Origin of the sequence: Sphingomonas sp. Root720, from assembly GCF_001428605.1 — a bacterium.
In the GTDB taxonomy this organism is placed as follows: Bacteria; Pseudomonadota; Alphaproteobacteria; order Sphingomonadales; family Sphingomonadaceae; genus Rhizorhabdus.
The window spans coordinates 341281-449178 of record NZ_LMID01000012.1 but is presented as its reverse complement, the minus strand read 5'-3'; the positions used below and the strand labels follow the sequence as shown (position 1 = coordinate 449178).

122 protein-coding genes and 3 riboswitches (2 of these 125 cut by a window edge) are annotated in these 107898 nt (G+C 68.8%); of the genes, 73 read left to right on the top strand and 49 right to left on the bottom strand.

The genetic code is table 11. The features are described 5' to 3' along the window. A protein-coding gene (locus ASE22_RS17260; RefSeq protein ID WP_235536434.1) for a PAS domain-containing hybrid sensor histidine kinase/response regulator crosses the window boundary here: on the top strand, window positions 1-1461 show its 3' portion. The gene continues 387 nt to the left of window position 1, outside the view; 1461 of the gene's 1848 nt are visible here — the last part of the coding sequence; its start codon lies off the left edge, out of view; it ends in the stop codon at window positions 1459-1461. Between the two features lie 21 nt (window positions 1462-1482). Here the strand turns inward: ASE22_RS17260 and rnhA are convergent, their stop codons facing one another. Genes rnhA through ispH form a run of 3 tightly spaced genes read right to left on the bottom strand, consistent with a single transcriptional unit; the run spans window position 1483 to window position 3845 of the window. Next, window positions 1483-1923 (bottom strand): ribonuclease HI, encoded by a 441-nt coding sequence (rnhA, locus tag ASE22_RS17255; protein ID WP_056362349.1) that lies wholly within the window; start codon window positions 1921-1923, stop codon window positions 1483-1485. Window positions 1924-1932: 9 nt separating this feature from the next. Further along, entirely contained in the window at window positions 1933-2895 is a 963-nt protein-coding gene (gene thrB / locus ASE22_RS17250) for a homoserine kinase (protein WP_056362346.1), read from the bottom strand. Continuing rightward, window positions 2895-3845 carry a 4-hydroxy-3-methylbut-2-enyl diphosphate reductase gene (gene ispH, locus ASE22_RS17245; protein ID WP_056362343.1) on the bottom strand — a complete coding sequence of 317 codons (951 nt, stop codon included), beginning with the start codon at window positions 3843-3845 and terminating at the stop codon, window positions 2895-2897. Before ispH ends, thrB begins: the two co-directional genes overlap by 1 nt. A gap of 240 nt (window positions 3846-4085) precedes the next feature. On the opposite strand from ispH, the gene ASE22_RS17240 reads away from it, so the two are divergent. The 8 genes from ASE22_RS17240 (at window position 4086) to ASE22_RS17205 (ending at window position 11973) form a co-directional block, all read left to right on the top strand. Next, window positions 4086-4733 (top strand): hypothetical protein, encoded by a 648-nt coding sequence (locus ASE22_RS17240; RefSeq protein WP_235536435.1) that lies wholly within the window; start codon window positions 4086-4088, stop codon window positions 4731-4733. A 176-nt stretch (window positions 4734-4909) separates the two neighbouring features. After that, a riboswitch (glycine riboswitch) is annotated at window positions 4910-4999 on the top strand. Between the two features lies 1 nt (window position 5000). Further along, window positions 5001-5126: riboswitch (glycine riboswitch) on the top strand. Between the two features lie 65 nt (window positions 5127-5191). Next, the gene (gene gcvT, locus ASE22_RS17235) at window positions 5192-6325 is read left to right on the top strand and encodes a glycine cleavage system aminomethyltransferase GcvT (RefSeq protein WP_082545342.1); all 1134 of its coding nucleotides are present in this window, start codon (window positions 5192-5194) and stop codon (window positions 6323-6325) included. Window positions 6326-6328: 3 nt separating this feature from the next. Further along, a complete protein-coding gene (gene gcvH, locus ASE22_RS17230; protein WP_056362340.1) occupies window positions 6329-6700 on the top strand; it encodes a glycine cleavage system protein GcvH in 372 nt (123 codons plus the stop codon). 46 nt (window positions 6701-6746) lie between these two features. Next, window positions 6747-8117, top strand: a complete 1371-nt coding sequence (gene gcvPA, locus ASE22_RS17225) for an aminomethyl-transferring glycine dehydrogenase subunit GcvPA (protein WP_056362596.1) — start codon at window positions 6747-6749, stop codon at window positions 8115-8117. Further along, window positions 8114-9688 carry an aminomethyl-transferring glycine dehydrogenase subunit GcvPB gene (gcvPB, locus tag ASE22_RS17220; RefSeq protein WP_056362337.1) on the top strand — a complete coding sequence of 525 codons (1575 nt, stop codon included), beginning with the start codon at window positions 8114-8116 and terminating at the stop codon, window positions 9686-9688. The genes gcvPA and gcvPB overlap by 4 nt, the downstream gene beginning before the upstream one ends. A gap of 78 nt (window positions 9689-9766) precedes the next feature. Then, window positions 9767-10369 carry a DUF938 domain-containing protein gene (locus ASE22_RS17215; protein WP_056362334.1) on the top strand — a complete coding sequence of 201 codons (603 nt, stop codon included), beginning with the start codon at window positions 9767-9769 and terminating at the stop codon, window positions 10367-10369. A gap of 27 nt (window positions 10370-10396) precedes the next feature. Beyond that, window positions 10397-11311 carry a hypothetical protein gene (locus tag ASE22_RS17210; RefSeq protein WP_056601611.1) on the top strand — a complete coding sequence of 305 codons (915 nt, stop codon included), beginning with the start codon at window positions 10397-10399 and terminating at the stop codon, window positions 11309-11311. Window positions 11312-11415: 104 nt separating this feature from the next. Continuing rightward, entirely contained in the window at window positions 11416-11973 is a 558-nt protein-coding gene (locus tag ASE22_RS17205; protein ID WP_056362326.1) for a TetR family transcriptional regulator, read from the top strand. Here ASE22_RS17205 and rsmD read toward each other — a convergent pair. From rsmD to ASE22_RS17180, 5 genes are all read right to left on the bottom strand, one after another. Then, on the bottom strand, window positions 11948-12469 hold the full coding sequence (gene rsmD, locus ASE22_RS17200) for a 16S rRNA (guanine(966)-N(2))-methyltransferase RsmD (protein ID WP_056362324.1): 522 nt from the start codon (window positions 12467-12469) through the stop codon (window positions 11948-11950). The two genes, ASE22_RS17205 and rsmD, sit on opposite strands and share 26 nt — an antisense overlap. A 7-nt stretch (window positions 12470-12476) precedes the next feature. Continuing rightward, window positions 12477-13394 (bottom strand): pseudouridine synthase, encoded by a 918-nt coding sequence (locus ASE22_RS17195; RefSeq protein ID WP_414886671.1) that lies wholly within the window; start codon window positions 13392-13394, stop codon window positions 12477-12479. Window positions 13395-13413: 19 nt separating this feature from the next. Further along, window positions 13414-14100 carry a Crp/Fnr family transcriptional regulator gene (locus ASE22_RS17190; RefSeq protein ID WP_056362320.1) on the bottom strand — a complete coding sequence of 229 codons (687 nt, stop codon included), beginning with the start codon at window positions 14098-14100 and terminating at the stop codon, window positions 13414-13416. Between the two features lie 113 nt (window positions 14101-14213). After that, window positions 14214-14636, bottom strand: a complete 423-nt coding sequence (locus ASE22_RS17185; RefSeq protein WP_056362317.1) for a cupin domain-containing protein — start codon at window positions 14634-14636, stop codon at window positions 14214-14216. Further along, window positions 14636-14857, bottom strand: coding sequence for a hypothetical protein (locus tag ASE22_RS17180; protein ID WP_056362590.1), 222 nt, complete (start codon window positions 14855-14857; stop codon window positions 14636-14638). Before ASE22_RS17180 ends, ASE22_RS17185 begins: the two co-directional genes overlap by 1 nt. A gap of 94 nt (window positions 14858-14951) precedes the next feature. Here ASE22_RS17180 and ASE22_RS17175 point away from each other — a divergent pair, with 94 nt between their 5' ends. The 5 genes from ASE22_RS17175 to ASE22_RS17155 all read left to right on the top strand — a co-directional run bounded on the left by ASE22_RS17175 (window position 14952) and on the right by ASE22_RS17155 (window position 18461). Then, window positions 14952-15494 (top strand): hypothetical protein, encoded by a 543-nt coding sequence (locus ASE22_RS17175; RefSeq protein ID WP_056362314.1) that lies wholly within the window; start codon window positions 14952-14954, stop codon window positions 15492-15494. A gap of 61 nt (window positions 15495-15555) precedes the next feature. After that, window positions 15556-15933 carry a fluoride efflux transporter CrcB gene (crcB, locus tag ASE22_RS17170; protein WP_056362310.1) on the top strand — a complete coding sequence of 126 codons (378 nt, stop codon included), beginning with the start codon at window positions 15556-15558 and terminating at the stop codon, window positions 15931-15933. A 38-nt stretch (window positions 15934-15971) separates the two neighbouring features. After that, window positions 15972-17066 carry an RluA family pseudouridine synthase gene (locus ASE22_RS17165; RefSeq protein ID WP_056362587.1) on the top strand — a complete coding sequence of 365 codons (1095 nt, stop codon included), beginning with the start codon at window positions 15972-15974 and terminating at the stop codon, window positions 17064-17066. After that, complete coding sequence (locus tag ASE22_RS17160; RefSeq protein WP_056362307.1) at window positions 17063-17755, top strand: HAD hydrolase-like protein; 693 nt, start codon at window positions 17063-17065, stop codon at window positions 17753-17755. Before ASE22_RS17165 ends, ASE22_RS17160 begins: the two co-directional genes overlap by 4 nt. Before the next feature lie 13 nt (window positions 17756-17768). Beyond that, complete coding sequence (locus ASE22_RS17155; protein WP_056362304.1) at window positions 17769-18461, top strand: ATP12 family chaperone protein; 693 nt, start codon at window positions 17769-17771, stop codon at window positions 18459-18461. Between the two features lie 55 nt (window positions 18462-18516). Here ASE22_RS17155 and ASE22_RS17150 read toward each other — a convergent pair whose 3' ends face one another. The 5 genes from ASE22_RS17150 to ASE22_RS17130 form a co-directional block, all read right to left on the bottom strand. Next, window positions 18517-19080 carry a hypothetical protein gene (locus ASE22_RS17150; protein WP_056362301.1) on the bottom strand — a complete coding sequence of 188 codons (564 nt, stop codon included), beginning with the start codon at window positions 19078-19080 and terminating at the stop codon, window positions 18517-18519. A 133-nt stretch (window positions 19081-19213) separates the two neighbouring features. Then, complete coding sequence (gene gmk, locus ASE22_RS17145; protein WP_056362298.1) at window positions 19214-19855, bottom strand: guanylate kinase; 642 nt, start codon at window positions 19853-19855, stop codon at window positions 19214-19216. A gap of 67 nt (window positions 19856-19922) precedes the next feature. Continuing rightward, a complete protein-coding gene (locus ASE22_RS17140) occupies window positions 19923-20147 on the bottom strand; it encodes a hypothetical protein (protein WP_056362296.1) in 225 nt (74 codons plus the stop codon). Window positions 20148-20327: 180 nt separating this feature from the next. Beyond that, window positions 20328-21722 carry a class II fumarate hydratase gene (fumC, locus tag ASE22_RS17135; protein ID WP_056362293.1) on the bottom strand — a complete coding sequence of 465 codons (1395 nt, stop codon included), beginning with the start codon at window positions 21720-21722 and terminating at the stop codon, window positions 20328-20330. A 242-nt stretch (window positions 21723-21964) separates the two neighbouring features. Beyond that, window positions 21965-22456: an SspB family protein gene (locus ASE22_RS17130; RefSeq protein WP_056362291.1), complete on the bottom strand. Its 492-nt coding sequence runs from the start codon at window positions 22454-22456 to the stop codon at window positions 21965-21967. Between the two features lie 133 nt (window positions 22457-22589). On the opposite strand from ASE22_RS17130, the gene hisB reads away from it, so the two are divergent. The 5 genes from hisB to ASE22_RS17105 all read left to right on the top strand — a co-directional run bounded on the left by hisB (window position 22590) and on the right by ASE22_RS17105 (window position 26189). After that, window positions 22590-23177, top strand: coding sequence for an imidazoleglycerol-phosphate dehydratase HisB (hisB, locus tag ASE22_RS17125; RefSeq protein ID WP_056362287.1), 588 nt, complete (start codon window positions 22590-22592; stop codon window positions 23175-23177). Between the two features lie 13 nt (window positions 23178-23190). After that, window positions 23191-23805, top strand: a complete 615-nt coding sequence (hisH, locus tag ASE22_RS17120) for an imidazole glycerol phosphate synthase subunit HisH (RefSeq protein WP_056362284.1) — start codon at window positions 23191-23193, stop codon at window positions 23803-23805. Window positions 23806-23935: 130 nt separating this feature from the next. Beyond that, the gene (gene hisA / locus ASE22_RS17115; RefSeq protein ID WP_056362281.1) at window positions 23936-24667 is read left to right on the top strand and encodes a 1-(5-phosphoribosyl)-5-[(5-phosphoribosylamino)methylideneamino]imidazole-4-carboxamide isomerase; all 732 of its coding nucleotides are present in this window, start codon (window positions 23936-23938) and stop codon (window positions 24665-24667) included. Then, on the top strand, window positions 24664-25461 hold the full coding sequence (hisF, locus tag ASE22_RS17110) for an imidazole glycerol phosphate synthase subunit HisF (protein ID WP_056362278.1): 798 nt from the start codon (window positions 24664-24666) through the stop codon (window positions 25459-25461). Before hisA ends, hisF begins: the two co-directional genes overlap by 4 nt. Window positions 25462-25730: 269 nt before the next feature. Beyond that, window positions 25731-26189, top strand: coding sequence for a CHAP domain-containing protein (locus ASE22_RS17105; RefSeq protein WP_235537381.1), 459 nt, complete (start codon window positions 25731-25733; stop codon window positions 26187-26189). A gap of 152 nt (window positions 26190-26341) precedes the next feature. Here the strand turns inward: ASE22_RS17105 and ASE22_RS17100 are convergent, their stop codons facing one another. Next, a complete protein-coding gene (locus tag ASE22_RS17100) occupies window positions 26342-27013 on the bottom strand; it encodes an HAD family hydrolase (protein ID WP_056362272.1) in 672 nt (223 codons plus the stop codon). A 120-nt stretch (window positions 27014-27133) separates the two neighbouring features. Here ASE22_RS17100 and ASE22_RS17095 point away from each other — a divergent pair, with 120 nt between their 5' ends. The 7 genes from ASE22_RS17095 (at window position 27134) to infC (ending at window position 34001) form a co-directional block, all read left to right on the top strand. Next, window positions 27134-28231, top strand: coding sequence for an ABC transporter permease (locus tag ASE22_RS17095; protein ID WP_056362269.1), 1098 nt, complete (start codon window positions 27134-27136; stop codon window positions 28229-28231). 46 nt (window positions 28232-28277) lie between these two features. Then, the gene (locus ASE22_RS17090; protein WP_056362266.1) at window positions 28278-29096 is read left to right on the top strand and encodes an ABC transporter ATP-binding protein; all 819 of its coding nucleotides are present in this window, start codon (window positions 28278-28280) and stop codon (window positions 29094-29096) included. A gap of 7 nt (window positions 29097-29103) precedes the next feature. Beyond that, the gene (locus ASE22_RS17085) at window positions 29104-30051 is read left to right on the top strand and encodes an MlaD family protein (protein ID WP_056362584.1); all 948 of its coding nucleotides are present in this window, start codon (window positions 29104-29106) and stop codon (window positions 30049-30051) included. 4 nt (window positions 30052-30055) lie between these two features. After that, complete coding sequence (locus tag ASE22_RS17080; protein ID WP_056362263.1) at window positions 30056-30643, top strand: ABC-type transport auxiliary lipoprotein family protein; 588 nt, start codon at window positions 30056-30058, stop codon at window positions 30641-30643. Window positions 30644-30893: 250 nt separating this feature from the next. Then, a complete protein-coding gene (gene thrS / locus ASE22_RS17075) occupies window positions 30894-32915 on the top strand; it encodes a threonine--tRNA ligase (protein WP_056362260.1) in 2022 nt (673 codons plus the stop codon). Between the two features lie 31 nt (window positions 32916-32946). Further along, window positions 32947-33336 carry a putative quinol monooxygenase gene (locus ASE22_RS17070; RefSeq protein WP_156397165.1) on the top strand — a complete coding sequence of 130 codons (390 nt, stop codon included), beginning with the start codon at window positions 32947-32949 and terminating at the stop codon, window positions 33334-33336. 125 nt (window positions 33337-33461) lie between these two features. Then, entirely contained in the window at window positions 33462-34001 is a 540-nt protein-coding gene (gene infC / locus ASE22_RS17065) for a translation initiation factor IF-3 (RefSeq protein ID WP_056362258.1), read from the top strand. Window positions 34002-34142: 141 nt separating this feature from the next. On the opposite strand, the gene ASE22_RS17060 is transcribed toward infC, so the two are convergent. The 3 genes from ASE22_RS17060 to ASE22_RS17050 form a co-directional block, all read right to left on the bottom strand. Next, a complete protein-coding gene (locus tag ASE22_RS17060; RefSeq protein ID WP_056362255.1) occupies window positions 34143-34766 on the bottom strand; it encodes a Pr6Pr family membrane protein in 624 nt (207 codons plus the stop codon). Next, on the bottom strand, window positions 34763-35176 hold the full coding sequence (locus tag ASE22_RS17055) for a VOC family protein (protein WP_414894314.1): 414 nt from the start codon (window positions 35174-35176) through the stop codon (window positions 34763-34765). The genes ASE22_RS17060 and ASE22_RS17055 overlap by 4 nt, the downstream gene beginning before the upstream one ends. Before the next feature lie 61 nt (window positions 35177-35237). After that, complete coding sequence (locus ASE22_RS17050; RefSeq protein ID WP_056362253.1) at window positions 35238-35489, bottom strand: hypothetical protein; 252 nt, start codon at window positions 35487-35489, stop codon at window positions 35238-35240. 88 nt (window positions 35490-35577) lie between these two features. On the opposite strand from ASE22_RS17050, the gene ASE22_RS17045 reads away from it, so the two are divergent. Genes ASE22_RS17045 through ASE22_RS17035 form a run of 3 tightly spaced genes read left to right on the top strand, consistent with a single transcriptional unit; the run spans window position 35578 to window position 40682 of the window. Continuing rightward, a complete protein-coding gene (locus ASE22_RS17045; RefSeq protein WP_056362250.1) occupies window positions 35578-38934 on the top strand; it encodes a polysaccharide deacetylase family protein in 3357 nt (1118 codons plus the stop codon). A gap of 44 nt (window positions 38935-38978) precedes the next feature. Continuing rightward, window positions 38979-39278, top strand: a complete 300-nt coding sequence (locus ASE22_RS17040; protein ID WP_056362248.1) for a hypothetical protein — start codon at window positions 38979-38981, stop codon at window positions 39276-39278. Between the two features lie 42 nt (window positions 39279-39320). After that, window positions 39321-40682, top strand: coding sequence for a hypothetical protein (locus tag ASE22_RS17035; RefSeq protein WP_056362246.1), 1362 nt, complete (start codon window positions 39321-39323; stop codon window positions 40680-40682). Window positions 40683-40795: 113 nt separating this feature from the next. Here ASE22_RS17035 and ASE22_RS17030 read toward each other — a convergent pair whose 3' ends face one another. Next, window positions 40796-41581, bottom strand: a complete 786-nt coding sequence (locus ASE22_RS17030; protein ID WP_056362244.1) for an NAD(P)-dependent oxidoreductase — start codon at window positions 41579-41581, stop codon at window positions 40796-40798. A gap of 72 nt (window positions 41582-41653) precedes the next feature. Here ASE22_RS17030 and pepN point away from each other — a divergent pair, with 72 nt between their 5' ends. The 8 genes from pepN to ASE22_RS16990 all read left to right on the top strand — a co-directional run bounded on the left by pepN (window position 41654) and on the right by ASE22_RS16990 (window position 49736). After that, window positions 41654-44251, top strand: a complete 2598-nt coding sequence (gene pepN / locus ASE22_RS17025; RefSeq protein ID WP_056362241.1) for an aminopeptidase N — start codon at window positions 41654-41656, stop codon at window positions 44249-44251. A 114-nt stretch (window positions 44252-44365) separates the two neighbouring features. Further along, window positions 44366-45427, top strand: coding sequence for a YjgN family protein (locus ASE22_RS17020; protein ID WP_056362239.1), 1062 nt, complete (start codon window positions 44366-44368; stop codon window positions 45425-45427). Further along, on the top strand, window positions 45411-46490 hold the full coding sequence (locus ASE22_RS17015; RefSeq protein WP_082545344.1) for a M48 family metallopeptidase: 1080 nt from the start codon (window positions 45411-45413) through the stop codon (window positions 46488-46490). The genes ASE22_RS17020 and ASE22_RS17015 overlap by 17 nt, the downstream gene beginning before the upstream one ends. A 25-nt stretch (window positions 46491-46515) precedes the next feature. After that, on the top strand, window positions 46516-47250 hold the full coding sequence (locus ASE22_RS17010; RefSeq protein ID WP_056362236.1) for an alpha/beta hydrolase family protein: 735 nt from the start codon (window positions 46516-46518) through the stop codon (window positions 47248-47250). After that, window positions 47250-48014, top strand: a complete 765-nt coding sequence (locus ASE22_RS17005; protein ID WP_056362232.1) for a hypothetical protein — start codon at window positions 47250-47252, stop codon at window positions 48012-48014. Before ASE22_RS17010 ends, ASE22_RS17005 begins: the two co-directional genes overlap by 1 nt. An 87-nt stretch (window positions 48015-48101) precedes the next feature. Continuing rightward, window positions 48102-48518 (top strand): VOC family protein, encoded by a 417-nt coding sequence (locus tag ASE22_RS17000; RefSeq protein WP_056362230.1) that lies wholly within the window; start codon window positions 48102-48104, stop codon window positions 48516-48518. Window position 48519: 1 nt separating this feature from the next. Continuing rightward, on the top strand, window positions 48520-49251 hold the full coding sequence (gene gloB / locus ASE22_RS16995; protein ID WP_056362227.1) for a hydroxyacylglutathione hydrolase: 732 nt from the start codon (window positions 48520-48522) through the stop codon (window positions 49249-49251). A 95-nt stretch (window positions 49252-49346) separates the two neighbouring features. Then, window positions 49347-49736 (top strand): DUF6491 family protein, encoded by a 390-nt coding sequence (locus ASE22_RS16990; RefSeq protein WP_056362224.1) that lies wholly within the window; start codon window positions 49347-49349, stop codon window positions 49734-49736. Between the two features lie 57 nt (window positions 49737-49793). On the opposite strand, the gene ASE22_RS16985 is transcribed toward ASE22_RS16990, so the two are convergent. From ASE22_RS16985 to ASE22_RS16975, 3 genes are all read right to left on the bottom strand, one after another. Beyond that, window positions 49794-50750: a glutaminase gene (locus ASE22_RS16985; RefSeq protein ID WP_056362221.1), complete on the bottom strand. Its 957-nt coding sequence runs from the start codon at window positions 50748-50750 to the stop codon at window positions 49794-49796. A 37-nt stretch (window positions 50751-50787) separates the two neighbouring features. Beyond that, the gene (dnaN, locus tag ASE22_RS16980) at window positions 50788-51900 is read right to left on the bottom strand and encodes a DNA polymerase III subunit beta (protein ID WP_056362218.1); all 1113 of its coding nucleotides are present in this window, start codon (window positions 51898-51900) and stop codon (window positions 50788-50790) included. A gap of 248 nt (window positions 51901-52148) precedes the next feature. Then, window positions 52149-52718, bottom strand: a complete 570-nt coding sequence (locus tag ASE22_RS16975; RefSeq protein WP_056362216.1) for an outer membrane protein — start codon at window positions 52716-52718, stop codon at window positions 52149-52151. A 184-nt stretch (window positions 52719-52902) separates the two neighbouring features. On the opposite strand from ASE22_RS16975, the gene ASE22_RS16970 reads away from it, so the two are divergent. Next, window positions 52903-53355 carry a hypothetical protein gene (locus tag ASE22_RS16970; protein WP_235537382.1) on the top strand — a complete coding sequence of 151 codons (453 nt, stop codon included), beginning with the start codon at window positions 52903-52905 and terminating at the stop codon, window positions 53353-53355. A gap of 22 nt (window positions 53356-53377) precedes the next feature. On the opposite strand, the gene ASE22_RS16965 is transcribed toward ASE22_RS16970, so the two are convergent. From ASE22_RS16965 to ASE22_RS16950, 4 genes are all read right to left on the bottom strand, one after another. Beyond that, window positions 53378-55783 carry a ligase-associated DNA damage response DEXH box helicase gene (locus tag ASE22_RS16965; protein WP_056362210.1) on the bottom strand — a complete coding sequence of 802 codons (2406 nt, stop codon included), beginning with the start codon at window positions 55781-55783 and terminating at the stop codon, window positions 53378-53380. Window positions 55784-55903: 120 nt separating this feature from the next. Then, window positions 55904-57286 (bottom strand): phosphoglucomutase/phosphomannomutase PgmG, encoded by a 1383-nt coding sequence (gene pgmG / locus ASE22_RS16960; RefSeq protein WP_056362207.1) that lies wholly within the window; start codon window positions 57284-57286, stop codon window positions 55904-55906. Between the two features lie 57 nt (window positions 57287-57343). Next, window positions 57344-57736 (bottom strand): J domain-containing protein, encoded by a 393-nt coding sequence (locus ASE22_RS16955; protein ID WP_056362205.1) that lies wholly within the window; start codon window positions 57734-57736, stop codon window positions 57344-57346. Beyond that, window positions 57733-58554 (bottom strand): division plane positioning ATPase MipZ, encoded by an 822-nt coding sequence (locus ASE22_RS16950; protein WP_056362201.1) that lies wholly within the window; start codon window positions 58552-58554, stop codon window positions 57733-57735. Before ASE22_RS16950 ends, ASE22_RS16955 begins: the two co-directional genes overlap by 4 nt. 83 nt (window positions 58555-58637) lie before the next feature. Between ASE22_RS16950 and panC the strand changes: the two genes are divergently transcribed. After that, window positions 58638-59486 carry a pantoate--beta-alanine ligase gene (gene panC / locus ASE22_RS16945; RefSeq protein WP_056362575.1) on the top strand — a complete coding sequence of 283 codons (849 nt, stop codon included), beginning with the start codon at window positions 58638-58640 and terminating at the stop codon, window positions 59484-59486. Between the two features lie 150 nt (window positions 59487-59636). Next, the gene (locus tag ASE22_RS16940) at window positions 59637-59933 is read left to right on the top strand and encodes a hypothetical protein (RefSeq protein ID WP_056362198.1); all 297 of its coding nucleotides are present in this window, start codon (window positions 59637-59639) and stop codon (window positions 59931-59933) included. A 236-nt stretch (window positions 59934-60169) separates the two neighbouring features. Here ASE22_RS16940 and ASE22_RS16935 read toward each other — a convergent pair whose 3' ends face one another. The 5 genes from ASE22_RS16935 to ASE22_RS16915 all read right to left on the bottom strand — a co-directional run bounded on the left by ASE22_RS16935 (window position 60170) and on the right by ASE22_RS16915 (window position 63441). Beyond that, on the bottom strand, window positions 60170-61306 hold the full coding sequence (locus ASE22_RS16935) for a GNAT family N-acetyltransferase (protein WP_056362196.1): 1137 nt from the start codon (window positions 61304-61306) through the stop codon (window positions 60170-60172). Then, window positions 61300-62067, bottom strand: a complete 768-nt coding sequence (locus tag ASE22_RS16930) for a glycerophosphodiester phosphodiesterase family protein (protein WP_235536438.1) — start codon at window positions 62065-62067, stop codon at window positions 61300-61302. The genes ASE22_RS16935 and ASE22_RS16930 overlap by 7 nt, the downstream gene beginning before the upstream one ends. Continuing rightward, a complete protein-coding gene (locus ASE22_RS16925; protein ID WP_056362189.1) occupies window positions 62039-62506 on the bottom strand; it encodes a RidA family protein in 468 nt (155 codons plus the stop codon). The genes ASE22_RS16930 and ASE22_RS16925 overlap by 29 nt, the downstream gene beginning before the upstream one ends. Window positions 62507-62584: 78 nt before the next feature. Then, the gene (locus tag ASE22_RS16920; protein ID WP_056362573.1) at window positions 62585-63145 is read right to left on the bottom strand and encodes a hypothetical protein; all 561 of its coding nucleotides are present in this window, start codon (window positions 63143-63145) and stop codon (window positions 62585-62587) included. 62 nt (window positions 63146-63207) lie between these two features. Further along, window positions 63208-63441 (bottom strand): DUF3572 domain-containing protein, encoded by a 234-nt coding sequence (locus tag ASE22_RS16915; RefSeq protein WP_235536439.1) that lies wholly within the window; start codon window positions 63439-63441, stop codon window positions 63208-63210. A 95-nt stretch (window positions 63442-63536) separates the two neighbouring features. Here ASE22_RS16915 and ASE22_RS16910 point away from each other — a divergent pair, with 95 nt between their 5' ends. Further along, window positions 63537-63932: a response regulator gene (locus ASE22_RS16910; RefSeq protein ID WP_200933103.1), complete on the top strand. Its 396-nt coding sequence runs from the start codon at window positions 63537-63539 to the stop codon at window positions 63930-63932. Between the two features lie 178 nt (window positions 63933-64110). On the opposite strand, the gene rpmG is transcribed toward ASE22_RS16910, so the two are convergent. Beyond that, entirely contained in the window at window positions 64111-64278 is a 168-nt protein-coding gene (gene rpmG, locus ASE22_RS16905) for a 50S ribosomal protein L33 (protein WP_010125625.1), read from the bottom strand. 298 nt (window positions 64279-64576) lie between these two features. On the opposite strand from rpmG, the gene ASE22_RS16900 reads away from it, so the two are divergent. The 6 genes from ASE22_RS16900 (at window position 64577) to ASE22_RS16875 (ending at window position 69181) form a co-directional block, all read left to right on the top strand. Then, window positions 64577-65077, top strand: coding sequence for a Dps family protein (locus ASE22_RS16900; protein ID WP_056362181.1), 501 nt, complete (start codon window positions 64577-64579; stop codon window positions 65075-65077). 68 nt (window positions 65078-65145) lie between these two features. Further along, a riboswitch (yybP-ykoY riboswitch) is annotated at window positions 65146-65316 on the top strand. 16 nt (window positions 65317-65332) lie between these two features. Next, on the top strand, window positions 65333-65899 hold the full coding sequence (locus ASE22_RS16895) for a TMEM165/GDT1 family protein (protein ID WP_056362571.1): 567 nt from the start codon (window positions 65333-65335) through the stop codon (window positions 65897-65899). A gap of 82 nt (window positions 65900-65981) precedes the next feature. Then, complete coding sequence (hisG, locus tag ASE22_RS16890; RefSeq protein WP_056362178.1) at window positions 65982-66647, top strand: ATP phosphoribosyltransferase; 666 nt, start codon at window positions 65982-65984, stop codon at window positions 66645-66647. Next, on the top strand, window positions 66637-67938 hold the full coding sequence (gene hisD, locus ASE22_RS16885; RefSeq protein WP_056362174.1) for a histidinol dehydrogenase: 1302 nt from the start codon (window positions 66637-66639) through the stop codon (window positions 67936-67938). Before hisG ends, hisD begins: the two co-directional genes overlap by 11 nt. Continuing rightward, a complete protein-coding gene (gene nusB / locus ASE22_RS16880) occupies window positions 67935-68390 on the top strand; it encodes a transcription antitermination factor NusB (protein ID WP_056362171.1) in 456 nt (151 codons plus the stop codon). Before hisD ends, nusB begins: the two co-directional genes overlap by 4 nt. 11 nt (window positions 68391-68401) lie before the next feature. Beyond that, window positions 68402-69181 (top strand): sulfite exporter TauE/SafE family protein, encoded by a 780-nt coding sequence (locus ASE22_RS16875; protein ID WP_082545346.1) that lies wholly within the window; start codon window positions 68402-68404, stop codon window positions 69179-69181. A 19-nt stretch (window positions 69182-69200) separates the two neighbouring features. Here ASE22_RS16875 and rpoN read toward each other — a convergent pair whose 3' ends face one another. From rpoN to ASE22_RS16845, 6 genes are all read right to left on the bottom strand, one after another. Then, entirely contained in the window at window positions 69201-70736 is a 1536-nt protein-coding gene (rpoN, locus tag ASE22_RS16870) for an RNA polymerase factor sigma-54 (RefSeq protein WP_056362168.1), read from the bottom strand. A gap of 97 nt (window positions 70737-70833) precedes the next feature. Then, the gene (lptB, locus tag ASE22_RS16865; RefSeq protein ID WP_056362165.1) at window positions 70834-71610 is read right to left on the bottom strand and encodes an LPS export ABC transporter ATP-binding protein; all 777 of its coding nucleotides are present in this window, start codon (window positions 71608-71610) and stop codon (window positions 70834-70836) included. Window positions 71611-71782: 172 nt separating this feature from the next. Next, window positions 71783-72331, bottom strand: a complete 549-nt coding sequence (locus ASE22_RS16860; RefSeq protein WP_056362163.1) for an LptA/OstA family protein — start codon at window positions 72329-72331, stop codon at window positions 71783-71785. 5 nt (window positions 72332-72336) lie between these two features. Continuing rightward, window positions 72337-73026, bottom strand: coding sequence for an LPS export ABC transporter periplasmic protein LptC (gene lptC, locus ASE22_RS16855; RefSeq protein WP_056362160.1), 690 nt, complete (start codon window positions 73024-73026; stop codon window positions 72337-72339). A gap of 109 nt (window positions 73027-73135) precedes the next feature. Next, window positions 73136-73753 (bottom strand): ribonuclease D, encoded by a 618-nt coding sequence (locus tag ASE22_RS16850; RefSeq protein WP_056362156.1) that lies wholly within the window; start codon window positions 73751-73753, stop codon window positions 73136-73138. 67 nt (window positions 73754-73820) lie between these two features. After that, window positions 73821-74561, bottom strand: a complete 741-nt coding sequence (locus ASE22_RS16845) for a TerC family protein (RefSeq protein ID WP_056362565.1) — start codon at window positions 74559-74561, stop codon at window positions 73821-73823. Between the two features lie 352 nt (window positions 74562-74913). On the opposite strand from ASE22_RS16845, the gene ASE22_RS27925 reads away from it, so the two are divergent. After that, window positions 74914-75732 (top strand): cold-shock protein, encoded by an 819-nt coding sequence (locus ASE22_RS27925; protein ID WP_056362152.1) that lies wholly within the window; start codon window positions 74914-74916, stop codon window positions 75730-75732. 282 nt (window positions 75733-76014) lie between these two features. Here ASE22_RS27925 and msrB read toward each other — a convergent pair whose 3' ends face one another. Beyond that, window positions 76015-76503: a peptide-methionine (R)-S-oxide reductase MsrB gene (gene msrB, locus ASE22_RS16835; RefSeq protein ID WP_056362151.1), complete on the bottom strand. Its 489-nt coding sequence runs from the start codon at window positions 76501-76503 to the stop codon at window positions 76015-76017. A gap of 127 nt (window positions 76504-76630) precedes the next feature. Here msrB and queG point away from each other — a divergent pair, with 127 nt between their 5' ends. The 8 genes from queG (at window position 76631) to ASE22_RS16800 (ending at window position 81386) form a co-directional block, all read left to right on the top strand. Then, on the top strand, window positions 76631-77779 hold the full coding sequence (queG, locus tag ASE22_RS16830; protein ID WP_056362149.1) for a tRNA epoxyqueuosine(34) reductase QueG: 1149 nt from the start codon (window positions 76631-76633) through the stop codon (window positions 77777-77779). 35 nt (window positions 77780-77814) lie between these two features. Continuing rightward, window positions 77815-78684 carry a 3-hydroxyacyl-CoA dehydrogenase family protein gene (locus ASE22_RS16825; protein ID WP_056362146.1) on the top strand — a complete coding sequence of 290 codons (870 nt, stop codon included), beginning with the start codon at window positions 77815-77817 and terminating at the stop codon, window positions 78682-78684. A 31-nt stretch (window positions 78685-78715) separates the two neighbouring features. Continuing rightward, a complete protein-coding gene (locus ASE22_RS16820; protein WP_082545370.1) occupies window positions 78716-79063 on the top strand; it encodes a DUF952 domain-containing protein in 348 nt (115 codons plus the stop codon). Between the two features lie 268 nt (window positions 79064-79331). Continuing rightward, a complete protein-coding gene (locus ASE22_RS27685; RefSeq protein WP_056362140.1) occupies window positions 79332-79577 on the top strand; it encodes a hypothetical protein in 246 nt (81 codons plus the stop codon). A 5-nt stretch (window positions 79578-79582) separates the two neighbouring features. Further along, window positions 79583-80467 (top strand): transglutaminase family protein, encoded by an 885-nt coding sequence (locus tag ASE22_RS16810; protein WP_056362137.1) that lies wholly within the window; start codon window positions 79583-79585, stop codon window positions 80465-80467. 142 nt (window positions 80468-80609) lie between these two features. Further along, window positions 80610-80783 carry a hypothetical protein gene (locus ASE22_RS27340; protein ID WP_200933105.1) on the top strand — a complete coding sequence of 58 codons (174 nt, stop codon included), beginning with the start codon at window positions 80610-80612 and terminating at the stop codon, window positions 80781-80783. A 70-nt stretch (window positions 80784-80853) separates the two neighbouring features. Further along, window positions 80854-81147 (top strand): hypothetical protein, encoded by a 294-nt coding sequence (locus ASE22_RS16805; protein ID WP_056601613.1) that lies wholly within the window; start codon window positions 80854-80856, stop codon window positions 81145-81147. Beyond that, complete coding sequence (locus ASE22_RS16800) at window positions 81144-81386, top strand: hypothetical protein (RefSeq protein WP_056362132.1); 243 nt, start codon at window positions 81144-81146, stop codon at window positions 81384-81386. The genes ASE22_RS16805 and ASE22_RS16800 overlap by 4 nt, the downstream gene beginning before the upstream one ends. 7 nt (window positions 81387-81393) lie before the next feature. Here ASE22_RS16800 and ASE22_RS16795 read toward each other — a convergent pair whose 3' ends face one another. Together ASE22_RS16795 and ASE22_RS16790 are read right to left on the bottom strand one after the other, a co-directional pair. Continuing rightward, on the bottom strand, window positions 81394-81876 hold the full coding sequence (locus ASE22_RS16795) for a hypothetical protein (RefSeq protein ID WP_056362129.1): 483 nt from the start codon (window positions 81874-81876) through the stop codon (window positions 81394-81396). A gap of 97 nt (window positions 81877-81973) precedes the next feature. Next, window positions 81974-83395 (bottom strand): helix-turn-helix domain-containing protein, encoded by a 1422-nt coding sequence (locus ASE22_RS16790; protein WP_056362561.1) that lies wholly within the window; start codon window positions 83393-83395, stop codon window positions 81974-81976. Between the two features lie 246 nt (window positions 83396-83641). On the opposite strand from ASE22_RS16790, the gene ASE22_RS16785 reads away from it, so the two are divergent. From ASE22_RS16785 to ASE22_RS16760, 6 genes are all read left to right on the top strand, one after another. Continuing rightward, complete coding sequence (locus tag ASE22_RS16785; RefSeq protein WP_056362125.1) at window positions 83642-85174, top strand: acyl-CoA carboxylase subunit beta; 1533 nt, start codon at window positions 83642-83644, stop codon at window positions 85172-85174. A gap of 63 nt (window positions 85175-85237) precedes the next feature. Beyond that, window positions 85238-86419, top strand: a complete 1182-nt coding sequence (gene bktB / locus ASE22_RS16780; protein ID WP_056362123.1) for a beta-ketothiolase BktB — start codon at window positions 85238-85240, stop codon at window positions 86417-86419. Next, window positions 86416-86853, top strand: coding sequence for a methylmalonyl-CoA epimerase (mce, locus tag ASE22_RS16775; protein ID WP_056362120.1), 438 nt, complete (start codon window positions 86416-86418; stop codon window positions 86851-86853). The genes bktB and mce overlap by 4 nt, the downstream gene beginning before the upstream one ends. Before the next feature lie 11 nt (window positions 86854-86864). Further along, the gene (gene scpA / locus ASE22_RS16770; protein ID WP_056362116.1) at window positions 86865-89015 is read left to right on the top strand and encodes a methylmalonyl-CoA mutase; all 2151 of its coding nucleotides are present in this window, start codon (window positions 86865-86867) and stop codon (window positions 89013-89015) included. After that, window positions 89012-90028, top strand: a complete 1017-nt coding sequence (gene bioB / locus ASE22_RS16765) for a biotin synthase BioB (RefSeq protein ID WP_056362113.1) — start codon at window positions 89012-89014, stop codon at window positions 90026-90028. Before scpA ends, bioB begins: the two co-directional genes overlap by 4 nt. Before the next feature lie 120 nt (window positions 90029-90148). Continuing rightward, the gene (locus ASE22_RS16760) at window positions 90149-92131 is read left to right on the top strand and encodes an acetyl-CoA carboxylase biotin carboxylase subunit (protein ID WP_056362110.1); all 1983 of its coding nucleotides are present in this window, start codon (window positions 90149-90151) and stop codon (window positions 92129-92131) included. An 88-nt stretch (window positions 92132-92219) separates the two neighbouring features. Here ASE22_RS16760 and ASE22_RS16755 read toward each other — a convergent pair whose 3' ends face one another. Next, the gene (locus tag ASE22_RS16755; protein ID WP_056362108.1) at window positions 92220-92765 is read right to left on the bottom strand and encodes a thiamine phosphate synthase; all 546 of its coding nucleotides are present in this window, start codon (window positions 92763-92765) and stop codon (window positions 92220-92222) included. Window positions 92766-92787: 22 nt separating this feature from the next. Between ASE22_RS16755 and ASE22_RS16750 the strand changes: the two genes are divergently transcribed. Continuing rightward, complete coding sequence (locus ASE22_RS16750; protein WP_056362106.1) at window positions 92788-93528, top strand: YggS family pyridoxal phosphate-dependent enzyme; 741 nt, start codon at window positions 92788-92790, stop codon at window positions 93526-93528. Window positions 93529-93531: 3 nt separating this feature from the next. On the opposite strand, the gene ASE22_RS16745 is transcribed toward ASE22_RS16750, so the two are convergent. Both ASE22_RS16745 and ASE22_RS16740 read right to left on the bottom strand, forming a co-directional pair. After that, the gene (locus ASE22_RS16745; RefSeq protein WP_056362105.1) at window positions 93532-94449 is read right to left on the bottom strand and encodes a zinc transporter ZntB; all 918 of its coding nucleotides are present in this window, start codon (window positions 94447-94449) and stop codon (window positions 93532-93534) included. After that, complete coding sequence (locus ASE22_RS16740; RefSeq protein WP_056362101.1) at window positions 94446-95237, bottom strand: precorrin-2 dehydrogenase/sirohydrochlorin ferrochelatase family protein; 792 nt, start codon at window positions 95235-95237, stop codon at window positions 94446-94448. Before ASE22_RS16740 ends, ASE22_RS16745 begins: the two co-directional genes overlap by 4 nt. A 76-nt stretch (window positions 95238-95313) precedes the next feature. On the opposite strand from ASE22_RS16740, the gene ASE22_RS16735 reads away from it, so the two are divergent. Further along, a complete protein-coding gene (locus ASE22_RS16735) occupies window positions 95314-96315 on the top strand; it encodes an aldo/keto reductase (protein WP_414886672.1) in 1002 nt (333 codons plus the stop codon). Window positions 96316-96578: 263 nt separating this feature from the next. On the opposite strand, the gene galU is transcribed toward ASE22_RS16735, so the two are convergent. The 4 genes from galU to argH all read right to left on the bottom strand — a co-directional run bounded on the left by galU (window position 96579) and on the right by argH (window position 100534). Continuing rightward, the gene (galU, locus tag ASE22_RS16730; protein ID WP_056362098.1) at window positions 96579-97448 is read right to left on the bottom strand and encodes a UTP--glucose-1-phosphate uridylyltransferase GalU; all 870 of its coding nucleotides are present in this window, start codon (window positions 97446-97448) and stop codon (window positions 96579-96581) included. Window positions 97449-97470: 22 nt separating this feature from the next. Then, a complete protein-coding gene (gene lysA / locus ASE22_RS16725) occupies window positions 97471-98742 on the bottom strand; it encodes a diaminopimelate decarboxylase (protein WP_056362095.1) in 1272 nt (423 codons plus the stop codon). Between the two features lie 173 nt (window positions 98743-98915). Continuing rightward, window positions 98916-99161, bottom strand: a complete 246-nt coding sequence (locus tag ASE22_RS16720; protein WP_056362092.1) for a hypothetical protein — start codon at window positions 99159-99161, stop codon at window positions 98916-98918. Beyond that, entirely contained in the window at window positions 99158-100534 is a 1377-nt protein-coding gene (gene argH / locus ASE22_RS16715) for an argininosuccinate lyase (protein ID WP_056362090.1), read from the bottom strand. Before argH ends, ASE22_RS16720 begins: the two co-directional genes overlap by 4 nt. Window positions 100535-100550: 16 nt before the next feature. Between argH and ASE22_RS16710 the strand changes: the two genes are divergently transcribed. Continuing rightward, entirely contained in the window at window positions 100551-101093 is a 543-nt protein-coding gene (locus ASE22_RS16710) for a TlpA family protein disulfide reductase (RefSeq protein WP_235536440.1), read from the top strand. 54 nt (window positions 101094-101147) lie between these two features. Here ASE22_RS16710 and ASE22_RS16705 read toward each other — a convergent pair whose 3' ends face one another. Beyond that, complete coding sequence (locus ASE22_RS16705; RefSeq protein WP_056362556.1) at window positions 101148-101531, bottom strand: VOC family protein; 384 nt, start codon at window positions 101529-101531, stop codon at window positions 101148-101150. Window positions 101532-101697: 166 nt separating this feature from the next. On the opposite strand from ASE22_RS16705, the gene ASE22_RS16700 reads away from it, so the two are divergent. Both ASE22_RS16700 and ASE22_RS16695 read left to right on the top strand, forming a co-directional pair. Continuing rightward, window positions 101698-102483, top strand: a complete 786-nt coding sequence (locus ASE22_RS16700; RefSeq protein ID WP_056362554.1) for a DODA-type extradiol aromatic ring-opening family dioxygenase — start codon at window positions 101698-101700, stop codon at window positions 102481-102483. 126 nt (window positions 102484-102609) lie between these two features. Then, a complete protein-coding gene (locus ASE22_RS16695; RefSeq protein WP_056362085.1) occupies window positions 102610-103686 on the top strand; it encodes an AI-2E family transporter in 1077 nt (358 codons plus the stop codon). Between the two features lie 10 nt (window positions 103687-103696). On the opposite strand, the gene ASE22_RS16690 is transcribed toward ASE22_RS16695, so the two are convergent. Continuing rightward, window positions 103697-104311 (bottom strand): DedA family protein, encoded by a 615-nt coding sequence (locus ASE22_RS16690; RefSeq protein WP_056362082.1) that lies wholly within the window; start codon window positions 104309-104311, stop codon window positions 103697-103699. Window positions 104312-104509: 198 nt separating this feature from the next. Here ASE22_RS16690 and ASE22_RS16685 point away from each other — a divergent pair, with 198 nt between their 5' ends. From ASE22_RS16685 to ASE22_RS16660, 6 genes are all read left to right on the top strand, one after another. Further along, window positions 104510-104812: a YggT family protein gene (locus ASE22_RS16685; protein ID WP_056362079.1), complete on the top strand. Its 303-nt coding sequence runs from the start codon at window positions 104510-104512 to the stop codon at window positions 104810-104812. Further along, on the top strand, window positions 104809-105126 hold the full coding sequence (locus ASE22_RS16680; RefSeq protein ID WP_156397177.1) for a DUF167 domain-containing protein: 318 nt from the start codon (window positions 104809-104811) through the stop codon (window positions 105124-105126). The genes ASE22_RS16685 and ASE22_RS16680 overlap by 4 nt, the downstream gene beginning before the upstream one ends. Further along, window positions 105123-106016 (top strand): bifunctional methylenetetrahydrofolate dehydrogenase/methenyltetrahydrofolate cyclohydrolase FolD, encoded by an 894-nt coding sequence (gene folD / locus ASE22_RS16675; protein ID WP_056362076.1) that lies wholly within the window; start codon window positions 105123-105125, stop codon window positions 106014-106016. Before ASE22_RS16680 ends, folD begins: the two co-directional genes overlap by 4 nt. Next, a complete protein-coding gene (locus ASE22_RS16670) occupies window positions 106016-106657 on the top strand; it encodes a MarC family protein (protein ID WP_056362073.1) in 642 nt (213 codons plus the stop codon). Before folD ends, ASE22_RS16670 begins: the two co-directional genes overlap by 1 nt. A gap of 127 nt (window positions 106658-106784) precedes the next feature. After that, a complete protein-coding gene (locus ASE22_RS16665) occupies window positions 106785-107432 on the top strand; it encodes a winged helix-turn-helix domain-containing protein (protein ID WP_235537383.1) in 648 nt (215 codons plus the stop codon). A 231-nt stretch (window positions 107433-107663) separates the two neighbouring features. Then, window positions 107664-107898, top strand: the start of a protein-coding gene (locus ASE22_RS16660) for a calcium-binding protein (RefSeq protein WP_082545348.1). 914 nt of this gene lie beyond the right edge of the window; 235 of the gene's 1149 nt are visible here — the first part of the coding sequence; the start codon lies at window positions 107664-107666; the stop codon falls past the right edge of the window.

The following is a 107898-nucleotide window of genomic DNA, read 5'->3' as shown; positions in this document are numbered from 1 at the left end:
ATCGGCGCGATCGACGCGCTGCGCCGCGAGCCGCACGACACCCAGCGCCAGGCGCAGCTCGCCAATCTCAACCAGGCGGCGACCGCGGTGATGGGCGTGATCGACGACATGCTCGACTTCAGCCGGATAGAGTCGGGTCGCGTCGTCATCGAAAGCATCAATTTCGACCTCCGGTCGGTGGTCCGCACCACCGTCGATCTCCACAACGGCACGGCGGGGGCCAAGGGGCTCGCGCTCGAGGTCCACGGCCTCGACGGCGATCCGCAGCCGGTGCGCGGGGATCCCGCCCGGCTGCAGCAGCTGCTGTCGAACCTGATCGGCAACGCGATCAAGTTTACCGAGACCGGCAGCGTCTCGATCAGCCTGTCGCCGACCCGGTCGGACGGCGACACCGACTGGTGGATGATCATCGTCCGCGACAGCGGACGCGGCATGGGACAGGAGGCGCTCGGCCGCATCTTCTCGCGCGGGGAACAGGTCGACGCCGCGCGGATGCGGATGCAGGGCCGGACCGGGCTCGGCCTCGCGATCAGCCAGCAGCTGGCCGAGGCGATGGGCGGATCGATCGCCGCGTCGAGCGATCCCGGCAAGGGCACGACCTTCTCGGTCGAGCTGCCCTTCACGCGCGCCGACGCCGCCGCGGCCGAGGCGATGGCGGCGGGCAAGGCGACCGGGCCGATGCGCATCCTGCTGGCCGAGGACAATCCGATCAACCGGCGGCTGATGGCGGGCCTGCTCGCCCGCGAGGGCCATGACGTGGTCGCGGTCGAGGACGGCCGCAAAGCGCTGGGCACGATCGCGACCCAGGCGTTCGACCTGGTGCTGATGGACATGCAGATGCCCGAACTGGACGGGATCGAGGCGACCCGCGCGATCCGTGCGCTCGATCCTCCAGCCTCGGACACGCCGATCCTCGCGATCAGCGCCGATTCGATGCCCGAGCGCCGGCGCATCTATTTCGAGGCGGGCATCGACGGCTTCCTGCCCAAGCCGATCGTGTCGGGCCAGCTGCTCGACATGATCGGGACGATGCGCCGCAACCGGCCGAGCGCGGGTGCGGCAGGCGACAGTTTCGATCGCGAGCGGCTGAACCTGCTCGTCGAGAATGCCGGCTATGACGACGCCGCGGTGCTGATGAAGATGCTGATGTTCGACGTCAGCGATCGGCCCCAGCGCATCGCTGCCGCCGTTCGCGCCCAGGCCTGGAAACTGGCGGCGGCCGAGACCGAGGCGCTGCGCACCCTGCTCGACAGCTTCGGCAGCTTCAGCCTGTCCCGGCTGCTCGCCGCGATCGCCCGGCAATGCGCGCGGGAAAGCTGCCCCCCGGCAGTCCTCGACGAGCTGTTCGAACAGGCCAGGAAGCTGGGAGCCCTGCTCCAGCAGGAAGTCGGGTCGGTCCCGGGCCGGATCGCCCAGGCGATCGACAATGTCGTCGAGCCGGATTTCAACCGGAACAGGTGACAGTCACCTAAAAGCCGGGACTCACAACCCGAGCGCTGCGTCGCTCGCCAGCTTGTCAGCACGCTCATTGTCGGGATGGCCGGCATGGCCCTTCACCCAGACCCAGTCGATCCGGTGCGGCGCGGCCGCGGCGAGCAGTTGCTGCCACAGGTCGGCATTCTTGACCGGCTTCCGGTCGGCGGTCTTCCAGCCGTTCTTGCGCCAGCCGTGGATCCATTTGGTCAGCCCGTCCATGACGTAGCGGCTGTCGGTCGACAGCTTCACCCGGCAGGGGCGCTTGAGCGCCTCCAGCGCGCGGATCGCCGCCATGAGTTCCATGCGGTTGTTGGTGCTCGGATTCTCGGCGCCCGACATCTCCTTTTCGCGGTCGCCGAAGCGCAGCAGCGCGCCCCAGCCGCCCGGCCCGGGATTTCCCTTGCACGCGCCGTCGGTCGCGATCTCGACGAGGGGGAGGTCGGTCATGTCGGAAGGTCAGGCCGGAACGAGGGTTTCGGGATCGGCCTCGGCGTAGAAGTCGAGCCGGCGCAGGAAGGCGATCGGGTCCTTGCGCGTCACCATCGCGTCGGCGGGGGTGTTGAGCCAGTCCCAGGCGCGGGTCAGCAGGAAGCGCAGGCACGCGCCGCGCGCGAGGATCGGGAAGGCCAGCCGCTCCTCGGTCGACAGCCCGAACTGGTGGTCATAGCCGGCGATCAGCGCGCGGCCGAGATCGGCATGATAGCCGGTGCCGTCATTCTCGAAGCACCAGGCGGCGTGGGTGACCGCGACGTCCCAGGCGCGGACGTCGGTGCAGGCGAAGTAGAAGTCGATCACCCCGCTGACCTCGTCGCCGAGCATCAGCACATTGTCGGGGAAGAGATCGGCGTGGATCACCGCGGTCGGCAGGTGGCGCGGCCAGTTCGCCTCGAGCCATTCGACCTCGGCCATCACCCGGCCGCGCAGGCCGTCCTGGATATGGTCGAGATCGGCGCCGCACCGCTCCGCCAGTGCGCGCCAGCCGGCGAGATCGAGGCTGTTGGGACGCCCGAGCCGGAAATCGCCGAGCGCCTTGTGCATGTCGCCCAGCGCCCCGCCCGCGGCACGCGCCTGCGCCGGTGTCGGATGGGTCACCGAGACGCCCGACAGGAACTCGATCAGGCAGGCCGGCCGCCCGGCCAGCGTCTGGAGCTGCTCGCCCCGCCGGTCGCGCAGCATGCGCGGGATGTTGAGGCCCTTGGCGGCGAGATGGTCGGTCAGCGCGCAGAAGAAGGGCAGTTCCTCGGCGTTTACCCGCTTCTCGTAGAGCGTCAGGATGTAGCGGCCACCCGTCGTTTCGATCAGGTAATTGCTGTTCTCGACCCCCTCGGCGATGCCCTTGGCCGACAGCAGCGTGCCGACATCGTAGCGGTGGAGGAAGGCGGTCATCTCCTCGGTGGAGACCTGCGTGTAGACCGCCATTACGCGACCAGCGCCCTGGGCAGTTTGAACAACATGTCCTCCGTCACCGATTCGACTTCGCGCTCGTGGATGGCGAAGCGGGTGGCCAATCTGTCGACCAGCTCGCGCACCAATATCTCGGGCGCCGAGGCGCCGGCGGTGATGCCGAGGGTGCGGACCCCGTCGAGCCAGTCGAAGTCGATCTCGGCGGCGCGCTGGATCAGCCGCGCCTTGACGCCCTGGCGCTCGGCCACCTCTACGAGGCGCAGCGAGTTGGAGCTGTTGGGCGCGCCGATCACCAGCATCGCCTGGCATTTCGGGGCGATTGCCTTGACCGCGGCCTGGCGGTTCGAGGTGGCGTAGCAGATATCCTCGCTGCGCGGCGCCTCGATCTGGGGGAAGCGGCGGCGCAGCACGGCGATCATCTCGACGGTGTCGTCGACCGACAGGGTGGTCTGGCTGAGGAAGGCCAGCGGCACGCCGTCGGGCACCGCCACCGTCTCGGCGTCGGCCGCGGTCTCGACCAGGGTCATCACCCCGTCGGGCACCTGGCCGAAGGTGCCGATGACCTCGGGATGGCCCTTGTGGCCGATGAACAATATGTGGTGGCCGTTCTTGACCAGCCGCTCGGCCTGGCGATGGACCTTGGACACCAGCGGGCAGGTCGCGTCGAAGAAGTTGAGGCCGCGCTCGGCCGCCTTGGTCGGGACCGCCTTGGGCACGCCGTGCGCCGAGAAGACGACGGGCACGCCGTCGGGCACCTCGTCGAGCTCCTCGACGAAGATCGCGCCCTTCGCCTTCAGGTCGTCGACGACATATTTGTTGTGGACGATCTCGTGCCGGACATAGACCGGCGGGCCATATTTCTCGATCGTCAGCTCGACGATCTGGATGGCCCGGTCGACCCCCGCGCAGAAGCCGCGCGGCGCGGCGATCAGCAGGTCGAGCGAGGGAAGGGCGGTTTCGGCCATAGCCGCGCCTTAGGCGATTGCTTGCCCGTGCGAAAGACGGTTCCGGTCGATGCCGTCGGCGGAAGCTCTTTGCGCTTCCACCTCGAACGATCGAGGCCCGGCCGATGACGGGCGCCTGATTCACGTCATCGGCGGAAGCTCTTTGCGCTTCCACCTCAAACGATCAGGCTCTATGGATTGCCCCGACCGACCGGGCGTATGCGCATCGCTCCGGGTGATGATGTGAAGGATGCCGACCCCGTGCAGTTTCCCAAGACCTCCGCGATCCTCCTCGCCGCGCTGGCGCTCGCAGCCTGCAAGACGGATACCGAGTTCGACGAGCGGGGCGGCTTCAAGATCGCGCGATCGGCCTGTCCGGCGACCGCGATCCCGACCTATACGGGCGACATCACCCTGTTCGATCCGCCGGCCGAGCGCCGTGCCGAGGCGATCGACGTGACCGCGAACATCACCAACCTCCGCGCCAGCTGCAACGAGGGTGGCAACAGCTCGCAGATCCAGGTGACCGCCGAGTTCGACGTGCAGGCACGCCGCAGCACCGCCGGCCCCGCCCGCACCGTCACCTTGCCCTGGTTCGCGACGGTGCTGCGCGCCGGCACCAAGATCGAATCGAAGCAGATCGGCCAGGTGTCGATCGCCTTCCCCGAAGGCCAGCTGCGCGGCAGCGTCCACACCTCGGCCACCGCACTGGTCGCGCGCACCGCGGCGACCCTGCCCGAGGACATCGTCAAGCGGATCAACCGCAAGCGCAAGGCGGGCGACGCCGATGCCGCGCTCGATCCGATGAACGAACCCGCGGTGCGCGAGGCGGTCAACAACGCGAATTTCGAGATGCTGATCGGCTTCCAGCTCACCGAAAGCCAGCTCGCCTACAACGCCGCGCGCTGATTTCCTCCGGCGCTCGGGCGGCCGTTCAGCAGGCCGATAGGCCCGCGCCCTCCTCCCTCGCCGGTCGGGCCCGTCCGCCGCGAAACTGTGGATCGTTTCGCCGCACCGCCACATCGGCAATTGACTCGGACCGAACGCCGCGCCAAGCCGGTGATCGTCGTCGCCGGGCAACCGGTGCTGGCCACGCGGGAGAACGTCGGGGAGACCCGGCCACCGAAGGAGCAACCGCCCCGGAATCTCTCAGGTCAAAGGACCGCGTGGCAAGGATCGACACTCTGGAAAGCGGATGGGCGCCCCCGGGACACCGGACGGGACGGTCATCCCACCGAAGGGGTAAGCCGGATCGCCTCAGATCCGGCGAAAGCTCTCAGGTTCCGTGACAGAGGGGGCAATGAGCGGCGGGCGCCACCCTCGACCGAAGAGGGTCGTCCGCGTCATTGTCCGTCACGGAGATCGATGTGAGCAACGAAGATCCCATCACCGAAGATATCGCGGACGTCGTCCAGACCCTGCCGCTCGACCGGTGGCACCGCGATCAGGGCGCGCGCATGGTGCCCTTCGCCGGCTATGCGATGCCGATCCAATATGAAGGCATCATCGCCGAGCATCTGTGGACGCGCGAATCCGCCGGGCTGTTCGACGTATCGCATATGGGCCAGCTCCTCGTCAGCGGCGAGAATGTGGACATCGCACTAGAGGCGCTGATGCCGGGCGACTTCGTCCATCTCGGTGTCGACCGGATGCGCTATTCGCTGCTGCTCGACGAGGAGGGCGGCATCCTCGACGACCTGATGGTCACCCGCCGCGCGGGCGATTTCTATCTGGTCGTAAACGGCGCGACCAAGGCCGACGACATCGCCCATCTCCACGAATATCTGCCCGAGGAGCTCGTCCTCAACCATCTCGACGAACATGCGCTGCTGGCGCTGCAGGGGCCCAAGGCGGTCGACGCGCTGTCCCGCGTCTGCCCCGGCGTCGAGGTGCTGACCTTCATGACCGCGGGTGCGTTCGACCTGGCCGGCGCGCCGGTGTGGATCAGCCGCTCGGGCTATACCGGCGAGGACGGCTTCGAGATCTCGGTGCCCGCCGAGGCGGTCGAGGCGGCGGCAGCGCTGCTGGCGGCCCAGCCCGAGGTGAAGCCGATCGGCCTGGGCGCGCGCGATTCGCTGCGGCTCGAGGCCGGGCTGCCGCTCTACGGCCATGATCTCGACACGCGGGTCGACCCCGCGATGGCTGGCCTCGGCTTCGCGGTGCCCAAGCGCCGCCGCGCCGAGGGCGGCTATCCCGGCGCGACCCGGATCGGCCGCCATTTCGCCGAGGGGCCGCCCGCGAAGCGGGTCGGCCTGATTCTCGGCGGCCGCCTGCCGGCGCGCGAGGGCGCACCGATCTTCGACGGCGACGAGCAGGTCGGCACCGTCACCTCGGGCGGCTTCTCGCCCTCGCTGCAGGTGCCGATCGCGATGGGCTATGTCTCGCCCGGTTGCGCCGGGCTGAACCACCGGCTCCAGATCGAGGTTCGCGGCAAGCGGCTCGACGCCGTCGTCGCACCGATGCCTTTCGTCCCCCACCGTTATGTCCGCCAAGGGAACTGACCGATGACGACCTATTTCACCGAAGACCATGAGTGGATCTCCGTCGCGGGCGGCACCGCCACCGTCGGCATCACCGATTATGCGCAGGCCCAGCTCGGCGATATCGTGTTCGTCGAGCTGCCGGTCCTCGGCTCCAACGTCGCCAAGGGCGGCGAGGCCGCGGTGGTCGAATCGGTCAAGGCCGCGTCGGACGTGTTCGCGCCCGTGACCGGCACCGTGAGCGAGGTCAACGCCGCGCTCGAGGAGGACCCGGCGCTGGTCAACAGCGCGCCCGAGGGCAACGGCTGGTTCTTCAAGCTGGCGCTGGCCGACCCGGCCGAGCTGGAAGGCCTGATGGACGCCGCCGGGTACAAGGCGTTCTGCGACGGGCTTTGAGGCCTTCAAACCCCTCCCCTGAAGGAGAGGGGCCAAGGAGTTGAACATGCGCTATTTGCCCCTGACCGATGCCGACCGCGCGGCGATGCTGGCGACGATCGGCGCCGGGTCGATCGACGACCTGTTCGTCGACGTGCCCGAAGCCGCCCGGCTCGCCGGCCCGATCGCAGGCCTGCCGGCCCATGCCTCCGAGCTGGCGGTCGAGCGGCATATGAGCCGGCTCGCCAAGCGGAACCTGTCGGCGGGGGAGGCGCCCTTCTTCCTGGGCTGCGGCGCCTATCGCCATCATGTCCCCGCCAGCGTCGATCACCTGATCCAGCGCGGCGAGTTCCTGACCAGCTACACCCCCTATCAGCCCGAGATCGCGCAGGGGACGCTGCAGGCGCTGTTCGAGTTCCAGACCCAGGTGGCGCGCCTGTTCGGCTGCGACGTCGCCAACGCCTCGATGTACGATGGGTCGACCGCCTGCTGGGAGGCGATCACCATGGCGCGCCGCGTCACCCGGCGCGGCAAGGCGATCCTCTCGGCCGGGCTCCACCCGCATTATGTCAGCCTCGCGAAGACGATGGCGCGCTTCACCGGCGACCGGCTCGACATCGCGATCCCGACGCTGACCCCCGGGGCGCCCGGCGACGACATGGACCGGCTGCTCGCCGCGATCGACGCCGACACGAGCTGCGTCGTCGTCCAGAACCCCAATATCCTCGGCCATGTCGCCGACCTGTCCGAACTGGCGGCGCGCGCCCATGAGAAGGGCGCGCTGCTGATCGCGGTCGTCACCGAGCCGGTCGCGCTCGGCGCGATCCGCTCGCCGGGAGAGATGGGCGCCGACATCGTCGTCGGCGAGGGCCAGTCGCTCGGCGTCGGCCTCAACTTCGGCGGCCCCTATGTCGGCCTGTTCGCCTGTGCCGAGAAGCATGTCCGCCAGATGCCGGGCCGTCTCGCCGGCGTGACCACCGATGCCGACGGCCAGCGCGGCTTCGTGCTGACCCTGTCGACCCGCGAGCAGCATATCCGCCGCGAGAAGGCGACCTCGAACATCTGCACCAATGCCGGGCTCTGCGCGCTCGCCTTCTCGGTCCACCTGACCCTGCTCGGCGAGACCGGGCTCAGGCGCCTCGCCGACCTCAACCATGCCGGCGCCGTCGCGGCGGCCGAGCGGCTGGCGCAGGTCAGGGGCGTCGAGCTGGTCAACGGCGCCTTCTTCAACGAGTTCACCCTGAAGCTGCCCCGGGAGGCGCGGCCGATCGTCCGCGCGCTCGCCGACAAGGGCATCCTCGGCGGGGTCTCGCTCGGCCGTCTCTATCCGGGCGCGGCCGATCTCGCGGGCGGCCTCGTCGTCGCGGTGACCGAGACGACCAGCGCCGAGGATGTCGACGCCCTGGCGGATGCCTTCGAAGCGGAGATCGCGGCATGAGCATGAACAGCGAGGGCCGGGTCACCCGCCCGGAGACCACCAGCGCAGCGGCACGGGCCCCCGCGACCTTCACGGGCAACCGCGCGCTGATGCTCGAGGAAGCGCTGATCTTCGAGCGCGACGATTATGCCCGCACCGGGGTCGACCTGCCCGACGTGCCGCATGTTTCCAGCCGCCTCGGCGGGCTCGAGCGCAGCCGTCCGATCGGCCTTCCGGGGCTCCCCGAGCCCGAGGCGGTGCGCCATTACACCCGCCTCAGCCGGCAGAATTACGCGATCGACCTCGGCCTCTTCCCGCTGGGGTCGTGCACGATGAAACATAATCCGCGCCTCAACGAGAAGATGGCGCGCCTGCCCGGCTTCGCCGACATCCACCCGCTCGCCCCGGTCGACACGGTGCAGGGCGCGCTGGCGGTGATCGACGAGCTGGCGGCCTGGCTGGTCGCCCTGACGGGGATGAGCGCCGTCGCGATGAGCCCCAAGGCGGGCGCGCATGGCGAGCTGTGCGGCCTGCTCGCGATCCGCGCGGCGCACGACGCCGCGGGCAGCGACCGCTCGATGATCCTCGTCCCCGAATCGGCGCATGGCACCAACCCGGCGACGGCGGCCTTCTGCGGCTACAAGGTCGAGAACATCCCCGCCACCGCCGACGGCCGGGTCGACCTCGACGCGCTCGTCGCGCGCCTGGGGCCCGACGTCGCGGGGGTGATGATCACCAACCCCAACACCTGCGGCCTGTTCGAGCGCGACATGAAGCGCATCTCGGATGCGGTCCATGCAGCGGGCGGCTACGTCTATTGCGACGGCGCCAATTTCAACGCGATCGTAGGGAGGGTCCGCCCGGGCGACCTCGGCATCGACGCGATGCACATCAACCTCCACAAGACCTTCTCGACTCCGCATGGCGGCGGCGGCCCCGGTTCGGGCCCGGTGGTGCTGTCGGCGGCGCTGGCGCCCTACGCGCCGCTGCCGTTCGTCGCGAAACAGCCCGACGGCAGCTTCAAGCTGGTCGAGGAAGAGACCGCGGACGAGGACCATCCGGGCAGCTTCGGGCGCATGGCCGCCTTCCATGGCCAGATGGGCATGTTCACCCGCGCGCTCGCCTATATCCTCAGCCACGGCGCCGACGGCCTCCGCCAGGTCGCCGAGGACGCGGTGCTCAACGCCAATTATGTGCTGCGCAGCCTCGACGACCTGCTCGATGCGCCGTTCGGCGACAGCGGCCCGTGCATGCACGAAGCGCTGTTCAGCGACGACGGGCTCGCCCAGGGCTTCACTACGCTCGACATCGCCAAGGGGCTGATCGACGAGGGCTTCCACCCGATGACGATGTACTTCCCGCTCGTCGTCCATGGCGCGATGCTGATCGAGCCGACCGAGACCGAGGGCAAGGCGACGCTCGACCAGTTCATCGGCGCGCTCCGCTCGGTCGTCGGCCGGGCCAGGGCCGGCGACGAGGCGCTCAAGGCCGCCCCCGCGCTTGCCCCGCGCCGCCGCCTCGACGAGACCGCCGCCGCGCGCAAGCCGGTGCTGGTGTGGAAGGACGCGCCGCTGCCCGAAGCGGCTGAGTAGGAGCGCCTCCGCTCGGTCCTATGCGGATAACCGATCCGGCGGTGGTAACGGAGCGATCCCGGTGGCTATAACCACCGCATGACCGACGCCCGCCGCCACGCCCCCGCCACCGCCCGCAACAGCGAACCGATCGCCGCGATCCTGCGCGCCGTCCTTCCCGACGCCGGCACCGTGCTGGAAATCGCCAGCGGTTCGGGCGAACATGCGATCTTCTTCGCGCGCGCCTTTCCGCAGCTGAGCTGGCTTCCCAGCGATCCCGATCCATCCGCCATCGCCTCGATCCGCGCATGGGCCGAGGCCGCCCGCCTGCCCAACCTCCGCCCGCCGCTGACGATCGACGCCGCCTCCCCCGACTGGCCGATCGAAAAGGCCGACGCGATCCTGTGCGTCAACATGGTGCATATCAGCCCGTGGGAAGCGACGGTCGGGTTGATGCGTCAGGCGGGGCGCCTGTTGCCCGCGGGGGCGCCCCTGATCCTCTACGGCCCCTATATCCAGGCCGGAGTCGAGACCGCCGCGAGCAACCTCGCCTTCGACGAGAATCTGCGGAGCCGCGACCCGCGCTGGGGCCTGCGTGCGCTGGAGGACGTGACAGCGCTGGCCGAAGCGGACGGTCTGCATCTGGACGCGGTCCACCCGATGCCGGCGAACAATCTTACCGTCGTGCTCAGAAAGGGTTAAGTCGCGGCGATGGAGCGGGGGACCGGCGTGGAACTGAGCATCGACCATGAGAAGCTGAAGGGACGGACGCTGTTCGTCGGCACGCCGATGTACGGCGGCCAGTGCCATGTCGACTATGCCTTCGCGATCGCCCGGCTCGCCACGCTCTGCGCCCAGCTGGGGATCGGCCTGCGCTTCCATTTCCTCTGCAACGAATCGCTCGTCATGCGCGCGCGGAACGCCACGGTCGACGCGTTCCTGCGCTCGGGCGACACCCACCTGATGTTCATCGACGCCGATATGGGCTTCGACCCGCGCGACGTCCTCTATCTGCTCGCGATGCAGGACGGCGACGCGGCGAATGACGATCATGACGTGATCGCCGCGCCTTACCCCCTCAAGAAATTCGTCTGGGACAATATCGCGAAGGCCGTGCGGAGCGGCGCGGCCGACGCCGATCCCCGGACCCTCGAGAAATATGCCGGCCGCCTCGTGTTCAACCCGCTCGCCGCCGGCCCCGCCCCGCTCGACCAGCCGATGGAAGCGAGCATGGCGGGAACCGGCTTCATGATGATCCGCCGCGCCACCTTCGACAGATACCGGGCGGCCTATCCCGACCAGGCCTTCCGCAACGATCCGATGGCGGTCGCCGAAGGCGGGCCTGCCGAGCTCTTCGCCTATTTCGACACGGGAATCGACAGCAAGGCGGTCAACGCCGCGGAGGAGCTGAAGCTGTTCCTCGAAGCGCGGCCGGACGCCACCCGCGACGAGATCGCCGCCTTCCTCGCCGATCCGGCCAGCAGCATGAAGCGCTACAGCGGCCAGTTCGTCTCGGAGGATTATATGTTCTGCCACCGCGCGCGGGCGGCGGGCATGAAGATTTGGCTATGCCCCTGGATGCAGCTCACCCATAGCGGCAGCTACACCTTCTCGACCTCGCTGCCCCACGTCGCCGCGCTTTGAGCGGCGGGCGATCAGCCCACAATGAAACATAAGTTCACGATTCCCGCGATGCGAAGGGCTGTAGCATATGCTACAAGCGCCCGGAGAATCGGGGGATTCATGTTATGGGGGTTACCAAGGCCAGGGGCGCCAAGCGCCTCCTGCTCACCGAGGCGCTGGCCGACATCGTCCTGGACGAAGGCCTCGCCGCGCTGTCGCTGCGTCCGGCGGCGGCCCGGCTCGGCACCAGCGATCGCATGCTGCTCTACTATTTCGGCACCAAGGCCGCGCTGATGGACGACGTCCTCGGCTGCGTGTCCGACCGCTTCGCCGACTATCTGGCCAGCACGACGCGCGCGGGCGTGCGCATGCCGCCCCATAACATGGTCGGCCACACCACCGCGCTGATGGCGACGCCCGCGGCCCGGCCCTTCGTCGAGCTGTGGTTCGAGATCGCGGCGCGATCGGCGCGCGGCGACAAGGCCTATGGCGACGCCGCGACGCGGATCGCCGAGGCGTGGAACGCCTGGATCGTCAGCAGCGTCCGCTTCCCCGCCGGGGTCGCGCCGCGCAGCGCGGCGGCGATGATGCTGGCGATCGTCAACGGCATCGCGCTGCTCGATTCGACCGCGCCGTCGGTCGCGGAAGCCGCGCGCTCTAGGGTACAGACCGTAGCAGCGTGATCCGCGCCTTGCCGTGGACGCGCTCGGCCTCCACGGTGAAGCCCGGCACCGCGACCGTCTCGCCGCGCGCCGTCTCGATGCTGACCCAGCCGCCCGGCGCGACGCCGATCGCGGGCAGGATCTTCTGGCCGAGCCCGGTGCCGTAGGGCGGATCGATCAGGACGAGGTCATAGGCGCCGCCGGCGAAGCTCTCGGCCGCGATCGCGCGCACCTCGGCCTCGGCGCCGAGCCTGGCGATGTTCGCCCGCAGCGCCTCGACAGCCGCCCGGTCGCGCTCGACGAAGGTGCAATGCGCGGCCCCGCGCGACAACGCCTCGAGTCCCAGCGCGCCGGTGCCTGCGCACAGGTCGGCGACCTTCAGCCCTTCGAAACTGCCGACCCGGCTCGCCAGCATCGAGAACAGCGCCTCGCGGGTCCGGTCGGAGGTCGGGCGGGTGGCCTGGCCCTGCGGGGCGACGAGCGGCCGGCCACGCCAGCGGCCGGCGATTATCCGCATCGGACCCTCATTCGCCGACCGGATCCTTTTTCGGGCCGCCCTTGAGCGTCTTGCGGAAGGCGACGAGCTGGTGCTGGGCGATCTCGCCGACCTCGCCCGGCTGCAGGTCGCCCAGCTCGAAGGCGCCATAGGCGATGCGCAGCAGCCGCGACACTTCGAGGCCGAGATATTCGAGCACGCGCCGAACCTCGCGGTTCTTGCCCTCGCGCAGCTTCATCTCGATCCAGAAATTGGCGCCGGTGCGGCGCTCCATGTTCGCGTCGATCGACCCGTAGCGGACGCCGTCGATCTCGACGCCCTCGATCAGCGCCTCGAGCTGGTCCTGGTGGACATTGCCGTAGGCGCGGGCGCGATAGACGCGCTCGACCCCGGTCGACGGCAGTTCGAGCTGGCGCTTGAACTCGCCGTCGGTGGTCAGCAGCAGCAGCCCCTCGGTGTTGAGATCGAGCCGCCCGACCGGGATCACCCGCGGCAGGCCCGGCGGCAGCCGGTCGTAGATGGTCGGTCGTCCCTTGGGATCGCGCTCGGCGGTGAGCACGCCCTTGGGCTTGTGGAACAGGAACAGCCGGGTCGCCTCGGGCGGGGCGACGGGCTTGCCGTCGACGGTCACGCCCTTGAGCGAGGTCAACAGGGTCGCGGGCGTTTCGATCGCGGCGCCGTCGATCGCGACACGGCCTTCGACGATCATCCGCTCGATCTCGCGGCGCGAGGCGATGCCGGCGCGGGCGAGCAGCTTGGCGATCCGCTGCGGCTCGCGCCCGCTCTTGGCGGCGGCGGCGCGGGCCGGATGCGGGTTGGCCGAGACGGTGGGCGCGGCGGTGCGCGCCTGGCGGCGGCCGCGCTTCGGCGGTGGCAGGGGCTTGCCCGGCGGCTTCTTCTGGGGGGGGCGCATTTCGGCGATGTAGCGCCGCCGGGCGCTGCGCACCAGTTTTACCTTGAAGCGATCATTCGACGGCTTCGGCGATCTGGGTCAGATAGTCGGGATCGACGATGCGGATCTTGCCCTGGGTCAGCTCGATCACCCCCTCGCTCGCCCAGGCGGCGAGCTGGCGGTTGATGTTCTCGCGGCTGATGCCGACGAAGCTGCCGAGTTCCGACTGGCTGAGGTCGCGGGTCAGCTTCGCGCCATGCATCTTCTGTTCGGCCAGCCGCTTGAGATAGCGGGCGAGGCGCGGCGCGGTGGCGAAGGCGCGGTCGCTTTCGATCGTGCTGTCGGTCTCGCGCAGGCGGCGCGCCATCTCGCGCAGCAGCCGCACGGCCACCTTGGGGTGGCGTTCGAGGAAGCCGAAGAAGCTGGCACGCGGGATGCGCAGCAACCGCCCGGCCCACATCGCCGTCGCCGACGCGGTACGCGGCTGATCGTCGAGCACCGCGATCTCGCCGAGCACGGCGCCGGCCTCGGCATAGTCGAGGATGATCTCGCGGCCGTTGGGCGTCACCAGCGAGATGCGGACCACGCCGTCGAGCACGAGCACCAGCGAGGTGCCTTCGTCGCCCTGGCGCAGCACCTCCTCGTTGGCGCGGGTCGCCTGGAGCGATCCGATCGACAGCAGATCGGCGAACTGGGCTTCGGAGCACTCCGCGAAGACGCTGCCCGGCGGCAGGTGCGCGGCGAGTTCGGCTGGTGTCATCTACGCGCTGAGCCCCCACACTCGGCGACGCCCCCATCGCCAGACATCCGAGACTGCCGCGTGCCCGTCGATTCTGCAAGCAATCCCGCCGGTCGCGAGACGGTTTCAGCGTCTCATGAAACGGGGGCCCAGCCGGGCGCGGCGAGTTCGAAGCCGGCGAAGTCGAAGCCGGGGGCGACGATGCAGCTGACCAGCGCCCAGCCGCCGCGCGTCTCGGCCGACTGCCACCGTCCCGCCGGCACCAGCCCCTGCGGCCGTTCGCCGGCGATCACGTCGGCGCCGATGCGGATCGTCTCGACCGGGCCGTTCCCGTCGGGGGCGATCAGCAGGTCGATCGCGGTGCCGGCATGGAACAGCCACAGCTCGGCGGCGTCGACCCGGTGCCAGTGCGACCGCTGCCCCGCCTCGAGCAGGAAGTAGATCGCCGTGGCATGGCCGCGCCCGTCGCCGGCCGGCTCGCGCCAGGTCTCGCGGTACCAGCCGCCCTCGGGATGGGGGGTGAGGCCCAACCGCTCGACCAGCGCGGCGGGGTCCATCAGAAGATGCCGCCGCCCATGATCAGCCGGACGATGCCGACCACCAGCACGAAGCTGTTGAGCCGCCGCCCGCTGTCGCGATGCGACAGGATGCCGAAGGCGGCGCCCATCAGCGCGAGCGGCACGATCGCCCAGTTCATCCAGCCCAGGAACGGAAAGAAGCCGAGCATCGCGCCCAGCAGTGCGACGATGCCGATCGCCAGCGAGATCATGTTGAACATGACCGGCAGCTTCGTCCAAGCCGGCCAGGATTGCAACCGGTGTCATATGGGTATAACACACTTACCCGATTCCGAACCGTCCAGGAGGTTGACGATGCGTAAGGCCGTGCTGGGATGGGCCGTGATGCCGCTGCTGCTGCTCGGCGCCTGCGAGATGAAGGTCGGCAAGGACGAGGCGGGGGCAAAGGATGCCGCCTCGGTCAAGATCGATGCCGACGGCAATGTCGCGATCGCGGCCCATGACGGCGCCGACGGCGTCTCGGTCTCGCTGCCCGGCATCGAGGGCAAGGTGAAGATCCCGGGCATGGAGCTGGGCGGCGACAATATGGATATCGACGGGATGAAACTCTATCCCGGCACCAAGCTGTCGGGGATCAACATCACCGACCAGAAGGGTTTTGGCAGCGGGGTCGTCGAGATGCGCTTCACCAGCCCCGCCACCCCGGGCCAGGTCGCGGCCTATTATGCCGCCGCCGCGCCCCGCGAGGATTTCCGCGACGTCAAGGTGAGCGAGGCGAAGGGCTCGTCGACGGTGACCGCCGTCAAGGGCGACGGCGACCGGCTGACCATCACGATCGATCCCGCGGCGGGCGGGTCGGCCGGCACGATCCTGATTCGCGACGCCGACGCTCGATAGCCGCATAGCCGCGTCCGCGCCCGCACTGGCGCATGGCCGCCGCAGCGGCTAAAGGGCGGGCATGCCCCCTCTTCTTCTCGTCATGATGGGCGGCGCGATCGGCGCCGGCTTTCGCTATCATATCGGCACGGTCGCGCTTCGACAGCTCGGCCCCGGCCTCCCGTTCGGCACCTGGATCGTCAACCTGCTCGGCGGGCTGCTGATGGGAGTCCTGGCCGCCGTGGTCTCGCGCGCGCCGATCGAGGGCGAGCCGCTGCGCCTGTTCCTCGGCGTCGGCGTGCTCGGCGGCTTCACCACCTTTTCGGCGTTCACCCTGGAGACCTTCAACATGCTGTCGCGCGGCGACTATATGATCGCCGGCGCCTATGCGGTGTCCTCGGTCGCCGGATCGGTGCTGATGCTGTTCGCGGGCCTCGCGCTCGGCCGGGTGCTGGCGTGAGCGAGGACCCCAGCGGCACTGCCGCCACCCAGGCCGAGATGCGCCAGTTCGTCGTCGCCGACGATGACGACGGCATCCGGCTGGATCGCTGGTTCAAGCGGCACATGCCCGATACCAGCTTCAACATCGTCTCGCGCTGGGCCCGCACGGGCCAGTTGCGGCTCAACGGCAAGCGGGTCGGCCCGGGCGACCGGATCGAGGCGGGGCAGATCATCCGCCTGCCCCCGCCCGAGGTGGCGGCCGCCGCGACCACCGCAGCCAAGGCGCCGCGGCCCCGCGCGCCGCGCGAACCGCTGTCGGCCGAGGAGGTCGAGCTGGTCCGCGGCTTCGTCATCCACCAGGATCGTCAGGCGATCGTTATCAACAAGCCGCCGGGCCTCGCGACCCAGGGCGGCACCAAGACCGAGCATCATGTCGATCGCCTGCTCGACGGTCTCCAGTTCGAGGCCGAGAACCGGCCAAAGCTCGTCCACCGGCTCGACAAGGACACGTCGGGCGTGCTGCTGCTGGCGCGGACGTCGCGCGCCGCGGCGCATTTCGCCAAGGCGTTCAGCAGCCGTACCGCGCGCAAGGTCTATTGGGCGATCGTCACCGGCGTGCCCTCGATCACCGACGGCATGATCGAGCTGCCGATCGGCAAGCAGCCGGGCACCGGCGGCGAGAAGATGCATGTCGACGAGAAGGAAGGCAGCCCGGCGCGCACCCGCTACCGGGTGATCGAGCGCGCCGGCAACCGCGCCTGCTGGGTCGAGCTGCAGCCCTATACCGGCCGCACCCACCAGCTGCGCGTCCACATGGCGGCGATCGGCCACCCGATCGTCGGCGACGGCAAATATGGCGGCATGGAAGCATTTCTGTCGGGCACGATCAGCCGCAAGATGCACCTCCACGCCCGGCGGCTGAAGGTCGACCATCCCGATGGCGGCGCGATCGACGTCGTCGCCGACCTGCCCGACCATTTCGCGGAGACGCTGCGCAATCTCGGCTTCGAGGAGGCGCAGGGCGACGTGCTGCCGATCGACGAGGTCAAGTTCTCGGACACAGCCGAGGGCAAGCGCCGCGCGATCGCCCACAAGGCCAAGGACGCGCGCAAGGCCCGGCGGGGGGAGCGGCGGGGACGCAGCCGGGAATGAGCATGATCGGCACCGGGCCGAACCGACTGGCCGTCTTCGACTGCGACGGAACGCTGGTCGACAGCCAGGCCAATATCTGCCGGGCGATGGCGGAGGCCTTCGCGGCGGAGAAGCTGCCGCCGCCCGCCGACCCGGCGATTCGCCGCGTGGTCGGGCTGAGCCTGACCCAGGCGGTGGCGATGCTGCTGCCCGATGCCGACCATGGCCTGCACGTCCAGGTCGGCGAGACCTACAAGCGCGCCTTCCAGGCGATGCGCGGGGCGGGCCAGGTCGACGAGCCGCTCTTCCCCGGCGTGGCCGAATCGCTGCGCGCCCTGGAAGCGGAGGGCTGGATGCTCGCGGTGGCGACCGGCAAGTCCGATCGCGGGCTCAGGCATTGTCTCGAGGCGCACGGCATCGAACGGATGTTCGTCTCGCTGCAGACCGCCGATCGCCATCCGTCCAAGCCGCACCCGTCGATGATCATCCAGGCGATGGCCGACGCCGGCGCGATCCCGGCGACCAGCGCGATGATCGGCGATACCAGCTTCGACATCGGCATGGGGGTCAATGCCGGCTGCGCCACGATCGGCGTCGCCTGGGGCTATCATGCGCCGCGCGAGCTGTTCGACGAGGGCGCCGATTTCGTCGCCGACCGGCCGGACCAGCTTCCCGAGATCCTGCGACTGGCGCTATCGGCCCAATCATGAAGCCGGAACAGCCATGAAGCGATTCTACAAGCAGGTTTCGGTCGAGCCCGTGGCGGGCGGCCATGCGATCCGCCTCGACGGACGGGCGGTGAAGACCCCGGCGCGCGCCGACCTCGCGCTGCCGACATCGGCGCTGGCCCATGCCGTCGCGGCCGAATGGGACGCGCAGCGCGAGGACATCGATCCGCGGAGCATGCCGCTGACCGGCCTCGCCAACGCCGCGATCGACCGGGTCGCCCCCGATCCCGCCGCCTTCGCGCAGGGCCTCGCCGCCTATGCCGAAACCGACCTGCTCTGCTACCGCGCCGACAGCCCCGCCGAACTGGTCGCGCGGCAGGCCGGGGCGTGGGACCCACTGCTCGCCTGGGCCGGCCGGCGCTACGACGTCCGCTTCGAGACCGTCGCCGGAATCGTCCACCGCGCCCAGCCCGACGAGACGGTCCGGCGCCTGTCGGCCGCGGTCGCCGCATATGGCGCCTTCCACCTCGCCGCGCTGCAGCCGCTCGTCACCATCGCCGGTTCGCTGGTGATCGCGCTGGCGATCGCGGAAGGGCGGATCGACGTCGAGCAGGCCTTCGCCACCGCGCATCTCGACGAGCTGTGGCAGGTCGAGCGGTGGGGGGAGGACGAACTCGCCACCCGCGCCCGCGAACATCACCGCGCCGATTTCAAGGCCGCCGCCCGTTTCCTGGCGCTGCTGGTCTGAGCCGGCGGCGGGGGTCTGAAGGCGCTTCCCGCATCCCGGCGCATGGCCGGGACGCTCAGCTCAATATGCCGCCCCTCGGCAGGAACCAGCGTGCGATGATCAGCCCGGCGACCGACAGGCCGACGAAATCGCTGATGAACAGGTAGATCCAGTAGCCTTGGCCGAAATGGTTGAAGATCGGCTGGCCGATCTCGGTGTAGAGCGTGGCGGCGAGTGCGAACAGCACGGCGATCCGCGCGCGGCTGGCGAAATCGGTGATCCGCGATCCGACCGCGCCCATCGCCAGCGCGATGATCAGCCCGGTGACGATCGCCAGGATGAAGCCGCTGCCGAGCGATCCGCCGTCGACGATCGGGAAGCCGGACGTGTTGAAATGGATCATCGCCACCGGCCCGCGCGCGAACGCCATGTCGCCGATCGCGGTGCCGGTCGCCGGCACCGAATAGGTGCCCGTTCCGCTCGTCGTCAGGGTTTCGGCGAGCGCCTGCTGCAACGCGGCCGACTGCGGCTGTTCGAGCCGGTTGAAGGCGAGCTGGCTGAGCGGCGTTCCCCAGAAGATGAAACCGATCAGATATAGCGCGGCACCGGCGAAGACACCGCCGATCATCGTCCTGGCCATTCGGGCCCTCCCATCATTTCCAATCGGGGAGGCTAGGCCAATGACCGGTCGGCGCAAGCAAAACTGCGGCAGGCTGTGGTTTTATCGGCCTGGCTCAGGCGCAGAGGGCCGCATCCGGCCCGCCGGGCGCCGATCAGCCCAGCGGCGTCGTCAGCTTGCGGATGAACCCGATCAGACCGGTCTGGCGGCTGCGCTTGAGACGTTCGGCCTGGAGGATGTGCTGCACCTCGGCGAAGCAGCGATCGACGTCGTCGTTGATCAGCACATAGTCGTAGCCGTCCCAATGGCTGACCTCGGCGGCGGCGCGCTGCATCCGGCCGACGATCACTTCCTCGCTGTCGGTCGCGCGCTTGCGCAGGCGGTCCTCCAGCTCCGCCATCGACGGCGGCAGGATGAAGACGCGGACGACGTCGCCCCCGCAGGTCTGGTGCAGCTGCTGCGCGCCCTGCCAGTCGATGTCGAACAGCACGTCGAGCCCGGCGTCGAGCATTTCGTAGATCGGTTTCTGCGGGCTGCCGTAGCGATGGTTGAAGACATGCGCCCATTCGAGGAACTCGTGGTCCGACACCATTTCGCGGAATTTCTCGAGATCGACGAAATGATAGTCGACGCCATCGACCTCGCCGGCGCGCATCGGCCGGGTGGTGGCCGAGACCGACATCTTCAGATTGTCGTCGGAGGCGAGCAGGCGGCGCGCGATGGTGGACTTGCCGGCGCCCGAGGGCGAGGAGAGGACGAAGAGCACGCCGCGGCGTTTTAGGTTGACATGGGCCATGGCGGCACTTGCCCCGGACAGGGGCGCCGCGTCAATCCTGCGTCATGGCCAAAACGGTCGGTGCCGTTCAGATGTTCCCGGGCGGCGGAGTTTCGGCGGCCCGGCGTTCGGCCTTGTGATGGTCCAGGGCCTTCTTGGCGACATAGGCGCCGCCCGCCAGCAGGGCGAGCGGACCGGCGCGGCGGACGAGGCTGGCGGCCGCGACGCCCATCAGCGCACCCTTCGCGCCACCCTTGCCGTCGCGGCGGTCGATCTTGCGGCCGATGAAGGCGGCCAGCAGCTTGCCGATCATGTGAGGACTCTCCGGTTGGATGTTCGGAGGGGCAAGCGCGCGGACGGCGGGGAAGTTCCACATCGTCGCCGTCATCCGGGCGAAAGCCAGGACCTCCTGCCTGTTCCCACGGGCGAGAAAAGAAGACGGCAGGAGGATCCGGCTTCCGCTGGAATGACGACCTATCCTCCTATCGCAGGATCACCGCCCGACCATCGCCTCGGGCCGCACCACCCGGTCGAAGGTCGCTTCGTCGATCAGGCCGAGATCGAGGCCGGCTTCCTTGAGGGTGAGCCCGGCATGATGGGCGTGCTTGGCGATCTTCGCGGCATTGTCGTAGCCGATTTCGGGGGCGAGCGCGGTGACCAGCATCAGCGAACGGCCGACGAGGTCGGCGATCCGGGCGCGATCGGGCTCCATGCCCCTGAGCGCGCGTTCGGTGAAACTCTCCATGCCCACGCCGAGCAGGGCGATCGAGCGCAGCACCGCGGCGCCGATCAGCGGCTTGAAAACGTTGAGCTCGAGATGGCCCTGCAGCCCGCCGACCGTCACCGCCTGATGGTTGCCGATCACCTGTGCGGCGACCATCGTCAGCATCTCGCACTGGGTGGGATTGACCTTGCCCGGCATGATCGAGCTGCCGGGCTCGTTCTCGGGCAGGACCAGCTCGCCGAGGCCCGAGCGCGGGCCCGATCCGAGCAGGCGGATGTCGTTGGCGATCTTGGTGAGCGCGACCGCGAGCGTGCCGAGCGAGCCCGACAGGTGGACGAGGGGGTCGTTCGAGGCCAGCGCCTCGAACTTGTTGGGCGCGGTGACGAAGGGCAGTCCGGCGAGCGACGCGATCTCGGCGGCGATCGCCTCGGCGAAGCCCGGCGCCGCGTTGAGCCCGGTGCCGACGGCGGTGCCGCCCTGCGCCAGCTTCATGATTCCGCCGCCCACCGCGCCTTCGAGCCGCCGGCGGCAGGCGATGAGCTGCGCTGCATAGCCCGAGAATTCCTGGCCCAGCGTCAGCGGCGTCGCGTCCTGGAGATGGGTGCGGCCGATCTTGACGATGTCGTCCCACGCCAGCGCCTTGGCGATCAGTTCCTCCTGCATCGCTTCCAGCGCGGGATAGAGGCGGCGATGGACGGCGAGGCCGGCGGCGATGTGGAGCGCGGTCGGGAAGCTGTCGTTCGACGACTGGCCCATGTTGACATGGTCGTTGGGGTGGACCGGGCTCTTGCCGCCGCGCGTGCCGGTCAGCATCTCGTTGGCGCGGCCGGCGATCACCTCGTTGACGTTCATGTTCGACTGGGTGCCCGAGCCGGTCTGCCAGATCACCAGCGGGAAATGATCGTCGAGCCTGCCGTCGGCCACCTCCGCCGCCGCCGCCTCGATCGCATCGGCGAGCGTCGCGTCGAGGCCATGGGTGAGGTTCACCCGCGCCGCCGCCTGCTTCACCAGCGCCAGCGCATGGACGATCCCGATCGGCATCCGCTCCTCGGGCCCGAAGGGGAAATTCGCGATCGACCGCTGGGTCTGCGCGCCCCAATAGGCCGAGGCAGGGACTTCGATCGGGCCGAAGCTGTCGGTTTCGGTGCGGGTATCGGTGGGCATGGAGGTGAGATCCTCGATTTGGGTCCCATCGAAGATGGGAAGTGGCTCCCCGCATCCAAGGCCCCAGGCGTATTCCGGGGTGCTGGGAATCTTCGAGTACGGCGACACCCATCACATCCCGTCACCCCAGCGAAGGCGGGGGTCTCATGAGATCGGGAGAAGAGCCCATCACACGAGCTGCCTGAGATTCAGCTTTCGCTGGAATGACGCGCTGGGGGAGTGGGGAGAGGCCCGGAAGCCCGTTACTTCTTCCGCGTGAAGTCGACCGATACCACGTTCGAGCCGTCCTCGACCGGGGCGGCTGCCACGGCGGGGGCGTCGTTGCCGGCCGAGCTGTGGCCGGTGTCCTCGCTCGCGTCGTCGGCCTGCGCCTGGAACTGGAGCGCGAAGTTGACCGCGGGATCGACGAAGCCCGTCACCGCCGCGAACGGGATGATCAGCCGGGCGGGAACCTGGTTGAACGACAGGCCGACCTCGAAGCCGTCGCTCGCCACCTTCAGGTCCCAGAAGCGGTTCTGGATGACGATCGTCATCTCGTCGGGGAAACGCTCGACCAGGTGCTTCGGAATATCGACGCCTTGGCCCTGGGTCTTGAAGGTGATGTAGAAATGATGGTCGCCGGGAAGGCCACCCGCCTTCTCGACCTCGCCCAGCACGCGGCCGACCACGGCGCGAAGCGCCTCCTGGACGATTTCGTCGTAGGGAATCAGGCTGTCGGGCGCTTGGTCGCTCATGGCGCTTTGGTGGACGCTCGACCCCGCCGGGTCAAGTCGTGCGTTGCAGCGCGGCGCAACCTCGCTATAGCGACGCCGACCCGTGTGGGGGTTTTGCCACACAGCTTGAGGCCACAGGATCAGGGGAGCGGCCATGCGGACCGCATCGATCACGCGCAACACCAGCGAGACCGGCATTTCGGTGGAGCTGAACCTCGACGGCACCGGCGCCTATGCCGTGTCGACCGGGATCGGCTTCCTCGACCATATGCTCGAGCAGCTGTCGCGCCATTCGCTGATCGACCTGACCGTGAAGATCGCGGGCGACCTCCATATCGACCAGCACCACACCACCGAGGATTGCGGCATCGCGATCGGCGAGGCGCTGGCCAAGGCGCTCGGGACCAAGAAGGGCATCACCCGCTACGGCCACGCCTATGCGCCGATGGACGAGACGCTGACCCGCGTCGCGCTGGACGTTTCGGGCCGGCCGTGGACGGTGTGGAAGGTCGACCTCAAGGGCCCGCGCCTCGGCGAATGGGACACCGAGCTGATCGAGCACTGGTTCCAGAGCTTCGCGCAGGCGGCGGGGATCACCCTGCACGTCGAGAATCTCTACGGCACCAACCAGCATCATATCGTCGAGAGCTGCTACAAGGGCCTGGCCCGTGCTCTGCGCACCGCGGTCGAGATCGATCCGCGCAAGGCCGATTCGATCCCGTCGACCAAGGGGATGCTCTGAGGTGCCAGGGGGATTGGCCGAAACGATCGCGCTGATCGATTATGGCGCGGGCAATCTGAGATCGGTCGAGAATGCGCTCAGGGCGGCGGGCGGCGAGCCGACCGTCACCGCCGACCCCGAGCGCGTCGCCCGCGCCGACCGGATCGTGCTGCCGGGCGTCGGCGCATTCGGCGCGTGCATGGGCGGGCTGACCGCCATTCCCGGCATGGTCGCGGCGATGGAGACGGCGGTGCGCGGGCGCGGCGTTCCCTTCCTCGGGGTCTGCGTCGGCATGCAGCTGCTGGCCGATGCGGGGCATGAGCATGGCCGCACGCCGGGGCTCGGCTGGATCGGCGGCGACGTCCGGCTGATGACGCCGGGACCCGGCCACAAGGTTCCGCACATGGGCTGGAACGACGTCGTGCCGACCCGCGATCATCCGCTGATCGTGCCGGGCGAGGCCTATTATCTGCACAGCTATGTGTTCGACGTCGCCGACCCCGTCGACCGCCTCGCCACCACCGACCATGGCGGCCCGATCACCGGCGCGGTCGGGCGCGACAACATCGTCGGCGTCCAGTTCCACCCGGAGAAGAGCCAGGCCTATGGGCTGGAGCTGCTGGCGCGCTTCCTGGCGTGGAAGCCGTGACGACCAGATTTCAGTTCCTCCCCGGCACGGGGAGGGGGACCGCACACCGTGCGGTGGAGGGGAGAGGGGCGAAAGCCCCTCCAGCATGCTGCGCATGGTCCCCCTCCCCGCACCGGGGAGGAATCAATCAGTGAGCATCATCGTCTTCCCCGCGATCGACCTTAAGGGCGGCCAGGTCGTTCGCCTCGCCGAGGGCGACATGGACCGCGCCACCGTCTATGGCGACGACCCCGCCGACCAGGCGCGCCGCTTCGCCGAGGCGGGGGCCGAATGGCTCCACGTCGTCGATCTCGATGGCGCCTTCGCCGGCCGCGCGGTCAATGCCGAGGCGGTCGAGGCGATCGTCAGGGCCTTTCCGGGCAAGGTCGAGCTGGGCGGCGGCATCCGCGACCGCGCCGGAATCGACCGCTGGCTCGGCCTCGGCGTCGAGCGGGTGATCATCGGCACCGCGGCGCTCCAGAACCCCGATCTGGTCAGGGAAGCGGCGAAGGCGCTGCCCGGCCGGATCGTCGTCGGCGTCGACGCGCGCGACGGCTATGTCGCGACCCATGGCTGGGCCGAGGTCTCGACCGTCGGCGTCACCGACCTCGCCGATCGCTTCGCCGATGCCGGGGTCGCATCGCTGCTGTTCACCGACGTCGGCCGCGACGGCCTGCTCAAGGGCTGCAATGTCGAGGCCACGGTCGCGCTCGCCCGCCATGCCAGCATCCCGGTCATCGCCAGCGGCGGCGTCGCGAGCATCGCCGACATCGAGGCGCTGACCCCGCACGCCGTCGACGGCATCGAGGGCGTGATCACCGGTCGCGCGCTCTATGACGGGCGGCTCGACCTCGCCGAGGCGCTGAAGGTGGCACGGGGATGACCGTCCGGGTCCGCGTCATTCCCTGTCTCGACGTCGCCGGCGGGCGCGTGGTCAAGGGCGTCAACTTCGTCGACCTCGCCGATGCGGGCGATCCGGTCGAACAGGCGCGGGTCTATGACGCGGCCGGCGCGGACGAGCTGTGCTTCCTCGACATCACCGCCAGCCATGAGGGGCGCGGCACGATCCTCGACGTCGTCGCGCGGACGGCGGCGGTGTGCTTCATGCCGCTGACGGTCGGCGGCGGCGTCCGCAGCGCCGACGACGCGCGTGCGCTGCTGCTCGCGGGGGCGGACAAGGTCGCGGTCAACTCGGCGGCGGTGGCGCGGCCCGAGCTCTGCGCCGAGATGGCCGAACGCTTCGGCGCGCAATGCGTGGTCGGCGCGGTCGACGCGCGCAATGTCGGCCCCGGCAGATGGGAAATCTACACCCATGGCGGCCGCAAGCCGACCGGGATCGACGCGGTCGAGCATGCGAAACGCCTCGCCGCGCTGGGCGCGGGCGAGATATTGCTGACCTCGATGGACCGCGACGGCACCCGCGACGGCTACGATCTGGCGCTGACCCGCGCGATCGCCGATGCGGTGCCGGTGCCGGTGATCGCGAGCGGCGGGGTCGGTAATCTCGACCATCTCGTCGAGGGCGTCACCAGCGGCGGGGCCAGCGCGGTGCTCGCCGCCTCGATCTTTCACTTCGGCCAGTACAGCGTGGCCGAGGCGCATGCGGCGCTTCGCGCGGCTGGCCTGCCGGTGCGCACCGGCGCGACGGAAATCACGGGGTCCCGTCGCGGATCATGATGCGAATCATGCGTGCGCTGCAGCATGCATGTTCATGACGGGACCGTTCCGAAGATGTGGTTTGCAGTGCCGGGCCCTCACGGCGCCTGTGGATAAGTCGCAGACCACCGCACGACGAAAACGACTCGCCGCTTGTTAGGATTTTGGCAACCCTAACGGGGTTCCCTGCGCCCGACAGTGATGCCTATCACAGCGTCACGGGACGGGTGGGGAACTACCAGATGATTAAAACGATGCGCGCGATTGTCGGTTCCATGCTGCTTGCAGGCATGACTCTCGCCCCGTCGGCGGCCAATGCGCAGATGATCCAGTGCGCGCCTTTCGCCCGCATGTTCTCCGGCATCCAGCTGTTCGGCGCCGCCGCGTCCTGGTGGAATCAGGCGGTCGGCAAATATCTCCGCGGCGATACCCCGATGGTCGGCGCGGTGATGGTGTTCAAGGCGATCGGCTCGATGCGCTCGGGCCATGTCGCCACCGTCACCCAGGTCGTCAGCGATCGGGTCATCAAGATCACCCACGCCAACTGGTCGATCATCAACGGCCGGCGCGGCCAGGTCGAGCGCGACGTGACCGTCGTCGATGCCTCGCCCAACAACGACTGGAGCCGGGTGAAGGTCTGGTTCGCGCCGATCGGCAAGGTCGGCACCACCGCCTATCCGGTCAACGGCTTCATCTACAAGAAGGCCGGCTCGAGCACCGCCGACGCCGTCGAGACGGTCCAGGGCTGAGCGCTCTGGCGAGCCGGCGGGTTCCGTCGCTCTCCTCCATCCCATGAAGGTCACCGCAGCCAAGGCTGGGGTTTCGGGCGCTGTGCGAAAAGCGCGTTGAGAGGCCAGCCTGCGCTGGCATGAGGGCCTGGGAGAGGGCTCCCCTCCACTCCCTATTTCCAGTCGACGATCGTCCAGTTGCGCCGCTTCGCCTCCGCGCGCAGGCCGGCATGCGGGTTGGCGGCGATCGCCTCGTCGGCCCAGGCGAGCACCGGCACGTCGGAGACATGGTCCGAATAGAAGCGGATGTGGCACTGGCTGCGGTCGAGCTTCTCCAACCCCATCCACGCCTCGATCATGCGGAGCTTGGCGGGGCCGTAGCAATTCTCGCCGTCGACCTTGTGGCTGACATAGTCGTCGATGCCCCGGATCGCACCGGTCGCGACCACGTCGTCCATGCCCAGCTTCGCCGCGATCGGCTCGACCCAGATGCGCGACGAGGCGGTGGCGAGGACGAGGCGGCGGCCGGCGGCGCGATTCTCCGCGAGGCTGTCCAGCGCGCCCGGCAGGATGTTGTGGCGCATCACCTTCTCGGCGAAGCTCTCGGCGATCGGGATCAGCGTGGCGGCCGGGATCCGCCGGCCGATCAGCATCGCCTGGTTGAGCTCCTTGACCCGCTTGCGCTCGATCAGCTTCGCCACATAGGCGAGCATCACCATCGCCGCGAACGGTACGAAGACCAGCCGCCACGGCGCCAGCCGCAGCGCCGCATGGATCATGAAGGGGGTGAAGGTGCCGGTCCGCGTGATCGTGCGGTCCATGTCGTAGATGGCGAGTTCGGTCATCGGGGCGCTCTATAGGCAGGTATCGGGGGCGGGAACAATCGGCCAAGGAACTATCGCGTCGCGCACTCATTCATTTCGGATGCTTGCCGATCCCGCGCTTTTCGATCACCTGTGGGCACGATGACCGCGCCGGCAGACTTTCGCTACGACCAGCATGTGCTGTATTTCAGCGGCGAACTCACGCTCGCGCGGATCGGAGACCTGTCGCGGCGGCTGGAAACGCTGGGCGAAGTGCCCCGGACGATCGACCTGGGCGAGGTCGACCGAATCGACACGGTCGGTGCCTGGCTGGTCCACCGCATCGCCCGCGAGCACCAGGTCGAGGTGGTCGGCGCCGACGAGGATGTCTGCCAGCTGCTCCGGCAGATCGCCGAGGCCGACAAGCCGCTCAAGATCCGCCCCGATTCGAGCCCCCCCTTCGTCCGCGTGATGCGCGAGATCGGGGACGCGACCTCGGTTGCCGGCCATTCGCTGATCGGGTTGGTCGGCTTCTTCGGCGCGGTCCTGGTCGGGCTGTGGGGGCTGGTCACCCACCCGCGCCGGTTCCGCTACAACGCGATGGCGCGCCAGTTCGAGGTGGTCGGGGTCAAGGCGCTGGCGATCATCGGGCTGATGAGCTTCCTGATCGGCATCGTCATCGCCCAGCAGGGCGCGGTCCAGCTGCGCCAGTTCGGGGCCGAGGTGTTCGCGGTCAACCTGATCGGGCGGATCACCCTGCGCGAACTGGGCGTGCTGATGACCGCGATCATGGTCGCCGGCCGCTCGGGCAGCGCTTTCGCCGCGCAGCTCGGCTCGATGAAGCTGGCCGAGGAGGTCGACGCGATGCGGACGATCGGGGTGTCGCCGATGGAGGCGCTGATCCTGCCGCGCATCCTGTCGACCGTGGTGCTGATGCCGCTGCTCGGTTTCTATGCCGCGGTGATCGCGATCATCGGCGGCGGCATCTTCTGCTGGATCGATCTCGATATCCCGCCGATCACCTATGTCCAGCGCATCCGCGAGGTGGTGCCGATGACCGACCTGTGGGTCGGACTGATCAAGGCACCGGTGTTCGGCATGCTGATCGCGCTGTGCGGCTGCTATCAGGGCATGCAGGTCGAGGGCAATGCCGAGCAGGTCGGCCTCAGGACCACCGCCTCGGTCGTCCAGGCGATCTTCCTCGTCATCGTCCTCGACGCGGTGTTCGCGGTGTTCTTCAGCTCGATCGGGTGGATCTGATGGGTATGTTTCTCCTCCGTCCGCCCGCGTCAGGGATGGGCCGCTGATGGCACGGCTCAACACCGCCGATCATGATACAATCATCCACGTCGCCGGGCTGCGCAACGCGTTCGGCGACCAGGTCGTCCATGACGGGCTCGACCTCGATGTGCGGCGCGGGGAGATCATCGGCGTCGTCGGCGGCTCGGGCACCGGCAAGTCGGTGCTGATGCGGTCGATCATCGGCCTGCAGCCGCCCCAGGCCGGCGAGGTCGAAGTGTTCGGCGAATCGATGATCGGCCGCGAGGAATATGAGGCGAAGCAGGTCCGCAGCCGCTGGGGCGTGCTGTTCCAGGGCGGCGCGCTGTTCTCGACCCTGACCGTGGCCGAGAATGTCCAGGTGCCGATTCGCGAATATTATCCCGAGGTCGACGCCCAGCTGCTCGACGAGATCGCCGCCTACAAGGTGGCCATGTCGGGCCTGGCACCCGAGGCCGGGCCAAAATATCCGTCCGAGCTGTCGGGCGGCATGCGCAAGCGCGCCGGACTCGCCCGCGCGCTGGCGCTCGATCCGCAGCTGCTGTTCCTCGACGAGCCGACCGCCGGACTGGACCCGATCGGCGCCGCCGCCTTCGACGAGCTGATCCGCTCGCTGCAGCGGACGCTCGGCCTGACCGTCTTCCTGATCACCCATGATCTCGACACGCTGTACGCGATCTGCGACCGGGTGGCGGTGCTTGCGGACAGGCGCGTGATCGCGGTTGGAACGATCCCGGAACTATTGGCGTTGGACCATCCGTGGATTCAGGAATATTTCAACGGTCCGCGCGGGCGGGCGGCGGCGGATGCCGCCGGGCGCGCTACAGCAGGGGAAGCCGGGAAGTGAGCAACTGATGGAAACCCGGTCGAACCATGTACTGGTGGGCGGCGTCGTGCTGGCCATGCTCGTCGCGCTGCTCGTCTTCATCGTCTGGCTGGCGGGGTTCAACACCGCCAGCAACCAGCGCTACGACATCTTCTTCAAGACGTCGGTCGACGGCCTCGCCAAAGGATCGTCGGTCAACTTTTCGGGCGTGCCGGTCGGCAAGGTCGAGGAGATCAAGCTGCTGCCCGACAGCCCCGAATTCGTCCGCGTCCGCATCGCCATCGACCAGGATTCGCCGATCCTGCAGGGCACCACCGCGACGATCGCCGGCGTCGGCTTCACCGGGGTCAGCCAGATCAACCTCGACGGCGCGGTCACCGGCGCACCGCCGATCGTCGAGCCGGGGCCCTATGGCGTGCCGGTGATCCCGACCAAGCCGGGCGCGCTCGGCGAACTGCTCAACTCGGCGCCCGAGCTGCTCAACCGCATCTCGACCCTGACCGCGCGGCTGACCGAGCTGCTCGACGACAAGAACCAGAAGTCGATCAGCGGCATCCTCGCCAATGTCGAGCGGCTGTCGGGCGACCTCGCCAACCGCGGTCCCGAGATCGCGGCGGCGATCGTCCAGCTCAAGGCGACGATGGAACAGGCGGGCCTCGCCGCCGAGCGTGTCGGCGCCCTCGCCGAGACCACCAATGGCGTGATGGCCAGCGACGTGAAGCCGGCGATGGCCAACCTCAACAAGGCCACCACCTCCGCGCAGCACACGCTCGAATCGCTCGACGCCGCGATCACCGATGCCCGGCCCGGCATCAAGGCCTTCTCGACCCAGACCGTCCCGCAGATCAACCAGCTCGCGCGCAACCTCGCCGAGATGTCGGAGGCGCTCGGCGCCATCTCGACCAAGCTCGACCGGGGCGGCGCGGGCGCCGTGCTCGGCGGGTCGAAGCTGCCCGACTACAAGCCAAGGAACTGACAGCATGTTGCGCCGCTCGCTCATCGCGCTCACCGCCGCCGGCCTGCTGACGGGCTGCATCAGCCTCGGCGGGGATCCGCCCGAACGGCTGATGAGCCTGACCCCGACCGCCAGGATCGCCGCCGGCGCGGGCAAGGTCACCCGCGACACCCAGGCGATCAGCGTCGCGCCGCCCGCGCTGCCCTCGGCGCTGCGCAACCAGCGGATCGCGGTGCAGACCGGGGCGGCCTTCGCCTATCTGCCCAAGGCCGGCTGGGTCGACACCCCCGCCATGCTGTTCCGCTCGGTCCTCGCCGAGACGATCGAGGCGAAGACCGGCCGCTTCGTGCCCGACCAGCGCAATGGCGCGATCACCCCCGACACCCGCCTGGGCGGCACCCTCGCGGCGTTCCAGCTGCTCGGCGGCCAGGGCAAGGTGCTGGTGATCTTCGACGCGACGATCGCGAAGAGCGGCTCCGACGAGATCCGTACGCATCGCTTCGAGGCGACCGTCCCGGTCGCCGGGGAGGACGCCCCCTCGGTCGCGGCGGCGCTCAACGAGGCGGCGAACGGCATCGCCGGCGACGTGGCGGACTGGATCGGGACGAACTGACCGCTCGCCCGTCATGCCAGCGAGGCTGGCATCCATGTCCGTCGTCTCCTTGGATGCCATCGGGCTGATGAGAGACATGGACCCCAGCCTTCGCCGGGGTGACGCTGAAGGGATCTGACGGCGCTTGCGCAAACGCCACCGAAAGTCCCTGCTTTCACCGCCATCACGATCTCGCCTCAGGCGGCTTGCCCCGCAGGCCCCTTCGCGGGCATAAGCCGCGCTCCGCAAACCCGAGGATAGTGTTTCTCCCATGTCCGATCTTCTCACCATCACGCTTCCCGACGGCTCGGTGCGCGAAGTGAAGACGGGCACTACTCCCGGCGAGATCGCCGCCGCGATCGGTCCCGGCCTCGCCAAGGCGGCAATCGCCGCGCGCGTCGACGGCGAACTGCGCGACCTCGGCCGGCCGCTGGAGAAGGATTCGACCCTCGCGCTGGTGACGGCGCGCGACGAGGCCGACGCGCTCGAACTCGCCCGGCACGACTATGCGCACGTACTGGCCGAGGCGGTGCAGAGCCTGTTCCCGGGTACGCAGATCACCTTCGGCCCGTCGACCGACGACGGCTTCTATTACGACTTCGCGGCCCCGCCGGGCCGCGGGCCGTTCACCGACGAGGAGCTTCCCGCGATCGAGGCGGAGATGCGTCGCATCATCGCCGCCGACAAGCCGCTGCGCCGCGAGGAATGGAGCCGCGAGCAGCTCGTCTCGCGCTGGAGGCAGCAGGGTGAGAGCTTCAAGGCCGAATGGGCCGCCGAACTGCCCGGCGACGAGCCGCTGACGGTCTATTGGTCGGGCCTGCCCGGTGCTGACGACTCCTGGCTCGACATGTGCCGCGGGCCCCATCTGCCCTCGACCGGCAAGCTCGACCCGGCGGCGTTCAAGCTGACCCGCGTGTCGGGCGCCTATTGGCGCGGCGACCAGAAGAACGCGATGCTCAGCCGCATCTACGGCACCGGCTGGCTCAACAAGAAGCAGCTCGACGCCCACCTGACCCGGCTCGAGGAAGCCGCCAAGCGCGACCATCGCCGGATCGGCCAGGATATGGACCTGTTCCATCTCCAGTCGGAGGCGCAGGGCTCGGTCTTCTGGCATCCCAAGGGCTTCCGGTTGTGGCGGGTGCTCGAGGCCTATATGCGCCGCCGGCTCGACGCCGCCGGCTATGTCGAGGTGAAGACCCCGCAGCTGATGGACGCGCGCCAGTGGGAGCAGTCGGGCCACTGGGGCAAATATCGCGAGAACATGTTCGTCGTCCCCGACGAGATTCCCAATACCGAGGAGGAGGGACCGGTCCTGACCGGCGAGGGCGACCTTATGGCGCTCAAGCCGATGAACTGCCCGGCGCACATCCTGATCTTCAAGCAGGGGATCAAGAGCTACCGCGACCTGCCGATCCGCATGGCCGAGTTCGGCTGCTGCCACCGCAACGAGCCGCACGGCGCGCTGCACGGCATCATGCGGGTGCGCCAGTTCACCCAGGACGACGCCCATATCTTCGTTCGCGAGGACCAGCTGATCGGCGAGATCAGGGATTTCTGCGACCTGCTCGACGCGGTCTATCGCGATCTCGGTTTCGAGAACTACGCGATCAAGCTGGCGCTGCGCCCCGAGAACCGTTTCGGTTCCGAGGAGATGTGGGACAAGGCCGAGCAGACCCTGCGCGACGCGGTCGCGGCATCGGGCCGCGCGACCGAGGCGTTCGGCTGGGAGGAACTGCCGGGCGAGGGGGCGTTCTACGCGCCGAAGCTCGAATTCCACCTGACCGACGCGATCGGCCGCACCTGGCAGGTCGGCACGATCCAGGCCGACACGGTGCTGCCCGACCGGCTCGACGCTTCCTATGTCGGCGAGGACGGCGAGCGCCATCGGCCGGTGATGCTCCACCGCGCGATCCTCGGCACCTTCGAGCGCTTCATCGGCATATTGATCGAGCATCATGCCGGTCGCTTCCCGCTCTGGCTCGCGCCGGTGCAGGCGGTGGTGGCGACGATCGTCTCCGACGCCGACGGCTATGCCCGCGAGGTCGAGGCGAAGCTGGCGGCGGCGGGCCTGCGCGTCGAGAGCGACCTCCGCAACGAGAAGATCAACTACAAGGTGCGCGAACATTCGCTCGCCAAGGTCCCGGCGCTGCTGGTCGTCGGCAAGCGCGAGGCCGAGGAGGGCACCGTCGCGATCCGCCGGCTGGGCGAACAGGCGCAGACCGTGCTGCCGATCGACGAGGCGATCGCCGCGCTGCTGGCGGAGGCGACCCCGCCCGACCTGCGGCGCGCTTGAGCCGTCCACGCGGGAGCGGGGAGGAAGAGGCATGGTCGAATCGAGCCGTCGTGACTGCTTGATCAGCGGCCTTGCCTTCGCCACCCTCGCCGCGGCGCCGGCCCTCGCCGCACGGGAGGACGAGAATATGTACGGACTGATCGGACGGATGATCGCCCAGCCGGGCCAGCGCGACGCCCTGATCGCGATTCTGCTGGAGGGCACCGACTCGATGCCGGGCTGCCTCAGCTATGTCGTCGCCAGGGACGCGAAGGACGAGAACGCCATCTGGGTGACCGAGGTGTGGGACAGCAAGGACAGCCATGCCGGCTCGCTCGCGCTGCCCGCCGTCCGCGCCGCGATCGCGAAGGGAAAGCCGCTGATCGCGGGCTTCGACGCGTATAACGAGACGGTTCCGATGGGGGGCGTCGGCATCCGCTGACGCATGCCGGACACAGGCCGCGACAAAGCTTCGTTGCCCGTTTGCCGCCATCTTCCAAATTGCCGCGTTAAGGCTTATATCGCGCCCCTCAGACCACCATAGGAGATATTGCTATACGTCCCCCGATGATGCGCCGCCCCCTGGGGCAGCCGCCCATGCCGCTCAATGGCCCGCGCTATAACGAGTTCATCCAGTCGCCCAAGGTGCGGGTGATCGATGAAGAGGGCGAGAATCTGGGCGTGATGTATACGCGCGAGGCGATGGAGCAGGCCCAGTCGGTCGGGCTCGACCTGGTCGAGGTGTCGCCCAACGCCGATCCGCCGGTGTGCAAGTTCCTCGATGTCGGCAAGTTCAAGTACGAGGCCCAGAAAAAGGCCAATCTTGCCCGGAAGTCGCAGAAGACGCAGGAGATCAAGGAGATCAAGATGCGTCCGAACATCGACGACCACGACTATGAAACCAAGATGAAGAAGATCCACGAGTTCATCGACGAGGGCGACAAGGTGAAGGTCACCCTGCGCTTCCGCGGTCGTGAGCTCGCGCATGGCCAGCTGGGCATGCAGGTCCTTCAGCGCGTCCAGGCCGACATGGTCGAGACCGCCAAGGTCGAGCAGTTCCCGCGCATGGAAGGCCGCCAGATGCTGATGGTGATCGCGCCGAAGTAATTCGGCCGTTCGTCGATTGTCCGTCGCCATTTCCCCTTGCTCGCATGCGTCATCCCGGCGGAGGCCGGAATCTCATGAGAGGGGAGAAGAGCGGGCCGCAAGAACCTCCCGAGATCCCGGCCTCCGCCGGGATGACGGTTTTCACCGCCGCGCCAGCCGTCCGTCGGCCCAGCGCAGCGCATGGCCCAGCGCCAGGAACAGCAGCCCGATCCCCGCGACATTCGCGAGCACCGCGGGATAGCCCAGCTTGCCGACGTCCATGAACGGATAGGGATACCAGCCGCCAACCGCGCCATGGACGAGCGTCCACAGCGCATAGCCGAGCGGGTAGAGCAGCCAGCGCAGCGGTGCCGTGCGGTCGATCGCCCCATGTGGCGCGAAGGCCAGCCAGCAAGCGGTCCACGCCGCCGGGACGATCTGGTGCACGAGGGTGTTGGCCCACCAGCCGATCGCGCCGGGCAGCACCACGTCGCGTAGCAGCAGATGGTAGATCAGCGCGACGACGAGGATGTCGAGCGTCACCATCGTCCGCCACGCCGGCCGCCCGGCCGGCGCCGCGAGCCTTTCGCCGCCCAGTGCGATGGCGAAGGCGCTCGCCGCGACCAGTATGTTGGTCAGGATGGTGAAATAGCTGAGGAAGCGGATGCTGCGCACCGCCACCTCGCCGGCGTGGCCGAGCACCACGACATAATGGAGCACGACCCCGGTCGCGGCGAACAGCGCCACGGCGCCATGGGCGGCGCGCCGGATGCTTCCGCCCGTCATGCGTCGGCGGGCGGCTCCCACAGCTCGATCGCATGGCCTTCGGGATCATGGATGCGGGCGAAGCGGCCGGTTTCGGGCGAATCCCATTCGGCACGCGTCTCGACGGCGATGCCGGCGTCGCGCAGCTTCGCGGTCAGCGCATCGAGACCCGCCACGCGCAGGTTGAGCATGAATTGCTTGTCGGCGGGAAAATAGTCGGTCGCCGCCTTGAACGGCTGGAACACCACCGGTCCGCCGCCGGTCGTCCAGAACCAGGGCGACGCCTCGCCCGTCCCTTCGGCGGCGCAGCCCGCGCCGACGCCGAGATGGTCCCGGTACCAGGCGGCCAGCCCCTCGGGGTCCGCCGCGCGAAAGAAGAAGCCGCCGAAGCCGAGCACGCCCATGATCCGTCCTCCTTGCACGGCGATCATGAACGTTCGGCGACGCGATGGCGAGCCCGGAATCGCGGGCTCGAGACGCGATGCTACCCGGTCATGCGGGTGCCGACTTGCGGATCAGGTAGCGATAGACGCCGATCAGGTTGATCACGAGCAGGACGATGTTCTGCGTACCGATCCCTTCGGCATCGGGTTTCAGGAAACCCCAGCCGATCAGCGTGATCGATGAGGTCACGAAGATCACGAAGCCGAAGCCGGTCCAGCGGCGGCCGAGGTCGAGCGAGACGATCAGTGCGGCGATCGCGCCTGCGACGGCGCCATACCATTGAAGCGCGGCAGTCAGCATCCAGAAAGCATTCCCTTGTCAAAGCCCCGCCCTTGGGGTTCAACCGCCATGTTGCGGGTACGTTCCGGAGCAAGCTGGACGGGGTGCCATGGAAGGCCGGCCGATCTTCTACGATGCCTCGGGACGGCGGCGCCGCCGCTTCGCCCTGGCGATCGCGGCCTTCGCGCTGCTGCTGCTGCTGTCGGCCGCCGCCTTCTTCGGGTCGATCGTCAGGGTCACGCCGCAGCCGCCCCTGCCCTTCGAGGTCGAACGGCCCGCCATCGGCCCGCTCCGCGCCGCCGACCATTCGCTGGTCGGCACCAGCGCCCGCAAGGTCCGCCACATGTGGCGCGACTTCCGCCACCTGCTGGCGAACGGCCGTCCGGCGCGCGGCGCGGCACCGACCGCCTATGCCTTCCACGCGCCGTGGGATGACGCCTCGGCCGCCTCGCTGGCGCGCCATGTCGACGACATCGACTGGCTGATCCCCGGCTGGATCTCGATCACCGGGCCCGACCATAAGGTCACCAGCTTCGCCGATGCGCGCGGGAAGGCGATCATCAGCCATGCCCGCCATCGGCCCAGGCTGATGCCGATGATCCAGAACGCGCTGGAGGGTAGCTGGGACGGCCCCGGCATCGCCGCGTTGCTCCGGGACCCGAAGGCGCGCGGCGCGACGCTCGACCGGGTCGCCACGCTGTTGGCCGAGAACCAGGCAAGCGGGGTCTTCTTCGATTTCGAGGAACTGCCCGCCGACGCCCACCCCGCCTATCGCGCCTTCCTGGCCGAGGCGCGCCGGCGCCTGCCCGGCATGCAGATCGCGATCGCCGTGCCGGTCGCCGACGACGCCTGGGACCTGAAGGCCTATGCGCGGGTCGCCGACAAGCTGTTCCTGATGGCCTATGACGAGCATTCGGAGCCCGGCGATCCGGGGCCGATCGCCTCGCGCCCCTGGTTCGCCGATTCGGTCGCGCGGGCGATACGGGGGCTGCCGTCCGACCGGGTCGTGGTGGCGCTCGGTTCCTATGCCTATGACTGGGAGACGGGCGGCGACACCATCGCCCATTCGGTCGAGGATGTCTGGCTGGCCGCCAAAGAGAGCGGAGTCGTGCCGCGCTTCGATCCGGCCAGCGGCAACAGCAGCTTCTCCTATCTCGAAGGCGGGGTGCGCCACGACATCTGGTTGCTCGACGCCGCGGCGATGCACGGCCAGATCGCGGCGCTGCGCTCGCTCGGTCTCAACCAGGTCGGGCTGTGGCGGCTGGGGACCGAGGATCCGTCGATCTGGACGATGTTCGGGCGCCGGTCGGGCGGGGGGCGCCGCCCGCCCTCCGCGCAGGCGATCGAGCAGATTCCGGCCGGCAACACCGTCGATATCGAGGGGTCGGGCGAGATATTGCGAATCGGTGCAGTGCCGGTACCGGGCCACCGCACCGTCGCCACCGACCGCAGCGGCACGATCACCGCCGTCCGCTTCGACCGGCTGCCGACCCCCTATCAGATCCAGCGCACCGGCTATCGTCCGAAGCTCGTCGCGCTCACCTTCGACGACGGCCCCGATCCGGTCTGGACGCCCAGGATCCTCGACATCCTCAAGGCGGAGAAGGTCTCCGCGACCTTCTTCATCGTCGGCGAGAACGCGCTGACCCAGCGGTCGCTGCTCGAACGGCTGGTCGCCGAGGGGCATGAGGTGGGTAGCCATACCTATACCCACCCCAATCTCGCCCAGGCGACCGCCGCGCAGACCGCGCTTGAGCTCAATGCCAACCAGCGGCTGTTCCAGGCCTATACCGGCCGTTCGCTGCGGCTGTTCCGTGCGCCCTATTTCGGCGACGCCGAGCCGACCACCGCCGACGAGATCGTGCCGGTCGAGGAGGCGCAGCGGCGTGGCTATCTGTCGGTCGGCCTCCATGTCGACCCCGACGACTGGAAGCGGCCCGGCGTCGACGAGATCGTCCAGCGGACGATCGACGGGGTCGAGAACGGCAGCGAGGAATTTTCGGGCAACATCGTCCTGCTTCACGATTCGGGCGGGGACCGGGCGCAGACCGTCGCCGCGCTGCCGGTGATCATCCGCGAGTTGCGCGCGCGGGGCTATCGGCTGGTGCCGGTATCGGCGCTGGCGGGCTTGGCGCCGGCCACGGTCAACCCGCCGATCTCGAAGGGCGACCGGCTCGCAGCCGAGACCGACCTGGCGCTGTTCAGCACCCTCGGCTGGATCACCATCGCGATCAAATGGCTGTTCATCGTCGCGATCAGCCTGGGCATCGCCCGCGCGATCCTGCTGTCGGGCCTCGCCCTCGTCCAGGCGCGGCGCGAGGCGCGCACCGTCTTCCCCCCGATCGACCCCGACCGCTTCGTCACCGTGCTGATCCCCGCCTATAACGAGGAGCGGGTGATCGAGCGTTCGGTCCGGCGCGTGCTCGACAGCCGCGACGTCAGGGTCGAGGTGATCGTCATCGACGACGGATCGAAGGACCGGACCAGCGCGATCGTCGCGGAAACCTTTGCCGACGAGCCGCGGGTCCGGCTGCTGACCCTGGAAAATGGCGGCAAGGCCCGTGCGCTCAATCGCGGGCTCGATCTGGTGCAGGGCGACATCGTCATCGCGCTCGACGCCGACACCCAGTTCGAGCCGGCGACGATCGCGCGGCTCGCCCGCTGGTTCGACGACCCGGCGCTCGGCGCGGTCGCTGGCAACGCCAAGGTCGGCAACCGGGTCAACCTCGTCACCCGCTGGCAGGCGCTCGAATATATCACCGCGCAGAATCTGGAACGGCGCGCGCTCGCCCGGCTCGACGCGATGACGGTGGTGCCCGGCGCGGTCGGCGCCTGGCGGCTGGCCGCGATCCGCGCGGTCGGCGGCTATCCGCCCGACACCCTCGCCGAGGACCAGGACCTGACGATCGCGATCCAGCGCGCCGGCTGGAAGGTCGACTACGACCAATATGCCGTCGCCTGGACCGAGGCGCCCGAAAGCGTCCGCGCGCTCGCCAAGCAGCGCTTCCGCTGGGCCTTCGGCACCCTCCAGTGCCTGTGGAAGCACCGCCGGGTGATGGCGAGCGGCCAGCCGCGCGGCCTCGCCCGCATCGGCCTGCCGCAGGCAGTGCTGTTCCAGATCCTGCTCGCCGCGATCTCGCCGGTGATCGACCTGGCGCTGATCGTCAGCCTCGTCGCGACCTGGTTCGAGGTGCAGGCGCATGGCTGGGCGCAGAGCAGCACCGACATCGACCGGATGCTGGCCTATTGGCTGATCTTCACCGCGATCGACCTGCTCGCCGCCTTCATCGCCTTCGCGCTCGAACGGCGCGAGAAATGGCGGCTGCTGTGGCTGCTGATCCCGCAGCGGATCGGCTATCGCCAGATCATGTATTATGTCGTGCTGAAGGCGCTGGCGCAGGCACTGCGCGGACCCCGGGTCGGCTGGGGCAAGCTCGAACGTTCGGGACGGGTGGCGGCGGGCTGAACCGGGGCGTAGCATCGACGTCGAACAGGAGAGGAGACAAGGCCATGGACACTTCCGATACGCGCAAGCTCCGCGAGACGCTCGACCTACTCGGGATCAGGGCGCAGGCGACCGCCGCCGGGATGGTTCAGCTGATGCTCGAGCTTCACCGCGCCGGCGTGCTCGACGATGCCGCGGTCGACCGGATCAAGGATGCGATCTGCGGCGACCTGATGCTGTCCTGCCCGCAGGCGATCGATCGCCGCGAATATGAAGGCTCGCTCCGCCGCCGGCTCGACGCTTTGTTCGCCGGCCACGAGCCGGTCGGCCAAAAGATGCCGGCCTTCGGCGAAAAGGGCGGATAAGCGGGCGATGGCGATGGGGGATGGGGCGGCAGTCGCCCGGCCATGATCGAACGTCGTCCCGGCCTGTTCATCGCGGCGCTGTGCGTCCTGCTCGCCTTCCTCCAGCTCGGGGCGTTTCGCTGGGGGGTGATCACCCCCGACAGCGTCGTCCAGTACGGCCAGGCGGTCAGCGGGATCTATGACGACTGGCATCCGCCGGTCACCGCCTGGATCTGGCGCCAGCTCCTCCGTGTCGCGCCGGGCGGGGCAGGCTTCCTGTTGCTCGACGTCGCGCTCTACTGGGGCGCCACCGGGTTGCTCGCGGAGCTGCTGCGGCGGCGCCACGGCTGGGGCGCGGCGGCGCTGCCGGTCCTGGTCGCGCTGGCGCCGATCCCGTTCGGACAGGTTGGCGCGGTCCTCAAGGATCCGCTGATGGCCTGCCTGCTGCTGATGGCGGCGGTGCTGCTCGCCTGGCGCGAGCAGGGGGCACGCCTGGCCGGATGGATCGCGCTGCCGCTGATCCTGCTGGCGGGCGCGATCCGGATCAACGGGCTGTTCGCCGCTCTGCCGCTGCTGATGCTGGCGGCGCCGGCCGGCTGGCTGCGCCGTCCCATGACTTTTGTAGCGACCGCTACAGGCGCGCTGCTGTTGCTGCTGGCGGCGAGCTGGACGCTCAACAAGGCGATGCTGCGGCCGCATCATGCGCGGCCGATCCTGTCGCTGGTCAATTTCGACCTGGCGGGGATCGTCGCCGAGGGCGGGCCGAGCGGCTATCCCGGCATGGACCCGGCGCGCATCCGGGCGCTGACCCGCCACTGCTACGACCCGCGCCTCTACGGCGCTCGCGACGAGGATGTCTGCGCTGCCGCCGAGGACGGGCTGGAGGCCCATGCCCGGCGCAGCGGCGACAGCCCGGTCGGCATCTGGCTCAACGCGATCATCGCCGCGCCCGACGCCTGGGCGCGCCACCGCCTCGCCCATCTCAACTGGAACTGGCGGCTCGCGGTGCCGGCGGTGCCCGACGACGCGGTCTACATGATGAGCGCCGCCAACGGCTACGGGCTGGAGTTCACCCCCGACACCGGCACCCGCATCGTCGTCGGCGCGGCGCGGGCTATGGCCGTCTCGCCGCTCGGCCGCCCGGCGAGCTGGCTCGCGGTCGCCGTCGGATTGCTGATCGTGGCATCGGGGCTGCGGCAGCGCCGGATCGTCGTCGCGCTGGCGGTCTCGGCGCTGGCCTATGGCGGCGCCTATGCGCTGGTCAGCGTCGCTCCCGACCTGCGCTACAATCTCTGGACGATGCTGGCGGCGATGGCCGGCCTCTGCTTCGTGCTCGCCGAGCGGCCCGCCTTGCCCCGGTGGCGCTGGGCGCTGGCGGTCGCGCCGCTGGTCGCGGTGACGGCGATCGAGCTGGCGGCGCTGTAGGTCCTGACCGGGACTGGAGCGGTTTCGAGGCAGATGGAAACATCTGCCGCCGCAGAAATCGTGGCAAAACAACACGTTATGGCAGACGATCTGATGCAATCAGATCAGCTGCTCTAGCGGCCCAGCAACGCCCGCAGCCCCGCGCGATGGTCGGGATGGCGCGGCGTCCAGCCGAGCAGCCGCTTCGCCCGACCGTTCGCGACCCGGCGATTCTCGCCGTAGAAGGCGCGCGCGGCGGCCGACAGCCCGGCCTCCTCCAGCGGCAGCAATGGCGGCGGCGCCACGCCGAGCAGCTCGCATGCCGCCTCGATCACCGCATTCTGGCTCGCCGGCCGGTCGTCGGCGAGGTTGAAGACTCCCGCCGGGCCGCGATCGACGCTGGCGAGCACCCCGCCGACGATGTCGTCGACATGCACCCGGCTGAACACCTGCCCGGGCAGGTCGATCCGATGTGCCTGTCCGCCGCGCACCCGATCGAGCGGCGAGCGGCCGGGACCGTAGATTCCGGGCAGCCGGAAGACGCGGACCGCGGGGTGCAGCGCCTGCCAGGCCAGGTCGGCGGCGGCGCGCGCGGTGCGGCGGCCGGTGCCGATCGGCGATCCCTCGTCGACCCAGGCGCCGCCGGTGTCGCCATAGACCCCCGAGGAGGAGAGATAGCCGATCCAGCGGGCGCCCGACTCGGCGATCGCCCGTCCATGGCGCGCCAGCACGGGATCGCCGTCGCCGTCGGGCGGGACCGAGGACAGGATGTGGGTCGCCCGGCCGATCGCGGCGGCGACGCCCGCCTCGTCCGCAATCGCCGCACGGCCGATCGTTTCGACCACGAATTCCCGGTCTTGCGCCGCGATCATGATGTGCGATGCTGTATAGCCGGGGCCGAAGACCAGAAGACGTGCCATCCGGCCGGTTTAACCGGCTTCGCGGCCGCAGCCAGCATTGTTTCTGACCAGCGAGAGGACTAGATCGAGGCCATGCTCGACGCTCAATCCGCCGCCGCCAATCCGCCCGTCATCCGCCGCGAGGACTATCGCAGGCCCGACTGGCTGATGCCCGACGTCCATCTCGAATTCCTGCTCGATCCGGCGAGGACGCAGGTGACCGGCCGGCTCGACGTCACCCGCAACGGCAGCCACAACCGGCCGCTGCGCCTCCACGGCGACGGGCTGGTCCCGCTGCAGGTGCTGATCGACGGCGAGACGCAGGCCGATTCCTGGCGGATGGACGGGCCGGACCTGCTGATCGACCTGCCGGGCGACGCGCACCGGATCGAGACGCGGGTCGAGATCTCGCCCGAGGCCAATTCGCAGCTGATGGGGCTCTACGCGTCGGGCGGCAACCTGTGCACCCAGTGCGAGCCCGAGGGCTTCCGCCGGATGATGTTCTTCATCGACCGGCCCGATGTGCTGAGCCGCTACACGGTGCGGATGGAAGCCGACAAGGCGCGCTTCCCGGTGCTGTTGTCGAACGGCGACAAGACCGCGAGCGGCGAGCTCGACGGCGGCCGCCACTTCGCCGAATGGACCGATCCCTTTCCGAAGCCGAGCTACCTGTTCGCGCTGGTCGCCGCCAACCTTGCCGCCAATGTCGACAGCTTCACGACCAAGAGCGGCCGTCCGGTGAAGCTGGCGATCTGGGTGGTGGAGAAGGACCTGCCCAAGACCGAGCATGCGATGGCGGCGCTCAAGGCGTCGATGGCATGGGACGAGAAGGTCTACGGCCTCGAATATGACCTGGGCGAGTTCAACATCGTCGCGGTGGCCGACTTCAACTTCGGCGCGATGGAGAACAAGAGCCTCAACATCTTCAACTCGCGCTACATCCTGGCCGATCCGGAGACCGCGACCGACATCGACTATGACGGCGTCGCGGGCGTGGTCGCGCATGAGTATTTCCACAACTGGTCGGGCAACCGGGTCACCTGCCGCGACTGGTTCCAGCTGTCGCTGAAGGAGGGCTTCACCGTCTTCCGCGACCAGAGCTTCACCGCCGACCAGGGATCGGCCGCGGTCAAGCGGATCGAGGACGTCCGGCTGCTGCGCGCCGCGCAGTTTCCCGAGGACGCCGGGCCGCTGGCGCATCCGATCCGTCCCGAAAGCTATATGGAGGTGTCGAACTTCTACACCGCCACCGTCTACAACAAGGGCGCGGAGATCGTCCGCATGCTCCACACCATGTTGGGGCCGCAGAAATTCCGCGCCGGCTGCGATCTCTACTTCGCCCGCCACGACGGCACCGCCGCGACCTGCGAGGATTTCGTGCTGGCGATGGAGGAGGCGAGCGGCGCCGACCTGGCGCAGTTCCGCCTGTGGTATTCGCAGGCGGGCACCCCGCGCGTCCGCGCCGCGCTGAGCCACGAGCCGGCGGGCGGCCGCGCGCTGCTCACCCTCGAGCAGACGGTGCCGCCGACCCCGGGCCAGCCCGAGAAGCAGCCGATGCCGATCCCGCTCAAGATATCGCTGTTCGGCGAGCTGTCGGCCAAGCCGCTCGAGAGCGAGCGGCTGGTGGTGCTCGACAGCGAGCGGTGCGAGATCCTGTTCGAAGGCATCGCCGAACGCCCGGTGCTGTCGATCAACCGCGGCTTCTCGGCTCCCGTCGTCATCGATTCGGACCGCTCGGTCGCCGACCTCGCCTTCCTGTCCGCGCATGACGACGATCCCTTCGCCCGCTACGAGGCGATGCAGCAGCTGATGGTCGACACGCTGGTCGGCGCAGTCGCGACCGGCCAGGCCGACCATGGCCCGGTGATCGAGGCGGTGCGCAACACGCTGACCGATCCCCGGCTCGATTCGGCCTTCATCGGCGAGACGATGCTGCTGCCGTCCGAAGCCTTCATCGGCGACCAGATGACGGTGGTCGACCCGGTCGCGATCCACCGCGCCCGCGAGGCGCTGCGCCGCGATCTGGGCCGGGATCTCGAGGATGAGTGGCGCGACGCCTATGAGCGGAGCAAGGCCAACCGCTTCGAACTGTCCCCGCAGGCGAAGGGCGCGCGGCGGCTGCGCACGATCGCGCTGGGCTTCATCATGGCGAGCGGCGCCGACGATGCCGCCGGGATCGCGCTGCGCCAGTTCAGCGCGGCCGACAACATGACCGACCGTCAGGGCGCCTTCGGCGTGCTGGCGAACAGCATGGCGGCCGAGCGCGACGTGGCGATCGCGGCCTTTTACGACCGCTTCCGCGACAATGGCCTCGTGCTCGACAAATGGTTCTCGACCCAGGCCTTCTCGATCCGGCCCGACACGCTCGACCGGGTCGAGGAACTGGCGCGTCACCCCGACTTCACGATCGGCAACCCCAACCGGCTGCGCTCGCTGGTCGGCGCGATGTCGGGCAACCAGCTGATCTTCCACGAGGCGGGCGGGCGCGGCTACCGCTTCCTCGCCGACATGCTGCTGAAGGTCGACGGCCTCAACCCGCAGACCGCCGCCAAGCTCGTGCCCCCGCTCGGCCGCTGGCGCCGCTTCGACGAACCCCGCGCGGCGCTGATGAAGGCGCAGCTGCAGCGGATGCTCGATACGCCGGGCCTGTCGAAGGACGTGTTCGAGCAGGTGTCGAAGAGCCTGGCATAGGCTCGTGCGGAGACCAATGGGGACGGCGGAGGCTCTGGGTCAGTTCGGACCAATAAATACTTGACGCAGGTCGCCTGCCATAGTCCGATCGTACCGGGCACATGGGGGGAACATATGGCGGACGATCAGGCGGGCAGCGCGTTCCGGTTCAACGGCGGCTGGCGCGAGTTCGCGCCGATCGCCTTCACCAACCTGTTGCTGATCATCGTCACGCTCGGCATCTACCGCTTCTGGGCGAAGACGCGCGAGCGCCGCTATCTGTGGAGCCGGACCGACTTCATCGGCGATCCGCTCGAATGGACGGGCACCGGGCTCGAGCTGTTCATCGGCTTCGTGATGGTCGTGCTGCTGCTGTTCGTGCCGATCTTCGTCCTCCAGTTCGTCGTGCAGGGACTGGCGATGCGCGGCCAGTTCGGCCTCGCCGCGCTGCTGATGCTGCTGTCCTACACGGCGCTGATCTATCTCTACGGGCTCGCCCGCTACCGGGCGATCCGGTACCGGCTGAGCCGCACCTTCTGGCGCGGCATCCGGGGCGGCAGCGACGACAAGGGCTGGGGCTATGCGCTGACCGCCCTGTGGAAGACGGCGGTGGGCGCCTTCGTCTTCGGCTTCATGATTCCCTGGTCGATGACGAGCCTGTGGAACGACCGCTGGGGACGGCTGAGCTTCGGCAACCAGCGCTTCGCGGCCCGCGCCGCCTGGCGCCCGATCATTGGTCGCTTCCTGCTGTTCTACCTGCTGCCGATCGCCGGCTGCATCGGCGGCTTCAGCCTGCTCGCCGGCAGGCTCGCGCCCGGCACGCCGCCCAGCCCCGCGGCGTTCGGCGCGATCGTCATCGGCGCCTTCGCCGCCTATTTCGCGATGGGCGTCGTCGCGATCGTCTATTATGCGGCGTTCCTGCGCGAGGCGATCGGATCGCTCACGCTCAACCGGCTCGAATTCGCCTTCACCGCGCGGACGATGGACTGGATCAAGCTGATCCTCGGCCATATCGGCCTCGTCATCGTCACCCTCGGCATCGGGCTGGTCTTCATCGGCTACCGCAACTGGTCCTTCTTCATCCGCCATATGGAAGCCAGCGGCGAGGTCGACCTCGCGGGCCTGACCCAGTCGACCACCGAGGAGCCGCGCCAGGGCGAGGGCCTGCTGGACGCGTTCGATGTCGGAGCCTTCTGAGCCGGCGCCCTATGAGCCGCCGGAAGACCGGGCCCCGGCCTGGCTCCACGACGGCCAATCGGCGGTCCGCCACGACGTGACGGTCGCGATCGAGGGCGGCCGGCTCGTCATCGACGGCTTTCCTCCGGCCCCGCTCGACCGTCTGCGCCGGATCGATGCGCGCGGGCTGCAGTTCGCTCGCAAGGACATGCCCGGCTGGCGGCTCGGCTTCGATAGCGAACCGCCGGCGCCGATCCTGTGGCAGCTCCCCGCCGCCGGCCGCTATGGCGGGCCGATCGACCGGATCGGGCTGTGGGGCGCGGCGGCGATCGCGCTGGCGCTGTCGGCGCTGGGAATCCTGGGGGCGATCCAGGGACTCGACCTGCTCGCGCGGCTGATCCCGTTCAGCTGGGAGCAGCGGCTGGGCGATGCGATCGGCGGCGATTTCGGCGAGCGGGCCTGCCACGCCCCGGCGGGCCAGAAGGCGCTCGACCTGCTCGCGCGGCGGCTGTCGACGCCCGGCCGGCCGATGCGGGTGGGGGTGGTCGACATTCCCGTCGTCAACGCCGTCGCCCTGCCCGGCGGGCGCATCCTGATCTTCCGCGGGCTGATCGACGAGGCCAAGTCGCCCGACGAGCTGGCGGGCGTGCTGGCGCACGAGATCGGCCATGTCGAGCATCGCCATGTGATGGTCGCGCTGCTCCGCCGCTTCGGCCTCGGCCTGCTGGTCGGATCGGGCGGCAGCACCGCCGAATATGGCCAGGCCCTGCTCGAATCGCGCTACAGCCGGGCGGCCGAGAGCGAGGCCGACGATTATTCGATCGAGCGCCTGGTGAAGGCGGGGATCAGCCCCGCGCCGACCGCCGCGCTGTTCCAGCGGCTCGGCAAGAAGGAGGCGGCGATGCCAAAGCTCTTCGTCTACATGGCCAGCCATCCGCCTTCGGCCGAGCGGAAGAAGCGTTTCGACGACGCAACGAAGCAGGTGCTATATCCCAGCCCGGCGCTCGACCCGGCGGGCTGGGCAGCGGTGCGGACGATGTGCGGACAGGCGAAGCCAAAGGGCGAGTTCGGACTTCGATTCTGACGCCCGCCGGGCTAAGCCCAACCCCATGACCGCCTATCTCACCCGCCCCGACAAGCCCGCGCTCGCCTACCGCTATCGCCCCGGACGCGGGCCGGCGATCGTCTTCCTGCCCGGCTACCGGTCCGACATGGAAGGCGAGAAGGCGACCGCGCTCGACGCCTGGGCGGGGCGCGAGGGGCGGGCGATGCTGCGGCTCGACTATGCGGGGTGCGGCGCCAGCGAGGGCGCGTTCGAGGATTTCACCCTGGCCGACTGGCGCGACGACGTGCTCGACATGATCGCCGCCTTCTCGCCGGTCGGACCGCTGGTGCTGGTCGGGTCGTCGATGGGCGGCTGGCTGGCGCTGCTGGTCGCGCTGGCGCTGCCCGGGCGCGTACAGGCCATCGTCGGAATCGCCGCCGCGCCCGACTTCACCGACTGGGGCTTCTCGGACGACGTCGTCGCCCTGCTTCGCCGCGAAGGCCGCATCGCGGAGCCGAACGACTATTCCGAGGAACCCTATGTCACGACGCTCGGCTTCTGGGAATCGGGACAGGCCAACCTGCTGCTCGATGCGGAGATCCCCTTCGACGGGCCGGTCAGGCTGCTTCACGGCGAGCGCGACGATAGCGTGCCGGTGTCGATCGCGCTGCGGCTGGGCAGGGCGCTCCGTTCAGCCGACGTGCAGACGGTCCTGATCAAGGAAGGCGACCACCGCCTGTCGCGGCCGGGCGACATCGCCCTGCTGATCGCGACGGTCGCCCAGCTGATGGAGCCCTGATGTTCGTCCTGCTCGCTGCCGCCGCCGCCGCCGCGACCCCGGTGCCGCCCGCGCCGCCCAGCCAGGCGAATCATGGCGCGCGCGGGCGCAAATGCGCCGCGCTGGCGGAAACGAATCCCAATGCGGCGATCGACGAGGCCCGCGCCTGGGGCATCGCCGGCGGCGGCATGGCCGCGCGCCAGTGCCTCGGCATCGCCCAGTCGGCGCTCGAGCAATGGCCGGCGGCGGCCGCGACCTTCGAGGGCGCCGCCAAGGATGCCCAGATCGCGATGGACCCGATGGCGGTGATATTGTGGATGCAGGCGGGCAATGCCGCGCTGGCGGGCGACCAACCGGCCCGCGCGCGCATCGCGTTCGATCGCGCGCTGACCCTGCCCGGCCTGTCCGACGAGATGAAGGGCGAGGTCCATCTCGACCGCGCCCGCGCGGGTGTCGCGGTCAACGACCTTCCGGGCGCGAAGGCCGACCTCGCCGAAGCGACCCGGCTGGTGCCGCGCGACGCGCTCGGCTGGCTGCTCAGCGCCAACCTCGCCCGCCGGATGAAGGACATGCCGCTGGCCTTCGCCGCGATCCGACAGGCGGCCGCGCTGTCGCCCGACGATCCCGCGGTCAGCTATGAGGCGGGCAACGTCGCCGCGGCGGCGGGCAATATGGACGATGCGAAGGCGGCGTGGACGCGGGCCGCGCAGATGGCGCCGAACAGCAATGCGGGGCAGGCCGCCGCGCTGGCGTTGAAGGGCGGGGACCGCGCCGCCCAGCAATGAGCGGCCCGCGCCCGCTGGCCGGAAGATAGCGCCTGCCGGTCCCTCCGGCCCCTTTGCATCGCGAACCGCGCGTCCTAGAGTGGGCGCATGAAATATCTCCACACCATGATCCGCGTCTCCGACCCCGACGAGACGATCCGCTTCTTCGAATTGCTCGGCCTGCGCGAGATCAACCGCATGGAGAATGAGGCGGGGCGCTTCACCCTGATCTTCCTCGCCGCACCGGGCAATGAGGACGCGCAGGTCGAGCTCACGCACAACTGGGACGAGAAGGGCTATGGCGAAGGCCGCAATTTCGGCCATCTCGCCTATCGCGTCGACAATATCTACGAGACCTGCCAGCGGCTGATGGATGCCGGGGTGACGATCAACCGGCCGCCGCGCGACGGGCACATGGCCTTCGTCCGCTCCCCCGACAATATCTCGGTGGAACTGCTCCAGGGCGGCGAGCGCCTCGCGCCGGCCGAGCCCTGGGTGTCGATGCCGAACACGGGCAAGTGGTGAGATGACGGTCGAGATCGTCCGTATCCCGGTGCTCAGCGACAATTATATCTGGCTGCTGCACGAGCCGGTCTCGGGCGAGACGGTCGCCGTCGACCCGGCGGTGGCCGAGCCGGTGCTGGAGGAAGCCGCCCGGCGCGGCTGGACGATCGGCCAGATCTGGAACACCCACTGGCATGGCGACCATATCGGCGGCAACGAAGCGATCAAGGCGGCGACCGGCGCGACGGTGAGCGCACCCGCCGCCGAGGCCGCGAAGATCCCGTCGCTCGACGTGGCGCTGCGCGAGGGCGATTCCGTCCGGATCGGCGCGATCGAGGGGAGGGTGATGGAGGTTCCCGCGCACACCGCCGGGCATATCGCCATCCACCTGCCCAGCGAGGAGACCGTCTTCGTCGGCGACACGCTGTTCGCGATGGGCTGCGGCCGGCTGTTCGAGGGCACGCCCGAACAGATGTTCGCCAATATGGAGCGGCTGGCCGGATTGCCCGACCCGACCCGCGTCTATTGCGCGCATGAATATACCCAGTCGAACGGCAGATACGCGCTGGTCGCAGAGCCCGGCAACGGCGCGATCCGCGAGCGGATGGAGCGGGTCGACGCGGCGCGGGCCGACGGCGAGGCGACCGTGCCGACCACCATCGCGCTCGAACGCGCGACCAATCCGTTCATGCGCGCCGGATCGGTCGAGGAGCTGGCCCGGCGCCGCGCGGCGAAAGATGTTTTCCGCGGCTGATTCCGTCTATGACCGGTGAAGCCCGTTCACAGGACTGATCCCGATTCCCCTTGGGGCCATGGTCGGCCGGGCGGACGGGGTCGAAGGAGAGTCCCATGCCAGAAGCCCGCTCGCTCCTGCCGCTGCTTGCCCTGCCCCTTCTCCTCGCCGCGTCGGACGGCCCGGCGCCGCTCTCCGACAAGGCGATGAAGGAGCTGGCGGGCCGCACGGCCGGCGCCCCCGTCTCCTGCGTCACCATGCGTCGCATCCAGTCGACCCGGATCGTCGACGAGACCGCGGTGATCTACAAGGAATCGTCGCGCCGCTGGTACGTCAACCAGCTCGATCGCGGCCGCTGCGCGCTGCTCCAGCCCAACCGGGTGCTGATCACCCAGCGGACGACGGGCCAGCTCTGCGGCAACGACCTGGTGACGATCGCCGAGCAGACCTCGCCGATCACCTATGGCGCCTGCGGGCTGGGCGAATTCGTGCCGTACACGAAATAGGCGCGAACCTCGTCATTCCAGCGAACGCGCTCTGCTGTCCGGGATGACGCCCGACCTTCACCCCGGTTCGCGCTGGTTGAAGATCGACCAGCCGGTGGCGGCCGCCAGCCGTTCGAGCGCCAGCGAGCCGAGCGTCGAATTGCCGCGCTCGTTGAGGCCGGGGGACCAGACCGCGATCGAGGCGATCCCCGGCACCACGCAGAGGATGCCGCCGCCGACCCCGGACTTGCCGGGAATGCCGACACGGAAGGCGAACTCGCCCGATCCGTCATAATGGCCGCACAGCATCATCAGCGCGTTGATGCGCCGCGCGCGCATCGGCGACACGATGTTGAAGCCGGTGTCGGGATGCTGCCCCTCGTGCATCAGGAAGCGGCCCGCCCGGGCGAGCTGGCGGCAGGTCATCGCCAGCGCGCACTGGTGGAAATAGACCCCCAGCACCTGGTCGACCGGATGATCGATATTGCCGAAGCTGCGCATGTAATTGGCGAGCGCGGTGTTGCGGAAGCCGGTCTCCGCCTCGCCCTTCGCGACCTCGTCGTCGATGCCGATGCCGTCGTCGCCGGCAAGGTCGCGAACGAAGCGCAATATCTCGCCGATCGCTTCCTTGGGCTCATGCCCCGCGAGAACCACGTCGGAGACGACGATCGCCCCGGCGTTGATGAAGGGATTGCGCGGGATTCCATGCTCGGCCTCGAGCTGGACGATCGAGTTGAAGGCGTTGCCCGACGGTTCGCGCCCGACCCGCTTCCACAGCGCGTCCCCCACCTTGCCGAGCGCGATGGTGAGCGCGAACACCTTCGACACCGACTGGATCGAGAAGGCGATATCGGCGTCGCCGGCCGCATGGACCTTGCCGTCGTGCGTGGTGACGGCGATGCCGAAATGCCGGGGATCGACCCGCGCGAGGCCGGGGATATAGTCGGCGACCTTGCCGCGGTCCTCGCGGGCGGCCATTTCCCCGGCGATGCGGTCGACGATGGCCTGGAGATCGGGCGCGGCGGTCACCGGCATGTCCGTCGCTCTCCCTGGCTGGCTTTCCCGGCGGCGATCAGACCCGCATCGGCATGAGCACGTAGAGCGCGGGCGCCTTGTCGTTCTCGCGGATCAGGGTGGGCGCGGCGGCGTCGGCGAGGTGGACCTCGACCGTGTCGCCGTCGATCTGGCCGAGGATGTCGAGCAGATAGCGGGCGTTGAAGCCGATCTCGAAGCCGGCGGCGGTGTAATCGCCGGAGACCTCCTCGGCGGCGGTGCCGTTCTCGGGGCTGGTCACCGACAGGGTGATCTTGTCGCGATCGAGCGCCATCTTCACCGCGCGGGTCTTTTCCGAGGCGATGGTGGCGACACGGTCGACGCCTTCCATGAAGCTCTTCGGATCGATCCTGAGCAGCTTGTCGTTCGCGGTCGGGATCACCCGGTTATAGTCGGGGAAGGTGCCGTCGATCAGCTTGGAGGTCAGGACCGCGGTGCCGAGGCCGAAGCGGATTTTCGTCGACGACAGGGTGATGTCGACCGAGCCGTCGAGCTCGTCGAGCAGCTTGCGCAGCTCGCCCACGCATTTGCGCGGGATGATGATGTCGGGCATCCCCTCGGCACCGTCGGGGCGCGCGATGGTGACGCGGGCCAGGCGGTGCCCGTCGGTTGCCGCCGCCTTGAGCACCGGCGAACCTTCGTCCTGGACATGGAAGAAGATGCCGTTGAGATAATAGCGGGTCTCTTCGGTCGAGATCGCGAAGCGCGTCTTGTCGATCAGCTGCTTGAGCGTTTCGGCGGGCAGCTCGAACTTGGTCGGCAGCTCGCCCTCGGCGATCATCGGGAAATCGTCCTTGGGCAGGGTCTGCAGGTTGAAGCGGGCGCGGCCCGCGACGATCTGCATCTTGCCGTCGGCGGCCGAGAGCTGGACCTGCGATCCTTCGGGCAGCTTGCGGGCGATGTCGAACAGCGTGTGCGCCGACACGGTGGTGGCGCCCGGCTGCTCGACCGCGGCCGCGACGGCCTCGACGATCTGCAGGTCGAGGTCGGTCGCCATCAGCCGCAGCGTGCCTTCGGCGGTCGCCTCGATCAGCACGTTCGACAGAATCGGGATGGTATTCCGGCGCTCGACGACCGACTGGACGTGACCCAGACTCTTCAGAAGCGTCGCGCGTTCAATCGTAGCCTTCATGGATTGCCCCGGCATCCCCAACGTTAAGCGGACGATGGTTATAGCGCGGCTTTACGGCCCCGCCAGCCTAAAGCGTCAGACGCCGGCATAATTCGCGGGGTCGGTCGCTTGCTCCGTCGCCTCGCCCCCGCGTCTCGGTTCGTCGTCCCGGCTCGCGCGGCGAGACGGGAGCAAATCGGCGGACGTCGGCAAGGAAAAAGGGCCCGGCGTCCCGCGCCGAGCCCTTTCCCGCACCGTCGCCGTCGCGATCAGAAGCGCATGCCGAAGCCGGCAACGACCTGATGGCGCGAGAAGCCCTGCTCATAGTTCGAATAGCGATATTCGGTCTTGATGAAGCTGTTGGGGCTCAGCGCATATTCGGCGCCCGCGCCGACGCGGAAACCGTCGAGGTTGGTTTTGTCCAGCGTGATCTGGCCGGTGCCGTCGTCACCGGTCAGCTTCGCGCGGGCGTTGGTGTAGCCGCCCTTGGCATAGAGCAGCGTGCTGCCCCCGATCACCTTGCCGACGCGGCCGCCGACATAGAGATCACGACCGGCCTTGGCGCAGAGGCGCGGATCGGCGACGGTGGTCGAGCCGATGCACTGCTTCACGCCCGAATCCGACGCTTCGGCCTCGACGCCGACCAGGCCCATGCCGGTCTGGAAATCATAACCGGCGCCGATACCGTAGGTGACGCCGTCATCATGCCCGTTGTTCTGGACGCGGTCCCAGCCGACGAGACCTTCGACGCGGGCACCGGTGAACGGGGCCTTGTCCTGGGCGAGGGCGGGGGTTGCTGCGCTGGCCGCGAGGAGAGCGGCGACAACGATGCTACGCATAGTATAACTCCATTTATAACCTCGTCTCCGAACAGACTGGAGACGTGGGTGGCCTAGTGCACCAAGCCGCGGGTAGTTGCATGAACGCCAGATAAACAACGGAAATTGTGGCATTTTTGCTACAGGTCAACGATCGAGGGCTTGACAGTTGAAGGTGCGGATTTGCTGGTTGCTTGCCGTCCCGATGATCGTTTCGGCGGCCCCGCCGGGCAGGGTGCCGCTGGGAATCTTTTCGGGCTGGGGCGCCTTTCGGGACGAACAGCCGCCTCGCTGCTACGCGATCGCGATCCCCGAGCGGCGCGGCTCGGGCGAATGGCGCAGCTTCGCGGCTGTCGCGATCTGGCCGCGGCAGAAGATCAACGGCCAGGTCCATTTCCGTCTGCGCGAGCCGCGCCGGCCGAACAGCCCGATCCGGCTCATCTTCGGCGATCGCAGCTTTCCGCTGGTCGCGGCCGGGGTCGACGCCTGGGCGCCGGGCCCGCGCGCCGACGCCGCGATCATCGCGACAATGCGCAGCGGCACCTCGATGCGGATCGCCTGGGTGTCGAAGGAGGGGCGCAACCGCTCCGACGGCTATCTGCTCAAGGGCGTCGCCACCGCGATCGATGCGGCGGCGCTGGGGTGCGCGCGGCGATAGGGCGCCGCCTGGAAGGCGGGGCCTATTCCCGCATCGCCTCGGCGGCGAGCGCGTCGGCCTCGATCAGCAGGACGTCGTCGGCCAGGCCCTGTGCCACCGTCTCGCGGCCGATCAGCACCAGCACCGGCACAGCGAGCGGGGAGACGCGGTCAAGCTGGACATGGACGATATGCTCGGCCGCGCGCTCGATCAGCGCGCCGAGCCGGCCGACGTCGGTCATCTTCGCGCGCGCGTCGGCCCAGGCGGCGTCGAGCAGCAGATGGTCAGGCTCGTAGCGGCGCAGCACGTCGTAGATCAGGTCGGTCGAGAAGGTGACCTGCCGCCCCGACTTCTTCTTGCCGGGATGCTGGCGCTCGACCAGGCCGCCGATCACCGCCACCTCGCGAAAGGCGCGCTTGAGCAGCGCCGACCGCTCGACCCAGTCGACGAACTCGTCCTCCAATATCGTTGCCGAGAACAGGCTGGCCGGATCGGTCACCGGTTCCAGCGAATAGGTGGCGATCGCATAGTCGGAGGCGACGAAGCCGAGCGGGGAGAGGCCTTGGCTCTCCATGCGCCGGGTCAGCAACATGCCGAGCGACTGGTGCGCGTTCCAGCCCTCGAAGCTGTAGATCACCATATAATGGCGCTTTTCGTGCGCGAAGGTCTCGATCAGCAGCTCGTCGGGCGCGGGCAGGCGCGAGCGGCGGCCCTGCACCTCCAGCCATTCGCGGACGTCGTCGGGGAAGCGCGGCCATTCGGAAGGGTCGTGGAGATAGGCGCGGACCCGGTCGGCGAGATGGGTCGAGATCGGCATCCGCGCGCCGCCATAGGTGGGGATGCGCGCCGGCTTCGACGTTGCGCGGACGATCAGGTCGGTGAGATCGATCTTCTGGACCTCGAGCGCCATCCCCATGAAGAAGAAGCAGTCGCCCGGGGCCAGGCTGGTGCCGAAGCCCTCCTCGACCTTGCCGAGGCTGCGGCCGTTCCGGAAGCGCACGTCGAGCATCGGCGCCTCGACGATGATCCCGGCGTTGAGCCGGTGCTGGGCGGCGAAATTGGGATGGCTGAGCCGCCACTCGCCGTCGGGGGTGCGGGCGAGGCGGCGGAATTTCTCGTAGGCCTTCAGCGCATAGCCGCCATTGGCGATGTAATCGAGCACGCGGCCGAACTGCTCGGCCGACAGCGTCGCATAGGGCGCGGCGCGGTTGACCTCGGCGAGGAGCCGTTCGGCGCGGAACGGCCCTGCGCACGCCACCGCCATCACATGCTGGGCGAGCACGTCGATGCTGCCGGGCCGGAACGGGTCGTTGTCGAGCTCGCCCGCCTCGATCGCGTCGAGCGCGGCGCGGCCCTCCAGATATTCGAAGCGGTTGCCCGGCACGATCACCGCCTCGCTCGGTTCGTCGAGCCGGTGGTTGGCGCGGCCGATCCGCTGGAGCAGGCGCGAGGCCCCCTTGGGAGCGCCCATCTGGATGACCATGTCGACATCGCCCCAGTCGACGCCGAGGTCGAGGCTGGCGGTCGCGACCAGCGCGCGCAGCCGCCCCTCGGCCATGGCATTCTCCACCTTGCGGCGCGCCTCCCGCGACAGCGAGCCATGATGGATGCCGATCGGCAGGCTCATCGCATTGACCATCCACAGATCCTGGAAGATCAGCTCGGCGAGGCTGCGGGTGTTGCAGAAGATGATCGTCGTCTTGTGGGTCTCGATCTCCGCCATCACCTGTTGGGCGGCATAGCGCCCCGAATGGCCGGCCCAGGGAATGCGCCCCTCGGGAATCAATATGCCGATCTCCGGCCGCGCGCCCGGCTCGCCCTGCACCAGGGCGACCGCGCCGTAATCGCCGTCGCCCGACAGCCAGCCGCGATAGGCGTCGACATCGGCAACGGTGGCCGACAGCGCAACCCGGCGCATCTGCGGGGCGAGCCCCTCGAGCCGGGCGAGCGACAGCGCCAGCAGGTCGCCGCGCTTGGTGGTCGCGAAGGCGTGGACCTCGTCGATCACCACCGTCTTCAACCCGGCGAACAGCGTCGCGCTGTCGGGGTAGGAGAGCAGCAGGCTCAGCGATTCGGGCGTGGTGAGCAGGATCTGCGGCGGCTTGGTCCGCTGCCGCGCCTTGCGGTCGGACGGGGTGTCGCCCGTCCGCGTCTCCACCCTGATATCGAGCCCCATCTCGTCGATCGGGGTCAGCAGGTTGCGCTGGACGTCGACCGCGAGCGCCTTGAGCGGCGACACGTAGAGGGTGTGGAGCCCGTCCCGCGGCGCCTCGATCAGGTCTACGAGGGTGGGAAGGAAGCCGGCGAGGGTCTTGCCCGACCCGGTCGGCGCGACCAGCAGCGCATCGCGGCCCGCACGCGCGGCGGCGAGCATGTCGCGCTGGTGGCGGCGCGGCGCCCAGCCTTTCGCGGCGAACCAGCCGGCGAGGGGGGCGGGAAGGTCGGTCACCCCAGGCCTTTACCCGTCATTCCAGCGAAAGCTGGAATCTCACTGCCTTCGTGCGTGCCGAGCGGAGCGAGAAAAGTGAGATCCCGGCTTTCGCCGGGATGACGGTGATGGGTTGGCCGCTCAATGCCCGGCCTGCTCGCCACGCTCCAGCCCGGAGGCGGCGAGTTGCGCGTCGATCTGGGCGAGCAGCCGGTCGAGTCCGGCCTGGTCGTTCGCCTCGGCGCGGGCGACGAGGACGTCCTGGGTGTTCGATGCGCGCAGCAGCCACCAGCCGTCGGGGGTGTTGACCCGTGCCCCGTCGGTGCGGTCGACCTCGGCGCCCGAGGCCTCGAGCCGGTCGAGTACCTCCTCGACCACCGCGAACTTGCGGCTCTCGTCGACCTGGAAGCGGAGCTCGGGAGTGTTGACCAGCTTCGGCATCCGGTCCTTGAGCGCTGTCAGCGAGCCGCCGAGCTGGCCGATCGCCTCGATCAGGCGCACCGCCGAATAGAGCGCGTCGTCGAAGCCGTACCAGCGATGCTTGAAGAAGATGTGGCCCGACATCTCGCCCGCGAGCGGGCTGTCGGTCTCGGCCATCTTGACCTTGATCAGGCTGTGGCCGGTCTTCCACATGCACGGGGTGCCGCCCAGCTCGGCGACCCGGTCGAACAGCGCCTGGCTGGCCTTGACGTCGGCGATGATCGTGCCGCCCGGAACCTCCTTCAGCACCGGCTCGGCGAGGATCGAGAGGATCTGGTCGCCCCACGCCACGCGGCCGAGACCGTCGATCGCGCCGATCCGGTCGGCGTCGCCGTCGAAGGCGATGCCGAAATCGAGCTGCTCGGCGGCGACCAGCGCCTTGAGATCGGCGAGGTTCTTCTCCTCGGTCGGATCGGGGTGATGGTGGGGGAAGCTGCCGTCGATCTCGGCATAGAGGACATGGTGCTCGCCGGGCAGCCGGCTCACCAGCTTTTCGAGAATCCGGCCGCCCGCGCCGTTGCCGTTGTCCCAGCCGATCCGGAAGCCGGTGCCCTGGAAGTCCTGGACGAGGCGATCGACATAGAGATCCTCGATGTCGGCGTCGGTCACCGTCCCGCTGCCTTCGTCCCAGTCGTCCTCGGCGGCCATCCGGCCGATCGCCTGGATCTGGTCGGCGAAGAAGGGCTTGTGGTGGAGCACCATCTTGAAGCCGTTATAATCGGCGGGGTTGTGGCTGCCGGTGATCTGGATGCCGCCGTCGACCTCCAGCGTCGCCTCGGCGAAATAGAGCATCGGGGTCGGCCCCAGGCCGGTGCGGACGACGTCGACGCCGCTGTCGGTCAGGCCGCGGACCAGCTCGTCGCGCAGGGATTCGGACGAGACGCGCCCGTCCCAGCCGACCGCGACCCGGGTGCCGCCCGCGCGGCGGACATGGGTCGCGAAGCCGCGGCCGATCGCATAGGCGTCGGCGGGCCCCAGCGTCTTTCCGACGATCCCGCGGATGTCATATTCACGAAGCGAGGTCGGGTCGAAACGATGGGTCAAATCATCCTCCGTGAGGTGCGGTGCCGGCGGGTGCCGGACGGCGGACACGAAACGTGGTTAGCGCTTCCGCAGTTCCGCCAGCAAGATGTCGCGCGCCGCATTGACGCGCCCGGCAAGCTCGGCCGAGCCGCCCTGGTCGGGATGGACCCTGGTCACCAGCCGGCGGTGCGCCGCGCGGATCGCGTCGGGGCCCGCGCCCGGGGCGACGCCGAGCACGCGGCGGGCTTCGTCCATGTCCATCGGAGCGGGCGGAGCGGCCCCGGCCGAGCCGGGCTGCATCAGCAGCCAGATGCCGGGCAGGAACATCGGCAGCGCGATCATCCACGCGCCGCGCGTCAGCAGCAGCAGGGCGCCGACCGCGGACAGCGCGGCGACGAGCTGCTGGCGGCTGAGCCCGCGCCCCCAATACCACCAGGCGACCGCGGCGGCCGCCAGCAGCAGCAGGATCACCCGGCCACCACCTGGCCGGGCGCCTGGCTCGGCGCCTGATGCTGATGCTGCGGCCATTGCGACAAGGCGAGGCCAGACACCATCTCGCGCAGCTCCTGCCGCGCGGCGACATGGCCGAGGCCCGCGTCGCTGCCGATCGCCTTCATGTCGAGCAGGGTCAGCCCCTTCGGAAAGAGCTCGCGGTAGATCACGCGCTCGGACAGGCCGGGGATGACGCGGAAGCCGACCCGCTTGGCGAGGTCCTGCATCGCGTCGGCGACCCGGCGCATGTTGCGCGCCTCGAGATGCTGGAGGCGGTTGCGCAGCAGCACCCAGTCGACCGTGCCGCCGTCGATCCGCCCGCGCGCCTTGCGCGCTTCCCACACCAGTTCGGCATAGAAGCTGGGGCGATGGATCTTGAAGGTTTCTGGATCGACCTGGCCGATCAGGTCGAGATCGACGAAGCTGTCGTTGATCGGGGTGACCAGCGTGTCGGCGCGGACGATCGCGGCGCGGGCATGCTCGTCGTCGCGGCCGGGCGTGTCGATGACGATGATGTCGTGATCGGCGGCGAAGCCGTCGATCAGCGCGTCGAGCCGATGGCCCTTGGCGGCGTCGAAGGTCTCGAAGGTCGGGGTCGGCAGCGGCAGGCCGGTGCGCTTCGCGGTCGCCAGCCGATTCTCCAGATAGCGGGCCAGGGTCCGCTGCCGCGTGTCGAGATCGATCGCCGCCACCCGGCGCCCGGCCGAGGCCAGCGCGACCGCGACATGGACCGAGGTGGTCGATTTCCCCGACCCGCCCTTTTCGTTGGCGAAGGTGATGAGATGAGCGTTCGGCAAACTATATTCCCTTCACCGCACCATGCTTGATCGCGCAAGCGGCCTTGTCCAAGGAGCGGTTCACTAAACGGGGTCTATAATTGGTGCAAATCGTTCGGAACATAGATGATCTCCGCGAGGAGGTCTCAAAACTGAGGATAAGTGGGGCGCCGGTCGCGCTGGTCCCCACCATGGGGGCGCTTCATCGCGGCCATATCGCCCTGGTCGACGCCGCGCGCAGCCGGGGTTGCCAGGTGGTCGTGTCGATTTTCGTCAACCCCACCCAGTTCGGCCCGACCGAGGATCTCGACGCCTATCCGCGCCGCGAGGCGGCCGATGTGGCCCTGCTCGAAGCGGCCGGCGCGGCGCTGCTGTGGGCGCCCGACGTCGCCACCATGTATCCGCAGGGCTTCGCCACCAGCATCTCGGTCGGCGGGGTCAGCGAGCGCTGGGACGGCGCCGCCCGCCCGGGCCATTTCGCCGGGGTGGCGACCGTCGTCACCAAGCTGTTCGGGCAGGTGAAGCCCGACATCGCCCTGTTCGGCGAGAAGGATTTCCAGCAGCTGGCGGTGATCCGCCGCTTCGTCGCCGATCTCGACATCGCCATCGAGATCGTCGGCGTGCCGACCCAGCGCGAGGATGACGGCCTCGCCCTCTCTTCGCGCAATGCCTATCTCAGCCCCGAGGAGCGCGTCACCGCCCGCACCTTGCCCCGCGCGCTGGGCGAGGCGGCGGCGGCGATCGGCCGGGGCGGCGACGTCGCGGCCGCGCTGGCGGCGGCGACCGCCCGACTGGCCGAGGCGGGCTTCGACCCGATCGATTATGTCGCGCTGGTCGATGCGGCCAGCCTGGAGCCGATCGACCGGCTCGACGGCCAGGCCCGGCTGATCGCGGCCGCGAAGCTGGGCCGTACCCGGCTGATCGACAATCTGGCGGTCGAGGCTTCTTCCTGAGAAGCGCCCACGCCATCGCTCGAGATGCCAGCCTAGGCGGGAACCGGGTTCGCTAAAGAATATCCCCACCGTGCCGTTAACCCTGTCGGGAAATGGCGCGGTCGGCCAGCAGATGACCGCGCCGCTCCCGGGAAAACAGTGGAGCGAGACATGGGTCACAGTCTCAAGTCGCATCAATTCCTGACCGAAGCGCGCCTGCGGGACGCGATCTCGGGAGATATCGACGCCTGCTTCCAGCTCGGCGTCTCCTTTTCGGCGGGGGCCGACGGCTGCCCGCTCGATCTGGTCGCCGCGCACAAATGGTTCAACATCGCGGCGGTCGGCGGCAACATCCGCGCCGCCGAATGCCGCGCCGAAATCTCCGAGGAGATGACCGCGCGCGAGATCCTCGAGGCGCAGCGCCAGGCGCGCGCGATGCTGGGGTTCGGGAACCGCCTGGCCGCGTGATGCGGTTGCCCGTCGTCGGGCGGCCCTCAAACGCCGGGCGCCGGACATCCGTCCGGCTGGGCTTCCTCGCATGAGCTCGGGCGGCCGTTCGGCCTTGGGGGACATAAATGTCCCGACGCAGAGCTTATCGTCGGAGCCCGACAGGGCTCCGCAAGCGCGAACGCGCGCCCGAGCTTATGCGAGGATAGCCAAGGTCACGGATGTGACCGCCGGCGCCTGAGGCGATTCAAACGGAATCACTCCCCCTTCCGGAACGGGGTATAATCCTCCAGCCCCTCGATGTTCGCCTCGATCGCGCGGCGCTCATGCTCGAGATAGTCGGCCACCGCGCGGCGGAAGCCCGGGTGCGGGATGTAGTGCGCCGACCAGGTCGCGACCGGCTCATAGCCGCGCGCCAGCTTGTGCTCGCCCTGCGCGCCCGCCTCGACCCGGGCGAGGCCGCGCGCGATCGCGGCGTCGATCGCCTGATAATAGCAGAGTTCGAAATGGAGGAAGGGGACCTCCTCGATGCAGCCCCAATAGCGGCCGTAGAGCGTGTCGCCGCCGATCAGGTTGAGCGCGCCGGCGATCGGCTGGCCGTCGCGCATCGCCAGCATCAGCAGCACCTTGTCCGCCATCCGCTGCCCGAGCAGCGAGAAGAAGGCGCGGGTCAGATAGGGCCGGCCCCATTTGCGCGAGCCGGTGTCCTGGTAGAAATGCCAGAAGGCGTCCCAGTGGCGCTCCTCGATCGCCGCGCCGGTCAGGTGGACGATCTCCAGCCCCGCGACCGCCGAGGCGCGCTCCTTGCGGATCGCCTTGCGCTTGCGCGATGCGAGCGCGCCGAGGAAGTCGTCGAAGCTCGCATAGCCGCGATTGGTCCAGTGGAACTGGCGGTCGGTGCGGATCAGCCAGCCCGCCGCCTCGAACAGCGGGATCTGATCGGGCGCGACGAAGGTCGCGTGCGCCGAGGACAGGCCGTACTGTTCGACTAGCGCCTCGGCGGCGGCAATCAGCGCGGGGCCGAGGCTTTCGTCGCGCAGCAGCAGCCGAGGCCCCGGTACCGGGCTGAACGGCACCGCGATCTGCAGCTTGGGATAATAGTCGCCGCCGGCGCGCTGCCAGGCGTCGGCCCAGCCATGGTCGAAGACATATTCGCCCTGGCTGTGGCTCTTGGCATAAGCGGGCAGGATCGCGGCGGGGCGCCCGTCGGCGCCGTCGATGACGACCGGCACCGGCTGCCAGCCGGTGCGCGCGGTGGCGCTGCCCGATTCCTCCAGCGCCGCCAGGAAGTCGTGCGAGACGAACGGATTGCCGCCGCCCGCGCAGGCGTTCCACTCGTCCCGGTCGATGCTGCCCACCCCCTCCGCCGTCCGGGCGGTGACGGGCTCTACCATCCCGGTGCCTCGAAGATGATCTGGTCGGCGCAGTCGGCGGCGACCGCCTGTTGCTCGGCCGAGGCGACCGTCCAGGCCAGGATCGGGATGCCGCGCCGGCGCTGGCGCTGGGCGAAGCGGTTGGGCAGGTCGTTGATGTCGATCGCGAGGAATTCGGGCCGGGCGCGCCACATCGCCTTGATCTGCTCGGACCCCGCCTCCCTGGCGTAGACGCTGTCGTCGGACAGCATCAGCCCGCGCGTGATGCGGCTGCCATGCGAGGCGAACCAGCGCGGCACCTCGGGATGGAGCGACATCACCGCCGCCTCCCCGCGATAGCCTTCGATCGCGTGGCGGACGGCGACGCACAGCTGCGAGACATGGCCCTCGATCGTCTTGAGTTCGACCAGCACCGGGGCACGGCCGGCGACCAGGCCCAATATCTCCTTGAGCAGCGGGATATTCTCATCGCTGCCGCGCAGGCGGACCTCGGCGAGATGCTTGCCCGACAGGTGGCGGACCTGGCCGGGCTCTCCCGTCATCCGCTCGATCGTCGGGTCGGCGATGACATAGGCGAGCCCGTCGAGGCTGAACTGGACGTCGACCTTGACGCCATAGCCCATCGACACCGCCGCCTCGATCGCGGCGCGGCTGTTCTCGGGATGGCGACTGCCGTGAAGCCCCTTGTCGGCAAAGGGCGTGCGCGTCAGGAAGCCGACGCGCCGGGCGTCGGAGACCGGAAACCGCCAGCGATCAAAGAGGCCGAACAGCGACAATGGCATCGACCTCCACGGCCGCGCCCAGCGGCAGGACGGGAACGCCGACCGCGCTGCGCGCATGGCGGCCGGCGTCGCCGAACACCGCCTGCATCAGTTCCGACGCGCCGTTGGCGACCTTGGGCTGGTCGGTGAAGTCGGCGGTCGAGGAGATGAAGGCGCCGAGCCTGACGATGCGCTCGACCCGCGACAGATCGCCGCCCAGCGCCGCCTTGATCTGCGCGATCAGCATGACGCCGCAGCGCTTCGCCGCCTCGGTGCCGTCCTCCAGCGTCACGTCCTGGCCGAGCCGCCCGGTGATCAGGCTGCCATCGGTGCGGAAGGGGAGCTGGCCCGAGAGGTGGAGGAGTCCGTTCACCTCGACCGCCGGCACATAGGCGGCGACCGGGGCGGCGGGGGCGGGAAGCACGATCCCCAGTTCGGCGAGACGCGTGTCGATGCTCATGGCGTTTCTTTCCTGTAGTCCCCGCCGACCGTCAAGCGGGCTGTTAACGAAGATGAAGCGACCGCGCGGTCGCGCGCGTCACGCGAAGCGCGATACGATCCAGGGCAGCGCCTCGGCCCAGTCGTCGATCCGGGCATGGGCGTCGGGCGCGGCGGCGCGATGCCGGGCGATGCGCGGCTCGGCAACCATGTGCAGCCGCCACACCTCGGGGGCGTGCCGCGCGACCGAACCGTGATGCTGGGCCAGGTCGTCGACGAACACCGTCGCCGAGGGCCGATATTCTGCGACCAGGTCGGCGACCGGCCGGCCCTTGCCGCCCTGGTTGCACTGTACCCGGTGACGGATGCCGACCGCCTCGAGCTGCGCGACCCGGCCGGCGTGGAACTGGTCGGTCAGGTTGGTGAGGACGACGATGTCGGCCAGCTCGGCGATCGTCGCCAATGCGTGCTGGACGTGCGGGACCAGCGTCTGGCGGTGCATCTCGGTGGTGAAGAACGCGTCGAGCAGCGGGCCGATATGCTCCTCGGCGACCGTGCTGCTGTCGGCACGGCGGGTCAGCGCGGCCGAGAAATCGGGCCGCTCCATCGCGAAGTCGATGGCATGTTCCTGGTCCAGCCACTCGCCGAACGGGGTGACCATGTGGAGCAGCACCTCGTCGCAGTCGGTGATCAGCAGCGGCCGGCCGGTCCTCGCCCGAGAATTCACTGGAGCGCCTCCCGCGCGCGGATCAGGTCGGTGGGGGTCGCGCCGATCGCCTCGGCGCAGGTGACGAGATCGGGCTCGTGCGCCGACAGGAAGTCGAGCAGCGCGCCGAGGACCGCCGGATCGGACGCCCCGGCGCGCAGCGCGTCGGGGGTCAGCCCGGTCAGGTCGAGCAGGCGCTGGGCGCGCGACGGATCGCCCAGCGTCCAGACGAGCGCCTTCAGCCCCGTCACCAGCGGGGCTTCGTCGCTCGATCCACGCAATTTTGCGGGGTTTGTTTCCGAGGAGGGCATGACTTAGGCTCGAAGCTCGGTTAGATGTGGCTGCCGTGGCGAAAAAAGTCCTGATTGTCGAGGATAATGAGCTGAACCTCCGGCTCTTCCGCGATCTGCTCGAAGCGCATGGCGCCGAGGTCAGGACGGTCCGCGACGCGCGCGAGGCGCTCGACGCCATCCGCGTCTTCCTGCCCCATCTCGTGATCATGGACATCCAGCTGCCCCACATCAGCGGGGTCGAGCTGATTCGGATGATGAAGGCCGATTCGCTGCTCGAGGACATCCCGGTGATGGCGGTGACCGCCTATGCCGGCAAGGGCGACGAGAGCCGGGTGCGCGAGGCGGGGGCCGATTCCTATGTGTCGAAGCCGATCTCGGTGTCGCGCTTCGTGCTGGCGGTCGAGGATCTCGCGGGACCGCTCGGCGGGGGATTCGTCCGGGCGGGGTAGGGCGGGCGGGGTAGGGGTTTTTGTCTTAGCCCCCGGACGCCGGGCGCGGGCATCCGCCCCAGGGTCGCGGATGCGACCGCCGGCGCGTGAGGCCAACAGACAAACGAAAACACCCGCCGCGAACGGCGGGTGCTTGCGAAGCCTTCAGGCAAGCGGGCCGGGCGAACCGGCCGGCGGCTTACTTGATCTTGGCTTCCTTGAAGTCGACATGCTTGCGCACGACCGGGTCGTACTTGCGGAAGCTCAGCTTCTCGGTCTGGGTGCGCGGATTCTTCTTGGTGACGTAGAAGAACCCGGTGTCAGCGGTGCTGACGAGCTTGATCTTGACGGTGGTCGGCTTGGCCATGACCCGAAACCCTTAATCTCTGTCAAAAAATAAAGCGGCGTCGCGCGCCGCTGTTCGGATGGGGCCCATAAGGGCGGAAAGGCCCCCGAGTCAAGGATCGTGTCGGCGTCCATCGAAATTCGGCCCATGAAATCCGGCCTATGAAATCCGGCCCATGAGATCGGCCTCGGGAAATCCCGGATCGACGCCATGATCGAACGGATCGATTTGTCCTAGCGAGGATTTTCAGGCGACGTGTCCGCCACCTTTTGTCAAAGTGCTCGTTAGAGAGCCGAATCGAACGGGAGTATCTCATATCATGGCCAAGAAACCCAAAGCCGCACTGGCGACCCCGACCGACCTGACCAGCAACAGCGCCATGAGCGTTGCCGACGCGCTGAACGGCATCCTCGCCGACAGCTTCGCGCTCTACTTCAAGACGAAGAATTTCCACTGGCACGTGTCGGGCCCGCATTTCCGCGACTATCACCTGCTGATGGACGACCAGGCGGCGCAGATCCTCGCGACCACCGACGTGATCGCCGAGCGGGTGCGCAAGACCGGCAACGTCACGCTGCGCTCGGTCGGCGACATCGCCCGCCGCCAGTCGATCAAGGACAACGACGCCGATTTCGTCGCTGCGCAGGACATGCTGAAGGAACTGCGCGACGACAATCTCGCGCTCGTCGCCAAGCTGCGCGAGGCCAAGGAGATCGTCGACGCCGCCAAGGACAATGCGACCAGCGGCATCCTCGACGAGTGGACCGACCAGGCGGAGGAGCGCGCCTGGTTCCTGTTCGAGACCGCGCGGAACGCCTGATCTTCATCCCTCTATCGCGGGACGGGGAGGGGAAGACGGTTGACCGACCGTCTCCTCTCCCCTAACCGCACCTCGTCATCCGGGGAGTAGCCGGCCGTCCTTCGGGGCGGAGATCGCGTCAACATGCTTGGGGGAGACCCCATGGTGCGATCAAGCTCTTGAGCCTTGGCAAGACCGATGACACCGCACCTTCGTCCAGCCGGGCGGGGGGTGCCGGTGTCGTCCGTCAACTGCCAGCCCGGCCGGAACCTTGTCATGGACATCATCCTCGCCTCGACCCTGCTGGTCGCCTTCGCCGAGATCGGCGACAAGACGATGCTGCTCGCGATCATCCTCGCCTGCCGCTTCCGCGCGCCGGTGCCGATCATCCTCGGCATCTTCGCCGCCACCATCGTCAACCACGCGCTCGCGGCCTGGGCCGGCTCGGCGATCTCGGGCCTGCTCGACGGCTATTGGTTCCGCCTCGCGGTCGCGCTCGGCTTCCTCGCCATGGCGGCCTGGACGCTGGTGCCCGACAAGCTCGACGAGGACGAGGACGCCGGCAAGCCCGCGCGCTACGGCGTCTTCCTGACCACGGCGGTCGCCTTCTTCATGGCCGAAATGGGCGACAAGACCCAGATCGCCACTGTTGCGCTCGGCGCACGCTATCATTCGGTCGAGCTCGTCGCGCTCGGCACCACGCTCGGCATGATGATCGCCAACGTCCCCGCGGTCTTCCTGGGCGACCGGATCACCCGGATCGTACCGCTGAAGGTGATGCGGATCGCCGCGGCGATCATCTTCGCGATTCTCGGCGTGCTGGCGTTGCGCGAGCTGTTCTGATTCTCCCTCCGTCGTTCCGGAGACAGCGAATCGGTCCGATCCGTTGTCAGCCGGGCGGCGCTGCTCTAAGGCCCCCGGCGACATGACCGCGCAGATCATCATCGCCGTGCCGAAGGGCCGCATCCTCAAGGAAGTGCTGCCGCTGTTCGCCGCGCTCGGGATCACCCCCGAGCCGGCCTTCGGCGACGAGGACAGCCGGCTGCTGCGCTTCGCCACCAACCGGCCCGACATCGGCCTCATCCGCGTCCGCGCCTTCGACGTGGCGACCTTCGTCGCGCATGGTGCCGCGCAGCTCGGCATCGTCGGCTCGGACGTGCTGATGGAGTTCGACTATTCGGAGCTCTACGCGCCGGTCGACCTCAACATCGGCCATTGCCGCATCTCGGTCGCCGAGCCGGTGGCGATGGCCGAGGGGGACGATCCGCGCGAGTGGAGCCATGTCCGCGTCGCGACCAAATATCCCAACATCACCCGCCGCCATTTCGAGGCGCGCGGCGTCCAGGCCGAGTGCGTCAAGCTCAACGGCGCGATGGAGATCGCCCCGGTGCTGGGCCTGTCGAGCCGGATCGTCGATCTCGTGTCGACGGGCAGCACGCTGAAGGCCAACGGGCTGGCCGAGGTCGAGAAGATCGCCGACATCTCGTCGCGGCTGATCGTCAACCGCGCCGCGTTCAAGACCCGCGCGGGCGACATCGTGCCGCTGGTGGAGGGCTTCCGCCGCGCCGTGGAGAGCCGGGATGCCGCTTAGGCTCGACAGCCGCGATCCGGGCTTCCCCGCCGCCTTCGCCGCGCTGGTCGACGGCCGGCGCGAGGCCGACGAGGACGTCTCGCGCGACGTGCGCGCGATCGTCGCGGCGGTGCGCGACGGCGGCGACGCGGCGCTGGCCGACTATACGAGGCGTTTCGACCGCCACGATCTCGACGCCTCGGGCTGGCGGATCGAACGCGCCGAATGCGACGCCGCCCTCGCCGGGCTCGACCCGGGGCTGCGCGCCGCGCTCGACCTCGCCGCGACCCGCATCCGCGCCTATCATGCCGAGCAGCGCCCCGCCGACAGCCAGCGCACCGACGCCGCCGGCGTCCGCATGGGTGCGCGCTGGGGGGCGGTCGAGGCCGCCGGGCTCTATGTGCCGGGCGGCCGCGCGGCCTATCCCTCCTCGGTGCTGATGAACGCGATCCCCGCCAAGGTCGCCGGGGTCGACCGCCTCGTCATGGTGACGCCGACGCCCGACGGCATCGTCAACCCGCTCGTGCTGGCCGCCGCGGCGCTCGCGGGGGTCGACGAGGTCTGGCGGGTGGGCGGCGCGCAGGCGATCGCCGCGTTCGCCTACGGCACCGACCGGATTCGTCCGGTCGACGTGATCGTCGGCCCCGGCAACGCCTGGGTCGCAGAGGCGAAGCGCCAACTCTACGGCGTGGTCGGCATCGACATGGTCGCCGGCCCGTCCGAAATCGTCGTCGTCGCCGACAAGGACAATGATCCCGCCTGGATCGCCGCCGACCTGCTCAGCCAGGCCGAGCACGACCCGACCAGCCAGTCGATCCTGTTCACCGACGATGCGGCCTTCGCCGATGCCGTCGCGGCCGGGGTCGAGGCGCAGCTCGGCCGGCTCGCGACCGCGGCGACCGCGCGGGCGAGCTGGGAGGCGAACGGCGCGATCATCCTCGTCGCCGATCTCGACGAGGTGCCCGCGCTCAGCGACCGGCTCGCCCCCGAGCATCTCGAGCTGGCGGTCGCCGATCCGCAGGCGCTGTTCGACCGGGTCCGCCACGCCGGATCGGTCTTCCTCGGCCGCCACGCGCCCGAGGCGGTCGGCGACTATGTCGCGGGCCCCAACCATGTGCTGCCGACCGGCCGCCGGGCGCGCTTCGCCTCGGGCCTGTCGGTGCTCGACTTCATGAAGCGGACCAGCTTCATCGCGCTCGATGCGGCGGCGATCGCCGCGATCGGGCCGGCGGCGGTCGCGCTTGCCACGGCGGAAGGGCTGCCCGCGCATGCGGCGTCGGTCGCCGCCCGCTTGGAACCCCAGGAATCATGACCAGGAACAACGAACGCTCCCGCTCGCGCAGCACCGCCCGCCTCGCCGCCGCCCAGGCGCTCTACCAGCAGGAGATGGAGGGCACCGCGCTCCACCTGCTGCTCGACGAGTTCCACCAGCACCGGCTTGGCGCGACGATCGAGGACGTCGAATATGCGGCGGCCGAGGTCAGCTTCTTCGACGACCTGGTGAAGGGGGTCGATTCGCGGCGCGAGGAGATCGACGCCGCGATCGTCGCGCGGCTGGCGAGCGGGTGGACGCTCGAGCGGCTCGATCGCCCGATGCGGCAGATCCTGCGGGTCGGCGCCTATGAGCTGATCGCCCGGCCCGACGTGCCGACCGCGACGGTGATCAGCGAATATGTCGACGTCGCCGACGCCTTCTACGACAAGAAGGAGAAGGGTTTCGTCAACGGCGTGCTCGACGGCATCGCAAAAGCCGTGCGCGGGTAGGCCCGGCGCGGGTGACGGTCGACACCGCGATCCTCCACGATCCGCTGTTCTGGCTGCTGGGGATCCCGGCGGTCGTCCTGATGGGCCTCGGCAAGGGCGGCTTCATCGGTTTCGGCACCCTGGCCATGCCGATGATCGCGCTGGTGGTGCCGCCGGTCCAGGCCGCGGCCATCGTGCTGCCGCTGCTGATCGTCCAGGATGCGGTCGGCGTCTGGGCCTTCCGCCGTACCTGGGACAGGCATATCATGCTGGTGATGGTGCCCGCCGCCGCGGTCGGCATCCTGCTCGGCTATCTGTTCGCCGCCAGCCTGCCCGAGACCTGGATATTGCTGACGCTCGGCCTGATTTCGGTCCTATTCGGCGGGCAGCGGCTGTGGGTCGAGCGCGGCGGCAAGGTCGCGCCGAGCCAGGTGCTGCCCGACTGGGTGGGCCTGCTGTGCGGCGCCGCCTCGGGGCTGACCAGCCAGATCGCCCATGCCGGCGCCCCGCCATATCAGCTCTGGGTCTTCCCGCAGAAGCTGCCGCGCGACGTGCTGGTCGGCACCACCGCGATCTTCTTCGCGCTGATCAACTGGATGAAGGTGCCCGCTTATGTCGGCCTCGGCCAGTTCACCCCGGTCAACCTGCTCGCCTCGGCGGCGCTGCTGCCGGTGGCGATCGCCTCGACCTTCGCGGGGGTGCGGCTGGTCCGTCGCATCGATGCCGAGCGCTTCTATGTGATGGTCTACGGGCTGACCATGCTCGTCGGCATCAAGCTGACATGGGATGCGGTGAGCCGGCTGGTCGCATAGACGCCCGCCGAAGCGCCCGCTACGCCGCCTTCATCGCCCGTTGACGGCGGCGCTGGACCGACGATCCCAAGCCGATCGCCTCGCGATATTTGGCGACGGTGCGGCGGGCGAGGTCGAAGCCCTTGTCCTTGAGCAGTTCGACCAGCTTGTCGTCGGACAATATGTCGTCGCCCTCGGCGGCGATCAGCTTGGCGATCTGGCTCTTGACCGCCTCGGCCGAGACGGCGTCGCCGCCGTCGGCCGCGGCGACCCCGCTGGTGAAGAAATATTTCAGCTCGTGGAGCCCGCGCTCGCACATCAGATATTTGTTCGAGGTGACCCGGCTGACGGTCGATTCATGCATGCCGATCGCGTCGGCCACCGCCCTCAGGGTCAGCGGGCGGAGATGCTCGACGCCATGGAGGAAGAAGGCCTCCTGCTGCTTGACGATCTCGCGCGCGACCCGGACGATCGTCCGCGCCCGCTGGTCGAGCGCCTTCACCAGCCAGTTGGCCGAGGCGAGGCAGTCGCCAAGCCAGGCCTTGCCGCCCTTGTCCTGCGGCCCGCCCGACAGCTCGGCATAATAGGCACGGTTGACGATCAGGCGCGGCAGCGTCGCCGCATTGAGCTCGATCGCCCAGCCCTCGGCGGTGCGGCGGATGAAGATGTCGGGCGCGACCGGCGCCGCCGGCTCGCCGCCGAAGCGCAGGCCGGGCTTGGGGTCATAGCCGCGCAACTCGCGGATCATGTCCGCCATGTCCTCCTCGTCGACCCCGCACAGCCGGCGCAGCTGCGGGATCGCGCCGCGCGCCAGCAGGTCGAGATTGTCGATCAGCTTGGCCATCGCGGGATCGTAGCGATCGGCCTCCTTCGCCTGGAGCGCGATGCATTCGGCCAGCGAGCGGGCACCGACCCCGGTGGGGTCGAGCGACTGGATCGCCGTCAGCACCCGTTCGACATGGAAGAGCGGCACGTCGAGCGCCTGGGCGATTTCGAGGGTCTGCCCGGTAAAATAGCCGGCGTCGTCGATCAGGTCGATGATCCGCGCGGCGATGGCCAGTTCGAACCCCTCGAGGATCTCGCCCGCCTGCGCGGTCAGATGGTCGTGGAGCGACAGCGTCGCGGTGGCATAGTCGTCGAGGTTGCGCCCCTCGCCCGATCCGTCGCCGCCGCCGCCGTCGAGCCCCGGCCCCTCGGGACCGCGCAGGCTGTCGGCGGCGCTGTCATGATGGAAGGTCTCGGCGTCATAGTCGACGTCGAGCGGGGCATCGGCGGCCGCGTCTCCCGTCTCGATCAGCCGGTCGGCGGTCGGCCCGTCTCCCCCGAGATCGTCGCCATCGAAGCCGTCGCCGCCGAAGCTCTCCTCATCGAACGGTTCGTCGGCGGCCGGTGCCTCGTCGCGGTCGCCCGCCTCGCCGGCGCCGCCCTCGAGCAGCGGGTTCTTCTCGATCTCCTCGGCGATGAAGGCCTCGACCTCGAGGTTCGACAGCGCCAGCAGCTTGATCGCCTGCTGGAGCTGCGGCGTCATCACCAGCGACTGGCTCTGCCGGAGATCGAGGCGTGGACCGAGTGCCATGGCTAGGCGGCCAACCATCCCCCGCCATCATGCGGAGCGCGGTTCAGCATGACGGCTGAGGAAAGACTGTGGATGGGAGCGCTTCGCCGCATCGCGCTCAGAGCGAGAAGCCCTCGCCCAGGTAGAGCCGCCGCACGTTCGGATCGGCGACCAGTGCCTCGGGGCTGCCCTGGAACAGCACCTTGCCGTCGTAGATGATGCAGGCGCGGTCGACGATGTCGAGCGTCTCGCGGACATTATGGTCGGTGATCAGCACGCCGATGTCGCGGCGCTTGAGGTCGCGGACCAGTTCGCGGATGTCGGAGATCGAGATCGGATCGATGCCGGCGAACGGCTCGTCGAGCAGCATGATCGACGGGTCGGCGGCCAGCGCACGGGCGATCTCGCAGCGCCGGCGCTCGCCGCCCGACAGCGCCATCGCCGCCGAGTCGCGCAGGTGGGCTAGGTGGAATTCGCCGAGCAGGGCATCGAGCCGCTGAATGCGCTGGGCCTTGTCGGGCTCGACCAGCTCGAGCACCGCCATGATGTTCTGGCTGACCGTCAGGCCGCGAAAGATCGAGGTCTCCTGCGGCAGATAGCCGAGGCCCAGGATGGCGCGGCGGTACATGGGCAGGGTGGTGATGTCGTCGCCGTCGAGCAGGATCCGGCCCGCATCCGGGCGGACCAGGCCCATCACCGAATAGAAGCAGGTCGTCTTGCCCGCGCCGTTCGGGCCGAGCAGGCCAACGACCTCGCCGCGTGCGACGTCGAGCGAGATGTCGGTCAGCACCTGCCGCTTGTCGTAGGTCTTGGCGATCGACACGACCGAAAGGCCGCGCACGGTACCGGTGCCTTCGGGGCCGGCGGGGCGTTCGAGCAGGGCGGTGTCGTTCATGGCAGGGTTCCGGGGCGGTCCGTTTGTCGGCAGTGATTAGCGAATGCGGCCACCCATGGAAACTGGCAAGCTTCGTGCATGGCCTTTTTGGGGCCGGCAAGTTGCTCAAATGAGACGGTCGGTGGCGAGCGGGCCGGAGCGGGGCCGGGCCTGGACGCGACCGGGGCCCGGCTCAGTTCTTGCTGGGGCCCTTCTGGTCGCGCGGCGGCGGCGTGAAGCGCCCGGTGACGCGGCCGCCGCCCGATCCGCCGCCATCGAGCGAGGCGGCTCCGCTGTTGAGGTTGAGCACCAGCCGGTTGCCGCGCGTCTCGCCCTTGCCGGCGCGCGTGATCACGACATTGCCGATCATCGTCACCAACCGGGTGCGCAGATCGTAGATCGCATATTGCGAATTGGCATTCTCGGTCGAGGTGGTGAGGACCACGCCGCCCGACGCATCCATCCGGGTCACCTCGGTCTGGGCCGCCGAGGTATAGGCGATGGTCAGACGGGCCGAGCGCAGCCGCATGTCGCCCTGCTTGACGTCGACATTGCCGGTCAGCACCGCGCGGTCGGCGCGGTCCTGCAGCTCGATCCGGTCGGCGGCGAAATCGACCGGCGCGTTCGAATCATGCTTCTTCAGCGAATCGACGGTCTGCGCGCCGGCGAAGGCCGCGCTCCCGGCCAGGAGCGCGATCAACAAAGATTTCGGCAGCGATTTCACCAGCACCCGACGCCTCATCACGCCTAACCTCCGACCTTCGCGCCGACTCTCGCCCCGGTCCGGGGCGTGGGCGCTGCCTTGGCCTGTCGCTGATCGATATGCAAGCGGGCTCGGCCTTCGAGCACGACGACCCGCTTGTTCAGATCGGCGGTGAAGCGGTCGCTGGAGAAGGTGCCGACGTTCATCCGGCCGTCGACCGGCCCGTCGCTCGCGACCATGCGGGTCTTGAGGTCGATGCCGACGTCGCGGGTCTGGATATTGTAGCCGTCGGCCGAGCGGAGATGGACGGGGCCGTCGATCGCCACCTTCTCGCTGTCCATGTCGTAGCGGCCGCGATTGGCGACGATCCGCGCCGGCCCCTCGGGCAGCTGGATCTCGGCGGCCAGCTTCTGCAACCGTACCACGGGATCGCTCGAGGTGGCCTGGACCGCGGAGCCCGCGGTCAGGTTGAATGGCTGGCCCTTCGAATCCTGCCCGCGATAGACCGCCGTCGTCACCCGCATCCGTTCGCGCGCGACCTCGACCCGGTCCTTCGACAGGACGAAGCTGATGTCGCGGCCGACGGTCAGCGGCGCGAGCGCGAGCAATATGACCAGCACGCCGATGGCGATCGGCAGGACGATCCGCAGGATGGCGATCAGCCGGTCGTGGCTGCTGCCGCTGGCGGCCCAGAGCTGGCGTTCGCTGCGGACGCGATCGGCGAGTTCCGACATGCCGTCTCCTTATGCCATTCCCGGAGGGACGGGAATGCCTCCCATGCCCGGCCTTTCCACGCCATATCCACGGTCGCGCGGATGACGGGACGAAGCGGCGTCCCCCGCCTCACACATGCGCGAAGATGTCGATCTCCGGCCAGCCCGCCAGGTCGAGCTCGGCCCGCGCGGGGAGGAAGTCGAAGCAGGCCTGCGCCAGCGCGGTGCGACCTTCGCGGGCCAGCCGCTCGTCGAGGATCGTCCGCATCGCGTGGAGATAGCGGACGTCGGAGGCGGCATAGTCCTTCTGCGCCTCGGACAGGTCGGGTGCGCCCCAGTCGGAAGATTGCTGCTGCTTCGACACTTCCTGGCCGAGCAGCTCGCGGACCAGTTCCTTCAGCCCATGCCGGTCGGTATAGGTGCGGATCAACCGCGACGCCGTCTTCGTGCAATAGGCCGGGGCGGCCATCACCCCGATATAATGCTTGATCGCGGCGAGGTCGAAGCGCGCGAAATGGTAGAGCTTCAGACGGCCGGGGTCGGCGAGCACCGCGCGCAGGTTCGGCGCGGCATAGTCGCTGCCCGGCGCGAACCGGACGAGATGTTCGTCGCCGCGTCCGTCGGAGATCTGGACCAGGCAGAGCCGGTCGCGCGGGGTGATCAGCCCCATCGTCTCGGTATCGACCGCGACCGGGCCGGGGCCCAGCGCGTCGGCGGGCAGGTCTTCCTGATGGAGATGGACTGTCATCGCGCCGCCATAAGGCCCGGCGGGACACAGGGCAAATCATATCCCTCGCCCCGCCGGTGGAGCAGGATCACCCCGCCTTCCTGCGCCGGGCGTTGCGCTGGACCATGTTGAGCGCCTCCACCGCGGCCGAGAAGGCCATGGCGGCGTAGATATAGCCCTTCGGCACATGGACGCCGAAGCCCTCGGCGATCAGGGTCATGCCGATCATGAACAGGAAGGCGAGCGCGAGCATTACGATCGTCGGGTTGCGCTCGATGAAGCGCGAAAGCGGACCCGCCGCGGTCATCATCGCCGCGACCGCCGCGATCACCGCGACGAACATGATCGGGACATGGTCGGTCATTCCGACCGCGGTGATGATCGAGTCGATCGAGAAGACCAGGTCGAGCAGGATGATCTGGACGATCGCCGCGCCGAAGCCGAGCCCCGCCTTCTTCGCGTCGAACATGTCGCCCTCGGCGTCGTGGTCGACGCTGTGGTGGATTTCCTTGGTCGCCTTCCAGACGAGGAACAGGCCGCCCGTGATCAGGATGATGTCGCGCCAGGACAGCGGCTGGCCGAACAGGTCGAGGATCGGCCGGGTCAGTGTGACGATGAAGGCGATCAGGCTGAGCAGGACGAGGCGCAGGCCGAGCGCCATGGCGATACCGATCGTCCGGGCGCGGGGCCGCTGCGCTTCGGGCAACCGGTTGGTCAGGATCGAAATGAAGATGAGATTGTCGATGCCGAGCACGACCTCCATCGTCACGAGCGCGGCGAGCGCCGCCCAGTTGGCGGGATCGGCGAAGATGGCGACGATGTCGGTCATACTGTCCTTCTTGGTTCTTCGGCCCCACCGGCCATCGCGTTCCAGCCACGTTTCCATCGCGGCAGCGGCCGCGAATCGGGAGCGGGCTTCGAAGACGCTAGCCGCGAATCGGCGCCGTGCAGACCATCGCGGCGTCAGAAAACACGGTAACATGTTCATTCTAGCGGCGGATTCTACCAGATCGACGTGTTCATCAGCGGTACAGGACCATGAAAGCGCTCGCTCGACGGCGATATTTGCTTTATGTCTTGTGTTTGGCGCGTCTGATTTGCGTGCCGGAAGGATGATGGACCCACGCCCGGTACCGCGTCCTTTCGATGCTTGGGGCGAGATTCGGGAAGAACTGCAAGGCATGGGTTTCGATAGAGGGAAGCGCGGTCCGCGCGGCGGCGGCAGGGACAAGCGCGACGGCTTCGGTGACGAAAGTTACGGCGGCTATAGTGGCGGCGGCTTCGGTGGTGGCGGCGATCGTTTCGGCGGTGGCGGCGGCTACGGCGGCGGTGGCGGCGGTGATCGCTTCGGTGGTGGCGGCGGCGGCGGTTACGGCGGCGGCGGCGATCGCTTCGGCGGTGGCGGCGGCGGCGGCGGTTTCCGTGGCGGCGGCGGTGGCGGCGGCTTCGGCGGCGGTGGCGGTCGCGGCGGCATGCCCGCCCAGGTGATCGGCGAAGGCAAGGGCATCGTCAAATTCTTCAACGGCCAGAAGGGCTTCGGCTTCATCGTTCGTGACGATGGCGGCGAGGACGTGTTCGTGCACATCTCGGCGGTCGAGCAGGCGGGCCTCACCGGCCTGGCCGAAGGCCAGCCGCTCGAGTTCACGCTCGTCGATCGCGGCGGCCGCGTTTCGGCAACCGACCTGAAGATCGAGGGCGAACCGCTCCCGGTCGAGGATCGCGGTCCGCGTCCGGCGGCAGCCGGCCCGGGCGGCGCCGCCGGCGGCCCCTCGCGGCAGCTCACCGGCGAGAAGGCCAGCGGCACGGTCAAGTTCTTCAACGCGATGAAGGGCTTCGGCTTCATCCAGCGCGACGACGGACAGCCCGATGCCTTCGTGCACATTTCGGCGGTTGAACGCGCCGGCATGACCAACCTCAACGAAGGCGACCGGCTCGAGTTCGAGCTGGAGGTCGATCGTCGCGGCAAGTATGCCGCGGTGAACCTGACCCCGCTCAGCTGATCGGGTCACTTCGCTGAACGAAAGGCCCGGCTTCCCTTGGGGAGGCCGGGCTTTTTCTTGTTCGAGCGGTCGGATTTTTCCGGAGCGCGACCAGCCTCTTGTCCGTCACTCCGGCAAAGACTGGCATGACGATCCCGGACGAGGTTTCCGGCGTCCGGGCGAGGAAGCCGGCGAAGGGCCCAGAGCGGTTCACGATCTGATTGCACCAGATCGGCCGCTCTAACATATTGATTTACCGCGATTTCCGAGTCGGCAGATGTTTCCATCTGCCTCGAAAGCGCTCTAGGCCTTTTTCGGCACGAACCTCAGCGCCACGCCGTTCATGCAGTAGCGCTTGCCCGTCGGCGGCGGGCCGTCGTCGAAGACATGGCCGAGATGCCCGCCGCAGCGGCTGCAATGGACCGCGGTGCGCGGGACGCCGATCTTATAGTCGGTCTTGGTCCCCACGGCGCGCGGCAGCGGTCGCCAGAAGCTGGGCCAGCCGGTGCCGCTGTCGAACTTGGCGAGCGACGAGAATAGCGGCAGGTCGCAGCCGGCGCACAGGAAGGTGCCGGTGCGGTGCTCCTTGTCGAGCGGGCTGGTGAAGGCGCGCTCGGTCGCCGCCTGGCGGAGAACCGCATAGGCGGCGGGACTCAGACGCGTGCGCCATTCGGCGTCGCTGAGCGTGAAGGCGTAGCTCTGCTTCTGCGCGGAGAAGGCTCGGCCGGCGATGACCGCCGTCACCGCGGTCGCCATGCCCGCGCCCAGCAATGTCCGTCGATCGATCCTCATCCCGCCACTCCTCTCCTGTCGATGTGGTGACGAAGCAGATACGTCGCAACCTTGGACATGGTTACACGACGACCGGCGGCAAAGACGGCGGTTTGGTTTTCCGCTCGTCCGCTCTAGTTTCGGCGCGATGACCGACGACCCCATCTCTCTGCGCGAGGCGATCCGGGCCGAGGCGCTGAAGCTCGGCTTCGCGGTCTGCGGCTTCGCGCGCGCGGACGCGGCGCCCGAAAGCGCCGCGCGGCTCGACGACTGGCTGGAATCGGGCGCGCACGGGTCGATGGACTGGATGGAGGCGCGCAAGGGCGAGCGCGCCCGGCCGCGGGGGCTGTGGCCGGAGGCGTCCAGCCTGATCATGCTGGGCATGAGCTACGCCCCGCGCGAGGATCCGATGCGGCTGGCGGACGAGCCCGGCATCGGCCGGATATCGGTCTATGCCCAGGGCAGCGATTATCATGACGTGGTCAAGAAGGCGCTCAAGCATCTCGCCCGCTGGCTGGTCGAGCGCGCGGGCGGCGAGCTCAAGGTCTTCGTCGACACCGCGCCGGTGATGGAGAAGCCGCTGTCGGCGGCGGCCGGGATCGGCTGGCAGGGCAAGCACAGCAACCTCGTCTCGCGCGAACATGGCAGCTGGCTGTTCCTCGGTGCGATCATGACCAGCCTCGACCTGCCCCCCGACGCGGCGCATGGCGATCGCTGCGGCAGCTGCGACGCCTGCCAGGCGGCCTGTCCGACCGACGCCTTTCCGAGTCCCTATGTCGTCGATGCGCGGCGCTGCATCTCCTATCTCACCATCGAGCATAAGGGACCGATTCCGATCGAGTTCCGCGGTCCGATCGGCAACCGCATCTATGGCTGCGATGACTGCCTGGCGGTCTGCCCCTGGAACAAGTTCGCCCAGGAGGCCGCCGCCAACCGCGCCTTCGCGGCGCGCGCCGAACTCGCCGCGCCCGAGCTGGAGGACCTGCTGGGCCTGGACGACGCCGGCTTCCGCGCGGTGTTCGCGGGATCGCCGATCAAGCGGATCGGGCGCGACCGGATGGTCCGCAATGCGCTGGTCGCGGCCGGCAATAGCGGCCTGCCCCGGCTGCTTCCGCTCGTCGCCGCGCTGCTCGACGATCCCGCGCCGGTGGTGCGCGGGGCGGCGGCCTGGGCGCTCGGGCGGCTCGATCCCGCCGGTTTCGCGGCCGAACGGGCGCTTCGGCGGGCCTGTGAAAAGGATCAGGATGTCGCCGCCGAATGGGACGCGGAGATTGCGGCGGCCTCCGTCCCCCGATAACAGGCGGCCCGGACGGAGTCGTCGGAGGGAAGATCATGGACATCATCGGAGTCGTCGGCGCGGGGCAGATGGGCGCGGGCATCGCGCAGATCGCGGCCCAGGCGGGGCTGAAGGTCCTCCTGTCCGACGTGTCGATCGATGTCGCCGCCAAGGGCAAGGCCGGCATCGTCAGGATGCTCGACAAGGCGGTCGAGCGCGGCAAGCTGGACGCGGCCAAGCGCGATGCCGCCGCCGGGCTGATCGAGCCGGTCGGCGATCTCGAGGCGATGCGCGCCGCCGACCTGATCATCGAGGCCGCGACCGAGCGCGAGACGGTCAAGCGCGCCATCTTCGAGACGATCGGCAAGGTGCTCGCCCCCCACGCGATCCTCGCCACCAATACCTCGTCGATCTCGATCACCCGGCTCGCCCAGGCGTCGACCGATCCCGAACGCTTCATCGGCATGCACTTCTTCAATCCGGTGCCGCTGATGCCGCTGCTCGAGCTGATCAAGGGCCTCGCCACCGGCCCTGCCGCGGTCGCGACCGCCGAGGAATTCGGCCGCCGCACCGGCAAGGCGACGATCGTCGCCGCCGACAGCCCCGGCTTCGTCGTCAACCGCATCCTGCTGCCGCTGCTCAACGAAGCCTGTTTCGCGGCGGGCGAGCGGCTCGCCTCGATCCCCGACATCGACGCGGGCGTGAAGCTGGGCCTCGGGCATCCGATGGGGCCGCTGACCCTGGCCGACATGATCGGCCTCGACACGATCCTCGAGATCCTCAAGATCTTCCAGGAGGATTTCGGCGATCCCAAATATCGCCCGGCGCCGATCCTTGCAAAGCTGGTCGAGGCCGGCTGGCTCGGCCGCAAGACCGGCAAGGGCTTCTACGACTATTCGGGCGAGAAGCCGGTCCCGAGCTTTTGATGGTCCCGAGCTTCTGATGGAGAACGCGCCGATGCCCGACATGGTCGCCTACAAGGTGCTGCTCGCCGACGAGATGGTGCAGCTCGAGACCGACGGCAGTTTCGCCGGCGCGCCGATCGACCTGGCCGACGGCTATATCCACATGTCGACCGCGGCCCAGCTCGGCGAGACGATCGCCCGGCATTTCGCGGGCAAGGACGATCTGTCCGTCGTCGCGGTCGACCTGTCGGTACTCGGCGACGCGCTGCGCTGGGAACCGTCGCGCGGCGGCGAGCTCTTCCCCCATCTCTACGGCGCCCTGACCCTCGACTCGGTGCTCGCTTATGGCCCGCTCGACCATGAGCCCGACGGGTCGATCCGGCTGCCCGTCGCCGGCTGATCCTAACCCGGCGCGGGGATCGGCGGTCTTGCCGACCGCATTTCGCCCCCGGCCGGTTTCCGGCACGATCCGAAGTTTATTCGCGCCGCGCGGCACAAAAGCGCTCGTCCCTCGTTGGATCGATACGCTGGCCGCCGATATTCGCCGAAAACCTGCCATGTGATCGGTATCTTCCGGGCTCCGGCCCGGAAAAACACCGACCGTTCGATCGCCGGCGCTGCGAAGCGCCGGTTCATGGCAATCCGTCGGCCCTCCCGGGAGATTTTCAATGTATCCGACCTCGACCCTTTGCCGCACCCAGGAAGCCCGTCAACGCGCCCTGGCGTCGGACACCCCGCTCGACAACGTCCGGAGGATCGCCGAAGCCGCTGCCAGCGCGTGGGCCAACGAAGCCATGGTGGCCGAGCGCCGCGAGGCACGGCACGCCCGGTCCGGCGAGACCGCCGGTCCCGAGCTGCAGGCCGACCGCGACCGGGACGCCAGCGAGAATCCCGACCGTATCCTGGCAGCCTAGACCGCGTGCAGCGTCTGGTCGTTCGCCACCGGACCTCCTATCGCTACGCCGGACGGGTGACGCTGGGCCAGCATCGGCTGATGCTGAGGCCCCGGCAGAGCCGGGGCGTGGAGTTGCGGTCGTTCGCGCTGAGCATATCGCCCGAGCCCCAGCTGAGCTGGTCCGACGACGTCTATGGCAATGGCATAGTGACGGCGAGCTTCGGCGAGCCTACCGACCATCTCGTCATCCAGAGCGTCGCGACGATCGACCTCGATGCCGAACCATGGCCGGTCTTCCCGATCGATCCTTCGGCGATGGCCTTCCCCTTCCTCTATCCAGACCGCACATGGTCCGAACTGGGGGCGCTGGCGGTTCCGCCGGCCGATCCGGACGGCAGCCTGCACCGATGGGCGCGCGGCTTTGTCGCCGGCGTTCCGACCGACACGCTGGCCCTGCTCAAGGACCTCAACGCCGGCACGGGGGCCGCGATCGCCTATATGTCGCGCGACGAGGAAGGGACGCAGGATCCGTGCTGGACCTTGCGGAACGGCCGCGGATCGTGCCGCGACCTGGCGATGCTGTTCGTCGCGGCGGCACGCAGCCTCGGCTTCGGCGCGAGGGCCGTCTCGGGCTATCTCCACAGCCCGGCGGGCGCGGGGGACGAGGTGCGCGGGGCCGGTTCGACCCATGCCTGGGCCGAGGTCTATGTGCCCGGGTCCGGCTGGATCGCGTTCGACCCGACCAATCGGACCGTGGGCGGCTTCAATCTGGTGCCCGTCGCCGTCGCGAGCGACATTTCGCTGATTCTGCCCGTGACCGGCAGTTTTTCCGGCGACGGTACGGGCGACATGGTCGTCGATGTCGAGGTGTCGACGGCATCGCCCGAGGACGCTTCCTCGGAGGCGTGAGGGCGGGCGGACGACCCCGGCGGGCCGATTCCGGTATCGAAAATCGGCCGTCCATGCTATGAGGGTGCATCACCGATTCCTGAACGAGCGTCGGTGGCTGAGAGACTTAGCGCGCTCCCGCTTGCAATGATGGGAGTCTGTCATGGACCTCAACGATCTCTATCAGCGCCATCAGATTTCCCTGATCAACGCGAAGGCCGCAGCGAACATCGAGGCGCGTGCCGCCCATATGGGGCTGGCTTCGCTTTACGCCGTCCGCATCAACGCGGTGCGGCAGCGGATGCAGAAGACGAAATCCCCGGCCTTCCTTCTTTGACGCCCGGCCTTTCTTCTTCGACGGACAATGCCCGCTTCCGGCCCACGGAATGGCCCGGCAAAGGCGGATCATGACGACCTCCGACGTCGTTCTCCACCTCGCCGACGCGGTCTGGGTGCGCGACGGGGACGGGATTTCCATTCCGGCCCACGGACCCGCGGGTAGCCTGTCGATCTTCGTCACGCGCGCTGCGCTGGCGGCGGTGGTCGGGAAGGACCGCAGCGAGATATCGGCCGAGACCGCCCGGTCGATCCTCGAGGATCACCAGGCCGCCATCGGCCGGGTCGCGCAGCGGCAACATGCGCGGGCTCCCCGGTCGGCGACCCTCAACATCGACTATGCCGAAATCGAGGACCGGTCATGAACGGCGAAACCTGGGACGAGCCCGTGCGGCTGGTGAAGCTGCCCGCGCATGGGCGCAGCCGCTCGGGGCCACGCGCCTCCGACGAGATCATGAAGGGCACGCTTGCCGAGGTGACGCGGCATGTCGCGGCCCAGGACACGGAAGAATTGTGGCGCTTCACGATCATCACCGACGCCGAGCGCTATATTCGCGCCGCCGACCTGCGCGCGCTGATCCGGCGCGACGATATACCCGACTGACAGCGCGTCAGCGGTCCGGCTCCCCTCCGAGCTGGTCCCCTTCGATGCGGCCGATCACCCAACCCATCGGCAGACCGACGCACAGCAAATGCGAGAAGAGCGCATTGCCGACGTCCCAGGCGCCCGTGCGCGGGAACAGCCCGGGCCAGCGCAGCGGCAGCACGATCCAGTACATCAGCAGATAGAGGCCGAGGCCGTAGACCGTGCCCCACAGCAGCGGCCTGCGGCGGACGAAGGGCAGCAGCGAGGCAGCGGCGACGAACAGCGTCACCATCACTGTCATCAGCGCATAATGGACGATCAGCCCCGCGAGCGCCACGGGGGCGCTCGTCCCCCGGAGCATCGGATCGCCGAACGGCCCCGCGGCGACGCCCTGCAGCACGCGGAGCGGGCCGACGCCCTTGACCGCGCTGAAGGCGAAGGCGCTGAGCAGGTCGAGCGAGCCCGACAGCGCGGTGGCTGTGACGATGGCGCGGGTGACGGGTCGCATGTCCCTGAACCTCTCCCCTTCTGACGGCCCAGCCTACACCCGCCGCCCTGGGGCGCGGCAAGAATTTTCGCGGTGGGATTGTCCGGGCGGGAAATTCTCAGCGCAGCCGGTACGGCACCACGTCGCGCCGGTCGGCGTCTACCTCGATCGGCCGTCCGGCGGGCGGGAAGGCGCGCTGATCGCAATGCTCGCGCGGGCAGAGGCGGCACGAGATGCCGATCGGGGTGACCGCGCCGCGATGCTCGATGTCGAGCGCGTCGGCGTAGATGAAGTCGCGGGCATGCTCGACCTCGCAGCCGAGGGCGACCGCGAAGCGGCGCGGCGCGCGGGTGAAGCTGCCCGACGGCTTGACCAGCCCCTTGGCCATCGACACGTAGCGCACCCCGTCCGGCATCTCGGCGAGCTGGACGAGGATGCGGTCGGGGATCGCCACCGCCTCATGGACGATCCACAGCGGGCAGGCGCCGCCGAAGCGCGCGAATTGCAGCCGGGTCGCCGAATGGCGCTTGGTGATGTTGCCCGCCATGTCGACCCGGCAGAAGAAGAAGGGGATGCCGCGCTCGGCGGGCCGCTGCAGGGTGGACAGGCGGTGGCAAGCCTGTTCGAAGCTGACCCCGAACCGCTGGCACAGCCGGTCGATGTCGTGGCGCAGCCCGCGCGCGGTGTCGCGGAAGCGGCGATAGGGCATCAGCAGCGCGCCGGCCGCATAGTTGGCGAGGCCGACCGAGAGCAGCGGCCAGGCCTCGGCCGCGCGGAAGCGCGCCTCGGTCGCGACCGAAGCGATCTCTCGGCGCAGGTCCAGCTGGACGAGCTGGTGCGCCATCATGAAGCGCCGCGTCTCGGGCGGCTGCGCCGACCCGATCGTGAGCAGCCCGCGCGCCGGGTCGAAGCGCCGCAGCATCCCCCCGCCGTCATCGGCGGCGGTCAGCGTATCGACCCCGTGGCGCTGCTTGAGCGCGTGGGCGATCAGCGCCTCGGGCAGCGGCTCGGCGTCGAGATCCTCGGCCAGCGCCTCGGCGGCGCGGTCGATGACGTCGACATAATTGCCCTCCTCGTGAAACCAGTCGCGCACCTCCTCCCAGGGCAGCCGGTCGTCGCCGGGCACCCCGCTGGCGATCCGGTCGTCGACCAGCTGGAGCCGTTCCTCGGCACGGCGCCATGCGTCGTGGAGGCGGACGAACTGGTCGGCGAAGAAAGGCTGCTGCTCGACCATGCGATGAAGCAGCTGCGGCCCGATCTCGGCGGTGGCGAACAGCGGATCGGCGAAGGCCTCTCGCAGCGTCGCCAGTCGCCGCTCGGCATCGCCCACGGTGTCGCGGTTCCAGTCGATCGGGAAGGCCTTGGCGAAGGCTTCCCCCACCGTCGGGGTGATCGGCCGGTCGTCATTCTCGAGCTGCGACAGATAGGAGACCGACAGCCCGACCCGCGCCGCCATCGCCGCCTGGCCGAGTCCGACCCGCTGGCGGAGTGCGCGCAGCTCATGCCCTGCGAAGAGGCGGGTTCCGGTCCGTCGTGCCATTGCCTGTCCTTCCACCGTCATCATTGCCGTCATACCAGCGCAGGCTGGCATCTCGTGAGATGAAGACAGCACCTCATCTCCTGAGACCCCCATCTCCTGAGATCCCAGCCTTCGCTGGGGTGACGGAAAAGGCGCAGCCGCCATTTTGCAAATAGTGACTTCGCAAGTCCGCAAGTTCACATTTGCCTTATCCGGCAAAGCTTGAAAAGGGGGCCCGACTACGAATCCGAAGGAGTGTGTGTCCGGATGCTGGCGATCCTGCAGAAGCTCGAGGAGAAGCGCGCCGCAGCGCGGCTTGGCGGCGGTGAGAAGCGCATCGAGGCGCAGCACCGGAAGGGCAAGCTCACCGCGCGCGAGCGCGTCGAAGTTCTGCTCGACGCCGACTCGTTCGAGGAACTCGACATGTATGTCGAGCATAATTGCACCGACTTCGGCATGGAGGCCGAGCATATCCCGGGCGACGGCGTCGTCACCGGATCGGGCACGATCAACGGCCGGCTCGTCTTCGTGTTCAGCCAGGACTTCACCGTCTATGGCGGCGCGCTCAGCGAGCGTCACGCCCAGAAGATCTGCAAGATCATGGACATGGCGATGAAGGTCGGCGCGCCGGTGATCGGCCTGAACGATTCGGGCGGCGCCCGCATCCAGGAAGGCGTGGCGTCGCTGGGCGGCTATGCCGAGGTGTTCCAGCGCAACATCCTCGCCTCGGGCGTTGTGCCGCAGATCAGCGTGATCATGGGTCCCTGCGCGGGCGGCGCGGTCTATTCGCCGGCGATGACCGACTTCATCTTCATGGTGAAGGATTCGAGCTTCATGTTCGTCACCGGCCCCGACGTGGTGAAGACCGTCACCAACGAGGTCGTCACCCAGGAGGAACTGGGCGGCGCGGTCACCCACACCACCAAGACCTCGGTCGCCGACAACGCGTTCGAGAACGACATCGAAGCGCTGCTGAGCGTTCGCGAGTTCGTCGACTTCCTGCCGCTGTCGAACCGGCACGAGCTGCCGACCCGGCCGACCGACGACCCCTGGGACCGGGTCGAGCCGAGCCTCGACACGCTGATCCCCGACAGCGCGACCAAGCCGTACGACATCAAGGAACTGATCGCCAAGGTCGTCGACGAGGGCGACTTCTTCGAGGTCCAGCCGACCCATGCCGCCAATATCGTGATCGGCTTCGGCCGGATCGAGGGCCGCCCGGTCGGCATCGTCGCCAACCAGCCGATGGTGCTGGCGGGCTGCCTCGACATCAATTCGTCGAAGAAGGCGGCGCGCTTCGTCCGCTTCTGCGACGCGTTCGACATTCCGATCGTGACCTTCGTCGACGTGCCCGGCTTCCTGCCCGGCACCGCGCAGGAGCATAACGGCATCATCAAGCACGGCGCCAAGCTGCTGTTCGCCTATGGCGAGGCGACCGTCCCGAAGATCACCGTGATCACCCGCAAGGCCTATGGCGGCGCCTATGACGTGATGGCGTCGAAGCATCTGCGCGGCGACCTCAACTATGCCTGGCCGACCGCCGAGATCGCGGTGATGGGCGCCAAGGGCGCGGTCGAGATCATCTTCCGCAAGGACATCGGCGACAAGGACAAGATCGCCGCGCGCACCAAGGAATATGAGGACCGCTTCGCCAACCCGTTCGTGGCGGCGTCGAAGGGCTTCATCGACGAGGTGATCATGCCCCATTCGACCCGCCGGCGGATCGCCCTGGGTCTCCGCAAGCTCAGGAACAAGAGCCTCGAGAACCCCTGGAAGAAGCACGACAACATTCCCTTGTAAGGGATGTCGGCAAGAGGGTTCGGGTAAAGCATCCTCCCGGCAGCGGGATATGGAGTGACGGGAATGGAAGACATCTACATCGTTGGCGCCGCGCGGACCGCGATCGCCGATTTCGGCGGCGCGCTGAAGGACAAGTCGCCGGCCGATCTCGGCGTGATCGTCGCGAAGGCCGCGCTCGAGCGCGCCGGGCTCGAAGCCGCCGACGTCCAGAACGTCGTGATGGGCCAGGTGATGCCGACCGAGCCGCGCGACGCCTATCTGGCGCGCATGGTCGGCGTAAACGCAGGCGTGCCGATCGAGGCCCCGGCGCTGACCCTCAACCGCCTGTGCGGCTCGGGCGTCGAGGCGATCGTCACCGGTGCCAAGGCGATGATGCTGGGCGAGGCCGACATCGTGCTGGCCGGCGGTGCCGAGGTGATGAGCCGCGTTCCCCATGTCGTGAAGGGCGCGCGCTGGGGCACCAAGATGGGCAATGTCGAGATGACCGACGGCCTGATCGAGGCGCTGAGCGATCCGTTCGACGGGGTCCATATGGGCATCACCGCAGAGAATGTCGCCGAGCGCTACCAGATCACCCGCGAGGCGCAGGATGCTCTGGCGCTGCAGGGCCACCAGCGCGCCGCCCGCGCGATCGCCGAGGGCCGCTTCAAGGCGCAGATCGTCCCGGTCGAGGTGAAGACCCGCAAGGGCGTGGTCGCGTTCGACACCGACGAGCATGTCCGCGCCGACGTCTCGGCCGAGGAGCTGGCCAAGCTGCGCCCGGTGTTCAAGAAGGACGGCAGCGTCACTGCCGCCAATGCCAGCGGCATCAACGACGCCGCGGCGATGGTCGTGTTGGCGACGAAGACCGCGGTCGACGCGAAGGGGCTGAAGCCGCTCGCCAGGATCCTGGGCTGGGGCCATGCCGGGGTCGAGCCGCTCTACATGGGGATCGGCCCGGTCAAGGCGGTGCCGATCGCGCTCCGGCGCGCCGGCCTGACCCTCGACGACATCGACGTGATCGAGGCCAACGAGGCGTTCGCGGCGCAGGCCTGCGCGGTGGCGCAGGAGCTGGGCTTCAACCCCGAGAAGGTCAACCCCAACGGCTCGGGCGTCGCGCTCGGCCATCCGGTCGGCGCGACCGGCACGATCCTGACCGTCAAGACGATCTACGAGCTGGAGCGCATCGACGGCCGCTACGGCCTGATCACGATGTGCATCGGCGGTGGCCAGGGCATCGCCATGGTGGTGGAGCGTTGCGCATGAAGCTCGGCCGCCTCAACCATGTCGGCATCGCAACCCCGTCGATCGAGAAGAGCATCGCCTTCTACCGCGACGTGATGGGTGCCGAGGTGATCCGCGCGCCGTTCGACCTGCCCGCGCAGGGCGTGAAGGTCTGCTTCGTCGACACCCCCAACAGCCAGATCGAGCTGATCGAGCCGCTGGGCGAGGCCTCGCCGATCCACGGCTTCATCGCCAAGAACCCGCAGGGCGGCCAGCATCATATCTGCTATGAGGTTCCCGACATCCACGCCGCCAAGGCCTGGTTCGAGGACAAGGGCGCCCGCGTCCTGGGCGAGCCCCGCATCGGCGCGCACGGCACGCCGATCTTCTTCGTCCACCCCAGGGACATGGGCGGGGTGCTGACCGAGATCATGGAAACGCCCGGCGGTCCGAACGACCCCGGCGGCGCTCACTGAGGAACGAGGCGATGAGCGACGAGAAGCCCGATCTGGCCCGGTGGGAAGCCGCGGCGGCCAAGGAGGTCAAGGGCAAGGACCTGACCTGGAACACCCCCGAGGGTATCGCGGTCAAGCCGCTCTACACCGCCGGGGACGTGGCCGGCATCGATCCGGGCCTGCCCGGTTTCGCGCCGTTCACGCGCGGGGTGCGCGCCTCCATGTATGCCGGCCGTCCCTGGACGATCCGCCAATATGCCGGTTTCTCGACCGCCGAGGAATCGAACGCCTTCTACCATCGCAACCTGAAGGCCGGGCAGAAGGGCCTGTCGGTCGCCTTCGATCTCGCCACCCATCGCGGCTATGACAGCGACCATGTCCGCGTGACCGGCGACGTCGGCAAGGCCGGCGTGGCAATCGACACGATCGACGACATGAAGATCCTGTTCGACGGCATCCCGCTCGACAAGATGTCGGTCAGCATGACGATGAACGGCGCGGTGATCCCGATCCTCGCCTTCTTCATCGTCGCGGGCGAGGAGCAGGGCGTGCCGCGCGCGCAGCTCGACGGGACCATCCAGAACGACATCCTCAAGGAGTTCATGGTCCGCAACACCTATATCTACCCGCCCGAGCCGAGCATGCGGATCATCTCGGACATCTTCGGCTACACCTCGCGCGAGATGCCGAAGTTCAACTCGATCTCGATCTCCGGCTATCACATGCAGGAAGCCGGAGCGACGCAGGTCCAGGAGCTGGCCTTCACCATCGCCGACGGCATGGAATATGTGAAATATGGCGTGGCCTCGGGCCTCGACATCGACAAATTCGCCGGGCGCCTGTCCTTCTTCTTCGCGATCGGCATGAACTTCTTCATGGAAATCGCCAAGCTGCGCGCCGCGCGCGTGCTGTGGCACCGGGTGATGACCCGGCTCGGCGCGCAGGACGAGCGCTCGAAGATGCTGCGCACCCATTGCCAGACCTCGGGCGTCTCGCTGACCGAGCAGGATCCATACAACAACGTCATGCGCACCACGATCGAGGCGATGGCGGCGATGCTGGGCGGCACCCAGTCGCTCCACACCAACGCGCTCGACGAGGCGATCGCGCTGCCGACCGACTTCTCGGCCCGGATCGCGCGCAACACCCAGATCGTCATCCAGGAAGAGACCGGGATGACCAAGGTCGTCGATCCGCTCGGCGGCTCCTATTATGTCGAGAGCCTGACCCAGGAGCTGGTCGACCGCGCCTGGGAGATCATCGAGAAGGTCGAGGCCGAGGGCGGCATGGCGAAGGCCGTCGCCGCCGGCTGGCCCAAGGCGATGATCGAGGAGGCGTCGGCCGCCAAGGCCGCCCGGATCGACCGGGTCGAGGAGGCCATCGTCGGCGTCAACAAGTACAAGCTGGCGCAGGAAGATCCGATCGACATCCTCGACGTCGACAATGTCGCGGTGCGCGAGGCGCAGATCCGCCGCATCCAGGCGGTCAAGGCCGGTCGCGATGAAGCGGCGTGCCAGGCCGCGCTCGCCGCGCTGACCGAAGGCGCGCGCGGCACGGAGAATCTGCTCGGCCTCGCCGTCGAATGCGCCCGCGCCCGCGCGACGCTGGGCGAGATATCGGCGGCGATGGAAGAGGTGTTCGGCCGCTTCGGCACCAATCCGACCCCGGTCAAGGGTATCTATGGCGGCGCCTATGGCGACGACCGCCGCTGGGCCGGGCTGGTCGACGGCGTCGACGCGATCACCCAGCGCAAAGGCCGCAAGCCCCGCATGCTGGTCGCCAAGATGGGCCAGGACGGCCATGACCGCGGCGCCAACCTCGTCTCCTCGGCGTTCGGCGACCTGGGCTTCGAGGTGGTCGCGGGCCCGCTGTTCCAGACGCCGAAGGAGGCCGCCGAGCTCGCGCTCAAGGCCGATGTCGACGTGGTCGGCGCCTCGAGCCTCGCCGCCGGCCACAAGACGCTGATCCCCGAACTGATCCGGCATCTCAAGGATGCCGGGCGCGGCGACATCAAGGTGATCGCCGGCGGCGTCATCCCCGCCCAGGATTACCAGTATCTCCGCGACGCCGGGGTGCAGGGGATTTTCGGTCCCGGCACCAATCTGGTGCACGCCGCCACCGAAGTGCTACGGCTGTTGGGTCACAACCAACCGCCCGAAGGCTTCGAGGAGGCCGCTGAATGAACGCCCACGCCAACCCCCGCCCTGCCGTCCGCTCCGACTGGACGCGCGAGGAGATCGCGACCCTGTTCGACCTGCCGTTCAACGACCTGCTGTGGCAGGCGCAGGCCGCCCATCGCGCCCATCATGAGGCGAACGCCGTCCAGCTGTCGACCCTGCTGTCGATCAAGACCGGCGGCTGTCCCGAGGACTGCGGCTATTGCAACCAGTCGGTCCACGCCGAGACCGGGCTCAAGGCCACCAAGCTGATGGACGTGCGCGCGGTGCTGCAGGCCGCCGCGCAGGCCAAGGACAGCGGCTCGACCCGTTTCTGCATGGGCGCCGCCTGGCGCAACCCCAAGGATCGCGACATGCCCGCCATCGTCGAGATGGTGCAGGGCGTCCGCCAGATGGGCATGGAAACCTGCATGACCCTCGGCATGCTGACCGAGCCGCAGGCCAGGATGCTCGCCGACGCCGGGCTCGATTATTACAACCACAATATCGACACCTCGCCCGAGCGCTATGACCAGGTGATCACCACGCGCAGCTTCGAGGACCGGATCGAGACGCTCGAGCATGTCCGAGAGGCCGGCATCAACGTCTGCTGCGGCGGCATCGTCGGAATGGGCGAGACCCGCGCCGACCGGGTCGGATTCATCCATGCGCTGGCGACTCTGCCGGTCCATCCGGAGAGCGTTCCGGTCAACGCGCTGGTCCCGGTCAAGGGCACGGTGCTGGGCGACATGCTGGCCGACACGCCGCTCGCCATGATCGACGAGATCGAGTTCGTCCGCACCGTCGCGGTCGCGCGCATCGCCATGCCCGGCTCGATGGTCCGCCTCTCGGCGGGCCGCGAGAGCATGTCCGACGCCGCGCAGGCGCTGTGCTTCATGGCGGGCGCCAACTCGATCTTCACCGGCGACAAGCTGCTGACCACCGACAATGCCGGCGACGACAAGGATGCCGCGCTGTTCGCCAGGCTCGGCGTCTCGCCGATGGCGGTCGAATGCAAGGTCGAGCTGGCGGCGGAGTAATCTTTTCTCTTCGTCATCCCGGACGCGTTTCGGGATCCACCAGGCCACGGTCGCCGGAGCCGGTCGTGGGGTGGATCCCGCAACAGTTCAGCATGACGGTTCGGAATAAAAAGGACGACGATGTTCAAGAAGATCCTGATCGCCAACCGCGGTGAAATCGCCTGCCGCGTGATCAAGACCGCCCGTCGCATGGGCATCCAGACGGTCGCCGTCTATTCCGACGCCGACGCGCGCGCGCCGCATGTCGAGATGGCCGACGAGGCGGTCCATATCGGCGCCTCGCCCGCATCCGAGAGCTACCTGATCGCCGACCGGATCATCCAGGCGTGCAAGGACACCGGCGCCGAGGCGGTCCACCCCGGCTACGGCTTCCTGTCCGAGCGGACCAGCTTCGCCCAGGCGCTCGAAGACGCCGGCATCGCCTTCATCGGCCCGCCGATCGGCGCGATCGCGGCGATGGGCGACAAGATCGAATCGAAGAAGCTCGCCAAGGCGGCCGGCGTCAACGTCGTCCCCGGCTATGTCGGTGAGATCGACTCGACCGAGCACGCGGTCGAGATCGCCAACGGCATCGGCTATCCGGTGATGATGAAGGCCTCGGCCGGCGGCGGCGGCAAGGGCATGCGCCTCGCCTATAACGAGAAGGACGTCCGCGAGAATTTCGAGAGCGTGAAGCGCGAGGGGCTCGCCAGCTTCGGCGACGACCGCGTCTTCATCGAGAAGTTCATCGAGAGCCCGCGCCACATCGAGATCCAGGTGCTCGGCGACAAGCATGGCACCATCCTCTACCTGAACGAGCGCGAATGCTCGATCCAGCGTCGCCACCAGAAGGTGGTCGAGGAGGCGCCGTCGCCCTTCGTCTCCCCCGAGATGCGCAAGGCGATGGGCGAGCAGGCCGTCGCGCTGGCCCGTGCCGTCGGCTATTACAGCGCGGGCACGGTCGAGCTGATCGTGTCGGGCGCCGACACGACCGGCCAGGGCTTCTACTTCCTCGAGATGAATACCCGTCTCCAGGTCGAGCATCCGGTCACCGAATGCATCACCGGCCTCGACCTCGTCGAGCAGATGATCCGCGTCGCCTATGGCGAGAAGCTGGCCTTCGGGCAGGCCGACGTGAAGATCAACGGCTGGGCGGTCGAGAACCGCGTCTATGCCGAGGATCCCTATCGCGGCTTCCTGCCGTCGACCGGCCGACTCGTCCGCTACCGGCCGCCGGCCGAGGTCGAGCATGTCCGGGTCGACGACGGCGTCTATGAGGGCTCCGAGATCTCGATGTTCTACGACCCGATGATCGCCAAGCTGATCACCTGGGGCGAGACCCGCGAGGCGGCGATCGACCGGCAGGTCACCGCGCTCGACCGCTTCGAGATCGACGGCATCGGCCACAACATCGATTTCCTCTCGACCCTGATGCAGCATCCGCGCTTCCGCTCGGGCGAGATCACCACGGGCTTTATCGCCGAGGAATTCCCCGAGGGCTTCACCGGCGCCGCCGCCGACGCGGCGCTGAGCCTGCACCTCGCCGCGATCGCGGGGGTGCTCGCCAGCATCGACGCCGCCCGCGCCGCGCAGATCGACGGCCGACTCAACGGCCCGGCCGATCCTTCGACCAGCTGGGTCGTCACCCTCGACGGCGCCGAGCGCCAGGTCGAGATCCTCGGCGACGCGGTCATGGTCGACGGGACGCCGGTGGTGGTCGACGCGCCCTATGTCCCGGGGCAGAAGCTGGTCGAGGCGCTGGTCGACGGCGAGCCGCTGTCGCTGCGGGTCGACCGCAAGCGCACCGGCTGGCGCTTCACCGCGCGCGGCGCGAGCCACGACCTGCGCGTGCTGACCCCGCGCGTCGCGGCGCTGTCGCACCACATGATCGAGAAGATCCCGCCGGACATGTCGCGCTTCCTGCTCTGCCCGATGCCCGGGCTGGTGACCGCGATCCATGTCGGCGAGGGCGCCAAGGTCGAGGCCGGCCAGCCGCTCGCGGTGGTCGAGGCGATGAAGATGGAGAATATCCTGCGCGCCGAGAAGGCCGGCACGGTCAAGACCGTCGCCGCCAAGCCCGGCGACAGCCTCGCCGTCGACGCGGTGATCCTCGAGTTCGAATAAGCCGTCCGGAACGGCGGTCGCCGGCTTGGAGCGGTTTCGAGGCAGGTGGGACCATCCGCCGGCTCGAAAATCGCGACAAGACAACGGTCTAGCGGGGCGGCCCCGTCCAGGCGTCGATCGCTGCCCAGCCATGGGCACCGATCCGCATCGCCGCCCTGCCCCGCAGCCGGTCTATTCCGCCGAGCGCGATCACCGGCAGACGCGTCGCCCGTGCCAGCGCGGCGAAGCGCATCCGGCCGAGCGCCGGGGCGCCGGGGTGCGAGCGGGTGGGGTGGAGCGGCGACAGGAAGATCGCGGCCGCGCCCGATCGTTCGGCCGCGCGGATCTCGGCCAGGCCGTGCGCGGCGGCGGTGCCGTGGCGGGGCGGGCCTGGGCGACGATGATGCGCCCCGTCGGCCCCCCACCGCCGCGCCTTCACCTCCTTGCCGGCCAGCAGCAGCAGCAATCCGCGCGTCCGGGCGATCCGGCGAACCCGGTCGAACAGGCGGCGGCGCGCCTTTCCCGGCAGGTTCTTGTGCCGGAAGACAATCCCCGATCCCGGCGGCAGGCGCTGCAGCGCCGCCCACAGTGCCTCGCCCTGCCGTTCGTCGGTCATCATCCATAGCGACGGAAGCTCGGGCTGGCGGGGCTGCATCCTGCCTCCTATAGCGAAGCGCATGTCCGATATCGACACCGTCTCCGCCGCGGGCGCCGCCCGCCGTCTTGCCGCCATCCGCGCCCGTATCGACCATGCCGCCGCGCTCGCCGACCGCGATCCGTCGGGCATCGAGCTGATCGCCGTCGCCAAGACCAGGCCCGCCGAGGAGATCGCCCCGCTGATCGCCGCCGGTCATGCGAGCTTCGGCGAGAACAAGGTGCAGGAGGCCGAGGCGAAATGGCCGGCCCTGCGTGCGGGGCAGGCGCTCCGCCTGCATCTCGTCGGTCAGCTCCAGTCGAACAAGGCCAAGGAAGCCGTCGCGCTGTTCGACGCGATCCATTCGGTGGACCGCCCCTCGCTGATCGAGGCGCTGGCCAGGGCGATGGACGGTGCCGGCAAGCGCCCCGACTGCTTCGTCCAGGTCAATATCGGTGCCGAGGAGCAGAAGGGCGGCTGCGCGATCGACGACCTGCCGGCGATCCTGACGAGGGCGCGCGACGCGGCGCTGCCGGTCGTCGGGCTGATGGCGGTGCCCCCCGCCGATGTCGAGCCCGCGCCCTATTTCGCCCTGCTCGCCAAGCTGGCGAAGCGCCACGGCCTTTCGGGGCTCAGCATGGGCATGTCGTCGGACTTCGAGACCGCGGTGACGATCGGCGCGACCCATGTCCGGATCGGCACCGCGCTGTTCGGCGTGCGGCCGAAAGGGCCTGCCCCGTCCTTCCAGGGGCGCGGCGGGGGATGGGGCTCTCCCACCCCCTGACCGCTAGCCGCGGAACCAGCGCGCCGCCGCGAAATAGACCGTCACCCCGGCGCCGACCAGCAGGCTGAACCCCGTCACCGCCCAGAAGGACAGCGGGTGGTGGGCATAGGGGATGCCGTCGACGTTCATTCCGAACAGCCCGGTGACGAAGGTCAGCGGCAGGAAGATCATCGCCACGATCGCGATCGCCAGCGAGCGACGGTCGATCTTCTCGGCGCGCAGGTCGGTGATCTGCTCGTGGAGCAGCGCCGATCGCTCGCGCACCGCCTCCAGCTCCTCGGCCATGCGCGCGAAGCGGTCGGCCGCCTCGCGCAGGTGGATGCGGTCGTCATCCTCGATCCAGTCGAGCTCGAGCAGCGCCATCGCCTCGAGCGCCTGGCGCTGCGGCACGATGAAGCGGCGATAGCTGATCGCGGTCGATCGCGCCTTGGCGATGTGGCGGCGCAGATGGAAGGTCTCGGCCGACAGCGCCAGCTCGCAATCGTCGACCTGGTCGCCCAGGTCGGCGACCACCGGATCGAGGTGCTGGGCGATCTGCACCGCCAGCGCCGCGATCAGGTCGCCGGGGTCGAGGAACTCGCCCTTGTCCATCCGCGCGCGCAGCTCCTCCAGCCCCGCCATCCGGCGGTAGCTGACCGAGACCAGCCGCCCGCGCTCGGCCCAGATCCGGATCGACACCAGCTCGTCGCCGTCGCCAAGCTCGTCGCTATGGCGGGGGCCGCGCAGGTTGATGATCACGCCGTCATGGAGCGGCTGGCAGCGCGGCCGCGTCTCGGCGGTGGTCAGGTTGAAACGCGCCGTCGGCGGCAGGCCGTGCGCCTCGTCCTCGAGCCAGCGCATCTCCTGCTCGTCGCGCCCGTCGAGATGAATCCAGCGGAAATGCCCCGCGCCCTCTTCCCCGATGGTCCAGCCTGGCGTCATGCGAATCCCAGATCGATCGAAAGCCCCCGGCCCGGTGAAGCGGGCGGCGCGGCGCAAGGTTCCCGCGCGGCGTCGGCGCGGGCGCGGGCGAGGATCGCCGGCGGCACGTCGGGCCGGTGGTAGAGGCGGTCGGCCCGGCCCAGCAGCCGCGCCTCGCCCAGGGTCAGCGCGTCGGGATCGGCCGATCGCAGCCGGATCGCGACGAGCCGGTCGGGCGCTTCGCCGCCGCCCGCGAGCCAGTCGTCGATCGCATGGGGGATCGCGTCGGGGGTCACGGCTGGGCCGACGTCGGCGAGCGGATCGAGGGGGCCGCCCTCGGCGAGCCCGGCATCGATCGCCCGGCGGCGGTCCTCGGCCAATGGCCAGCGCGCACGGATCGCGGCCCGCGCGGCGAACAGCCCGTCGGCCAGTCCCCCCAGCCCGGTGGGGAGCAGCGCCTCCAGCCTCTGCCGCAAGGCGGCGGCGAGGCCCGCCGAGCGTCCCCCGGTACCGATCGCGATCAGCACGGGATCGCGGTCGACGATCGCGGGCATGGTGAAGTCGCACAGCGCGGGCCGGTCGGCGACGTTGACGATCAGGCCGCGCGCCTTGAGCCGCACCGCCGCCGCCTCGGCGGCCGCGTCGTCGGTGCAGGCGATGAAGGCGAAGCGCGCTTCGCCGTCATCCTCGCCGACCGGCCGTCCGCCCGCGCGCTCGATCAGCCGCCGCTTCGCCGCCGCCGCCTCGCCGTCGCCGAACAGGATGACCGGGCGGCCGCGAAGATCGACGAAGATCGGCAGGCTGTGCATCGCATGCCTTGTCGCGCGGGTGCCGGCTTTTGCCAAGCGGCTTCGCGTGGCAGGACGAAGCGGCGAATCAAAAGGAATGCCCATGACGAACAAGCGCAAGCTCGGCCGTTTCTCGATCAATCCCATCGGCCTCGGCTGCATGAGCCTGAGCCAGGCCTATGGCCCGCAGCCCAACGAGGCGGCATCCGAACGGCTGTTGCACCGCGCGCTCGATCTCGGTTGCGACTTCCTCGACACCGCCGCCCTCTATGGCGAGGGGCACAACGAGACGCTGGTCGGCCGCACCCTCAAGGCGCGGCGCCGGGAATTCACCCTCGCGTCGAAATGCGGCTTCCGGGTCACGCCCGAAAATCCGCGCCTGCTCGACGGCTCGCCCGCCGCGATCGCCGAGACGCTCGACAACAGCCTCCGCCGGCTCGGGCTCGACCATATCGACCTCTATTATCTCCATCGCCCCGATCCGAAGACCCCGATCGAGGAGTCGGTCGGCGCGCTCGCCCGCGCCGTCTGGGCGGGCAAGATCGGCGCGATCGGCCTGTCCGAGGTGTCGGCCCCCCAGCTCCGCCGCGCGCATGCCGCCCATCCGATCGCCGCGCTGCAGACCGAATATTCGCTGTGGACACGCAATCCCGAGATCGCGGTGCTCGACGCGTGCCGCGACCTGGGGGTGACCTTCGTCGCCTTCTCGCCGGTGGCGCGCGGCTTCCTGGCGGGCGCCTTCGCCCGGCCCAGGGCGCTGGGCCGCGACGATATCCGCTTCGCCATGCCGCGCTTCCAGGGCGACGACTTTGTGCGGAACCAGGCGCTCTACGATCCCTACAAAGCGATCGCCGACGCGGTTGGCTGTACCCCGGCGCAGCTCGCGCTCGCCTGGCTGCTCCACCGCGATCCGGGGCTGGTGACGATCCCGGGGACGCACGACATCGCCCATCTCGAGGAGAATATGGGCGCGAACGACGTGCGGCTCTCGGCCGCGCAGATGGCGGCGCTCGACGCGCTCGTGAACCAGGCGACGGTGGCGGGCAGCCGCTACAATCCGGCGCAGCAGGCGACGGTGACGACCGAGGAGTTCGCGTGAGATCGCAAGCGGGTGTGCGTCGTCATCTTCCCCCACGTCATCCCGGCGAAAGCCGGGATCTCACTTCATCTTCGCCTTTTCCGGAGCGCGGAAGGGCAGGGAGATCCCGGCTTTCGCCGGGATGACGACGAAGAGGGCGGACGCGGGCCAGTACGCAAAGATCCCGCGAAAGCTGAAATCTCGGAAGGCTCTCGCCGCACGCTGATCGCCCGACCTCCCGAGACCCCAGCCTTCGCTGGGGTGACGGAAAGTGGCAGTGGTGCCTAAACCAGCGTCCGGATGAAGGCCCGCACCGAATCGGCGATCTCGGGCCGTTCGAGCGCCAGCGCGATGTTCGCCTGGATGAAGCCGGCATTGTCGCCGCAGTCGTGGCGCTCGCCATCGAAGGTCAGCGCATGGAAGGGCTGGTCGCCGATCAGCTTGGCCATCGCGTCGGTCAGCTGGATCTCGCCGCCCGCGCCGCGCTCGCCCTTGTCGAGCAGGGCGAAGATCTCGGGCTGGAGGATGTAGCGGCCGACGAGGGCGAGGCGCGAGGGCGCGGTGCCCGCCGCGGGTTTCTCGACCATCTTTCGCACTTCGGTCACGGCACCCTCGGCGGCGCCGGGATCGACGATGCCATATTTGTGGGTCTGGTTCTCGGGCACCTCGAGCACGGCGACGACGTTGCCGCCCTTCACGGCATAGGTGTCGATCATCTGCTTGAGGCAGGGCGATGCCGGATTCCACAGCAGCTCGTCGGGCAGCAGCACCGCGAAGGGCTCGTCGCCGACCAGGTCGCGGGCGCAGGCGACGGCATGGCCGAGGCCCAGCATCTGCTGCTGCCGGACGAAGGCGGCCTTGCCGGGGGAGAGGCGGGTCGCCTCCAGCTTGTCGAGGAAGCTCGTCTTGTTCTTGGCGGCGAGATCGCTCTCGATCTCATAGGCGGAGTCGAAATAGTCCTCGATCGCATATTTGTTGCGCCCGGTGACGAAGATCATCTGCTCGATCCCGGCCGCGCGCGCCTCGTCGACGGCATATTGGATCAGCGGCCGGTCGACGACGGGCAGCATCTCCTTGGGGACGGCCTTGGTGGCGGGAAGGAATCGGGTGCCGAAACCGGCGACGGGAAAAATGGCCTTGCGAACTGGCTTCATGCGAGGTTCCTTATGACCATGTTCAAACCCACGGCGGAAGCTTGTCCGCCGCGATCAATGCTTCGATCGGCTGCCTCTCCCGCACGACCGCCCATTTTTCTCCGCTCACCAGCACTTCGGGCGTCAACGCGCGCGAATTATAGGTATTGGCCATCGTCGCCCCATAGGCCCCCGCCGTCATGAAGGTGACGAGGTCGCCGGGACCGACGGCATCCATGGCCCGCTTCTTGGCGAAACTATCGCCGCTTTCACAGATGGGGCCGACGATGTTGGCCGTCATTACGCCACCGTTCGGCGTAACGCCGCGGATATCGTGCCAGGCGTCGTAGAGGCTGGGCCGCATCAGGTCGTTCATCGCCGCGTCGACGATGACGAACGGATCGGTCACGCCGGGCTTGACCCGGATCACCCGCGACAGCAGCACCCCGGCATTGCCGACGATCACCCGGCCGGGCTCGAAGACGAGCCGCACGTTCCAGCCGGTCGTCACCTCGCGCACCATCGCGCCATAGGCTTCGGGCAGCGGCGGCACGGGCTTGGCGGGGTCATAGGGCACGCCGAGACCGCCGCCCAGGTCGGCGGTGACGATCGCATGCCCGGCCGCCCGCAGCTCGGCGATCAGCGTGCCGATCTTCGCGAAGGCGGCGCGCGACGGGCCGAGGTCGGTGAGCTGGCTGCCGATGTGGACGGCAACGCCGCGCACGTCGAGGCCGGGCAGCGCGGCGGCGCGGGCGTAGGCGGCGGGGGCGCGGTCATAGGCGACGCCGAATTTGTCCTCCGACCCGCCGGTCGAGATCTTGGCATGCGTGCCCGCGACCACATTGGGATTGATGCGGAAGGCGACGGGGGCTCTGGTGCCCATCGCCATGGCGACCTCGGACAGCATCTCGGCTTCGGGCTCCGATTCGATGTTGAACTGGTAGATGCCCTGTTCGAGCCCGAGGCGCATTTCCTCTTCGGTCTTACCCACACCGGAAAAGACGATCTTGTCGGCGGGGATCCCCGCCGCCCGCGCGCGCAACAGCTCGCCGCCCGAGACGACGTCGGCACCGAACCCGGCCTTGGCCAGGGTCGCCAGGACGGCGCGGTTGGGATTGGCCTTGACCGCGAAGGCGACGAGCGGGCCTTCCAGGCCCGATTCGACTTCGGCGACCGCGGCCTTGAACACCTCGGCGTGGCGCTCGATCGTCGCGGTCGAGTAGACATAGACCGGCGTCCCGACCGCCGCGGCGATCGCGGGCAGGGAAACGTCCTCGGCGTGGAGCACGCCGTCCTTCAGGTTGAAATGGTCCATGTCGTTCCCTGTTGGCCGACGAATCTTGCCGGCCGATGTCTTTCGTTCGGTTTCGTCTTGCTACGCGGCACCCCGGCGAAGGCCGGGTTTCGCGAGATGAAGCGCCCCGCACCTCAACCGAGACCCCAGCCTTCGCTGGGATGACGGAGAAAGGAAGGGGCCGTGCGATGTCCTCAGCCCGGCGGCGGCAGGTTGAAGCGGTCGTCGGGCCGTTCCTCGGAGCGGCGCAGCACGTCGTCGCTGCGGCCGGGGCGGGTCTCGACCGGCGGGGTCAGCAGCGCCGGGACGTCGGGCTGGGTCGCGGCGGTCGCCGGCTTGGGCGGCAGGCTGTGCCCTTCGACCGGGCGCAGCGCGTCACGCTTGCCGCAGGCGGCGAGCGCGAGCAGCGCGGTCGCGGCGAGGAGGGTGCGGATCTTCATGCTTCGATCCCCAATGCGGTCCTGGCCTCGGCAATGCGGGCGCGGACCTGGTCGGGGGCGGTGCCGCCATGGCTGGCGCGGCTGGCGACCGAGGCGTCGACCGACAGCGCCTCGTAGACGCGGTCGTCGATCCGCCCGTCGATCGCCTGCAGCGCCTCGAGCGGCAGCTTGTCGAGCGCCAGCCCCTCGCGCTCGGCCAGCTTCACCGCGGTGCCGGTGATGTGGTGCGCCTCGCGGAACGGGATGTCGGCGACCCGGACCAGCCAGTCGGCGAGATCGGTCGCGGTCGAATAGCCCTGCTCGGCGGCCTGGCGCAGGCGCGGGACGACGAAGGTGCAGGTTTCGACCATCCCGGTCATCGCCGCGATCGACAGCGCCAGCAGGTCGTGCGCCTCGAACACCGGCGGCTTGTCGTCCTGCATGTCCTTCGAATAGGCGAGCGGCAGGCCCTTCATCGTCATCACCAGCGCGGTCATGCAGCCGGCGATGCGGCCCGAATGGCCGCGCACCAGCTCGGCCGCGTCGGGGTTGCGCTTCTGCGGCATGATCGACGAGCCGGTCGAATAGCTGTCAGGCAGCTTGACGAAGCCGTAGGGCTGGCTCGCCCAGATGATGAACTCCTCGGCCAGCCGCGACAGGTGCAGGCTGAGCTGGGTGGCGGCCATCAGATAGTCGAGCGCGAAGTCGCGATCGCTGACCGAATCGAGCGAATTGGCGGTAGGCCCGTCGAAGCCGAGCGCCTGCGCCGTCATGTCCCGGTCGATCGGGAAGCCGGTGCCCGCGAGCGCCGCCGCACCGAGCGGGCAGCGGTTGAGCCGGGCGCGGGCATCGGCGAAGCGGCTGCGGTCGCGCGCGATCATCTCATGATAGGCCATCAGGTGATGGCCGAGCGTCACCGGCTGGGCGACCTGGAGGTGGGTGAAGCCGGGCATCACGCTCGCGGCATGCTCCCCGGCGCGGGTGACCAGCGCCACCTGCAGCGCGACGAGTCCCGCCTCGACCGAGTCGATCGCATCGCGAACCCACAGCCTGAAGTCGGTCGCGACCTGGTCGTTGCGCGAGCGGGCGGTGTGAAGCCGGCCGGCGGGAGCGCCGATCAGCTCGGCGAGCCGTCCCTCGGTCGCCATGTGGATGTCCTCGACCGCAAGATCGACCGGCACGCCTTTCTCGGCATATTCGGCCGCGACCGCATCGAGACCCTCGGAAATCCGGGCCGCATCGGCCTCGGTGACGATCTTCTGCCGGGCCAGCATGGCGACATGTGCCTTCGATCCGGCGATGTCCTGTTGCCAAAGTCGCTTGTCGAATGGGATCGACGCGTTAATTTCGCGCATCACCGCGGCGGGCCCTTCAGCGAAGCGCCCTCCCCACATCTTGTTGGAGCTATCCGTGCGGCCGTTGATCGCCTGTCTCCTCGCATTGGCGCTGGCCGCCTGCGATAGTAAACCGAAGGACGCCCCGCAAGGCGGCGTTCCCGCCGAATCGGTCGGCCGCGTCGATATTTCGCAGCGCGGGAAGGAGATGCCGGCCATCCCCTTCGCCGACGAGAAGGGCGGCCCCGCCACCCTGACCCAGTTCCGCGGCAAGCCGCTGATGGTCAACCTGTGGGCGACCTGGTGCGCGCCCTGCGTCGCGGAGATGCCGACGCTCGACCGGATGGCGGCCGAGGACGACCGGTTCCGGCTGATCACGGTCGGCCAGGACCTCGAGGGCGCCAAGGTGATCGGCCCCTTCTTCCGGGAGAAGGGCTTCAAGGCGCTGACCCGGCACAGCGACCAGCAGAATGTGCTGATGGCCGCGCTCGGCACCGAGACGCTGCCGACGACGGTCTTCTACGACGCGAAGGGCAAGGAGCTGTGGCGCGTCTACGGGATGATGGACTGGAACGGCGCCCCCGCGAAGAAGCTGATCGGCGACGCGGTCGGCGGGTGATGCTTCCCCTGGTCCGTCATGCCGAACACGCTCGGCATGACGGAGGACGGTCGGTCAGGGCATGCGGTACATCGCGCAGAGCTTGTTGCCGTCGGGATCGCGCAGATAGGCGAGGTAGAGCTTGAACGCGCCCATGTCGCGCACGCCGGGGGGATCCTCGCAGGCGGTGCCGCCATGGGCGACGCCGGCCGCGTGCCAGGCGTCGGCCTGCTCGGGCGACGCTGCGGCGAAGCCGACCGTGCCGCCATTGGCGTGGCAGGCGGGTTCGCCGTTGATCGGCTTGGTCACCGCGAACAGGCCGGTCGGCGAAGCCCAGATGATGCGGTTTTTCTCGGCATCGACCATGCCGGGGGCCACGCCCAGCGTGCCGAGCAGCGAATCGTAGAATGCCTTCGAGGTGTCGAGATCGTCGGTCCCGACGAATACGTGGCTGAACATATCGTTTCTCCTCTCGTCGGCGCGGTGCGCCGGTGCCCGGCCTGATTGCACCAGCAAGGGCGACATGTCGATGACGGGAAGGGCCCGTTTCCCTGGCCGGACAGGCATCGGCCGCGAGGCCGTTCTTGAAATGCAACGATCGGCCGCCGATCTTCGTCCGATGACGATGCGCCAGCCCAGCTTCTACATCCCCCATGGCGGAGGCCCCTGCTTCTTCATGGACGATCCCGCCGGCACCTGGACCGGGATGGAGGCCTTCCTGCGCGGCCTGCCCGGTCGGCTGCCCGAGCGGCCGGGCGCGATCCTGATCGTCTCGGGCCATTGGGAAACCGAAGGCTTCCGCTTCTCGGCCTCGCCGCGCCCGCCGCTGATCTTCGACTATTACGGTTTTCCGCCGCACACCTACGACCTGCGCTGGCCGGCCCCGGGCGATCCGGCGCTGGCCGAGCGCGCGGCGGGGCTGTTGCGGACGGCGGGCTTCCCGGCGGCGACCGATCCCGATCGCGGGATCGACCATGGCGTGTTCGTGCCGCTCAAGGTCGCCTTTCCCGACGCCGACATTCCGGTGGTGGAGATGTCGCTCGATCGCGATCTCGACCCGGTGGCCGCATGGCGTGCCGGCCGGGCGCTGCGTCCCCTGCGCGACGAGGGCGTACTGATCCTTGGCGCGGGGATGAGCTTCCACAACCTGCCCGCCTATCGCAACCGCCAGGCGACCGAGCCGTCGATGGCGTTCGACGATTGGCTCGCCGAAGCGGTCGAGGGCGATCCCGCCGGCCGTGAGGCGCGGCTGGCGCGCTGGGTCAACGCCCCCGCCGCGCGCTTCGCCCATCCGCGCGAGGAGCATCTGCTGCCGCTGATGGTCGCGGCGGGCGCCTCCGACGGACCGGGATCGCGGGTCTATGGCGAGGTGGTGATGGACACGATGATCTCGGGCTTCCGATTCGATTGAGGATGGCGGCCGCCGCGCCCCCTCCTCGGCCGTGCAACCAACCCGCCCCAGGCCGGTTCATTTTCCCGTGGCAATCGGGCGCGCGATGGGCGATCGATCGAAACCGCCTTTGAAGGAAACGACCGAGTGAACCAATCCGACGAACCACGGCGCTTCCGCTTCGAGGATGGCAGTTTCCTCGCGCTCGTGCTGATCGTCACGGTGGCCTTCGCGCTGGTGATCGCGCCCTTCTTCGGTGCGATCCTCTGGGGCCTCGTTCTCGCACTGATGTTCAGCCCGATCCACCGGCGCATCCTCGACCGGATGCCGGGACGCTCGAACGTCGCGGCGCTGATCACCCTGCTGATCATCATCCTGATCGTGATCCTGCCCGCCGCCTTCCTCGGATCGGCGCTGATCCAGGAATTCCTCCACGTCTACGCCATGGTCCAGTCGGGCAAGATCGACATCGCCCGGATATTCGAGCAGATGACCGGCGCACTTCCCGACTGGGCGGCCGGCTGGCTGCGCTCGCGCGGCTGGACCGACTTCGCCGCCGCGCGCCAGCAGATCAGCGAGGGGCTGAGCGGCAGCTTCAGCGCGATCGCCACCCATGCGCTGCAGGTCGGGCAGGGGGCGCTCAACCTGATCCTGATGATGGGCGTGATGCTCTATCTCACCTTCTTCCTGATCCGCGACGGCGAGGCGCTGGCCCACAAGCTGATCGAATCGATCCCGCTCGATCCCGACCGCCGCCGCGCGGTGATCCGCAACTTCACCGTCGTCACCCGCGCGACGATCAAGGGCAGCCTGATCGTCGCGATCGTCCAGGGCTTCACCGGCGGGATCACCTTCGCGCTGCTCGGCATCGAGGGCGCGCTGCTGTGGGGCACGATCATGGCGATCTTCTCGCTGATCCCGGCGATCGGCTGCGGCATCGTCTGGGTGCCGGTCGCGCTCTACCTGTTCGCGACCGGGGCGGTCGTGAAGGGGGTCATCCTGGTAATCGCGGGCGCGCTGGTGATCGGGTCGATCGACAATGTGCTACGCCCGATCCTCGTCGGCCGCGACACCCGCATGCCCGATTATGTCGTGCTGATCTCGACCCTGGGCGGGTTGCAGTTGTTCGGCTTCCACGGCTTCATCGTCGGGCCGGTGGTCGCCGCGCTGTTCATCGGCACCTGGGACATCGTCACCGAACAGCGCCGCGCCTCGCGCCGCTGAGCGGCGGCGGTCAGCGGCCCCCGGGAAGCTCGGGGGCGTGGAAGGGCGGGTTCGTCCGCTCGCGCCGCCGCTGCCGGTGGCGGCGCCACAACAGCCAGGCCAGCAGGCAGGTGCCCGGGATCGGGAAGGCGATCATCAGCTCGGTCTTGTAGGGCCTGAGCGCGTCGATGATCCGGTCGACCGTCGGCCCGAACCAATAGCCGATCGTCGTGAAGATCGCCGACCATATCAGGCAGGCGACCGCATTGAGCGCGGCGAAGCGGCGCAGCGGGATCGACGACAGCCCGATCGCGACCGGGCTGACCGTCCGGAAGCCGTAGGCGAAGCGGAAGCCGAGGATGAAGCCGGTGGGATAGCGTTCGATGAAGCCGACCGCCTTGGCGAAAGCGGGCTTCTGCCGGACATGGACGACGAAGCGACGCTCGCGGAACCGCCGGCCGACCTGGAAGAACAGCTGGTCCGCGATGAAGGCGCCGAAGGCGGTGGCGAGGAAGGCGGCCCAGACCGGGAACAGCGCGTGGTGCGCCATCACCCCGCCGGCGATCGCCGCGGTTTCCCCCTCGAAACCGGCGCCGAGGGCGATCGCCCAAGGGCCGATCGCCACGACCAGCTGTCCGAAATCCATGAAACTTCACCTGCGCAGCGGGCCCGAGTCCGGCAGCATAGCGGTCATTGTGCGGCGCGTCATGGGGTTCCTCGGTCCCTTTTCTCCCCGCGGGCCGGGGACGGGACGCGCGCGACAGCGACCAACTGATACGGTCACCCGGTTGCCCCGGACGGATGCGATCATTACATCGGCGGTTTCATCGTCAGAGGGTTTTTGATGCTTCTTCTCCTCCTCCAGATCGCCGACCTGCTGCTGGGCGTGCTGCGCTGGATCATCATCATCCAGGCGATCATGTCCTGGCTGGTCGCGTTCAACGTGATCAACACCTACAACGACTTCGTCCGCCAGCTGCTCTACGCGCTCGACAAGATCACCGAGCCGATCTACCGCCCGATCCGCCGGATCATGCCCGATTTCGGGGCGCTCGACCTGTCGCCGCTGGTCGCGTTGCTGCTGATCATCATCCTGCAGATGGTGATCGGCCACGCCGAGGCGCAGGTGATGATGGCGGGCGTCTGACCCCCTGGACCGCTACCGGCGACGGCATCACCCTCGCCGTGCGCGCCAGCCCCAGGGCCGGGCGCGATGCGATCGCGGGCGTCGTCATGGCCGATGACGGCCGCCACTGGCTTTCGGTCAAGCTGGCCGCCGCGCCGAGCGACGGCGCGGCCAACGACGCCCTGGTCCGGCTGCTGGCCAAGACGCTCGGCGTTTCGAGGCGGGACGTGACGCTGGCCAGCGGCGCGACATCGCGGCTAAAGAGGCTCCATATCTCGGGGGATCCCGCCGCGCTGGCGGCTGCCCTCGCACGCACGATCGGACAGGTGGAATGAGCGCGGACATCATCGACGGCAAGGCATATGCGGCGGGCCTGCGCGAGCGGGTGGCCGGGCTGGTGCCGGCGTTCCGCGCCGCCACGGGCCGCGCGCCGGGCCTCGCCGTCGTGCTGGTCGGCGAGGATCCGGCGAGCCAGGTCTATGTGCGGTCGAAGCACAAGGCGACCGTCGAGGCAGGGATGGAGAGCTTCGAGCACCGGCTGCCCGCGACCGCGAGCCAGGACGAGCTGTTGGCGACGGTCGAGCGGCTCAACGCCGACGACCGGGTCGACGGCATCCTCGTCCAGCTGCCGCTGCCGCCGCATATCGACGAGAAGCGGGTGATCGCGACGATCGATCCCGACAAGGACGTCGACGGCTTCCACGTCGTCAACGCCGGGCGGCTGGCGGTGGGCGAGGAGGGCTATGTGCCCTGCACCCCACTCGGCTGCCTGATGCTGCTCAAGGACCGGCTCGGCGACCTGTCGGGGCTGGAGGCGGTGGTGATCGGCCGGTCGAACATCGTCGGCAAGCCGATGGCGGCGTTGCTGCTCGCCGAGAATTGCACGGTGACGCTGGCGCACAGCCGGACCCGCGACCTCGCCGGCGTGGTGCGCCGCGCCGACATCGTCGTGGCGGCGGTGGGCCGGCCCGAGATGGTCAGGGGCGACTGGATCCGCCCCGGCGCGACGGTGATCGACGTCGGCATCAACCGGGTGCCGGGCGCCGAGCCGGGCAAGACGCGGCTGGTCGGCGACGTCGCCACCGCCGAGGCCGCCGCCGTCGCGGGGGCGATCACCCCGGTGCCGGGCGGGGTCGGGCCGATGACGATCGCCGTGCTGCTGCGCAACACGCTGGTCGCCGCGCATCGCCGCGCCGGGGTGCCGCTGGCCACGGACGCGATCTGATGATCGCCCTGCTCCTGTCGGCGTTCGTCACCTTGTTCGTGGTGATCGATCCGCCCGGCTGCGCGCCGATCTTCGCCGGGCTGACGCGTGACGCCTCCCCGGTCCAGCGGCGCTCGATGGCGATCCGGTCGACCCTGATCGCGACGGTGCTGCTGTTCCTGTTCGCGCTGGTCGGCGAGAAGCTGCTCGCCACGCTCGGCATCAGTCTCGACGCCTTCCGCATCGCCGGCGGGATCATGCTGTTCCTGATCGCGCTCGAGATGGTCTTCGAGAAGCGCACCGAGCGGCGCGAGGGCCGCGCCGACGAGATCAGCCGCAAGGCCGCCGAGGAACACCGCCCGGTCGAAGACATCTCGGTCTTCCCGATGGCGATCCCGATGATCGCCGGGCCGGGCTCGATCGCCACGGTGATGCTGCTCGTGTCGCGCAGCCACGGCATCGAGCAGACCCTCCTGGTGCTGCTCGCGCTCGCCGCGGTGCTGGCGCTGACCATGGCCGCGCTGCTCGCCGCCGGGCCGATCATGCGGGTGCTGGGGCCGAAGCTGGAGGCGATGATCACCCGGGTGCTGGGGGTGTTGCTCGCCGCGCTGGCCGCACAATTCGTGATCGACGGAATCAGCGCGGCTTTCGGGGTCCGCTGACCCGTTCGGGCGGATTTCCGACACAGGCTTTTCGAATCCCCGGGAATAGTCGGGCCTCGGCGCCCGTATAGCCCCGCGTTCCCATGAGCGGAACGAAAGGTCCTTCATGACAGCCCACATATTGTTGGTGGGCGACGAGCCGGCGCTGTCTGCGCTGCTCGGCGCTGCCGGTTATCGTGTCACCATTGCCGTCGAGCCCGACCGGGCCGCGGCCCGCGCCCTCGACGTCGAGCCCGACATCGTCCTTCTCGATGGCGCGCTGGCCGATCTCGACGTGCGCGCGCTGGTCCACGCCATCCGGCAGGAAAGCGACGTGCCGATGATCATCCTTTCCGGTCGCGACCAGGAGGAGGAGAAGATCGCCGCGCTCGACGAGGGCGCCGACGATTATGTCGACACGCCCTGCGAGGACCGCGAGATCCTGTCGCGGATCCGGGTCGCCGAACGGCGGCGCGGCCGGTCGTCGGCGACCCCCGGCCCGTTCAGGGCCGGCGCTCTGGCGATCGACTTCGGCAGTCGGCGGGTCACCGTCGCAGGCCGCACGGTGCGGCTGTCGCCGAAGGAATATGCGCTGCTCCGGGTGCTCGCGCGGCAGGCCGGCGATGTCGTCGGCCATCGCCGGCTGCTCGCCGCGGGCTGGGGCCCGGCCGCCGCCGACACCCAGTATCTGCGCGTCTATATCGGCTTGCTGCGCCAGAAGATCGAAGATGATCCGTCCGATCCGCGGATCGTCCTGACGGAGCCGGGTATCGGATATCGCCTCGCCATCGAGTGACGCGATAGTAGATTTTCCGAACTGACTCATATATTCGGAAATAAACCCAAATATATCTGGATGTAGTTCGACGCTTACGTAGCAGATGATTTGTTATTCCACGCAATATGAAAATTTATGACCGTCTTTATAAAATTTATATGCATGGTCTACATTCTTGGATTCGCTTTATCTGCCGAAAGATCCATTCGGATTGGGGCAGCGACGCTGCCGCTGGCAGGAGAATTGTAGATGACGGTTTATTTGTTCGAGACGATGACGGCCAAGCAGGCTGAAACCTTCAACGGGGCGGTCGACCAGATCGTTTTCAACGCTGCGACCCCCGCGTCCAGCCTCACCGTCACCCCGACCAGCTTCGACACGGTTTTCCTGACCTCTCAGGACGGCGTTTCGCTCCAGTTCCGCGCGTCGGAGCTGCAGGCGGCGTCGACCGCGGGCCGTCTCAGCTTCACCGACAGCTCGGCCA

What these genes read in the sequence shown, in the direction of transcription:
- rnhA (WP_056362349.1), bottom strand. Translation starts at nt 1,923, where the DNA reads ATGACCGACCTCCCCCTCGTCGAGATCGCGACCGACGGCGCGTGCAAG.
- thrB (WP_056362346.1), bottom strand. Translation starts at nt 2,895, where the DNA reads ATGGCGGTCTACACGCAGGTCTCCACCGAGGAGATGACCGCCTTCCTC.
- ispH (WP_056362343.1), bottom strand. Translation starts at nt 3,845, where the DNA reads ATGGCCGAAACCGCCCTTCCCTCGCTCGACCTGCTGATCGCCGCGCCG.
- gcvH (WP_056362340.1), top strand. Translation starts at nt 6,329, where the DNA reads ATGACGACCTATTTCACCGAAGACCATGAGTGGATCTCCGTCGCGGGC.
- gcvPA (WP_056362596.1), top strand. Translation starts at nt 6,747, where the DNA reads ATGCGCTATTTGCCCCTGACCGATGCCGACCGCGCGGCGATGCTGGCG.
- gcvPB (WP_056362337.1), top strand. Translation starts at nt 8,114, where the DNA reads ATGAGCATGAACAGCGAGGGCCGGGTCACCCGCCCGGAGACCACCAGC.
- ASE22_RS17215 (WP_056362334.1), top strand. Translation starts at nt 9,767, where the DNA reads ATGACCGACGCCCGCCGCCACGCCCCCGCCACCGCCCGCAACAGCGAA.
- ASE22_RS17205 (WP_056362326.1), top strand. Translation starts at nt 11,416, where the DNA reads ATGGGGGTTACCAAGGCCAGGGGCGCCAAGCGCCTCCTGCTCACCGAG.
- rsmD (WP_056362324.1), bottom strand. Translation starts at nt 12,469, where the DNA reads ATGCGGATAATCGCCGGCCGCTGGCGTGGCCGGCCGCTCGTCGCCCCG.
- ASE22_RS17190 (WP_056362320.1), bottom strand. Translation starts at nt 14,100, where the DNA reads ATGACACCAGCCGAACTCGCCGCGCACCTGCCGCCGGGCAGCGTCTTC.
- ASE22_RS17185 (WP_056362317.1), bottom strand. Translation starts at nt 14,636, where the DNA reads ATGGACCCCGCCGCGCTGGTCGAGCGGTTGGGCCTCACCCCCCATCCC.
- ASE22_RS17180 (WP_056362590.1), bottom strand. Translation starts at nt 14,857, where the DNA reads ATGTTCAACATGATCTCGCTGGCGATCGGCATCGTCGCACTGCTGGGC.
- ASE22_RS17175 (WP_056362314.1), top strand. Translation starts at nt 14,952, where the DNA reads ATGCGTAAGGCCGTGCTGGGATGGGCCGTGATGCCGCTGCTGCTGCTC.
- crcB (WP_056362310.1), top strand. Translation starts at nt 15,556, where the DNA reads ATGCCCCCTCTTCTTCTCGTCATGATGGGCGGCGCGATCGGCGCCGGC.
- ASE22_RS17165 (WP_056362587.1), top strand. Translation starts at nt 15,972, where the DNA reads ATGCGCCAGTTCGTCGTCGCCGACGATGACGACGGCATCCGGCTGGAT.
- ASE22_RS17160 (WP_056362307.1), top strand. Translation starts at nt 17,063, where the DNA reads ATGAGCATGATCGGCACCGGGCCGAACCGACTGGCCGTCTTCGACTGC.
- ASE22_RS17155 (WP_056362304.1), top strand. Translation starts at nt 17,769, where the DNA reads ATGAAGCGATTCTACAAGCAGGTTTCGGTCGAGCCCGTGGCGGGCGGC.
- ASE22_RS17150 (WP_056362301.1), bottom strand. Translation starts at nt 19,080, where the DNA reads ATGGCCAGGACGATGATCGGCGGTGTCTTCGCCGGTGCCGCGCTATAT.
- gmk (WP_056362298.1), bottom strand. Translation starts at nt 19,855, where the DNA reads ATGGCCCATGTCAACCTAAAACGCCGCGGCGTGCTCTTCGTCCTCTCC.
- ASE22_RS17140 (WP_056362296.1), bottom strand. Translation starts at nt 20,147, where the DNA reads ATGATCGGCAAGCTGCTGGCCGCCTTCATCGGCCGCAAGATCGACCGC.
- fumC (WP_056362293.1), bottom strand. Translation starts at nt 21,722, where the DNA reads ATGCCCACCGATACCCGCACCGAAACCGACAGCTTCGGCCCGATCGAA.
- ASE22_RS17130 (WP_056362291.1), bottom strand. Translation starts at nt 22,456, where the DNA reads ATGAGCGACCAAGCGCCCGACAGCCTGATTCCCTACGACGAAATCGTC.
- hisB (WP_056362287.1), top strand. Translation starts at nt 22,590, where the DNA reads ATGCGGACCGCATCGATCACGCGCAACACCAGCGAGACCGGCATTTCG.
- hisF (WP_056362278.1), top strand. Translation starts at nt 24,664, where the DNA reads ATGACCGTCCGGGTCCGCGTCATTCCCTGTCTCGACGTCGCCGGCGGG.
- ASE22_RS17105 (WP_235537381.1), top strand. Translation starts at nt 25,731, where the DNA reads ATGACTCTCGCCCCGTCGGCGGCCAATGCGCAGATGATCCAGTGCGCG.
- ASE22_RS17100 (WP_056362272.1), bottom strand. Translation starts at nt 27,013, where the DNA reads ATGACCGAACTCGCCATCTACGACATGGACCGCACGATCACGCGGACC.
- ASE22_RS17095 (WP_056362269.1), top strand. Translation starts at nt 27,134, where the DNA reads ATGACCGCGCCGGCAGACTTTCGCTACGACCAGCATGTGCTGTATTTC.
- ASE22_RS17090 (WP_056362266.1), top strand. Translation starts at nt 28,278, where the DNA reads ATGGCACGGCTCAACACCGCCGATCATGATACAATCATCCACGTCGCC.
- ASE22_RS17085 (WP_056362584.1), top strand. Translation starts at nt 29,104, where the DNA reads ATGGAAACCCGGTCGAACCATGTACTGGTGGGCGGCGTCGTGCTGGCC.
- ASE22_RS17080 (WP_056362263.1), top strand. Translation starts at nt 30,056, where the DNA reads ATGTTGCGCCGCTCGCTCATCGCGCTCACCGCCGCCGGCCTGCTGACG.
- thrS (WP_056362260.1), top strand. Translation starts at nt 30,894, where the DNA reads ATGTCCGATCTTCTCACCATCACGCTTCCCGACGGCTCGGTGCGCGAA.
- ASE22_RS17070 (WP_156397165.1), top strand. Translation starts at nt 32,947, where the DNA reads ATGGTCGAATCGAGCCGTCGTGACTGCTTGATCAGCGGCCTTGCCTTC.
- infC (WP_056362258.1), top strand. Translation starts at nt 33,462, where the DNA reads ATGATGCGCCGCCCCCTGGGGCAGCCGCCCATGCCGCTCAATGGCCCG.
- ASE22_RS17060 (WP_056362255.1), bottom strand. Translation starts at nt 34,766, where the DNA reads ATGACGGGCGGAAGCATCCGGCGCGCCGCCCATGGCGCCGTGGCGCTG.
- ASE22_RS17055 (WP_414894314.1), bottom strand. Translation starts at nt 35,176, where the DNA reads ATGATCGCCGTGCAAGGAGGACGGATCATGGGCGTGCTCGGCTTCGGC.
- ASE22_RS17050 (WP_056362253.1), bottom strand. Translation starts at nt 35,489, where the DNA reads ATGCTGACTGCCGCGCTTCAATGGTATGGCGCCGTCGCAGGCGCGATC.
- ASE22_RS17045 (WP_056362250.1), top strand. Translation starts at nt 35,578, where the DNA reads ATGGAAGGCCGGCCGATCTTCTACGATGCCTCGGGACGGCGGCGCCGC.
- ASE22_RS17040 (WP_056362248.1), top strand. Translation starts at nt 38,979, where the DNA reads ATGGACACTTCCGATACGCGCAAGCTCCGCGAGACGCTCGACCTACTC.
- ASE22_RS17035 (WP_056362246.1), top strand. Translation starts at nt 39,321, where the DNA reads ATGATCGAACGTCGTCCCGGCCTGTTCATCGCGGCGCTGTGCGTCCTG.
- ASE22_RS17030 (WP_056362244.1), bottom strand. Translation starts at nt 41,581, where the DNA reads ATGGCACGTCTTCTGGTCTTCGGCCCCGGCTATACAGCATCGCACATC.
- pepN (WP_056362241.1), top strand. Translation starts at nt 41,654, where the DNA reads ATGCTCGACGCTCAATCCGCCGCCGCCAATCCGCCCGTCATCCGCCGC.
- ASE22_RS17020 (WP_056362239.1), top strand. Translation starts at nt 44,366, where the DNA reads ATGGCGGACGATCAGGCGGGCAGCGCGTTCCGGTTCAACGGCGGCTGG.
- ASE22_RS17015 (WP_082545344.1), top strand. Translation starts at nt 45,411, where the DNA reads ATGTCGGAGCCTTCTGAGCCGGCGCCCTATGAGCCGCCGGAAGACCGG.
- ASE22_RS17010 (WP_056362236.1), top strand. Translation starts at nt 46,516, where the DNA reads ATGACCGCCTATCTCACCCGCCCCGACAAGCCCGCGCTCGCCTACCGC.
- ASE22_RS17005 (WP_056362232.1), top strand. Translation starts at nt 47,250, where the DNA reads ATGTTCGTCCTGCTCGCTGCCGCCGCCGCCGCCGCGACCCCGGTGCCG.
- ASE22_RS17000 (WP_056362230.1), top strand. Translation starts at nt 48,102, where the DNA reads ATGAAATATCTCCACACCATGATCCGCGTCTCCGACCCCGACGAGACG.
- gloB (WP_056362227.1), top strand. Translation starts at nt 48,520, where the DNA reads ATGACGGTCGAGATCGTCCGTATCCCGGTGCTCAGCGACAATTATATC.
- ASE22_RS16990 (WP_056362224.1), top strand. Translation starts at nt 49,347, where the DNA reads ATGCCAGAAGCCCGCTCGCTCCTGCCGCTGCTTGCCCTGCCCCTTCTC.
- ASE22_RS16985 (WP_056362221.1), bottom strand. Translation starts at nt 50,750, where the DNA reads ATGCCGGTGACCGCCGCGCCCGATCTCCAGGCCATCGTCGACCGCATC.
- dnaN (WP_056362218.1), bottom strand. Translation starts at nt 51,900, where the DNA reads ATGAAGGCTACGATTGAACGCGCGACGCTTCTGAAGAGTCTGGGTCAC.
- ASE22_RS16975 (WP_056362216.1), bottom strand. Translation starts at nt 52,718, where the DNA reads ATGCGTAGCATCGTTGTCGCCGCTCTCCTCGCGGCCAGCGCAGCAACC.
- ASE22_RS16970 (WP_235537382.1), top strand. Translation starts at nt 52,903, where the DNA reads ATGATCGTTTCGGCGGCCCCGCCGGGCAGGGTGCCGCTGGGAATCTTT.
- ASE22_RS16940 (WP_056362198.1), top strand. Translation starts at nt 59,637, where the DNA reads ATGGGTCACAGTCTCAAGTCGCATCAATTCCTGACCGAAGCGCGCCTG.
- ASE22_RS16935 (WP_056362196.1), bottom strand. Translation starts at nt 61,306, where the DNA reads ATGGTAGAGCCCGTCACCGCCCGGACGGCGGAGGGGGTGGGCAGCATC.
- ASE22_RS16930 (WP_235536438.1), bottom strand. Translation starts at nt 62,067, where the DNA reads ATGCCATTGTCGCTGTTCGGCCTCTTTGATCGCTGGCGGTTTCCGGTC.
- ASE22_RS16925 (WP_056362189.1), bottom strand. Translation starts at nt 62,506, where the DNA reads ATGAGCATCGACACGCGTCTCGCCGAACTGGGGATCGTGCTTCCCGCC.
- ASE22_RS16920 (WP_056362573.1), bottom strand. Translation starts at nt 63,145, where the DNA reads ATGGTCACCCCGTTCGGCGAGTGGCTGGACCAGGAACATGCCATCGAC.
- rpmG (WP_010125625.1), bottom strand. Translation starts at nt 64,278, where the DNA reads ATGGCCAAGCCGACCACCGTCAAGATCAAGCTCGTCAGCACCGCTGAC.
- ASE22_RS16900 (WP_056362181.1), top strand. Translation starts at nt 64,577, where the DNA reads ATGGCCAAGAAACCCAAAGCCGCACTGGCGACCCCGACCGACCTGACC.
- ASE22_RS16895 (WP_056362571.1), top strand. Translation starts at nt 65,333, where the DNA reads ATGGACATCATCCTCGCCTCGACCCTGCTGGTCGCCTTCGCCGAGATC.
- hisG (WP_056362178.1), top strand. Translation starts at nt 65,982, where the DNA reads ATGACCGCGCAGATCATCATCGCCGTGCCGAAGGGCCGCATCCTCAAG.
- hisD (WP_056362174.1), top strand. Translation starts at nt 66,637, where the DNA reads ATGCCGCTTAGGCTCGACAGCCGCGATCCGGGCTTCCCCGCCGCCTTC.
- nusB (WP_056362171.1), top strand. Translation starts at nt 67,935, where the DNA reads ATGACCAGGAACAACGAACGCTCCCGCTCGCGCAGCACCGCCCGCCTC.
- rpoN (WP_056362168.1), bottom strand. Translation starts at nt 70,736, where the DNA reads ATGGCACTCGGTCCACGCCTCGATCTCCGGCAGAGCCAGTCGCTGGTG.
- lptB (WP_056362165.1), bottom strand. Translation starts at nt 71,610, where the DNA reads ATGAACGACACCGCCCTGCTCGAACGCCCCGCCGGCCCCGAAGGCACC.
- ASE22_RS16860 (WP_056362163.1), bottom strand. Translation starts at nt 72,331, where the DNA reads ATGAGGCGTCGGGTGCTGGTGAAATCGCTGCCGAAATCTTTGTTGATC.
- lptC (WP_056362160.1), bottom strand. Translation starts at nt 73,026, where the DNA reads ATGTCGGAACTCGCCGATCGCGTCCGCAGCGAACGCCAGCTCTGGGCC.
- ASE22_RS16850 (WP_056362156.1), bottom strand. Translation starts at nt 73,753, where the DNA reads ATGACAGTCCATCTCCATCAGGAAGACCTGCCCGCCGACGCGCTGGGC.
- ASE22_RS16845 (WP_056362565.1), bottom strand. Translation starts at nt 74,561, where the DNA reads ATGACCGACATCGTCGCCATCTTCGCCGATCCCGCCAACTGGGCGGCG.
- ASE22_RS27925 (WP_056362152.1), top strand. Translation starts at nt 74,914, where the DNA reads ATGGGTTTCGATAGAGGGAAGCGCGGTCCGCGCGGCGGCGGCAGGGAC.
- msrB (WP_056362151.1), bottom strand. Translation starts at nt 76,503, where the DNA reads ATGAGGATCGATCGACGGACATTGCTGGGCGCGGGCATGGCGACCGCG.
- queG (WP_056362149.1), top strand. Translation starts at nt 76,631, where the DNA reads ATGACCGACGACCCCATCTCTCTGCGCGAGGCGATCCGGGCCGAGGCG.
- ASE22_RS16825 (WP_056362146.1), top strand. Translation starts at nt 77,815, where the DNA reads ATGGACATCATCGGAGTCGTCGGCGCGGGGCAGATGGGCGCGGGCATC.
- ASE22_RS16820 (WP_082545370.1), top strand. Translation starts at nt 78,716, where the DNA reads ATGCCCGACATGGTCGCCTACAAGGTGCTGCTCGCCGACGAGATGGTG.
- ASE22_RS27685 (WP_056362140.1), top strand. Translation starts at nt 79,332, where the DNA reads ATGTATCCGACCTCGACCCTTTGCCGCACCCAGGAAGCCCGTCAACGC.
- ASE22_RS27340 (WP_200933105.1), top strand. Translation starts at nt 80,610, where the DNA reads ATGGACCTCAACGATCTCTATCAGCGCCATCAGATTTCCCTGATCAAC.
- ASE22_RS16805 (WP_056601613.1), top strand. Translation starts at nt 80,854, where the DNA reads ATGACGACCTCCGACGTCGTTCTCCACCTCGCCGACGCGGTCTGGGTG.
- ASE22_RS16800 (WP_056362132.1), top strand. Translation starts at nt 81,144, where the DNA reads ATGAACGGCGAAACCTGGGACGAGCCCGTGCGGCTGGTGAAGCTGCCC.
- ASE22_RS16795 (WP_056362129.1), bottom strand. Translation starts at nt 81,876, where the DNA reads ATGCGACCCGTCACCCGCGCCATCGTCACAGCCACCGCGCTGTCGGGC.
- ASE22_RS16790 (WP_056362561.1), bottom strand. Translation starts at nt 83,395, where the DNA reads ATGGCACGACGGACCGGAACCCGCCTCTTCGCAGGGCATGAGCTGCGC.
- ASE22_RS16785 (WP_056362125.1), top strand. Translation starts at nt 83,642, where the DNA reads ATGCTGGCGATCCTGCAGAAGCTCGAGGAGAAGCGCGCCGCAGCGCGG.
- bktB (WP_056362123.1), top strand. Translation starts at nt 85,238, where the DNA reads ATGGAAGACATCTACATCGTTGGCGCCGCGCGGACCGCGATCGCCGAT.
- mce (WP_056362120.1), top strand. Translation starts at nt 86,416, where the DNA reads ATGAAGCTCGGCCGCCTCAACCATGTCGGCATCGCAACCCCGTCGATC.
- scpA (WP_056362116.1), top strand. Translation starts at nt 86,865, where the DNA reads ATGAGCGACGAGAAGCCCGATCTGGCCCGGTGGGAAGCCGCGGCGGCC.
- bioB (WP_056362113.1), top strand. Translation starts at nt 89,012, where the DNA reads ATGAACGCCCACGCCAACCCCCGCCCTGCCGTCCGCTCCGACTGGACG.
- ASE22_RS16760 (WP_056362110.1), top strand. Translation starts at nt 90,149, where the DNA reads ATGTTCAAGAAGATCCTGATCGCCAACCGCGGTGAAATCGCCTGCCGC.
- ASE22_RS16755 (WP_056362108.1), bottom strand. Translation starts at nt 92,765, where the DNA reads ATGCAGCCCCGCCAGCCCGAGCTTCCGTCGCTATGGATGATGACCGAC.
- ASE22_RS16750 (WP_056362106.1), top strand. Translation starts at nt 92,788, where the DNA reads ATGTCCGATATCGACACCGTCTCCGCCGCGGGCGCCGCCCGCCGTCTT.
- ASE22_RS16745 (WP_056362105.1), bottom strand. Translation starts at nt 94,449, where the DNA reads ATGACGCCAGGCTGGACCATCGGGGAAGAGGGCGCGGGGCATTTCCGC.
- ASE22_RS16740 (WP_056362101.1), bottom strand. Translation starts at nt 95,237, where the DNA reads ATGCACAGCCTGCCGATCTTCGTCGATCTTCGCGGCCGCCCGGTCATC.
- ASE22_RS16735 (WP_414886672.1), top strand. Translation starts at nt 95,314, where the DNA reads ATGCCCATGACGAACAAGCGCAAGCTCGGCCGTTTCTCGATCAATCCC.
- galU (WP_056362098.1), bottom strand. Translation starts at nt 97,448, where the DNA reads ATGAAGCCAGTTCGCAAGGCCATTTTTCCCGTCGCCGGTTTCGGCACC.
- lysA (WP_056362095.1), bottom strand. Translation starts at nt 98,742, where the DNA reads ATGGACCATTTCAACCTGAAGGACGGCGTGCTCCACGCCGAGGACGTT.
- ASE22_RS16720 (WP_056362092.1), bottom strand. Translation starts at nt 99,161, where the DNA reads ATGAAGATCCGCACCCTCCTCGCCGCGACCGCGCTGCTCGCGCTCGCC.
- argH (WP_056362090.1), bottom strand. Translation starts at nt 100,534, where the DNA reads ATGTGGGGAGGGCGCTTCGCTGAAGGGCCCGCCGCGGTGATGCGCGAA.
- ASE22_RS16705 (WP_056362556.1), bottom strand. Translation starts at nt 101,531, where the DNA reads ATGTTCAGCCACGTATTCGTCGGGACCGACGATCTCGACACCTCGAAG.
- ASE22_RS16700 (WP_056362554.1), top strand. Translation starts at nt 101,698, where the DNA reads ATGCGCCAGCCCAGCTTCTACATCCCCCATGGCGGAGGCCCCTGCTTC.
- ASE22_RS16690 (WP_056362082.1), bottom strand. Translation starts at nt 104,311, where the DNA reads ATGGATTTCGGACAGCTGGTCGTGGCGATCGGCCCTTGGGCGATCGCC.
- ASE22_RS16685 (WP_056362079.1), top strand. Translation starts at nt 104,510, where the DNA reads ATGCTTCTTCTCCTCCTCCAGATCGCCGACCTGCTGCTGGGCGTGCTG.
- folD (WP_056362076.1), top strand. Translation starts at nt 105,123, where the DNA reads ATGAGCGCGGACATCATCGACGGCAAGGCATATGCGGCGGGCCTGCGC.
- ASE22_RS16670 (WP_056362073.1), top strand. Translation starts at nt 106,016, where the DNA reads ATGATCGCCCTGCTCCTGTCGGCGTTCGTCACCTTGTTCGTGGTGATC.